Origin of the sequence: Streptomyces sp. NPDC058284 (genome assembly GCF_042881135.1) — a bacterium.
GTDB lineage: Bacteria > Actinomycetota > Actinomycetes > Streptomycetales > Streptomycetaceae > Streptomyces.
In genome coordinates, this window is sequence record NZ_JBHVYE010000009.1 from 57,672 (window position 1) to 173,014 (window position 115,343).

Annotated in this window: 95 protein-coding genes, 2 tRNA genes and 1 pseudogene (2 of these 98 cut by a window edge); 72 read left to right on the forward strand and 26 right to left on the reverse strand. The window is 71.4% G+C overall.

Features of this window, described 5'->3' with window-relative positions; translation table 11 throughout:
- Both ACFVYR_RS15070 and clpX read left to right on the forward strand, forming a co-directional pair.
- Window positions 1-347 carry the 3' portion of an ATP-dependent Clp protease proteolytic subunit gene (locus tag ACFVYR_RS15070; RefSeq protein ID WP_384257491.1) on the forward strand. 349 nt of this gene lie to the left of the window's left edge, so 347 of the gene's 696 nt are visible here — the last part of the coding sequence; its start codon lies off the left edge, out of view; the stop codon is at window positions 345-347.
- Window positions 348-514: 167 nt separating this feature from the next.
- Window positions 515-1,801, forward strand: a complete 1,287-nt coding sequence (gene clpX / locus ACFVYR_RS15075; protein WP_384257494.1) for an ATP-dependent Clp protease ATP-binding subunit ClpX — start codon at window positions 515-517, stop codon at window positions 1,799-1,801.
- A gap of 72 nt (window positions 1,802-1,873) precedes the next feature.
- Here clpX and ACFVYR_RS15080 read toward each other — a convergent pair whose 3' ends face one another.
- From ACFVYR_RS15080 to ACFVYR_RS15090, 3 genes are all read right to left on the reverse strand, one after another.
- Window positions 1,874-2,935: a hypothetical protein gene (locus ACFVYR_RS15080; protein ID WP_384257497.1), complete on the reverse strand. Its 1,062-nt coding sequence runs from the start codon at window positions 2,933-2,935 to the stop codon at window positions 1,874-1,876.
- 120 nt (window positions 2,936-3,055) lie between these two features.
- Window positions 3,056-4,114, reverse strand: coding sequence for a hypothetical protein (locus ACFVYR_RS15085; RefSeq protein WP_384257500.1), 1,059 nt, complete (start codon window positions 4,112-4,114; stop codon window positions 3,056-3,058).
- Between the two features lie 200 nt (window positions 4,115-4,314).
- Window positions 4,315-5,178: a hypothetical protein gene (locus ACFVYR_RS15090; RefSeq protein WP_384257503.1), complete on the reverse strand. Its 864-nt coding sequence runs from the start codon at window positions 5,176-5,178 to the stop codon at window positions 4,315-4,317.
- Window positions 5,179-5,314: 136 nt separating this feature from the next.
- On the opposite strand from ACFVYR_RS15090, the gene ACFVYR_RS15095 reads away from it, so the two are divergent.
- A complete protein-coding gene (locus ACFVYR_RS15095; protein WP_384257506.1) occupies window positions 5,315-7,939 on the forward strand; it encodes a valine--tRNA ligase in 2,625 nt (874 codons plus the stop codon).
- Window positions 7,940-8,060: 121 nt separating this feature from the next.
- On the opposite strand, the gene ACFVYR_RS15100 is transcribed toward ACFVYR_RS15095, so the two are convergent.
- Window positions 8,061-8,687 (reverse strand): hypothetical protein, encoded by a 627-nt coding sequence (locus tag ACFVYR_RS15100; RefSeq protein ID WP_384257509.1) that lies wholly within the window; start codon window positions 8,685-8,687, stop codon window positions 8,061-8,063.
- 170 nt (window positions 8,688-8,857) lie between these two features.
- Between ACFVYR_RS15100 and ACFVYR_RS15105 the strand changes: the two genes are divergently transcribed.
- A complete protein-coding gene (locus tag ACFVYR_RS15105) occupies window positions 8,858-10,024 on the forward strand; it encodes a sensor histidine kinase (protein ID WP_384257511.1) in 1,167 nt (388 codons plus the stop codon).
- Between the two features lie 258 nt (window positions 10,025-10,282).
- On the opposite strand, the gene ACFVYR_RS15110 is transcribed toward ACFVYR_RS15105, so the two are convergent.
- Window positions 10,283-11,299 carry a rod shape-determining protein gene (locus ACFVYR_RS15110; RefSeq protein ID WP_384257514.1) on the reverse strand — a complete coding sequence of 339 codons (1,017 nt, stop codon included), beginning with the start codon at window positions 11,297-11,299 and terminating at the stop codon, window positions 10,283-10,285.
- A gap of 233 nt (window positions 11,300-11,532) precedes the next feature.
- On the opposite strand from ACFVYR_RS15110, the gene ACFVYR_RS15115 reads away from it, so the two are divergent.
- The 18 genes from ACFVYR_RS15115 to obgE all read left to right on the forward strand — a co-directional run bounded on the left by ACFVYR_RS15115 (window position 11,533) and on the right by obgE (window position 35,382).
- A complete protein-coding gene (locus ACFVYR_RS15115) occupies window positions 11,533-13,053 on the forward strand; it encodes a bifunctional folylpolyglutamate synthase/dihydrofolate synthase (protein ID WP_384257517.1) in 1,521 nt (506 codons plus the stop codon).
- A 5-nt stretch (window positions 13,054-13,058) separates the two neighbouring features.
- Complete coding sequence (locus tag ACFVYR_RS15120) at window positions 13,059-13,436, forward strand: DUF4233 domain-containing protein (protein WP_384257519.1); 378 nt, start codon at window positions 13,059-13,061, stop codon at window positions 13,434-13,436.
- Between the two features lie 56 nt (window positions 13,437-13,492).
- A complete protein-coding gene (gene ndk, locus ACFVYR_RS15125) occupies window positions 13,493-13,906 on the forward strand; it encodes a nucleoside-diphosphate kinase (RefSeq protein ID WP_384257522.1) in 414 nt (137 codons plus the stop codon).
- A 307-nt stretch (window positions 13,907-14,213) separates the two neighbouring features.
- Window positions 14,214-15,233 (forward strand): rod shape-determining protein, encoded by a 1,020-nt coding sequence (locus ACFVYR_RS15130; protein ID WP_030362602.1) that lies wholly within the window; start codon window positions 14,214-14,216, stop codon window positions 15,231-15,233.
- A 164-nt stretch (window positions 15,234-15,397) separates the two neighbouring features.
- Entirely contained in the window at window positions 15,398-16,351 is a 954-nt protein-coding gene (gene mreC, locus ACFVYR_RS15135) for a rod shape-determining protein MreC (RefSeq protein WP_384257524.1), read from the forward strand.
- A 12-nt stretch (window positions 16,352-16,363) separates the two neighbouring features.
- The gene (mreD, locus tag ACFVYR_RS15140) at window positions 16,364-17,038 is read left to right on the forward strand and encodes a rod shape-determining protein MreD (RefSeq protein ID WP_384257527.1); all 675 of its coding nucleotides are present in this window, start codon (window positions 16,364-16,366) and stop codon (window positions 17,036-17,038) included.
- A 40-nt stretch (window positions 17,039-17,078) separates the two neighbouring features.
- Window positions 17,079-19,259, forward strand: a complete 2,181-nt coding sequence (mrdA, locus tag ACFVYR_RS15145; RefSeq protein WP_384257529.1) for a penicillin-binding protein 2 — start codon at window positions 17,079-17,081, stop codon at window positions 19,257-19,259.
- A complete protein-coding gene (rodA, locus tag ACFVYR_RS15150) occupies window positions 19,259-20,455 on the forward strand; it encodes a rod shape-determining protein RodA (RefSeq protein WP_384257531.1) in 1,197 nt (398 codons plus the stop codon). Before mrdA ends, rodA begins: the two co-directional genes overlap by 1 nt.
- 61 nt (window positions 20,456-20,516) lie before the next feature.
- Window positions 20,517-22,085 (forward strand): CHAD domain-containing protein, encoded by a 1,569-nt coding sequence (locus ACFVYR_RS15155; protein WP_384257534.1) that lies wholly within the window; start codon window positions 20,517-20,519, stop codon window positions 22,083-22,085.
- A gap of 50 nt (window positions 22,086-22,135) precedes the next feature.
- Window positions 22,136-24,061 (forward strand): TIGR03960 family B12-binding radical SAM protein, encoded by a 1,926-nt coding sequence (locus tag ACFVYR_RS15160; protein ID WP_384257537.1) that lies wholly within the window; start codon window positions 22,136-22,138, stop codon window positions 24,059-24,061.
- A gap of 40 nt (window positions 24,062-24,101) precedes the next feature.
- On the forward strand, window positions 24,102-24,662 hold the full coding sequence (locus ACFVYR_RS15165) for a GNAT family N-acetyltransferase (protein ID WP_384257540.1): 561 nt from the start codon (window positions 24,102-24,104) through the stop codon (window positions 24,660-24,662).
- A gap of 6 nt (window positions 24,663-24,668) precedes the next feature.
- Window positions 24,669-25,982, forward strand: coding sequence for a hypothetical protein (locus ACFVYR_RS15170; RefSeq protein WP_384257542.1), 1,314 nt, complete (start codon window positions 24,669-24,671; stop codon window positions 25,980-25,982).
- Between the two features lie 47 nt (window positions 25,983-26,029).
- A complete protein-coding gene (locus ACFVYR_RS15175) occupies window positions 26,030-26,830 on the forward strand; it encodes a TIGR03936 family radical SAM-associated protein (protein WP_384257545.1) in 801 nt (266 codons plus the stop codon).
- A gap of 232 nt (window positions 26,831-27,062) precedes the next feature.
- On the forward strand, window positions 27,063-31,388 hold the full coding sequence (locus tag ACFVYR_RS15180; protein ID WP_384257547.1) for a ribonuclease E/G: 4,326 nt from the start codon (window positions 27,063-27,065) through the stop codon (window positions 31,386-31,388).
- A 232-nt stretch (window positions 31,389-31,620) separates the two neighbouring features.
- On the forward strand, window positions 31,621-32,973 hold the full coding sequence (locus ACFVYR_RS15185) for a phospholipase D-like domain-containing protein (RefSeq protein WP_384257549.1): 1,353 nt from the start codon (window positions 31,621-31,623) through the stop codon (window positions 32,971-32,973).
- 211 nt (window positions 32,974-33,184) lie between these two features.
- Window positions 33,185-33,505 (forward strand): 50S ribosomal protein L21, encoded by a 321-nt coding sequence (gene rplU / locus ACFVYR_RS15190; RefSeq protein ID WP_365355698.1) that lies wholly within the window; start codon window positions 33,185-33,187, stop codon window positions 33,503-33,505.
- Window positions 33,506-33,519: 14 nt separating this feature from the next.
- Window positions 33,520-33,774 carry a 50S ribosomal protein L27 gene (gene rpmA / locus ACFVYR_RS15195; protein WP_030564037.1) on the forward strand — a complete coding sequence of 85 codons (255 nt, stop codon included), beginning with the start codon at window positions 33,520-33,522 and terminating at the stop codon, window positions 33,772-33,774.
- 168 nt (window positions 33,775-33,942) lie between these two features.
- The gene (obgE, locus tag ACFVYR_RS15200; RefSeq protein WP_384257553.1) at window positions 33,943-35,382 is read left to right on the forward strand and encodes a GTPase ObgE; all 1,440 of its coding nucleotides are present in this window, start codon (window positions 33,943-33,945) and stop codon (window positions 35,380-35,382) included.
- 150 nt (window positions 35,383-35,532) lie between these two features.
- On the opposite strand, the gene ACFVYR_RS15205 is transcribed toward obgE, so the two are convergent.
- Window positions 35,533-37,632 (reverse strand): hypothetical protein, encoded by a 2,100-nt coding sequence (locus ACFVYR_RS15205; protein WP_389611894.1) that lies wholly within the window; start codon window positions 37,630-37,632, stop codon window positions 35,533-35,535.
- Window positions 37,633-37,918: 286 nt separating this feature from the next.
- Between ACFVYR_RS15205 and proB the strand changes: the two genes are divergently transcribed.
- The 5 genes and pseudogenes from proB (at window position 37,919) to ACFVYR_RS15230 (ending at window position 43,042) form a co-directional block, all read left to right on the forward strand.
- Window positions 37,919-39,046 (forward strand): glutamate 5-kinase, encoded by a 1,128-nt coding sequence (proB, locus tag ACFVYR_RS15210; RefSeq protein ID WP_384260254.1) that lies wholly within the window; start codon window positions 37,919-37,921, stop codon window positions 39,044-39,046.
- A 224-nt stretch (window positions 39,047-39,270) separates the two neighbouring features.
- A complete protein-coding gene (locus ACFVYR_RS15215; protein ID WP_384260270.1) occupies window positions 39,271-39,750 on the forward strand; it encodes a hypothetical protein in 480 nt (159 codons plus the stop codon).
- Window positions 39,751-39,832: 82 nt separating this feature from the next.
- The gene (locus ACFVYR_RS15220) at window positions 39,833-41,125 is read left to right on the forward strand and encodes a glutamate-5-semialdehyde dehydrogenase (RefSeq protein ID WP_384260251.1); all 1,293 of its coding nucleotides are present in this window, start codon (window positions 39,833-39,835) and stop codon (window positions 41,123-41,125) included.
- Between the two features lie 82 nt (window positions 41,126-41,207).
- Window positions 41,208-41,813, forward strand: a pseudogene (locus ACFVYR_RS15225) (hypothetical protein); the annotation flags it as partial.
- Between the two features lie 116 nt (window positions 41,814-41,929).
- Window positions 41,930-43,042, forward strand: a complete 1,113-nt coding sequence (locus tag ACFVYR_RS15230; protein WP_384260248.1) for a hypothetical protein — start codon at window positions 41,930-41,932, stop codon at window positions 43,040-43,042.
- A gap of 66 nt (window positions 43,043-43,108) precedes the next feature.
- Here the strand turns inward: ACFVYR_RS15230 and ACFVYR_RS15235 are convergent, their stop codons facing one another.
- Window positions 43,109-44,200, reverse strand: a complete 1,092-nt coding sequence (locus tag ACFVYR_RS15235) for a M48 family metallopeptidase (protein ID WP_384260246.1) — start codon at window positions 44,198-44,200, stop codon at window positions 43,109-43,111.
- 99 nt (window positions 44,201-44,299) lie between these two features.
- On the opposite strand from ACFVYR_RS15235, the gene ACFVYR_RS15240 reads away from it, so the two are divergent.
- From ACFVYR_RS15240 to ACFVYR_RS15270, 7 genes are all read left to right on the forward strand, one after another.
- Window positions 44,300-44,659 (forward strand): hypothetical protein, encoded by a 360-nt coding sequence (locus tag ACFVYR_RS15240; RefSeq protein WP_384260275.1) that lies wholly within the window; start codon window positions 44,300-44,302, stop codon window positions 44,657-44,659.
- Window positions 44,660-44,745: 86 nt separating this feature from the next.
- A complete protein-coding gene (locus tag ACFVYR_RS15245) occupies window positions 44,746-44,910 on the forward strand; it encodes a hypothetical protein (protein WP_150184080.1) in 165 nt (54 codons plus the stop codon).
- Between the two features lie 67 nt (window positions 44,911-44,977).
- Window positions 44,978-45,616, forward strand: a complete 639-nt coding sequence (nadD, locus tag ACFVYR_RS15250) for a nicotinate-nucleotide adenylyltransferase (RefSeq protein ID WP_384260243.1) — start codon at window positions 44,978-44,980, stop codon at window positions 45,614-45,616.
- A 16-nt stretch (window positions 45,617-45,632) separates the two neighbouring features.
- On the forward strand, window positions 45,633-47,420 hold the full coding sequence (locus ACFVYR_RS15255; protein ID WP_384260241.1) for a LytR C-terminal domain-containing protein: 1,788 nt from the start codon (window positions 45,633-45,635) through the stop codon (window positions 47,418-47,420).
- A 98-nt stretch (window positions 47,421-47,518) separates the two neighbouring features.
- A complete protein-coding gene (gene rsfS / locus ACFVYR_RS15260) occupies window positions 47,519-47,962 on the forward strand; it encodes a ribosome silencing factor (protein ID WP_384260238.1) in 444 nt (147 codons plus the stop codon).
- Window positions 47,959-48,600, forward strand: a complete 642-nt coding sequence (locus ACFVYR_RS15265) for a histidine phosphatase family protein (RefSeq protein WP_384260236.1) — start codon at window positions 47,959-47,961, stop codon at window positions 48,598-48,600. The genes rsfS and ACFVYR_RS15265 overlap by 4 nt, the downstream gene beginning before the upstream one ends.
- A gap of 115 nt (window positions 48,601-48,715) precedes the next feature.
- Window positions 48,716-48,788: transfer RNA gene (locus ACFVYR_RS15270), tRNA-Ala, on the forward strand.
- Between the two features lie 23 nt (window positions 48,789-48,811).
- On the opposite strand, the gene ACFVYR_RS15275 is transcribed toward ACFVYR_RS15270, so the two are convergent.
- Entirely contained in the window at window positions 48,812-49,747 is a 936-nt protein-coding gene (locus tag ACFVYR_RS15275) for a helix-turn-helix transcriptional regulator (protein ID WP_384260267.1), read from the reverse strand.
- A 111-nt stretch (window positions 49,748-49,858) separates the two neighbouring features.
- Between ACFVYR_RS15275 and ACFVYR_RS15280 the strand changes: the two genes are divergently transcribed.
- The 3 genes from ACFVYR_RS15280 to ACFVYR_RS15290 all read left to right on the forward strand — a co-directional run bounded on the left by ACFVYR_RS15280 (window position 49,859) and on the right by ACFVYR_RS15290 (window position 51,815).
- On the forward strand, window positions 49,859-51,325 hold the full coding sequence (locus ACFVYR_RS15280) for an MFS transporter (protein WP_384260234.1): 1,467 nt from the start codon (window positions 49,859-49,861) through the stop codon (window positions 51,323-51,325).
- A 70-nt stretch (window positions 51,326-51,395) separates the two neighbouring features.
- The gene (locus ACFVYR_RS15285; RefSeq protein WP_384260231.1) at window positions 51,396-51,578 is read left to right on the forward strand and encodes a hypothetical protein; all 183 of its coding nucleotides are present in this window, start codon (window positions 51,396-51,398) and stop codon (window positions 51,576-51,578) included.
- 3 nt (window positions 51,579-51,581) lie between these two features.
- Complete coding sequence (locus tag ACFVYR_RS15290; RefSeq protein WP_016643127.1) at window positions 51,582-51,815, forward strand: hypothetical protein; 234 nt, start codon at window positions 51,582-51,584, stop codon at window positions 51,813-51,815.
- Here ACFVYR_RS15290 and ACFVYR_RS15295 read toward each other — a convergent pair.
- Window positions 51,784-52,998: a glycosyltransferase 87 family protein gene (locus ACFVYR_RS15295; protein ID WP_384260265.1), complete on the reverse strand. Its 1,215-nt coding sequence runs from the start codon at window positions 52,996-52,998 to the stop codon at window positions 51,784-51,786. The genes ACFVYR_RS15290 and ACFVYR_RS15295 overlap by 32 nt on opposite strands.
- Before the next feature lie 123 nt (window positions 52,999-53,121).
- Between ACFVYR_RS15295 and ACFVYR_RS15300 the strand changes: the two genes are divergently transcribed.
- Window positions 53,122-53,194 (forward strand) — tRNA-Ala (locus ACFVYR_RS15300).
- Between the two features lie 99 nt (window positions 53,195-53,293).
- Here the strand turns inward: ACFVYR_RS15300 and ACFVYR_RS15305 are convergent.
- Together ACFVYR_RS15305 and ACFVYR_RS15310 are read right to left on the reverse strand one after the other, a co-directional pair.
- The gene (locus tag ACFVYR_RS15305; protein WP_384260229.1) at window positions 53,294-54,886 is read right to left on the reverse strand and encodes a ferredoxin; all 1,593 of its coding nucleotides are present in this window, start codon (window positions 54,884-54,886) and stop codon (window positions 53,294-53,296) included.
- On the reverse strand, window positions 54,883-55,983 hold the full coding sequence (locus ACFVYR_RS15310) for a cytochrome b/b6 domain-containing protein (RefSeq protein ID WP_384260226.1): 1,101 nt from the start codon (window positions 55,981-55,983) through the stop codon (window positions 54,883-54,885). The genes ACFVYR_RS15305 and ACFVYR_RS15310 overlap by 4 nt, the downstream gene beginning before the upstream one ends.
- 397 nt (window positions 55,984-56,380) lie before the next feature.
- Here ACFVYR_RS15310 and leuS point away from each other — a divergent pair, with 397 nt between their 5' ends.
- From leuS to ACFVYR_RS15325, 3 genes are all read left to right on the forward strand, one after another.
- Entirely contained in the window at window positions 56,381-59,281 is a 2,901-nt protein-coding gene (gene leuS / locus ACFVYR_RS15315) for a leucine--tRNA ligase (RefSeq protein WP_384260224.1), read from the forward strand.
- 117 nt (window positions 59,282-59,398) lie between these two features.
- Window positions 59,399-60,088, forward strand: a complete 690-nt coding sequence (locus tag ACFVYR_RS15320; protein ID WP_384260221.1) for a hypothetical protein — start codon at window positions 59,399-59,401, stop codon at window positions 60,086-60,088.
- A gap of 111 nt (window positions 60,089-60,199) precedes the next feature.
- The gene (locus ACFVYR_RS15325; protein ID WP_384260219.1) at window positions 60,200-61,048 is read left to right on the forward strand and encodes a DegV family protein; all 849 of its coding nucleotides are present in this window, start codon (window positions 60,200-60,202) and stop codon (window positions 61,046-61,048) included.
- Window positions 61,049-61,342: 294 nt separating this feature from the next.
- Here ACFVYR_RS15325 and ACFVYR_RS15330 read toward each other — a convergent pair whose 3' ends face one another.
- Window positions 61,343-61,498: a hypothetical protein gene (locus ACFVYR_RS15330; protein WP_384260272.1), complete on the reverse strand. Its 156-nt coding sequence runs from the start codon at window positions 61,496-61,498 to the stop codon at window positions 61,343-61,345.
- A 33-nt stretch (window positions 61,499-61,531) separates the two neighbouring features.
- Here ACFVYR_RS15330 and ACFVYR_RS15335 point away from each other — a divergent pair, with 33 nt between their 5' ends.
- From ACFVYR_RS15335 to ACFVYR_RS15345, 3 genes are all read left to right on the forward strand, one after another.
- Window positions 61,532-62,503, forward strand: a complete 972-nt coding sequence (locus ACFVYR_RS15335) for a helix-hairpin-helix domain-containing protein (protein ID WP_384260263.1) — start codon at window positions 61,532-61,534, stop codon at window positions 62,501-62,503.
- Complete coding sequence (locus ACFVYR_RS15340; RefSeq protein WP_384260217.1) at window positions 62,500-65,148, forward strand: ComEC/Rec2 family competence protein; 2,649 nt, start codon at window positions 62,500-62,502, stop codon at window positions 65,146-65,148. The genes ACFVYR_RS15335 and ACFVYR_RS15340 overlap by 4 nt, the downstream gene beginning before the upstream one ends.
- A 291-nt stretch (window positions 65,149-65,439) precedes the next feature.
- Window positions 65,440-66,336: a YceI family protein gene (locus tag ACFVYR_RS15345; protein WP_384260214.1), complete on the forward strand. Its 897-nt coding sequence runs from the start codon at window positions 65,440-65,442 to the stop codon at window positions 66,334-66,336.
- Window positions 66,337-66,426: 90 nt separating this feature from the next.
- Here ACFVYR_RS15345 and ACFVYR_RS15350 read toward each other — a convergent pair whose 3' ends face one another.
- Window positions 66,427-66,672, reverse strand: coding sequence for a hypothetical protein (locus ACFVYR_RS15350; protein ID WP_384260212.1), 246 nt, complete (start codon window positions 66,670-66,672; stop codon window positions 66,427-66,429).
- A 92-nt stretch (window positions 66,673-66,764) separates the two neighbouring features.
- Between ACFVYR_RS15350 and holA the strand changes: the two genes are divergently transcribed.
- Entirely contained in the window at window positions 66,765-67,751 is a 987-nt protein-coding gene (holA, locus tag ACFVYR_RS15355) for a DNA polymerase III subunit delta (RefSeq protein WP_384260209.1), read from the forward strand.
- 581 nt (window positions 67,752-68,332) lie between these two features.
- Here the strand turns inward: holA and rpsT are convergent.
- Window positions 68,333-68,593, reverse strand: a complete 261-nt coding sequence (rpsT, locus tag ACFVYR_RS15360) for a 30S ribosomal protein S20 (RefSeq protein ID WP_384260207.1) — start codon at window positions 68,591-68,593, stop codon at window positions 68,333-68,335.
- A gap of 218 nt (window positions 68,594-68,811) precedes the next feature.
- Between rpsT and lepA the strand changes: the two genes are divergently transcribed.
- Window positions 68,812-70,683 carry a translation elongation factor 4 gene (gene lepA / locus ACFVYR_RS15365; protein ID WP_384260205.1) on the forward strand — a complete coding sequence of 624 codons (1,872 nt, stop codon included), beginning with the start codon at window positions 68,812-68,814 and terminating at the stop codon, window positions 70,681-70,683.
- 270 nt (window positions 70,684-70,953) lie between these two features.
- Window positions 70,954-72,843: an AMP-dependent synthetase/ligase gene (locus tag ACFVYR_RS15370; RefSeq protein WP_384260203.1), complete on the forward strand. Its 1,890-nt coding sequence runs from the start codon at window positions 70,954-70,956 to the stop codon at window positions 72,841-72,843.
- 35 nt (window positions 72,844-72,878) lie between these two features.
- Here the strand turns inward: ACFVYR_RS15370 and ACFVYR_RS15375 are convergent, their stop codons facing one another.
- Both ACFVYR_RS15375 and ACFVYR_RS15380 read right to left on the reverse strand, forming a co-directional pair.
- Entirely contained in the window at window positions 72,879-73,463 is a 585-nt protein-coding gene (locus ACFVYR_RS15375) for a two-component system response regulator (RefSeq protein WP_384260201.1), read from the reverse strand.
- 9 nt (window positions 73,464-73,472) lie between these two features.
- Entirely contained in the window at window positions 73,473-77,567 is a 4,095-nt protein-coding gene (locus ACFVYR_RS15380; RefSeq protein ID WP_389611935.1) for a HAMP domain-containing protein, read from the reverse strand.
- A 218-nt stretch (window positions 77,568-77,785) separates the two neighbouring features.
- On the opposite strand from ACFVYR_RS15380, the gene ACFVYR_RS15385 reads away from it, so the two are divergent.
- Both ACFVYR_RS15385 and hemW read left to right on the forward strand, forming a co-directional pair.
- Window positions 77,786-79,708: a SpoIIE family protein phosphatase gene (locus ACFVYR_RS15385; RefSeq protein WP_384260199.1), complete on the forward strand. Its 1,923-nt coding sequence runs from the start codon at window positions 77,786-77,788 to the stop codon at window positions 79,706-79,708.
- A gap of 66 nt (window positions 79,709-79,774) precedes the next feature.
- Complete coding sequence (gene hemW / locus ACFVYR_RS15390) at window positions 79,775-81,007, forward strand: radical SAM family heme chaperone HemW (RefSeq protein ID WP_384260196.1); 1,233 nt, start codon at window positions 79,775-79,777, stop codon at window positions 81,005-81,007.
- A gap of 296 nt (window positions 81,008-81,303) precedes the next feature.
- On the opposite strand, the gene ACFVYR_RS15395 is transcribed toward hemW, so the two are convergent.
- Entirely contained in the window at window positions 81,304-82,125 is an 822-nt protein-coding gene (locus ACFVYR_RS15395; protein WP_384260194.1) for a DUF3097 domain-containing protein, read from the reverse strand.
- 35 nt (window positions 82,126-82,160) lie between these two features.
- Window positions 82,161-82,898 carry an MBL fold metallo-hydrolase gene (locus ACFVYR_RS15400; RefSeq protein WP_384260258.1) on the reverse strand — a complete coding sequence of 246 codons (738 nt, stop codon included), beginning with the start codon at window positions 82,896-82,898 and terminating at the stop codon, window positions 82,161-82,163.
- A 199-nt stretch (window positions 82,899-83,097) separates the two neighbouring features.
- Here ACFVYR_RS15400 and hrcA point away from each other — a divergent pair, with 199 nt between their 5' ends.
- The 17 genes from hrcA to ACFVYR_RS15485 all read left to right on the forward strand — a co-directional run bounded on the left by hrcA (window position 83,098) and on the right by ACFVYR_RS15485 (window position 101,734).
- Window positions 83,098-84,114: a heat-inducible transcriptional repressor HrcA gene (hrcA, locus tag ACFVYR_RS15405; protein ID WP_384260191.1), complete on the forward strand. Its 1,017-nt coding sequence runs from the start codon at window positions 83,098-83,100 to the stop codon at window positions 84,112-84,114.
- Entirely contained in the window at window positions 84,115-85,254 is a 1,140-nt protein-coding gene (gene dnaJ, locus ACFVYR_RS15410; protein ID WP_384260189.1) for a molecular chaperone DnaJ, read from the forward strand.
- A gap of 243 nt (window positions 85,255-85,497) precedes the next feature.
- A complete protein-coding gene (locus tag ACFVYR_RS15415; protein ID WP_384260186.1) occupies window positions 85,498-86,571 on the forward strand; it encodes a nitronate monooxygenase in 1,074 nt (357 codons plus the stop codon).
- Window positions 86,568-87,332 (forward strand): 16S rRNA (uracil(1498)-N(3))-methyltransferase, encoded by a 765-nt coding sequence (locus ACFVYR_RS15420; RefSeq protein WP_384260183.1) that lies wholly within the window; start codon window positions 86,568-86,570, stop codon window positions 87,330-87,332. The genes ACFVYR_RS15415 and ACFVYR_RS15420 overlap by 4 nt, the downstream gene beginning before the upstream one ends.
- Before the next feature lie 20 nt (window positions 87,333-87,352).
- Window positions 87,353-87,745, forward strand: a complete 393-nt coding sequence (locus ACFVYR_RS15425; RefSeq protein ID WP_384260181.1) for a VOC family protein — start codon at window positions 87,353-87,355, stop codon at window positions 87,743-87,745.
- A 102-nt stretch (window positions 87,746-87,847) separates the two neighbouring features.
- Window positions 87,848-88,453: a hypothetical protein gene (locus ACFVYR_RS15430; protein ID WP_384260179.1), complete on the forward strand. Its 606-nt coding sequence runs from the start codon at window positions 87,848-87,850 to the stop codon at window positions 88,451-88,453.
- Between the two features lie 81 nt (window positions 88,454-88,534).
- On the forward strand, window positions 88,535-91,762 hold the full coding sequence (locus tag ACFVYR_RS15435; protein ID WP_384260175.1) for a S41 family peptidase: 3,228 nt from the start codon (window positions 88,535-88,537) through the stop codon (window positions 91,760-91,762).
- Between the two features lie 74 nt (window positions 91,763-91,836).
- Window positions 91,837-92,190, forward strand: a complete 354-nt coding sequence (locus ACFVYR_RS15440) for a histidine triad nucleotide-binding protein (RefSeq protein WP_384260173.1) — start codon at window positions 91,837-91,839, stop codon at window positions 92,188-92,190.
- Between the two features lie 15 nt (window positions 92,191-92,205).
- Window positions 92,206-93,111 (forward strand): ribonuclease Z, encoded by a 906-nt coding sequence (locus ACFVYR_RS15445; RefSeq protein WP_384260170.1) that lies wholly within the window; start codon window positions 92,206-92,208, stop codon window positions 93,109-93,111.
- 72 nt (window positions 93,112-93,183) lie between these two features.
- Window positions 93,184-94,185, forward strand: coding sequence for an adenosine deaminase (locus ACFVYR_RS15450; RefSeq protein ID WP_384260167.1), 1,002 nt, complete (start codon window positions 93,184-93,186; stop codon window positions 94,183-94,185).
- 149 nt (window positions 94,186-94,334) lie between these two features.
- Entirely contained in the window at window positions 94,335-95,525 is a 1,191-nt protein-coding gene (locus ACFVYR_RS15455; protein ID WP_384260164.1) for a macrolide family glycosyltransferase, read from the forward strand.
- A gap of 179 nt (window positions 95,526-95,704) precedes the next feature.
- Window positions 95,705-97,018 (forward strand): glucarate dehydratase family protein, encoded by a 1,314-nt coding sequence (locus ACFVYR_RS15460; RefSeq protein WP_384260161.1) that lies wholly within the window; start codon window positions 95,705-95,707, stop codon window positions 97,016-97,018.
- A 167-nt stretch (window positions 97,019-97,185) separates the two neighbouring features.
- Window positions 97,186-98,289, forward strand: a complete 1,104-nt coding sequence (locus ACFVYR_RS15465; RefSeq protein WP_384260158.1) for a carbohydrate kinase family protein — start codon at window positions 97,186-97,188, stop codon at window positions 98,287-98,289.
- 256 nt (window positions 98,290-98,545) lie between these two features.
- A complete protein-coding gene (locus tag ACFVYR_RS15470) occupies window positions 98,546-99,562 on the forward strand; it encodes a PhoH family protein (RefSeq protein ID WP_384260155.1) in 1,017 nt (338 codons plus the stop codon).
- A 12-nt stretch (window positions 99,563-99,574) separates the two neighbouring features.
- Window positions 99,575-100,069: an rRNA maturation RNase YbeY gene (gene ybeY, locus ACFVYR_RS15475; RefSeq protein ID WP_384260153.1), complete on the forward strand. Its 495-nt coding sequence runs from the start codon at window positions 99,575-99,577 to the stop codon at window positions 100,067-100,069.
- A 4-nt stretch (window positions 100,070-100,073) separates the two neighbouring features.
- Window positions 100,074-101,381 (forward strand): hemolysin family protein, encoded by a 1,308-nt coding sequence (locus ACFVYR_RS15480; protein ID WP_384260151.1) that lies wholly within the window; start codon window positions 100,074-100,076, stop codon window positions 101,379-101,381.
- Window positions 101,378-101,734 carry an MmcQ/YjbR family DNA-binding protein gene (locus ACFVYR_RS15485; protein WP_384260148.1) on the forward strand — a complete coding sequence of 119 codons (357 nt, stop codon included), beginning with the start codon at window positions 101,378-101,380 and terminating at the stop codon, window positions 101,732-101,734. Before ACFVYR_RS15480 ends, ACFVYR_RS15485 begins: the two co-directional genes overlap by 4 nt.
- A 204-nt stretch (window positions 101,735-101,938) precedes the next feature.
- Here the strand turns inward: ACFVYR_RS15485 and ACFVYR_RS15490 are convergent, their stop codons facing one another.
- Window positions 101,939-102,070, reverse strand: coding sequence for a hypothetical protein (locus ACFVYR_RS15490; protein ID WP_384260146.1), 132 nt, complete (start codon window positions 102,068-102,070; stop codon window positions 101,939-101,941).
- A 422-nt stretch (window positions 102,071-102,492) separates the two neighbouring features.
- Here ACFVYR_RS15490 and ACFVYR_RS15495 point away from each other — a divergent pair, with 422 nt between their 5' ends.
- Entirely contained in the window at window positions 102,493-103,392 is a 900-nt protein-coding gene (locus ACFVYR_RS15495) for a helix-turn-helix domain-containing protein (protein WP_384260144.1), read from the forward strand.
- 154 nt (window positions 103,393-103,546) lie between these two features.
- Window positions 103,547-103,759 (forward strand): DUF397 domain-containing protein, encoded by a 213-nt coding sequence (locus ACFVYR_RS15500; RefSeq protein ID WP_384260141.1) that lies wholly within the window; start codon window positions 103,547-103,549, stop codon window positions 103,757-103,759.
- 37 nt (window positions 103,760-103,796) lie between these two features.
- Here ACFVYR_RS15500 and ACFVYR_RS15505 read toward each other — a convergent pair whose 3' ends face one another.
- Entirely contained in the window at window positions 103,797-105,224 is a 1,428-nt protein-coding gene (locus ACFVYR_RS15505; RefSeq protein WP_389611909.1) for an MFS transporter, read from the reverse strand.
- A 91-nt stretch (window positions 105,225-105,315) separates the two neighbouring features.
- On the opposite strand from ACFVYR_RS15505, the gene ACFVYR_RS15510 reads away from it, so the two are divergent.
- Window positions 105,316-106,227: a helix-turn-helix transcriptional regulator gene (locus tag ACFVYR_RS15510; protein WP_384255149.1), complete on the forward strand. Its 912-nt coding sequence runs from the start codon at window positions 105,316-105,318 to the stop codon at window positions 106,225-106,227.
- Between the two features lie 26 nt (window positions 106,228-106,253).
- Entirely contained in the window at window positions 106,254-106,607 is a 354-nt protein-coding gene (locus tag ACFVYR_RS15515) for a cytidine deaminase (protein ID WP_384255151.1), read from the forward strand.
- A 70-nt stretch (window positions 106,608-106,677) separates the two neighbouring features.
- Here ACFVYR_RS15515 and ACFVYR_RS15520 read toward each other — a convergent pair whose 3' ends face one another.
- On the reverse strand, window positions 106,678-107,016 hold the full coding sequence (locus ACFVYR_RS15520) for a P-II family nitrogen regulator (RefSeq protein WP_384255154.1): 339 nt from the start codon (window positions 107,014-107,016) through the stop codon (window positions 106,678-106,680).
- Window positions 107,013-108,311, reverse strand: a complete 1,299-nt coding sequence (locus ACFVYR_RS15525) for an ammonium transporter (RefSeq protein ID WP_384255156.1) — start codon at window positions 108,309-108,311, stop codon at window positions 107,013-107,015. The genes ACFVYR_RS15520 and ACFVYR_RS15525 overlap by 4 nt, the downstream gene beginning before the upstream one ends.
- 166 nt (window positions 108,312-108,477) lie before the next feature.
- Between ACFVYR_RS15525 and era the strand changes: the two genes are divergently transcribed.
- A complete protein-coding gene (gene era / locus ACFVYR_RS15530) occupies window positions 108,478-109,440 on the forward strand; it encodes a GTPase Era (protein WP_384255159.1) in 963 nt (320 codons plus the stop codon).
- 9 nt (window positions 109,441-109,449) lie between these two features.
- On the opposite strand, the gene ACFVYR_RS15535 is transcribed toward era, so the two are convergent.
- From ACFVYR_RS15535 to ACFVYR_RS15550, 4 genes are all read right to left on the reverse strand, one after another.
- Window positions 109,450-110,688 carry an MFS transporter gene (locus ACFVYR_RS15535; RefSeq protein ID WP_384255161.1) on the reverse strand — a complete coding sequence of 413 codons (1,239 nt, stop codon included), beginning with the start codon at window positions 110,686-110,688 and terminating at the stop codon, window positions 109,450-109,452.
- Window positions 110,685-112,055, reverse strand: a complete 1,371-nt coding sequence (locus ACFVYR_RS15540) for a GH1 family beta-glucosidase (protein WP_384255163.1) — start codon at window positions 112,053-112,055, stop codon at window positions 110,685-110,687. Before ACFVYR_RS15540 ends, ACFVYR_RS15535 begins: the two co-directional genes overlap by 4 nt.
- A 99-nt stretch (window positions 112,056-112,154) precedes the next feature.
- Window positions 112,155-112,421, reverse strand: a complete 267-nt coding sequence (locus tag ACFVYR_RS15545; protein WP_384255166.1) for a protealysin inhibitor emfourin — start codon at window positions 112,419-112,421, stop codon at window positions 112,155-112,157.
- 43 nt (window positions 112,422-112,464) lie between these two features.
- Window positions 112,465-113,541, reverse strand: coding sequence for a M4 family metallopeptidase (locus tag ACFVYR_RS15550; protein ID WP_384255168.1), 1,077 nt, complete (start codon window positions 113,539-113,541; stop codon window positions 112,465-112,467).
- 322 nt (window positions 113,542-113,863) lie between these two features.
- Here ACFVYR_RS15550 and leuA point away from each other — a divergent pair, with 322 nt between their 5' ends.
- Window positions 113,864-115,343 carry the 5' portion of a 2-isopropylmalate synthase gene (gene leuA / locus ACFVYR_RS15555; RefSeq protein ID WP_384255170.1) on the forward strand. The gene runs 242 nt beyond the window's last position, so the window shows 1,480 of its 1,722 coding nt (coding positions 1-1,480); the start codon lies at window positions 113,864-113,866; its stop codon lies off the right edge, out of view.

The window sequence follows — 115,343 nt, forward strand, 5'->3', positions numbered from 1 at the left end:
TGCAGACCGTCTGCATGGGCCAGGCCGCCTCCGCCGCCGCCGTGCTCCTCGCGGCCGGTACGCCGGGCAAGCGCATGGCCCTGCCGAACGCGCGCGTGCTGATCCACCAGCCCTACAGCGAGACCGGCCGCGGTCAGGTCTCCGACCTGGAGATCGCCGCCAACGAAATCCTCCGGATGCGTGCGCAGCTGGAGGAGATGCTGGCCAAGCACTCCACGACGCCGATCGAGAAGATCCGCGACGACATCGAGCGCGACAAGATCCTCACGGCCGAGGACGCGCTCTCCTACGGCTTGGTCGACCAGATCATCTCCACCCGGAAGATGAACAATTCCGCGGTTGCCTGACGCAGAGCTGTAGCATCTGCCGCTCCTTGGCATGGTTCGCGTACGACTCGCGTCGAAGTGAACCGTGCCAAGGGGGGCCCGAACGGGGGGCCCGGCAGGGTACCGTCGGATATGAGGCACCAGGAGCCGCTGAACGTGGCGTCTCCCAGGCGAAGGGGAAGCACCTCGTGGCACGCATCGGTGACGGCGGCGATCTGCTCAAGTGCTCGTTCTGCGGAAAGAGTCAGAAGCAGGTCAAGAAGCTCATCGCAGGCCCCGGTGTGTACATCTGCGACGAGTGCATCGACCTCTGTAACGAGATCATCGAGGAAGAGCTCGCGGAGACGAGCGAGGTGCGCTGGGAGGAACTTCCCAAGCCTCGCGAGATCTACGAATTCCTTGAGGGCTACGTCGTGGGCCAGGAGCCCGCGAAGAAGGCCCTCTCGGTAGCGGTGTACAACCACTACAAGCGGGTCCAGGCCGGAGAGAACGGCGGCGCGCAGGGCCGTGACGACGCGATCGAACTCGCGAAGTCCAACATCCTGCTGCTCGGCCCGACAGGATCCGGCAAGACGCTCCTGGCACAGACGCTCGCCCGCATGCTGAACGTCCCGTTCGCCATCGCGGACGCGACGGCGCTGACGGAGGCCGGCTATGTCGGCGAGGACGTCGAGAACATCCTGCTCAAGCTGATCCAGGCGGCCGACTACGACGTCAAGAAGGCCGAGACCGGGATCATCTACATCGACGAGATCGACAAGGTGGCCCGCAAGAGCGAGAACCCCTCGATCACCCGCGATGTGAGTGGCGAGGGCGTCCAGCAGGCGCTCCTGAAGATCCTGGAGGGCACCACGGCCTCCGTACCGCCGCAGGGCGGCCGCAAGCACCCGCACCAGGAGTTCATCCAGATCGACACGACGAACGTGCTCTTCATCGTGGGCGGCGCCTTCGCCGGCCTCGAGAAGATCATCGAGTCGCGGGCGGGCGCGAAGGGCATCGGCTTCGGCGCCACCATCCGCTCGAAGCGCGAGCTGGAGGAGAAGGACCAGTTCGAGGACATCATGCCGGAGGACCTGGTGAAGTTCGGGATGATCCCCGAGTTCATCGGCCGCCTCCCCGTGATCACCTCGGTCCACAACCTCGACCGCGAGGCCCTGCTCCAGATCCTGATCGAGCCGCGCAACGCGCTCGTGAAGCAGTACCAGCGCCTGTTCGAACTCGACGGCGTGGAGCTGGACTTCGAGCGCGAGGCCCTGGAGGCCATCGCGGACCAGGCGATCCTCCGCCAGACCGGCGCGCGCGGCCTGCGCGCCATCATGGAGGAAGTCCTCCAGTCGGTGATGTACGAGGTGCCGTCCCGCAAGGACGTGGCCCGCGTCGTCATCACGGCGGACGTCGTCCGTTCGAACGTCAACCCGACGCTGGTGCCGCGCGAGGCGCGGGGTCCGGGTGCCGGGGAGCAGAAGTCCGCGTAACGGCGAAGCAGGTCGGCAGTACGCCGAAGGGGACGCCCCGCGAGTGATCGCGGGGCGTCCCCTTTCGGTGTGTCAGACCTTCACGCGGACCGCCTTGCGGACCTTGAGCGTGGTGGCCGAGGCGTTGCTGAGCGAGACCTTGCCCGCCATGGCGTTCGCGACCTCGACGGGGACCACGACGCCGAGCGTGCTGTGGTCGCTCCAGATGCAGACCGGCATGTGGATCTCCTTGGGGGCCGACGAGCTGCTGCCCGCGCTGTCGTTCTCGATCACCGACTCCTGGCACTTGAGGGCCGCGGCGCTCGTGCCGAAGTCCTTGGGGCTGCCGACCAGTTCGCCGGTCTCCGAGTCCTTGCCCTGCGAGTCCTTCTCCAGCTTGGCGAACATGGCGTCGACGACCTTCGCGGGGTCGTCGATGTCGCCGTAGACGCCCATGAACTGGATGGCCTTCTGGCCCAGGGGATTGCTGTCGTCGCCCGCCTGGTAGGAGGCGTCGACGTCCTGGGGGTCCTGCACGCCCGCCTTCTCGGCGGCCGTCAGGTCGCTGGAGTTGAAGCCGCCGCTGTCGTCGTCACTCTTCTCGTACTCGCCGAGGATCGTGGCGGGCGTGGTCAGGGTGTGGGGTCCGTCGTCCTTGATGCCGCCGCCGTCCGCGACGTTCGATGTACTGCCGTTCTTGCCGCCGCCCTTGTCGTCGTCGCTGCCCGCGAGGACGAGGTAGCCGCCGACAGCCGCGGCGGCGACTACGGCGACGGCGGCGATGATGAGGCCGGTCTTCTTCTTGCCGCCGCCGGGCGGCGGGGGCGGGACCTGCCCGTAAGGGGCCTGCGGGGGCATCTGGCCGTAGGGGGCCTGGGGCTGCTGCCCGTAGGGGCCCGGCTGCTGGGGCTGGCTGTAGCCGCCCTGCTGGGGCGCCTGCTGCGGGTAGCCGTAACCGGGCTGCGACGGGGGAGCCTGCTGGGGGTAGCTGTAGCCGGGCTGCGGGGCTTGTGGGGGCTGCCCGTAAGGGCCGGGCTGCTGCGGCGGGACGCCCTGCGGCGGCTGACCGTACGGGCCGGGCTGTGGCGGCTGCTGACCGTACGGGCCGGGCTGCGGGGGTTGCTGTCCGTACGGGCCCGGCTGGTTGAAGCTCATGGGTGGGGTCCCCCTTCGGAACGTTTATGTGTTCCTGACATCCTGACGCAGCGGGGCCCGGCCTGATGACCGGGCCCCGTCATGCCGGGAACGACGGGCCGCGGCGGGCCCGGCAGGGCGTCAGCTCTTGACGCGGACCTCCGCGCGGAACTTGGCCGTGGTGGTCGCGGCCTCGTCGAGGTCGACCGACGTACCCGAGAGCGCGCTCGCGACGTCCGTGGTGACGACGTAGCCGATGGTGCTGTGGTCGCCCCAGATGCAGGTGGCGGCGGACATCTCGCCCGGTCCCGAGGCGCCGGCCGAGGAGCCGGAGGTACCGGCAGTGGAGCCGGAGGCGCCCGCTCCGCCGCCCATGGCGACCTTCATCTCCTGGCACTTCAGGACGGCGCCGTTGAGCTCGGCGGGCTTGTACTCCTTGGGCTCGCCGACCAGCGTGACCTTCCGGCCGGTGTCGCTGCCGGACGTCTCGTTCTTCTCCTTGGCGTTCGTGAACATGTGGTCGACGACGCCCTCTGGGTCCGCAATGTCCCCGTACACGCCGCCGAAGCTCAGTATCTTCTGCGCCATCGGGTTGTCCTTGCTGCCCGACTGGTACCCGGCGTGCACGTCCTTGGGGTTCTTCACCCCGGCGGCCTCGGCCTTGTCCAGGTCGATGCTGTTGAGGCCGTCGGACTGCTCCTCGTTCTTCTTGTACTCCGTCAGGACGGTCGACGGCGTGGTCAGCGTGTGCGGCCCGTCGTCCTTGATGCCGCCGTCCTCGCCACCGCCCCCCGCGACGTTCGATGAGCCGCCGTTCTTGCCGCCGCCCTTGTCGTCGTCGCTGCCCGCGAAGACGAGGTAGCCGCCGACAGCCGCGGCGGCGACCACGGCGACGGCGGCGATGATGAGGCCGGTCTTCTTCTTGCCGCCGCCGGGCGGCGGGGGCGGGACCTGCCCGTAAGGGGCCTGCGGGGGCATCTGGCCGTAGTGGGGCTGCTGCCCGTAGGGGCCCGGCTGCTGGGGCTGGCTGTAGCCACCCTGCTGGGGCGCCTGCTGCGGGGCTTGCGGGGGGTAGCCGTAGCCGGGCTGGGGCGCCTGCGGCTGCTGGCCGTAGGGGCCCGGCTGCTGCGGCTGCTGGCCATACGGCCCGGGCTGCTGGGGCTGCTGCCCGCCGTACGGGCCCGGCTGGTTGTAGCTCATTACTGGGGTTCCCTCCCGATGCTTATATGTTGCGAACATCCTGTCGGACGGGCGCACGGGGTTGGGCCCCAGGGCCGGATCGATGCGAGGTTGTTGAACGGCTGTTCCAGGGGCCGGACGTACGGGCGGGCGTGCGTACGGCGGACGTCATGGCCCCGGGACGGCGCACCGCCCCGGGGCTTTCGTCCACCTGTGCTCCGCTACGCCTTGACGCGGGCCGCCTTGCGCAGGTCGGCGGCGAACCCGGCGACCTCGTCCGCGGCCAGACCGCCACCGCCGCCCTTCGCCATCGCCGCCACGTCCACGCCGAACACGATGCCGTACGTACTGTGGTCGGCCCAGATGCAGATCGGCAGCTTCGTCTCGTCGCCGTCGTCCTTGATGCTTGCGGTCTGGCACTTCATGACGGCGTTGTCGAGGCCGTCGGGGTCGACGCTCTCGGGGCTGCCGACGAGTTCGACCTTGTCACCGGCGTCGGTGGACTTGTCCGACTCCTTCTCGGTGTTCTCGTCGGCCTTGGCGAAGCCGTTGTCGACAGCCTTCTCCGGGTCGTCGATCTCGCCGTACATGCCCTGGAAGCTCATCTGCTTCCCCTTCATGGCCGATCCGGAGCGGTACGAGGCCGCCACGTTCTCGGGGTTCTTGATGCCGACGGCTTCGGCGTTCTTCTTGTCGCCGGAGCCGAGCGGACCGTCGTCGGGACCGTCGTCCCCGCCCTTCTTGTACTCGCCCACGGAGGCCGGCGGCACCAGCTTGTGCGCGCCGTCGTCCTCGACCGAGGCCGAGTCGCCCCCGCCGAAGACGAAGTACGCGCCGACGCCGATGGCCGCGACCACGGCGACGGCGGCGATGACGAGGCCGGTCTTCTTCTTGCCGCCACCGGGCGGCGGGGGCGGCGGGACCTGCCCGTACGGGGCCTGGGGCGGCTGCTGAGGGTAGCCGTAGCCGGGCTGTGGCTGCTGCGGCTGCTGCGGCGGCTGACCGTAACCCTGCTGGGGCTGCTGCCCGTACGGCCCCGGCTGCCCCGGCTGCTGCCCGTACGGGTCCGGCTGGTTGTTGCTCATGGTGTGGGTCCCCCCGAGAATGCTGACGTGTCCCGGACATCCTGAACGAAGCCGGGGTTCCGTGGGGGCCCCACGGCCAACCGTTACCGAAGATTCCGGTTTCGGGACCGCCGCGCGACCCCTCTAAACTGACCGCGTGACCGAGAACGCTCAGCAGCAGCCCCCAGCGACCACTCCCGAACTGCCGACCCAGTACGCGCCGGCCGAGGTAGAGGGGCCGCTGTACGAGCGCTGGGTAGAACGCGGTTACTTCTCCGCCGACGAGAAGAGCGAGAAGCCCCCGTACACCGTCGTCATCCCGCCGCCGAACGTGACGGGCGCGCTCCACCTGGGCCACGCCTTCGAGCACACGCTGATCGACGCCCTCACCCGCCGCAAGCGCATGCAGGGCCACGAGACGCTCTGGCAGCCCGGCATGGACCACGCGGGCATCGCCACCCAGAACGTCGTGGAGCGCGAGCTCGCCAAGGAGGGCAAGTCCCGCCACGACCTCGGGCGCGAGGCGTTCATCGAGCGCGTCTGGAAGTGGAAGGGGGAGTCCGGCGGTCAGATCTCCGGGCAGATGCGCCGTCTCGGTGACGGCGTGGACTGGTCGCGTGAGCGGTTCACGATGGACGAGGGCCTCTCGCAGGCCGTCCAGACCATCTTCAAGAAGCTCTACGACGACGAGCTGATCTACCGCGCCGAGCGCATCATCAACTGGTGCCCGCGCTGTCTGACGGCGATCTCCGACATCGAGGTCGAGTACCAGGACGACGACGGCGAGCTCGTCTCGATCAAGTACGGCGAGGGGGACGAGACGCTCGTCGTCGCCACCACCCGCGCCGAGACGATGCTCGGTGACACCGCCGTCGCCGTCCACCCCGACGACGAGCGGTACAAGCACCTCGTCGGCAAGCAGATCAAGCTGCCGCTGACCGACCGCACCATCCCGGTCGTCGCCGACGAGCACGTCGACCCCGAGTTCGGCACCGGCGCCGTCAAGGTGACCCCGGCGCACGACCCGAACGACTTCGAGATCGGGCAGCGCCACTCCCTGCCGAACATCGCGGTCATGGACGAGCACGCGGTCATCACCGTGCCGGGCCCCTTCCAGGGCCTGGACCGCCTGGAGGCCCGCTCCGCCATCGTCGGCGCGCTGCGCGCCGAGGGCCGCATCGTCGCCGAGAAGCGCCCGTACACCCACTCCGTGGGCCACTGCTCGCGTTGCAAGACCACCATCGAGCCGCGCCTGTCGATGCAGTGGTGGGTCAAGGTCGGCCCGCTCGCCAAGGCCGCCGGTGACGCGGTCCGCGACGGCAAGGTCGAGATCCACCCGCAGGAGATGGAGAAGCGGTACTTCGACTGGGTCGACAACCTCCACGACTGGTGCATCTCGCGCCAGCTCTGGTGGGGCCACCGCATCCCCGTCTGGTACGGCCCGAACGGCGAGGTCGTCTGCGTCGGCCCCGACGACGAGGCGCCCACCGGCGAGGGCTGGCGCCAGGACAACGACGTGCTCGACACGTGGTTCTCCTCGGGCCTGTGGCCGTTCTCCACGCTCGGCTGGCCCGAGCAGACCGACAGCCTCGCGAAGTTCTACCCGAACTCCGTCCTGGTCACCGGCTACGACATCCTCTTCTTCTGGGTCGCCCGGATGATGATGTTCGGCCTGTACGCGATGGACGGCACCCCGCCGTTCCACACGATCGTGCTGCACGGCATGGTCCGCGACCAGTTCGGCAAGAAGATGTCGAAGTCCTTCGGCAACGCGGTCAACCCGCTGGACTGGATGGACAAGTACGGCTCGGACGCCCTGCGCTTCACGCTCGCCCGCGGCGCCAACCCCGGCACGGACGTGCCGATCGGCGAGGACTGGGTCCAGGGCTCGCGCAACTTCGCCAACAAGATCTGGAACGCCACGCGCTTCGCGATGATGAACGGCGCGACGATCGAGGGCGACCTGCCTCCGGCCGAGCAGCTGTCCGCCACCGACCGCTGGGTCCTCTCCCGCCTCAACGCGACGGTCGCCGAAGTCGACGCGCTCTACGACGACTACCAGTTCGCCAAGCTCTCCGACGCCCTCTTCCACTTCGCGTGGGACGAGGTCTTCGACTGGTACGTCGAGCTGTCCAAGACGACGTTCATGGCGGGCGGCGAGGGCGCGAAGGTCTCGGCCCGCGTCCTCGGCGAGGTCCTGGACGTCACCCTGCGCCTGCTCCACCCGATCGTGCCGTTCGTGACGGAGACGCTCTGGACGGCACTGACCGGCGGCGAGTCGCTCGTCATCGCCGACTGGCCGTCGGACAGCGGCTTCCGCGACGCGGCGGCCGAGCGCGAGATCGAGACCCTCCAGCAGGTCATCACGGAGGTCCGCCGCTTCCGCGCCGACCAGGGCCTCCAGCCGGGCCAGAAGGTCCCGGCCCGCCTGACCCTGGACGGCACCGCGCTGGCCCCGCACGAGGCGGCCATCCGCCAGCTGCTGCGCCTCCAGCCCGAGGGCGACGCCTTCACGGCGACGGCGACGCTGCCGGTCTCGGGCGCCACCGTCGCGCTCGACCTGTCCGGCACGATCGACGTCGAGGCCGAGCGCAAGCGCCTGGCCAAGGACCTGGCCGCCGCCGAGAAGGAGAAGGCGCAGGCCACGGCGAAGCTCGGCAACGAAGCGTTCCTGGCGAAGGCGCCCGACCAGGTCGTGGACAAGATCCGCGGCCGCCTCACCAAGGCCGAGGCCGACATCGCCCGCCTGCAGGCGCAGCTGGAGGCACTGCCGGCCGCGTAGCACCCGCGCAGTCGAAGGCCCCGGGACCGCCACATCGGTCCCGGGGCCTTCGCGCGTACGGCCAGATGTACGGCCAGACGTATGGCCAGGCGTACGGCCAGATGTACGGCCGGGCGTACGCCTAGGTGATCGACTCGGCGACCGGGCCGGTGGCCTGCCGGCCGATGGGCCCGTGCTCCTCAGGGACGCGCGGCAGCAGGTCCAGACCGAGCCGTTCGAGTTCCGCCTCGGCCAGCGCCTCCAGGGTCTGCGGATCGCCGTTGCGCCAGCCCTCGGCGAGGCTGCCCGGCGTCGCGCCCGCCATGTTCGCCGCCATGATCGCCACTTCGTGCAGCGGTCTGAGCAGGGTGCGCAGGGCGAGGATCTCGCGGCCGTCGTCGGAGGCGGCGAGGTCCCGGGCGGCGGCCGCCTGCCGGATCCAGCGCAGCCTGCGCGGCAGCCAGGCGGCGAGCATGAGGCCGACGGGCAGGACGAAGAGGGCGAGGGCACCGACGGCCACGGCGATCCGGACGATCACCGGATCCATCGCGTCGACGGCCTCGGCGAGACGCCACAGCACGAGGTCGACGCGCTCGCCGACCAGTGGCAGCGGCGCGCTGTGCTCCTGTATGGCGCGGGGGAGGGCGAGCAGACAGGCCAGCCGGTACGCGATGACGGCGACGGTGGCCCACAGCGCGGTCCACAGGAGCACCCCGGCGTCGCCGGCGAGCTGATGGGTCCGCCTGGAGGGGTTCTGGGCATACCACATGGTCCGATTTGACCCCCGGAGTGCACCGAGACGGCGCAGCCGCGCCGAAAGTACACCCGTTGTGTGCACAACCGGATGATTCGCCCACAAGGGCGCGGAGTGCGGCACATCACCAAATCGAGGACCTAGGTCCGGTGGAAAGGGCCGAAAGACCTTGGATGATGGAAGGCATGCGCAACCTGCCCGCCGCCCAGGCGATTCGCCAGGCGGCGGCCGCGGTGGGCCGCCTGGATGATCGCTGGTCGCAGTCACCGCGCACGCAGGACGTGCTCACGGCGGCCAGTGCCTTCGCCCTGATGAGCCTGGACGTCCCCGGCCTCGCCGAGGCGGACAACTCCCTCACGGGACCGCTCGCCGCCCTGGTCCTCGCGGCCGGCGCGTCCTTCCTCCTGCTGCGCCGCAGGCTGCCCTGGTTGCCGTACGCGGTCGCCCTCTTCCTGCTGAGCTGGCTGCACGAGCTGACCCTCGCCCAGTTCGCGCTGTACTCCCTGGCGCGCTACCGGGGCCGCCTCGCGGGCACGCTCGGGGTCATCGGCTACGTCGGCTTCGCGTACGTGATGTTCAACCTGCCGGGCTGGCCGGTCCACCGGGGGGACACGCTCGGCGCCTTCCTGAGCCTCGTCGTCCCGATCGGTGTGCTCGCGGCGGGCGTCGGCGTCGCGGCGAACCGACAGGACCTGGTCCGCGCGCTCGCCGCGCAGCGCGCGGAGACCGACACACTGCACGCCGTCCAGCAGGAGCGGGCCCGCGTCGCGCGGGACGTGCACGACTTCGTGGGGCGCGAGCTGACGCTGCTGAGCGTGCGGTCGCAGGTGTTGGGGCGCAGGGCCGCGGGCGGGCCCTTCGAGAAGGACTTCGAGGAACTCTCGGAGGCGGCGCGCAGCGCGCACCGGATGCTGAACGAGATCATCGTGCAGCGCGGCACGGACGGCGCCCCGACCCCCGGCATCGACGCGCTCCCCGAACTCGCCGAGCGCAGCGGCCGCGCGGGCAGCCCCGTCGACCTCCTGATCGACGACGCGGCCCACCGCCTCTCCCCGCTCCGCCAGGCGGCGGTCCACCGGGTGGTCCAGGAGTGCCTGACGAACGCGGCGAAGCACGCGCCGGGCGAGAGGGTGACGGTCCGCGTGGACCTGGCGGGCGACCGCCTGCGGATCACCGTCAGCAACCCGCTGCCCGCCGCGGCCCCCGTGACCGCGCCGGTCTCCGCGGGCACCGGGACGACGGGGATGGCGGAGCGGATCCGGGCGGTGGGCGGAACGTTTGCGGCGGGGCCGCGGGGGCGGGTGTACGAGGTGTGCGCCACGTTGTCCGCGGGGCGGCTGGCCGAGGCGTGAGGGGGCCGTCGGCCGGGTGCGGGTCCCGGTGCGGGGTGCCGGGTGCGGGGCTGTTGGGGCTGAGCGCGTTCTTCGCCTGCGGGCCGCCGGGGGCCGAGCGCGCAGTTCCCCGCGCCCCTTTGGCGGCACCTTCGGCGGGCGGAGGGGCAGGACCACCCAGGGGCGCGGGGAACTGCGCGACCAGCCATGTCCGGCCCGCGGCCGAGCCACAGCAGCCTCCGGGAGGGGGCCGCAGGCCGCCGCCCCCGCGCGGGAGGCCTACGCCGCGGTCAAGCCCCGTTCGAGCCCGTCGAAGTCCTCCACGCACTTCCCGCAGCCCAGCGCCACACTGTCCAGTGGGTCGTCCGCGACGAAGACCGGGATCCCCGTGGCGGAGGCGATCCGCAGGTCCAGCGCGGGCAGCAGCGCCCCGCCGCCCGTCAGCACGATGCCGTGCTCCATGATGTCGCCGGAGAGCTCCGGCGGGCACTCCTCCAGCGTCGCCTTGACCGCCGCGATGATCTGCTCGACCGGCTCGTCCAGAGCGGCCCGCACCTCACGCGCCGTCAGGTCCACGGTCTTGGGCAGGCCGCCCACCTTCTCCCGTCCCCGCACGGTGAACGTCCGCATCTCCAGCGCGTCCTCGCCCGGCACCGGCCACGCGGACCCGATGGCGACCTTGATGTCCTCTGCGGTGCGCTCGCCGATGAGCAGCGCGTGCTCCTTGCGCACGAAGTCGGTGATGGCCGTGTCGAGGCGGTCGCCGCCCACCCGCAGCGACTGGGCCGTGACGATGCCGCCCAGGGAGATCACCGCGACCTCGGTCGTGCCGCCGCCGATGTCGACGACCATCGAGCCGCGCGGCTCGGCGACCGGAAGGCCCGCCCCGATGGCCGCCGCCATCGGCTCCTCGATCAGGTGCACGGCCCGCGCCCCGGCCCGCTGCGACGCGTGCACGATCGCGCGCCGCTCGACGGGCGTGACCCCGCTCGGCACGCAGACGACCATGCGCGTACGGGGCCTGCGCCCGGGTACCGCCTTGCGCACGAAGTGCCGGATGAGTTCCTCGGCGGCCTCGTAGTCGCTGATCACACCGTCCCGCAGCGGCCGGATGGCGGTGATGGACCCGGGCGTGCGCCCGATCGTCTCCTTGGCCTCCGCCCCCACGGCGAGCACGCCGCTCTTGCCTCCACGGCTCGCCCGCACGGCGACCACGGACGGCTCGTTGAGCACGATGCCCTTGCCGCGCACGTAGAGGAGGGTGTTCGCAGTGCCGAGGTCGATACCTATGTCCATGATCGCCAAGTTTGCCCGGTGGGGCCGCCGAACGGAGGGTCGAAGGTCCCGAATCGGACAGGTCGAAAGTCCCGACGAAGGCCCTGGAGGGCCGCGTGAGGTCCGCGTAGGGTCCGCGTGAGGTCCGCGTAGGGTCCGCGTGAGGTCCGCGCAGGGTCCGCGTGCGGTCTGTGCGCCGAACTACCTGGAGGTCCTGACCGCACGTGTCGGCGCCGCTCCGTAGACTGGCGTGCGTGAGTGACCTCCCCCCGCATGACGACGACCGACCCGCCGAGCCCGACGACGCCTTCGAGGAGATCGTCGGTGCCGAGACGGACCGCGATCCCGACCTCGCCGTGATCGAGGCGGGCAGCCGCACCCTGCGCACCCAGGCGGGCCCGCCCCAGGGCGATGTCCCCGCCCGCCCCACCGACCCGGAGGTGGACAGGGCGCTGCGCGAGGTGGAGGCGGAGCTCGCGGGCCGCTGGGGCGAGACGAAGCTGGAGCCCTCCGTCAGCCGCATCGCCGCGCTGATGGACGTCCTGGGCGAGCCGCAGCGCGCGTACCCCTCGATCCACATCACGGGCACGAACGGCAAGACGTCCACGGCCCGCATGGTCGAGGCGCTGTTCTCCGCCTTCGACCTGCGCACCGGCCGTTACACCTCGCCGCACGTCCAGTCGATCACCGAGCGCATCAGCCTGGACGGCGCGCCCGTCGAGGCCGAGCGCTTCATCGAGTCGTACAACGACATCAAGCCGTACGTGGAGATGGTCGACTCCCAGCAGGAGTACCGCCTCTCGTTCTTCGAGGTGCTCACCGGCATGGCGTACGCGGCCTTCGCCGACGCCCCCGTGGACGTGGCCGTCGTCGAGGTCGGCATGGGCGGCAGCTGGGACGCGACGAACGTGATCGACGGCTCGGTCGCCGTCATCACCCCCATCGACCTGGACCACACGGACCGCCTCGGTTCCACGGTCGGCGAGATCGCCAAGGAGAAGGCCGGCATCATCAAGCCGGGCGCGACGGTGATCATGGCCCAGCAGCAGGTGGACGCCGCACAGGTACTCCTGAAGAAGTCCGTGGAGGTCGACGCGACGGTGGCCCGCGAGGGCCTGGAGTTCGGCGTCGTCGCCCGCCAGGTGGCGGTCGGCGGTCAGCTCCTGACGCTCCGCGGCCTCGGCGGTGAGTACGAGGAGATCTTCCTGCCGCTGCACGGCGAGCACCAGGCGCACAACGCCGCGGTGGCGCTCGCCGCCGTCGAGGCGTTCTTCGGCATCGGCTCGCAGCACACGCGCGCGCTGGACATCGAGACGATCCGCAAGGCCTTCGCTTCGGTGTCATCGCCGGGCCGCCTGGAGGTGGTGCGCCGCTCGCCCACCGTCGTCCTCGACGCCGCGCACAACCCGGCGGGCGCCCGCGCCGCGGCCGCCGCGATCAGCGAGGCCTTCGACTTCAGCCGGCTGATCGGCGTGGTCGGCGCGAGCGACGACAAGGACATGAGGGGGCTCCTCGAAGCGTTCGAGCCGATCTTCGCCGAGGTCGTCGTCACGCAGAACTCCAGCCACCGGGCGATGGACGCGGACACGCTGGCCGGACTCGCCGTCGAGGTCTTCGGCGACGACCGCGTCCAGGTCGAGCCGCGTCTGGACGACGCCCTGGAGGCGGCGATCACCCTCGCCGAGGAGGAGGGGGAGTACGCCGGTGGCGGCGTACTCATCACTGGTTCCGTCATCACGGTCGGCGAGGCCCGACTGCTCCTGGGGAGAGGCTGATTCCTGTGCGTATGCTCTGCGCCTCGACGCTGATCGGCGAGTTCTTCGTCATCGGCTTCGCGGGTCTGGTCGCCATGAAGGACGACGACCTGTCGATGGGCACGGTCTGGACGGTCTGCGGCATCGCGATGGCGGTGTCCCTGCTGCTCTGCGGAATGATCACCCGGCCCGGTGGGGTGCAGCTCGGCTGGGCGCTGCAGATCGCGCTGATCGCGAGCGGTTTCGTGGTGCCCACGATGTTCTTCCTCGGCGCGGTGTTCGCCGCCCTGTGGTGGGCGTCGGTCCACTTCGGCCGCAAGGTCGACGAGGCGAAGGCCCGGTTCGCGGCCATGACCGAGGGGCAGGCGCAGGGGCAGCCGGAGGCCGGAGGTAACCCCGCGTAGCCGTCCCCGGTATCGTGCGGCCCAATCCCGTTGACAGAACTCTTTTGGAGCCGCACATGAGCCAGCGCACCCTCGTCCTGCTGAAGCCCGACGCCGTCCGTCGTGGTCTGATCGGAGAGATCATCGGCCGCATCGAGCGCAAGGCGGGCTGGACGATCTCCGCGCTGGAGCTGCGCTCGCTCGACCAGGAGACCCTGGAGCAGCACTACGGCGAGCACAAGGGCAAGCCCTTCTACGAGCCGCTGGTCGCCTTCATGTCGTCGGGCCCGGTCGTCGCGCTCGTCGTCGAGGGCGAGCGGGTCATCGAGGGTGTGCGCGCCCTCGCCGGGCCGACCGACCCGATCGCCGCGGCGCCCGGTTCGATCCGCGGCGACTTCGGCACGATCGTCCGGGAGAACCTGATCCACGCCTCGGACTCCGAGGAGTCCGCCGAGCGCGAGCTCAAGATCTTCTTCCCTGGTGCCGCCTGAGTCGGACGCCCCTGACGTGAAGTCAGCACGGCGCCGGGCCAGCCGGAACGGAGCCGGGACGGCCGGAGGAATTCGGCCGTCCCTTGGCATATGCACCCCGATCGGGGGAACGCATGCCCCCTATGGCACGTCTCCAAGGGCGAGGCGGCACATCATCTGCTGACAATGGCGAAGACCCTCGCGCCGTCTTCGCGCGGCCGAGACTACGATGGAAGCCTCCACTGCCACACAGCACCCACCTCGCCTACCTAAAAAGCCATCAAACGCTCCACTAGGGAAGGCCAGACGCATCCTCATGGGGAACAACATGTCGTTCATCGGCCGTGACATGGCTGTCGACCTCGGGACCGCCAACACGCTGGTGTACGTCAGGGGTCGGGGGATCGTACTCAACGAGCCGTCCGTCGTCGCGATCAACACCAACACCGGTGGCATCCTCGCGGTGGGCGCCGAGGCGAAGAAGATGATCGGGCGCACGCCCGGCAACATCGTCGCGGTGCGTCCGCTGAAGGACGGCGTCATCGCCGACTTCGAGATCACCGAGCGGATGCTCCGCTACTTCATCCTGAAGATCCACAAGCGGCGCTACCTCGCCCGTCCGCGCGTCGTCGTCTGTGTGCCCTCGGGCATCACCGGCGTCGAGCGCCGCGCCGTCATCGAGGCCTCCTCGCAGGCCGGTGCGCGCCAGGTGCACATCATCGAGGAGCCCATGGCCGCGGCCATCGGTTCCGGTCTGCCGGTCCACGAGGCCACCGGCAACATGGTGGTCGACATCGGCGGCGGCACCACCGAGGTCGCCGTCATCTCGCTCGGCGGAATCGTCACGGCACAGTCGATCCGCGTCGCGGGCGACGAGCTGGACAACGCGATCATCCAGCACATCAAGAAGGAGTACTCCCTCCTCCTCGGCGAGCGCACCGCCGAACAGATCAAGATCACCATCGGTTCGGCGTACGACATGGACGCCGACGAGCACACCGAGATCCGCGGCAGGGACCTGGTCTCCGGGCTGCCCAAGACCGTCGTCATCTCCGCCGCCGAGGTCCGCAAGGCCATCGAGGAGCCGGTCAACGCCATCGTCGACGCGGTGAAGACCACTCTCGACAAGTGCCCGCCGGAGCTCTCCGGCGACGTGATGGACCGCGGCATCGTCCTCACCGGCGGCGGCGCCCTGCTGCGCGGCCTCGACGAGCGGCTGCGCCGGGAGACCGGCATGCCGATCCACATCGCCGAGGACCCGCTCGACAGCGTGGCGCTCGGCTCCGGAAAGTGTGTCGAGGAATTCGAGGCGTTGCAGCAGGTGCTCGACGCCCAGCCGCGCAGATGATCTGACGCGCGAGGATCCGCCGTACGCGTGCTTGCCACGTCGTGCGGCGGATCGTTGATATAGAGGCAAGACAGAAGAATCCAGGCAACGCAGAAAATTCCCCCGAACCGCGTGGAACGCGCAACTTCCACGCCATTCCGATTGAGGAAGGCACGCCGCCGCACGTGAGGGACACACGAGAGAGCCGGCTGCTTCTGGTGCTGCTGGTAGCCATCGCGTTCGCTTTGATCACGGTGGACATCCGCGGTGGTGAGGACTCGCCGGTCGACGGTGCCCGCAGGACCGCCGCGACGGTGTTCGGTCCGGTCGAGGAGGGGATGTCCTCCGCCGTCGACCCGATCGGGAACGCCATCGGCGCGGTGCGCGACTCCGGAGAACGCCACAGCCGCATCGCCGAACTGGAGCGGCAGAACGCCGCCCTGAAGGCGAAACTCGGCAGCGACGACCGCAACCGCAGCCGTGTGCAGCAGCTCGACAGCATGCTGAAGAAGGCCGGCGCGGGGCAGTACGGCATCAAGGGCGCCGAGGTCATCGGGATAGGAGCGGCCCAGGGCTTCTCCTGGACCGTCACCATCGACGCCGGCGCCAACGACGGGATCAAGCGCGACATGACCGTCCTGAACGGCGAAGGCCTGGTCGGCCGCGTCACCACGGTCGGCCCGAGCACCGCGACCGTCCTGCTCGCCAACGACCCCGACTTCACCGTCGGCACCCGCATGGAGAAGACCGACGAACTCGGCTTCGCCACCGGCCAGGGCGACCGTCCGCTCTCCGTCCAGCTGCTCAACGGCAAGGCCAAGGTCAAGAAGGGCGACCGCCTGGTCACCTTCGGCTCGCGCAAGGACAAGCCGTTCGTACCGGGCGTCCCGGTCGGCGAGGTCGTCCGCGTCGACCCCTCGGGCGGTGACCTCACCCGCCGGGTCTACGTGAAGCCGTACGCCGGGTTCACCAGGCTCGACATCGTCGGCGTGGTCGTCGAGGCGCCCCGCGAGGACCCGCGCGACACGGTCCTGCCGAAGAAGCCCGCAAAGCCCAAGCCCACCCCGACGGTGACCGTCACGGCCACCCCCTCGGGACAGCCCCCGGCCGACGGCGCCGACGACGGCAACGAGCAGTAGGAGACCGGACCCATGCGCTTCAACCGAATCCTGCTCTCCACCGCCCTCGTCGTCGTCGCCCTGGTCATCCAGGTCAGCGTCCTGGCCCGGCTCCAACTGCCGGGCGCGGTGCCGGACCTGGTGCTGCTCACCGTCCTCGGCCTCGCCCTCGTCTACGGTCACGTCGGCGGCGCCCTCGTCGGCTTCGGCGCCGGACTCCTGTCCGACCTCGCGCCGCCCGCCGACCACGCCGCCGGACGGTACGCGCTGGTGCTCTGCGTCGTCGGCTACCTCGCGGGCCTCGCCAAGCCCGACAACGGCCGCCTGCGCTCCGCCACCGGACCGCTCGTCGTGGTCGTCAGCGCCGCCATCGGCTCGACCCTGCTGTACGCGGGCGTCGGCTCCCTCGTCGGGGACACCGCGGCCCGCCATGTCGGCCTGGTCGGCCTGCTGTTCACCGCCGCGCTCTACGACCTGGTGCTCGCGCCCTTCACCGTGCCGCTGATCATCGCGCTCGCCCGGCGCGCCGAGAACGACCCGCTCGGGGAGAACTCACCCGTCAACAAGGCGGCCGACGTCTCCTCCGGCTGGCTCTCCTCCGGCACCGGGCTGAGCATCGGCAACCAGCGCGGCGGCGGCCTGCGGGCCAAGGCGGCCAAGGCCCGGGTCGCCCGCGCCGGCCGCATCAAGGGGGTCAAGCGCCTGTGACGGCGACTCACTTCGCTGACGCACCCAGGGGAGGGAAGAAGTGACCAACATTCCCGAGACGGGCCGGACCCCACGCGTCCAGATCCGTCTCATCGTCATCCAGATCCTCGTCGTCTCCCTCCTGCTCACCCTCGGCGGCCGCCTCTGGTACCTCCAGGTCCGCAACGGCGACGAGTACGCCGAGGAAGCCTCGGGCAACCACGTCCAGCAGGTCGTCCAGCCGGCCACCCGCGGCTCCATCCTGGACGCCCGCGGAGTGCCGATCGCCGACAACGAGACCCGCCTCGTCGTCTCCGCGTCCCGCACGGACCTGATGAAGATGAAGGACGACGGCAAGGCGGTCCTCGCCAAGCTCGCCGACGTCCTCGACATGAAGCCCGAGGAAGTCCAGGGCAAGGTCCGCCTCTGCGACGCCAAGACGCCGCAGCCCTGCTGGAACGGCTCGCCGTACCAGCCCATCCCGGTCACCGACGAGGCCACGCCCCGCCAGGCCCTGCAGATCCGCGAGCGCTCCGAGGACTTCCCCGGCATCACCGCCGAGCCCACCGCCGTGCGCCGCTACGCCGCCCCCGGCAAGTCCAACACCGCCCAGGTCCTCGGCTACCTCTCGCCCGTCACCGACGAGGAGATCAAGAAGGCCGAGAACACCTCCTCGCCCTACCTCCGCTCGGACATGGTGGGCCGCTCCGGCCTCGAGCGCACGTACGACAAGCAGCTGCGCGGCAAGGCCGGTGTCACCCGCTACGAGGTGGACAACCTCGGCCGCGTCATCGGCAAGGCCGAGGCGGACGCGGCCAAGCCCGGCGCCAACGTCGTCACCAGCATCGACGCGCGGGTGCAGGCCGTCTCCGAGTACTGGCTGAACGACGCGATGAAGAAGGCCCGCAAGGAGTTCGACAAGAACACCGGGGAGAACTACAAGGCTGACGCGGGCGCCGTCGTCGTCATGGAGAACAAGACGGGACGCGTCGTCTCCATGGCCTCCAACCCGACGTACGACCCGAACGCCTGGGTCGGCGGCATCTCCGGCAAGGACTACACCAGGCTCACCGGCAAGCAGTCGAACTACCCGCTGCTGAACCGCGCCATCCAGGGCCAGGCCGCCCCCGGCTCGATCTTCAAGGTCATCCCGACGACCGCGGCGGTCAACGCGGGCTACGACTTCAACGGCCGCTACCCCTGCCCCAGTTCGTACTCCATCGGCGGCCAGACCTTCCAGAACTACGAGTCCAAGGGCCACGGCTCCATCTCGCTCGGCCAGGCCCTCGAAGTCTCCTGCGACACCGTCTTCTACAAGCTGTCGCACGACCAGTGGCGCAAGGACGGCGGCAACAAGCCGGTGAAGAACCCCAAGGACTGGTTCTACCGGACCGCCCACCAGTTCGGCCTCGGCAAGGAGACCGGCATCGACCTGCCCAACGAGGTCTCCGGACGCGTCCCCGACCGCCAGTGGAAGAAGGACTACTGGAAGGCCAACAAGGACGCCTGGTGCAAGCAGGGCAAGAAGAGCGGCGGTGACTACGCCGAGCGCATCGCCTACGAGAACTGCCTCGAAGGCATGAAGATGCGCGCGGGCGACTCCGTCAACTACTCCATCGGCCAGGGCGACACCCTCGTCACGCCGATCCAGATGGCCACGATCTACTCCGCCATCGCCAACGGCGGCACCCTCCACGACCCCACCGTCGGCAAGGCGATCGTCAGCGCCGACGGCAAGCGGGTCGAGGAGATCGCGCCCAAGTCGCACGGCAGGCTGCCGATGGACGCCAAGCTGCAGAAGGACATAGACGGTGCCCTCTCGGACGTCGCCACGCGCGGTACGGCCGCCTGGCGGTTCCAGGGCTGGCCGCAGAAGAAGATCCCGATGCACGCCAAGACCGGTACCGCGGAGGTCTACGGCAAGCAGACCACCTCGTGGTTCGCGACGTACACCAAGGACTACACGATCGTGATGACGATCTCCCAGGGCGGTACGGGTTCCGGTGCGTCGGGACCCGCCGTCCGCCAGATCTACAACGCGATCTACGGCCTGGACGACGACGGCAAGCAGGACATCAAGAAGGCACTCCTGCCCGAACCGCAGAAGAAGCTGCCGAAGATCGAGACCGACGGCTCCATCGACTCCCCGGAGATCAAGCCGTACAAGCCCCGGGCGCCCAAGCCGCCGGCCGAGCAGCAGCAGCTGGCCGGGGCCCCGGCCGAGAACTGGAGGCGTGACTGATGACCGCCGGCGGCTTCTCCGTCTCCGGGTACGGCCCGGAGCGTTCCGGCATGTCGCGGCTGCTCGCCCGCGACTCGATACTGCGCCGGCTCGACTGGCCGATGCTGTTCGCGGCGATCGCGCTCTCCGGGATCGGCACCGCGCTCGTCTACTCCGCGACCCGCAACCGCACCGAGCTCGTCGGCGACGACCCGTGGTCCTTCGCGCTCAAGCACGTCCTGAACACCGGCATCGGCTTCGCCCTGATGATCGGCACCGTCTGGCTCGGCCACCGCACGCTGCGCACGGCCGTGCCGATCCTCTACGGCATCTCCGTCTTCCTGGTCCTGCTCGTCCTCACCCCGCTCGGCGCGACGATCAACGGCGCCCACGCGTGGATCGTGCTCGGCGGCGGCTTCTCGCTGCAGCCCTCCGAGTTCGTGAAGATCACGATCATCCTGGGCATGGCGATGCTGCTCGCGGCCCGCGTCGACGCGGGCGACCGGGAACATCCCGACCACCGCACGGTCGTGCAGGCGCTCGCCCTCGCCGCCGTGCCGGTCGCGATCGTGATGCTCATGCCGGACCTCGGTTCGGTCATGGTCATGGCGATGATCGTCCTTGGTGTGCTGCTCGCATCCGGCGCCTCCAACCGCTGGGTGTTCGGCCTGCTCGGCGCCGGCGTCGCCGGTGGCGTCGCCATATGGCAGCTCGGCGTCCTGGACGACTACCAGATCGCCCGCTTCGCCGCCTTCGCCAACCCCGCGCTCGACCCGGCGGGCGTCGGCTACAACACCAACCAGGCGCGCATCGCCATCGGCTCCGGCGGCCTGACGGGCACCGGCCTGACCAAGGGCTCCCAGACCACCGGCCAGTTCGTCCCCGAGCAGCAGACGGACTTCGTCTTCACGGTCGCGGGCGAGGAGCTCGGGTTCCTCGGCGCGGGCGCGATCCTGCTCCTGCTCGGCGTCGTCCTGTGGCGCGCCTGCCGCATCGCGCGCGAGACGACCGAGCTGTACGGCACGATCGTCGCCGCCGGGATCATCGCCTGGTTCGCCTTCCAGGCCTTCGAGAACATCGGGATGACCCTCGGCATCATGCCGGTCGCGGGCCTTCCGCTGCCCTTCGTCTCGTACGGGGGTTCGTCGATGTTCGCGGTCTGGGTGGCCGTCGGACTACTTCAGTCGATCAAGGTGCAGCGCCCCATGTCGGCCTGAGCGAGGACGCCGGACCGTCCGAGGCATGTTTGCCGCCGCGTTTCGCGTCTAGATTCAATCCATGGCGGAGACGAAGCGCGAGATCGAGCGGAAGTACGACGTCGGGGCGGACGCGACGCTGCCCGACCTGTCCGGCGTCCCCGGGGTCGCGGACGTCGTCGACAGAGGCGTCGTCGAACTGGACGCCGTCTACTGGGACACCGCCGACCAGCGCCTGGCGGCCGCCTCGGTCACGCTGCGGCGGCGCACCGGCGGCCCCGACGAGGGCTGGCACCTGAAACTCCCGGTGTCGCTCGCCGACGGCGTACGGGACGAGATCCACGCCCCGCTCTCGGACACGGTGCCGCCCGCCCTCGCCGCACTCGTGCGCTCCCGGGTGCGCTCGGCCGAACTGGTCCCCGTCGTCCGCCTGCTGTCCGCGCGGACCCTGTGCCACCTCCTCGACGCCCAGGGCGCCCTGCTCGCCGAGGCCAGCGTCGACCGGGTGCTGGCCGAGCGGCTCGCCGGGGACGCCGGCACCGTCGAATGGACCGAGGCCGAGGTCGAACTGGCGGACGGCGGCGACCCCGCGCTCCTCGACAAGGTCGAGAAGAAGCTCAAGAAGGCGGGCGCGCGGCGCTCCTCGTCCCCGTCGAAGCTGGCCAGGGCGCTCGCGAGCACCGAGCAGCGGGAACACACCGGGAAGCAGGCCGGCAAGAGCGAGGCCGTCGCCGACGCGGTGCACGAGGCCGCGGGTGAAGGAGCAGGGAGCGCCGGTGACCACGTCCTCGGCTACCTCCGCGCCCAGCGCGACGCGCTCGTCTCGCTCGACCCCGCCGTCCGCCGCGACCTGCCAGACGCCGTGCACCAGATGCGCGTCGCCACCCGCCGGATGCGCAGCGCCTTCAAGTCGTACGGGAAGATCCTCGACCGCACGGTCACCGACCCCCTGGGCGATGAGCTCAAATGGCTCGCGGCCGAGCTGGGCGTCGCCCGCGACCAGGAAGTCCTCGCCGAGCGGCTCGGCGCCCGCATCGGTGCGCTGCCCGAGACCCTCCTCCTCGGTCCGGTGCGCGGGCGGCTGCGGATCTGGGACGTCGCCAGGAGCACCGACGCCCGGCACGGCGCGCTCGCCGCCCTCGACAGCGAGCGCTACCTCACCCTCCTGGACACTCTCGACGCCCTGCTCGCCGCGCCCCCACTGCGCCCCGCCGCGGCCAAGGCGCCCGCGAAAGCGCTGCCCAAGGCCGCCCTCAAGGACTACGCCCGGCTGGCCACCCGTATCGACCACGCCCTGGAGCTGGCCCCGGGCCCCGCGCGCGACGTCGCGCTGCACGCCGCCCGCAAGGCCGCCAAGCGCGCCAGGTACGCGGGCGAGTCGGCGGTGCCCGCGCTCGGCAGGCCCGCCAAGCGGTTCGCCAAGCGGATGAAGGCCGTGCAGAGCCTCCTCGGCGACCACCAGGACAGCGTGGTCGCGCGCGAGGCGCTGCGGGCCCTGGCGATCCAGGCGCACCTGGCCGGGGAGTCCGCCTTCACCTGGGGAATTCTGTACGGCCAGGAGGAGGCGGCGGGCGCGGACCGGGAGCGGGAGCTGCCGGGGGAGTGGGCCGCGGCCTCCCGGGCGAAAGTGCGGGCGGCGCTCGGCGGGTGAACACCGGGGTACGCTTGATGGTCACCCCTGCCCGCTCATGAAGGTTCGCGATGTCTGCCGAGTCGGTCTTCCCACAGCTCGAAGCTCTGCTCCCGCATGTGCAGAAGCCCATCCAGTACGTCGGCGGTGAGCTGAACTCCACCGTCAAGCCGTGGGATTCCTGCGACGTCCGCTGGGCGCTCATGTACCCGGACGCGTACGAGGTCGGACTGCCCAACCAGGGCGTCCAGATCCTCTACGAGGTCCTGAACGAGCGCGAGGGCGTGCTCGCCGAGCGCACCTACAGCGTCTGGCCGGATCTGGAGGCCCTGATGCGCGAGCACCGGGTGCCCCAGTTCACGGTCGACTCGCACCGCCCCGTCGGCGCCTTCGACGTCTTCGGTCTCAGCTTCTCCACCGAGCTCGGCTACACCAACATGCTGGCCGCCCTGGACCTCGCGGGCATCCCGCTGGAGTCCAAGGACCGCACCCTGGACGACCCGATCGTCCTCGCGGGCGGCCACGCCGCCTTCAACCCCGAGCCGATCGCCGAGTTCATCGACGCCGCGATCATCGGCGACGGCGAGCAGGCCGTGCTCGACATGACGGGGATCATCCGCGCCTGGAAGGCCGAGGGCCGCCCCGGCGGACGCGAGGAGGTCCTCTTCCGCCTCGCCAGGACCGGTTCGGTCTACATCCCGGCGTTCTACGACGTCGAGTACCTCCCCGACGGCCGCATCGGCCGCGTCGTCCCCAACCGCAGCGGCGTGCCGTGGCGCGTGTCCAAGCACACCGTCATGGACCTCGACGAGTGGCCCTACCCCAAGCAGCCCCTCGTGCCGCTCGCCGAGACCGTCCACGAGCGGATGTCCGTGGAGATCTTCCGCGGCTGCACCCGCGGCTGCCGCTTCTGCCAGGCCGGCATGATCACGCGCCCCGTGCGGGAGCGAAGCATCACCGGCATCGGCGACATGGTCGAGAAGGGCCTGAAGGCGACCGGCTTCGAGGAGGTCGGCCTGCTCTCGCTCTCCTCCGCCGACCACAGCGAGATCGCCGACGTCGCCAAGGGCCTCGCCGACCGGTACGAGGAGGACAAGATCGGCCTGTCCCTCCCCTCGACCCGCGTCGACGCGTTCAACGTGGACCTCGCCAACGAACTGACCAGGAACGGCCGCCGCTCCGGCCTGACCTTCGCCCCCGAGGGCGGCAGTGAGCGCATGCGCAAGGTCATCAACAAGATGGTGTCCGAGGAAGACCTCATCCGCACCGTCGCGACCGCGTACGGCAACGGCTGGCGCCAGGTGAAGCTGTACTTCATGTGCGGCCTGCCCACCGAGACCGACGACGACGTCCTGCAGATCGCCGACATGGCGATGAACGTCATCCAGAAGGGCCGCGAGGTCTCCGGCTCGAACGACATCCGCTGCACGGTCTCCATCGGCGGCTTCGTGCCCAAGCCGCACACGCCGTTCCAGTGGGCCCCGCAGCTCTCCGCCGAGGAGACCGACGCCCGCCTGGAGAAGCTCCGCGACAAGATCCGCGGCGACAAGAAGTACGGCCGCTCCATCGGCTTCCGCTACCACGACGGCAAGCCCGGCATCGTCGAGGGCCTGCTCTCGCGCGGCGACCGCCGCATCGGCGCCGTCATCCGCGCCGTCTACGAGGAGGGCGGCCGCTTCGACGGCTGGCGCGAGCACTTCAGCTACGAGCGCTGGATGCGGTGCGCCGAGAAGACGCTGCCCGAGGTGGGCGTCGACGTCGACTGGTACACGACGCGTGAGCGCACGTACGAGGAGGTCCTGCCCTGGGACCACCTGGACTCCGGCCTCGACAAGGACTGGCTCTGGGAGGACTGGCAGGACTCGCTCGACGAGACCGAGGTCGAGGACTGCCGCTGGACGCCGTGCTTCGACTGCGGCGTGTGCCCGCAGATGGACACGCACATCCAGATCGGCCCGACCGGCAAGAAGCTCCTGCCGCTGACGGTCGTCAAGTAGCCGGACCGGTACCGGAACCGAAGCGCCGAGCAGCAAGCACATGCCGCGACTCGCCCTGCCCACCGCCCAGGTGCACCGCTCCTACATCGCCGCGATGGAGGAGTTCCGGGCCGAGGGGCAGGGCGGGCCCGGCGACGACACGACGCTCGGCAGCACCCTGCGCCACTACGGCGCACGCTGGCGGGACCCCGCGGTCTTCGCGTCGTACGTCGCCGAGGTCCGCGCCGCCGCCTACCCCGCCGAGCCCCTGGCCGTCCCCGTCACGACCCTCTGGTACGTCGAAGGCGCCGACTACCTCGGCCGCATCACCATCCGGCACACCGTCGCCACCCGCTTCCTGCGCGAGTACGGCGGGCACATCGGCTACGAGGTCCGCCCCACCGCCCGCCGCCGCGGCCACGCCACCGACATGCTCCGCGCCTGCCTCCCGTACGCCGCCGGACTCGGCCTGGAATCCGTCCTGGTCACCTGCGACACCGACAACACCGGTTCCCGCAAGGTCATCGAGGCCGCGGGCGGCACGTTCGAGGACGAGCGGGGCGGCAAGCTCCGGTACTGGATCGGGACCGGCCGCATCCGAACCGACGCCTCGCGCGTCTAGGACTACATGGACCTCGAGAAACGGCCCCCGCGGCCCGCCGAGCACGTGGCCGCCCAGCCACCCGCGACCGCGCGGCCGCAGCCCGAGGGCTGTCTCGCCGTCGCGATCCGCATCCCGGTGCGGATCGTGGTGCTCGTCCTTGTGGTGCCCGTACGCCTGGTGTGGGACGCGCTCGCCGTATCCGGCCGCTTCCTGTACCGCACCGCGCTGCGCCCGCTCGGACGCGGCATCGCCGCCGTACTGACCTGGCTGCTCAAGGCGGTCTTCGTCTGGCCGTGGGTGGGCCTGTGGCGGTACGTGGTGGTGCCGGTGGGTCTCGGGCTCGCCTGGCTGGGCCGGACGCTGATCGGCATCCCCGCGAAGTGGCTCTACGCGCGCGTGCTGACCCCGATCGGGCACGGCATCGCCTGGCTCGGGCGGGGCGTCGCCGCCGGGGTGCTCGGCATCGGCGCGGGCCTGGCCTGGCTGGCCCGTGTCCTGCTCATCGTGCCCGCCGGATGGCTCTACGCGCGCGTGCTGACCCCGATCGGGCACGGCATCGCCTGGCTCGCGCGGGCCATCGGCACGGGCGCCGCCGCGGCCGGACGCAGCATCGGCCTCGTCCTGCTCTGGCTGTTCAAGGCGGTCTTCGTCTGGCCGTGGGTGGGCCTGTGGCGGTACGTGGTCGTGCCGGTGGGCCTCGGGCTCGCCTGGCTGGGCCGGACGCTGATCGTCGTGCCCGCGATGTGGCTCTACGCGCGCGTGCTGACGCCCATCGGGCACGGCATCGCCTGGACGGCCCGCGGCATCGGCGCGGGGATCGCCTGGCTGGCGCGCGGCCTGTGGACCGTCGTCACCACGCTGGGCCGCTGGATCTTCGTCGTACCGGCCGTCGCCCTGTGGCGGTGGGTGCTCGCGCCCGTCGGCCGGGCGGTCGCCGTCGTCGCCCGTGAGATCGGCGACGCGCTCGGCCACGCCTGGCGTGTCGCCGGGCACATCTCCCTCGTCGTCGGCCGCTTCCTCGGCAGACTCCTCCGGTGGATCTTCGTCGAACCGGTGCGGTGGGTCTACCGGACGGTGCTCACACCCGTCGGGCACGTGATCCGCGACGCGGTGTGGCGCCCCGCCGCCGAGGCCGCCCGCAGCGTCGGCCGCACGGCGCGGCAGGCCCTCGCGTCCGCGCGGGAGAGCGTGCGCCAGGCCCGGGCCGATGTGCGGCGGATGCTGTTCGGGGTACCGAAGGAAGCGGTGCCCGTGGCGGTTCCGGTGGCCCGACGGGAACCGGACACGCCGACGGCACGTACTCTAGGTAGCAGTACGACCGCACTCACGAAGGACTGAGAGAACTGGGCAAGCGACAGCCCGTAGGCCCGCCGCCCGCACCCGCGGTGCAGCGCATCCGACTGCGTTACACCAAGCGCGGCCGCCTCCGGTTCACCAGCCACCGTGACTTCCAGCGCGCCTTCGAGCGTGCGCTGCGCCGCGCCGAGGTGCCCATGGCGTACTCGGCGGGGTTCACCCCGCACCCGAAGGTGTCGTACGCCAATGCCGCACCCACCGGCACGGGCAGTGAAGCCGAGTACCTGGAGATCGCGCTCACCGCGCCCCGCGACCCGGAGAAGCTGCGGGAGCTCCTCGACGAGTCGATGCCCGCAGGGCTCGACATCGTCGACGCCGTCGAGTCCCACACCTCGGGACTGGCCGACCGGCTGACGGCGTCCGTCTGGGAACTGCGCCTCGACGGCGTGGAGCCCGCGGAGGCCGAGCGCGCCGCCGAGCTCTTCGCCGCCGCCGAGCAGGTCGAGGTCCAGCGCCGCACCAAGAACGGCATGCGCACCTTCGACGCACGCGAGGCCGTCGTGAGCCTGGCAACGGTCACCGACGGTGAACCGATCGCTTCCGACGCTGATAGGCCGACCGGCAAGCCCTGTGCGATACTGCGGCTGGTTGTTCGGCACGTGACACCTGCCGTACGACCTGACGACGTCCTGTCCGGTCTCCGAGCTGTGGCCGACCTGGCGCCGCCGGTCCCCGCAGCGGTGACCAGGCTGGCGCAGGGGCTTTTCGATGAAGAGACCGGCACGGTGACCGACCCGCTCGCGCCCGACCGCGAGGCAGTAACGGCCGCATCACCCATGGCCGCCGTACCTGCCGCCGCGAAGGCGCCGGTGCCGGAAGGCCCCCGTTAGGGACGTACGTCAAGCGCAGCCCTGGTACTCGGGAGCCACCTGGGTCGGGCAGCGCACTGACCGAGACTTTCGCCAGGCCGTCCGCATTTGGGCGTACGGAACCGGCGAGACAAGACAGAGAGCTCCCGTGCGGCGCCCACGCCCCCGGATGGCGGCCCCGCGCATCTAGCGCGAGCCGCGGACATCACGGACCAGGCGCGGCGCCCGGGAGCGTGACGGGAGAACCGCCCGCATGCTTGAGCCGACCGACCCCACTGAGGGCTCGCAGAACAACACCCCGAGCGACACGCTGCCGCCGCGCCGCAGGCGCCGCGCCGCATCGCGTCCCGCGGGCCCGCCGACGGGCGCCGCCGAAGCCGCGGCTCCGGCCATACCGGCCACCCCCGCCGCCCAGGACGCAGCAGAGGTCGAAGAGACCGAAGAGAGCGAAGTGCTCGCGGAGACCACCGAGGCTCCGACGCCCGTCGCCGAGCCGGAGCCCGAGGCCGCCCCGGCCCCGCGCCGCCGCCGTGCGACCCGCCGCGCCTCCGCGCCCGCCGGTACGCCGCAGGCCGCCGAGGTGACGGAGCCCGCCGCCGAGACCCCCGCGCCCGCCGTGGCGGAGCAGGAGCCCGCCGAGGAGGCCGCACCCGCCCCGCGCGCGCGCCGCCGTGCGACCCGCCGCGCCTCCGCGCCCGCCGGTGCGCCCCAGGCCGCAGCCGAGGAGACGGCCGCCGCTGTCGAGGAGCCCCTTGCGCAGGCCGAGTCGGTGGCCGAGCCGGTGGCCGAGGAGGACGCGCCGAAGGGTCGTACGCGTCGCCGCGCCACGCGCAGCGCTTCCGCTCCGGCCGGTGCGCCGCAAGTCGCCGCGGTCGAGGAGGCCCCCGCGCAGGCCGAGCCGGTCGCTGAGCCGGTGGCCGAGGAGGACGCGCCGAAGGGCCGTACGCGTCGCCGCGCCACGCGCAGCGCTTCCGCTCCGGCCGGTGCGCCCCAGGCCACCGCCGCAGAGACGGCCGCCGCTGTCGAGGAGCCCTCCGCGCAGGCCGAGCCGGTGGCCGAGGAGGACGCGCCGAAGGGTCGTACGCGTCGCCGCGCCACCCGTAGCGCTTCCGCTCCGGCCGGTGCGCCGCGGGCCGCCGAGAAGGAGGTGGCCGCGAAGCTCGCCGAGCAGCCGGCCGCCGCCGGGACGGCACCGGCCGAGGCACCGGCCGAGAACGCCCCCGTCGAGGAGGCCGCCGCCGACAGCGAGGCCCCCGCCCCGCGTCGTCGCCGCGCCACCCGCAAGACCGCCGCCGCCGGGTTCTCCGCCCCCGCGGGCCACAAGGCACGCAAGGCCCGCGGCGCCGACGAGTCCGGTGAGGACGGCGGCCGCAAGCCCCGCCCCGCCGTCGCCGTCTTCCAGGCGCCGGTGTTCGCCGAGCCGATGTTCCAGACCCCGGAGCGCGCCGCTGCCGCGGCCGCCGCCGAGGCCGCGGAGCCCGAGCCCGCCGAGCCCGTCGCCCCCGTGGTGGAGGAGGAGCCGGCCCCGCGTCGGCGCCGCCGCCGTCGGGCCGCCGACGAGCAGCCCGCGGCCGTCGAGGAGCGCGAGCCCGTCAAGGCCGCCGATGAGCAGCAGGCCGACGAGGACGACCACATCGACGCCCCCGCCTCCGAGCAGGCGGATGCCGACGACGACACGGAGGACTCCGGCGAGCGCCAGGGCCGCCGTCGCCGTCGCGGTGGCCGTCGCCGCCGTCGCGGTGACGCCGCCGACCAGGACGGCGAGCAGCACGACGTGCCGGGCGAGTCCGACGACGCCGTCGAGCAGTCGGCCGACGAGGACGCCACGGACACCGCCGAGGAGGCCGACGATGACGCGGACGCCGAGGAGCACGCGGAGTCCGGCGGTTCGGGCTCCAGCAGCAGCCGTCGCCGTCGCCGCCGTCGTCGCCGGGCCGGTGACTCCGCCGAGGGCGAGCCGGCCGACGGCGACCCCGAGCGCACGGTCGTCAAGGTCCGCGAGCCCCGCAAGAAGGAGGAGCGCGAGCTCGGCACCGGCGTCGACGAGGTCCAGTCCATCAAGGGCTCGACGCGCCTCGAGGCCAAGAAGCAGCGCCGCCGCGAGGGACGCGAGCAGGGCCGCCGCCGCGTGCCGATCATCACCGAGGCCGAGTTCCTGGCGCGCCGCGAGGCCGTCGAGCGCGTGATGGTCGTCCGCCAGAACGGCGAGCGCACCCAGATCGGCGTCCTCGAGGACAACGTGCTCGTCGAGCACTACGTCAACAAGGAGCAGGCCACCAGCTACGTCGGCAACGTCTACCTGGGCAAGGTCCAGAACGTACTGCCGTCCATGGAGGCCGCGTTCATCGACATCGGCAAGGGCCGCAACGCGGTGCTCTACGCCGGTGAGGTCAACTTCGAGGCGCTCGGCATGGCCAACGGCCCCCGGCGCATCGAGTCCGCCCTGAAGTCCGGCCAGTCGGTCCTCGTGCAGGTCACCAAGGACCCGATCGGCCACAAGGGCGCCCGCCTGACCAGCCAGGTCTCCCTGCCGGGCCGCTACCTCGTGTACGTGCCCGAGGGCTCCATGACCGGCATCAGCCGCAAGCTCCCCGACACCGAGCGCGCGCGTCTGAAGACCATCCTCAAGAAGATCGTCCCCGAGGACGCGGGCGTCATCGTGCGCACCGCCGCCGAGGGCGCGAGCGAGGACGAGCTGCGCCGCGACGTCGAGCGGCTCCAGGGGCAGTGGGAGGACATCCAGAAGAAGGCGAAGGCGATCTCCACGAGCTCGCCGAGCCTCCTGTACGGCGAGCCGGACATGACCGTCCGTGTCGTCCGCGACATCTTCAACGAGGACTTCTCCAAGGTCATCGTCAGCGGCGACGACGCCTGGCAGACCATCCACGGCTACGTCTCGCACGTCGCGCCCGACCTGGCGGACCGCCTCTCCCGGTGGACCTCCGAGGTCGACGTCTTCGCGACGTACCGCATCGACGAGCAGCTCGCGAAGGCCCTGGACCGCAAGGTCTGGCTGCCCAGCGGTGGCTCGCTGGTGATCGACAAGACCGAGGCGATGATCGTCGTCGACGTCAACACCGGCAAGTTCACCGGGCAGGGCGGCAACCTCGAAGAGACCGTGACGAGGAACAACCTCGAAGCGGCCGAGGAGATCGTGCGCCAGCTGCGCCTGCGCGACCTCGGCGGCATCGTCGTCATCGACTTCATCGACATGGTCCTGGAGTCGAACAGGGACCTGGTCCTGCGCCGCCTGCTCGAATGCCTCGGGCGCGACCGTACGAAGCACCAGGTCGCCGAGGTCACCTCGCTGGGCCTGGTCCAGATGACCCGCAAGCGGGTCGGCCAGGGGCTCCTGGAGTCCTTCTCCGAGACCTGCGTGCACTGCAACGGCCGCGGTGTCATCGTGCACATGGAGCAGCCCGCCTCCGCCGGTGGCGGCGGCAAGCGCAAGAAGCGCGGGCGCGGCGGCCCGGAGCAGGACCAGGGTCACGAGCACACGCACGAGCACGAGGCCGACGGCTACGACGCCATCGAGACCGAGGCCGAGGTCGCGGCGGAGGCCGCCGCCCCGGTGGCGCTGCCCGAGCCCGCGTTCGTCGCGGACGAGGAGCTGTACAGCAGCGCGGCCGAGGCAGAGGCAGCCGCTTCGCGCGGTGGCCGCTCGCGGCGCCGGGCGACCCGGCGGGCATCGGCTCCTGCGGGTGCCCCCCGCGCCGAGGCCGCCCCGGTCGCGGAGAACTCCCAGGAGGAGTCCCCGAAGCAGGAGGCTCGCAAGGCGGAGGCTCCGAAGGCGAAGAAGTCCGGCCGGCGGGCCAGGGCCGCCGAGAAGGCCGAGCGGGCAGCCAAGGCGGAGGCCGAGAACGCCGAGGTCCCGGTCGTCGAGTCCGAGGTCGCGCGCACCGAGGCGCCGGCCGTCGAGGACCCGATGGTGGGCTCGCCCGCGGCCGTCGAGGCGGCGCAGGAGGCCCACGCCGAAGCGGCTCCCGAGGCTCCCGCCGAGGACGCCGCGCCGAAGGGCCGTACGCGCCGTCGTGCGGTCCGCAAGGCGACGTCACCCGCCGGTTCGCCGAAGACCGCCGAGAGCGCGTCCGAGGCCGCCGAGGTGGTCGTGGCGGAGGCGCCCAAGGCGGAGCCGGTCGCCGAGCCGGTGACGGAGCCCGTGGCCGAGGCGCCCGCCGCCGACGCCGCGCCGCCCCGCCCGCGTCGCCGTGCGGTCCGCAAGGCCACCGCGCCGACCGCGTCCGAGGAGGCGGCCGTCATGGTCGTCCCGTCGGCCGAGAAGCCCGCGGAGAAGCCCGCGGAGAAGCCCGCGGACAAGTCTGCGGACGAGCCCGCCGGGCGGACCGGGGCACAGGCCGAGGCCCCGGCCGACGAGGCGGCCCCGGCCAAGAAGACGGCGCGCAAGACCGCGGCCAAGAAGGCGCCCGCGAAGAAGGCGGCCGCCAAGAAGACCGCGGCCAAGAAGACGGCCGCGAAGAAGACGACGGCCAAGAAGGCGTCGAAGACGACGGCGAAGAAGGCCGCGGCGGCGGAGCAGACGCCGTCCGGTGTCTCCGCCAGCGCGTCGAGCGAGGACTGACCTCTTCGCGACCAGGTGCCCCCTCTCCCGCGTCCGCGCGGGGCAGGGGGCGCCGGCATGTCACCCCGGTTTGTCCCGCGAACGGGATATTGCGCCCCGAAAGCGTGAAGCGGTCCCCCCTGCCTTGGAGCACGGGGAGATACCTGTAAAACTCATGCGGTCTGATAAGCGCAGTGAGGCGCGAGCGTGCGGTTGGGGAGACGGTGCGCGTGCGTCAGGGGAGGGATGACAGATGGCGCACGCGCGCCTGCGAGGCACGGGACGCCACCGTGCCGTGAAACCGGTCAAGGGCGGCCGCCAGGCGGTGGCGCTGGCCACGGTCCTCTCGGCGGCGGGCATCCAGGCCGCCGGCTCCGTGGGGACCGCATCGGCGGAGCCCGGGCCCACCTGGACGGAAGGGCCGATCTTCAACGATCCCAAGGGCTCCGTCGACCAGCAGTACGCGGTGCGCACCCGGCTGGTCGAGCTGACGAACGCCGCGGTGCCGGGCTCGACGATCAAGGTCGCGGTCTACCACGTGTGGGAGGCCACGGTCGTCGACGCGCTCGTCGCCGCGAAGAACCGCGGCGTGCACGTGCAGATCCTGCTGGACTCGACCAGCAGGACGGACCGGCCGACGAACCCCTCGTACAACCAGCTGAAGAGCGCGCTCGGCACGGACCGGAGCAGAACGTCGTTCGTCTCGGTCTGTCCGACGGACAAGTCCTGCCTGGGCAATCCGGCGTACGGCAAGTCGATCATGCACAACAAGTTCTGGCTGTTCTCCCAGGTCGAGGGCGCCAGGGACGTCGTCGTGCAGACCACGTCGAACTCCACGCCGTCGGCGCACACGAAGTTCTACAACGACGCGCTGCTGCTGCCGGACAACCCCGCCATGTACGACGCGTACGCGGACTACTTCACCGACATGCTCGGCAAGCGCTGGGCCGACTGGGACTACCGCACGGTCAGCAGCGGCCGCTACAAGGCCTACTTCTTCCCGCGCAACGGCACGGTCAACGAGACCGACACCATGTACTCGGTCCTGAACAACGTGAAGTGCACGTACAAGGACGCGGCGGGCGCCACCCGGCACACGAAGGTCCGCGCCGCGATCTTCAAGATCACCCGGAAGCAGATCGCCGACAAGCTCGTCTCGCTGAAGAAGGCGGGCTGCTCGGTGAGCATCCTGTACGCGGAGACGGACAGCGCCAAGAGCCAGGGCGGCACCCCGGGCACCTGGGAGCAGCTGCACAAGGCGGGCGGACCCTCGGTGCGCTGCTTCAACGACGACCGGGACCCCCTGCACCCCGGCACGCCCCTCACGACGCCCTACATCATCCACTCGAAGTACCTGCTGGTCGACGGCGTGTACGACGGCAAGCGGAACAAGGTGTCCTTCACCGGCTCGCAGAACTACACGGCGCCCGCGCTGCGCGAGAACGACGAGGCGATCGTCAAGATCGACGACGACTCGGTGCACGACACGTACCGCTCGCACTTCGACAGGACGCGGGCGGTGGCCTGGCCGGGCAGTGCCGACAGGACGGACCTGTGCAAGGGTGTCAAGCCGCTGCCGCAGGACGGTGAGAAGGCGATCAGGTGAGCGGGGGAACAGGGCCGGTTTGACCCGTCCGGGTGTGCCCCGTAATCTTGACCGTCGGCGTGTTCCTATGCACCGCCACCCCCTGTAAACCTTTTTCCTTCCGAATCGCGGGCACTGTTCGTCGTGGACGCCGTTCCGGGTCGGGAGAGGCTGCCCGCTCTGTGGGCGGCTGGACTGCGGGGGCCCCGTTCCGAGCGAGAGAGAGATCCGCGTGTACGCCATCGTGCGCAGCGGTGGTCGCCAGCACAAGGTTGCTGTCGACGACATCGTTGAGGTTGACAAGATTTCCACTGCCAAGGTTGGCGACACGGTCGAGCTCTCGACCCTGCTCGTTGTCGACGGCGAAGCCGTGACGAGCGACCCGTGGGTGCTGGCCGGCATCAAGGTCCAGGCCGAGGTCGTGGACCACCACAAGGGCGCGAAGATCGACATCCTTCGCTACAAGAACAAGACCGGCTACCGCCGTCGTCAGGGTCACCGTCAGCAGTACACGGCGATCAAGATCACCGGTATCCCCACGGCTGCGAAGTAAGGGACTGAGACAAGATGGCACACAAGAAGGGCGCATCGTCCACTCGGAACGGGCGCGATTCCAATGCTCAGCGGCTCGGCGTGAAGCGCTTCGGCGGTCAGACCGTCAACGCCGGTGAGATCCTGGTCCGCCAGCGCGGCACCCACTTCCACCCGGGCTCGGGCGTCGGCCGCGGCAAGGACGACACCCTGTTCGCGCTGGACGCCGGTGCGGTGGAGTTCGGTACCCACCGCGGCCGCAAGGTCGTGAACATCGTTCCGGTCGCCTGAGTCCGTCTTCACTGACTGATCAGGCGCTCGTCGAGCGAGTTGTGCGAGGGCGGACCTTCTTCCCGGTGATCGGGAAGCGGGTCCGCCTTTCGCGTGTTACAGCTAAGACATTTCCGTACGCCCCCTCTGCCCTGCAGGCGTGGGGGGACCCCCAGGAGGCACCGAACCATGACCACCTTCGTGGACCGCGTCGAGCTGCATGCCGCCGCGGGTAACGGGGGCCACGGCTGTGCCTCCGTCCACCGTGAGAAGTTCAAGCCGCTCGGCGGCCCGGACGGCGGCAACGGCGGCCGTGGCGGCGACGTGATCCTGGTCGTCGACCAGGACGTCACGACGCTCCTCGACTACCACCACAGCCCGCACCGCAAGGCCACCAACGGCCAGCCCGGCGCCGGCGACAACCGCTCGGGCAAGGACGGCCAGGACCTGATCCTGCCCGTCCCCGACGGCACGGTCGTCCTCGACAAGGAGGGCAACGTCCTCGCCGACATGGTCGGCCAGGGCACCACCTTCGTCGCGGGCCAGGGCGGCCGCGGCGGCCTCGGCAACGCGGCCCTCGCCTCCGCCCGCCGCAAGGCCCCCGGTTTCGCGCTGCTCGGCGTGCCCGGCGAGGAGCGCGACCTCGTCCTTGAGCTCAAGACCGTCGCCGATGTGGCCCTCGTCGGCTACCCGAGCGCAGGCAAGTCCTCGCTGATCTCCGTGCTGAGCGCGGCCAAGCCCAAGATCGCGGACTACCCGTTCACGACACTGGTACCCAACCTCGGCGTGGTGACCGCGGGCTCGACCGTCTACACCGTCGCCGACGTGCCCGGCCTCATCCCCGGTGCAAGCCAGGGCCGCGGCCTCGGTCTGGAGTTCCTGCGCCACGTCGAGCGGTGCAGCGTGCTCGTCCACGTACTCGACACGGCGACCCTGGAGTCCGACCGCGACCCCGTCTCCGACCTCGACGTCATCGAGGCCGAGCTGCGGGAGTACGGCGCGGGCTTGGAGAACCGTCCGCGCATCGTCGTCCTCAACAAGATCGACGTGCCCGACGGGCAGGACCTCGCCGACCTGGTCAGGCCCGACCTGGAGGAGCGCGGCTACCGCGTCTTCGAGGTGTCCGCCGTCGCCCACAAGGGCCTCAAGGAGCTCTCCTTCGGCCTGGCCGAGCTGGTGGCCGCGGCGCGTGCCGCGAAGCCGAAGGAGGAGGCGACCCGCATCGTCATCCGCCCCAAGGCCGTCGACGACAGCGGCTTCACCGTCACCCGCGAGGACGACGGCATCTACCGCGTCCGCGGCGAGAAGCCGGAGCGCTGGATCCGCCAGACCGACTTCAACAACGACGAGGCCGTCGGCTACCTCGCGGACCGCCTCAACCGCCTCGGCGTCGAGGACGAGCTGATGAAGGCGGGCGCCCGCAGCGGCGACGGCGTCGCCATCGGCCCCGAGGAGAACGCGGTCGTCTTCGACTGGGAGCCGACGATGATGGCGGGCGCGGAGATGCTGGGACGCCGTGGCGAGGACCACCGTCTCGAAGCGCCCCGGCCGGCCGCGCAGCGGCGCAAGGACCGCGAGGCGGAGCGGGACGAGGCGCAGAAGGCTTACGACGACTTCGAGCCGTTCTAGGCGGTTGCCGGTGGCGGCGCCTTGAGCGGTGCCGGGGTGTTGCCTCCGTCGAGGTGCCCGGCACAGGGATATATGAGAAGGCCCCCGGAGCCAGAGCTCCGGGGGCCTTCTCATGTATTCGGCGGGGGCCTTCTCAGGTGTTCGGCCCGGTCACGCGGTGACCGAGTCCTCCGCGCCGTTCTGTTCGGGCTGTTCCGTCGGGTCCTGTTCCATTTCCTCGGCCGCTTCCTCCGCGGCGCGCTGGCCGGGGATGTCCGCGTCGACGCGCTGGTCCATGCGGGCGCGGCGGGCGTCGGCCTGGGCGCACAGGGCCAGGGCCGCGGCGTTGAAGCGGGTCAGGGAGGGCGGGTCGGAGGGGCCGAGGAGGTGCTCCTTGAGCTCGGCGCGGGCCTCCGCGTGGGAGTCGAGCTCCGGGGCGCGCACGGACGTCAGGAGGGCCGCAAGGCCGCCCGCGTCGGGGGTGAGGATCGCCGCGGCCGACGCCGTCGGGAAGCTCGCGCGGAACTCCGCCTCGGACATGCCCGCCGTGTTGGCGACGGCGTACGGCTTCGCGCTGCTCAGCCAGTCGGAGACGACCGAGGAGACATCGCTGATCAGCAGGTCGGCCTGGTTGAAGCAGGAGAAGATCGCGGGGCGCGCGGAGGTGATGATCTGGTGCTCCCACTCGGGGAAGGACGCCCAGAACGCGTTCCCCCACGCGTCCGTCGCCGCGGCCACCGCGGCCTGCTGGTCGCCGTCCGGCGAACCCTGGAGCATCATCCGCTCCTGTTCGTCGGCGCTCTTGCGGAAGGATCTGGCGGTCAGCCGGTCCAGCTCGGCGGTGCGGCGGGTCAGCTCGGCGGCGGCCTCGGGGCCGGGCCGGGCACCGGAGCGCTTGGCGTTGGCCGCGAGGATCATCGCCTTGATGCGCTCGTTGGCGGCACCGGCCTCGGGGTTCTGCGAGCCCGTCATCGGGTGCGGCTTGTAGAGGAGGCGTACGCCCGGGTCGGCGAGGAGCTCGCGGACGATGTTCTCGCCGGCCAGGACCACCGAGGTGTTGCCGGGGTTGCCGTCCCAGCCCTCCCAAGTGGGGGCGTACAGGACGGTCGTGTACGCCCCGGTGGGCGGGCCGGAGTACGGGCGGATCGGAGACAGCTGCGGGCGGCCGACCTCGACCACGTCCTTGTCCTCGACGCCGATGTCCGCGAGCTGGTAGCGGTCGCGGGCCGCGGGGCCCGCCACCCACACCTGGTCGTACGCCTTCGCGTAGGGGTTGCAGGAGGAGAGCTTGTCGCTCTCGCCGTGGTTGATGAAGGCGTGCTTGATCGTGGGGATGCGCAGGACCTGGGAGGTCTTCGCGGCGTTCGCCGGGTGCAGCATCATCTTCAGCGTCGACGTCTCCAGGGAGAACATCGTTGCGACCTTCGGGAAGCAGATGATCGGGACGTCGGTGGCGTCGATCTTCTGCACCATGAACCGCTCACGCAGCACGATCAGCGGCTTGCCGTCGAGCGCGGAGAGGGTGGAGAGCCACATGTTGGCCTGGTACGCGGAGGTGGAGCCGCCCGAGAAGTACATGGCGACGGTCGGCTTGTACTCCGCGAGCCACGCGTCGAGCCACTCCATGACCTTCTGGTCGTTCTTCGCCCGCTTCTTCGGGAGCAGCCAGGTGGCGAGGTAGAGCGCGCCGGCGCCGATCAGGACGATGGAGACGGCGAGTCCGATGCCGCCCCAGTACGCGTCGGTGGTCGCCGCGGTGAGGAGGAGGCCGACCGTGCCGGGCACCGAGAACGTCAGGAGGCGGTGGGCCTGGCGGCGGGAGAGGATCCGCGGCGGGGCGGCCGTCAGGTGCAGCTTGGAGGTGTCGATGTTGCGCGTGACGATGGGCAGCGTACGGGTGCGCCGCACGAGCACGGCGACGGCCTGGCAGCCGAAGTGCAGGGCGTAGAACGAGAGCAGCGCGATGGTCAGCGGCGACTGCTCGGCCAGCGGCTCGATGCCGTCTATGCGCAGCAGGCCCACCAGGATCAGCATGTCGCGCAGCAGCTGGCGGACCGTGACGTCGAAGCGGATCTTGCCAAGGAGGGAGAGGAGGCCCGGCTGCTTGTACTGCAGATAGATGTCGAGCGCGAGGTTCGCGGCGGCCGCGGCGATGAATACCGGGACGTAGGGAATCAGCGCGGTCGCGAGCTGTGTCGCGAAGAGCGCGAACATCGCGAACAGCGCTGTCAGCTGCACGATGCGACGGGGTGCGAGTCCGGCAGAGGGCACGGGCTTGGGCTCCTGGCGGGGATGGAGGGGGAATGGGGGGAAGTCGACCACTGACCGTATGACGTGCGGTGGCCCGGTAGCAATCTCCCGTGACGTCAATCACCGGATAAAGGGGCAAAGAGACTGAACCACAAGGTTACTTTTCCCCTCTGACTGAAATACGTCCGTGCGCGCCGCGTGTTGCGGTCCGCCCCTCGAAACACCCGGGCGCGCCGCACCCGGGCTCACGTAGATTGCAGGTCCGGAGAGTGCAGATCCGGGACACCGGGATCATTTGGGGAAGCGCGTGGCATCGGCAAGGCAGTCAGTGGCAGAGGCCCGTCGGGTCGTCGTCAAGGTCGGATCGTCGTCCCTGACCACCGCGTCGGGGGGCCTGGACGCGGACCGTGTCGACGCCCTCGTCGACGTCCTCGCCAAGAGCCGCGGCGCCGGCGAGCGGGAGATCGTGCTCGTCTCGTCCGGCGCCATCGCCGCGGGCCTGGCCCCGCTGGGCCTGGCGCGGCGCCCCAAGGACCTCGCCCGGCAGCAGGCCGCCGCCAGCGTGGGCCAGGGGCTGCTCGTGGCCCGCTACACCGCCTCCTTCGCGCGGTACGGCGTACGGGTCGGACAGGTGCTCCTCACCTCCGACGACATGGCCCGCAGAGCCCACCACCGCAACGCCTCGCGCACTCTCGACCAGCTGCTCGCGATGGGCGCGCTGCCAGTCGTGAACGAGAACGACACCGTGGCGACCGACGAGATCCGCTTCGGCGACAACGACCGGCTTGCCGCCCTGGTCGCCCATCTGGTCCACGCCGACCTCCTCGTCCTCCTCTCCGACGTGGACGGCCTCTACGACGGCGACCCCGCGAAGCCCGGCACCTCCCGCGTCGACGAGGTCAGGGGCCCCGGCGACATGGCGCACGTCGAGATCGGCAGCGCGGGCAGGGCGGGCGTCGGCACCGGCGGGATGGTCACCAAGGTCGAGGCGGCGCGGATCGCCGCCGCCGCCGGTATCCCGGTCGTCCTCACCTCCGCCAGCCAGGCCGGTGACGCCCTCACGGGCCGTGCCACGGGCACGTACTTCCACCGGACGGGCCGGCGCTCCGCCGACCGGCTGCTCTGGCTGCAGCACGCCTCGGAGCCGCGCGGCGCGCTCGTCCTCGACGAGGGCGCGGTGCGTGCGGTCGTCGAGGCGCGCAAGTCGCTGCTGCCCGCCGGTATCGCCGGGGTCGAGGGCGACTTCACGGCGGGCGACCCGGTCGAGCTGCGGGACGCCGGGGGGCGGGCGGTGGCGCGCGGCCTGGTGAACTTCGACGCCAAGGAGGTCCCGCTGCTCATCGGCCGCTCCACGCGGGATCTCGCGCGCGAACTCGGACCTGCGTACGAGCGGGAGGTCGTGCACCGGGACGACCTCGTCCTGCTGCACGGGTAGGGCCGGAGAAGTCCCAGCTCGCGTCGGACCGTCCGCCCCGTCCGCCCCACGAGCCCCGGCCGAAAACCGCCGCGAACGGCCACGGCGGCCCGGCCCGTGCGAGGTGAAACTCCCCAAAACCGCCCCGCGGGGCGGCTTGGCCTGCTCAACTTTGGTGAAGACAGTTCCGCACGACCATTGCGTATCTGCATCACCATTGCGTAGAGGAGGCCGTCGTGAGACGAGTGCGCCCAGGGGCGGCGTCCCGCGGCTCGGCTGAGCGGACGCTGACGAGCGTCGCGGCGGGGGCAAGGTACGAGAGCGAGCCGCACGGGGTGCGGGAGGGGGACCAGGGCGAGAGCCGGGAGGGCGAGAGCGCGCGGACGCCCCGCCTCTGGCACGTCACGCTGAGCGTCTCCGGCGCCGAGGCCCCGCTCGACGAGCTCAGACGAGGGCTCGAACAGCTCGCCCACGACCATCCCTTCCTGCTCACCAGCAGATACGCGCCGGACCACGCCGAGATCCGGTACTGGGAAGAGGCCCGGGATCTGCACGACGCGGCCGCCGTCGCCCTGCGGCTCTGGGGCGAGCACCGGCAGAGCGCGCAGTTGCCGCCCTGGGAGATCGTGGGGCTCGAGGTGATCGGCAGGGACACATATCACCAGCGGATAGCCGAGGGCTACGGTCCGTTACCGGCCACTCCGGTGGGCGTGCACCCGTTTTGAGCCGTCGTGCCGTCCCGGCGGGGCGGTCTCGGTAACTGGGATGCCGGGTGGACGCCCAGGGCGGGGGGATTACCCTGCGGGCATGACGTCGCTCTCTCCCGTCTCGCCCTACGACAACCTCTCGCCGGTCGCCCAGGCCGCCTACCGCGCCCGCGGCGCCGCCGCCACGCTCGCGCCACTGCCGCGCGCCGCCAAGGACGACGCGCTGCTCGCGATCGCCGACGCCCTGGAGGTTCGGACCGCCGAGATCGTCGAGGCCAACGGCAAGGACGTCGAGCGCGCCCGCGAGGCCGGGACCGACGAGGGCATCGTCGACCGGCTCACCCTCACCCCCGAGCGGGTCCGCGCCATCGCCGCCGACGTGCGCGACGTGGCCGCCCTGCCCGACCCGGTGGGCGAGGTCGTCCGCGGCTCGACGCTGCCCAACGGCATCGACCTGCGCCAGGTCCGCGTCCCGCTCGGCGTCGTCGGGATCATCTACGAGGCCCGCCCGAACGTCACCGTCGACGCCGCCGCCCTCTGCCTGAAGTCCGGCAACGCCGTCCTGCTGCGCGGTTCGTCGTCGGCGTACGCCTCGAACACGGCCCTCGTGCGCGTCCTGCGCGACGCGGTGCACGGCGCGGGACTGCCCGCCGACGCCGTCCAGCTCGTCCCCGGCGAGAACCGCGACTCCGTGCGCGAGCTGATGCGCGCCCGCGGCCTGGTCGACGTCCTCATCCCGCGCGGCGGCGCCTCGCTGATCAGGACCGTCGTCGAGGAGTCCACCGTCCCGGTCATCGAGACCGGCACCGGCAACTGCCACGTGTACGTCGACGCCGAGGCCGACATCGACATGGCCGTCGACATCCTGATCAACTCCAAGGCCCAGCGCCCCAGCGTCTGCAACGCCGCAGAGACGCTGCTCGTGCACCGCGACATCGCCGACGCCTTCCTGCCGCGCGCCCTGGACGCCCTCGCCGAGGCAGGCGTCACCGTCCACGCCGACGAGCGCGTCCTCACGTACGCGGACGCCACCAAGGCCACCGTCGTGCCCGCGACCACCGAGGACTGGGAGACCGAGTACCTCTCGTACGACATCGCGGCCGCCATCGTCGACACCCTGGAGCAGGCCGTCGAGCACATCCGGCTGTGGACCTCCGGGCACACGGAGGCCATCGTCACCACCTCGCAGCGGGCCGCGCGCCGCTTCACCCAGCTCGTGGACTCCACCACGGTCGCCGTGAACGCCTCGACGCGCTTCACCGACGGCGGCCAGTTCGGCTTCGGCGCCGAGATCGGCATCTCCACGCAGAAGCTCCACGCGCGCGGCCCGATGGGCCTGCCCGAGCTGACCTCGACCAAGTACATCGTGACGGGCGACGGCCACGTGCGCTGAGCGCCCGCCGGGTTGAACGCCGTACCGGTCGAATTCCCTTACCGGCTGCCCAAATTGCCCCCTCCAGGTCTACTCTGGAGGGGTGCCGGAGGACGTGGGGGGCACGCCGTCGTTCCCTGACGGCTGGGAGCCCGACGACGAGCGCGACCACGGGGGTGCGGACGAAGAGTTCGCCTCCGTGGTCTTCGACGAGGACTTCGTGCGGGCCGCGGAAGTCCATGAACCCTCCGCCGTGGAACGGCTGTTGGCCGCCGCGCAGGCACGCGCGGACGCCTCCGAGGCCGAGGCCCGCCGGGCCCGCATGCGAGGCCGCGGCGCCGACGCGACGGACGACGAGCTCCACGAGGACGGCTTCGGCCCCGACGACGGCGTCTTCGGCCGGGACGACGACCTCGACGAGGCCTGCGGACACGACCCCCTCATCGAGACGTACGGCCGCCCGGGCCGCCACCCCGGCCGGATCCGCTGGCACCGCCCCATAGCGTGGATGCTCGCCCTCCTGATGGGCATCGGCATGGTCGCCCTCGCCTTCACGGCCGTCTACCGCGGGGCCTCGGGCCGCCAGGACCAGATGCCGTCGCCCGCCTCGACCGAGGTCGGGCGGAGCACCGGCGAAAAGGTGTCGTCCGCCCCCTCCGACTCGGCCGAGTTCAGCCAGCCGACGGTGCCCGCGGTACCCCACAGACCGGGAGCGCGACCCCGCCCGGCCAGGCATATCGCAGCCGTACCCGGCCGTGAGGAGTTGTCGGAACTTGTCGTGTACCAGGGCGTTTACCTGACGGCCGGGAGACCTACCCTGAAGGTATGGGCGGTCCAGGAGATCCACCGGCGGGGATGCCCGAGGGCGCCCCAGGCGGCGGCGAGGACGAGTACGGATCGGTTGTCTTCGACGAGTCGTTCGTCCGCGCTGCCCGCCTCCAGGAATTCTCCGCGCAGGAGCGTCTCGACGACCACACCCGGGCCGTACGCCGCCGCCCCGGACTCCACAAGACCCTGTCCCGGCAGCTCGTGATCCTCGTCGTGCTGATCGCGGCCGCCTTCGGCACGGCGATCTACATGGGCGTACGACAGCCGTACCAGTCCCCGGTGGCCAGGCACCCCGAGCCGCTGCGCATGACGGTCGTCCCGCTCGCCCCCGCGGACCGCGTGCCCGGCTCCGGAAGCGTCGCCGACCTCTACGCGCACAGCCCGGCCGCACAGTTCCGGATCGGCGCGGGCGGCATCAACCTCCCCGCGGTGCGCCGCACTTCGCATTTCGCGGACAGTCAGGTGATGGCCGCGCTGATCACCGCCAAGGACTACCTGGTCGAGTCCTCGCTCGACCCGGACGTGCTGACCGGCGACTCGGCACGCTCCGTGCGGATCCTCCTCGACCCGGAGCAACTGCGCCAGTTCGACCGGAGCCTGGCCCGCCCGGTGACCGACGGGCGGCACGCGGCCACCGGCTGGCTGGTGCGGTTCGACCCGGCGCGGACCGCGCTCGCCGACAAGCGGGTCAGGACCGACGGCACGCTGCGGGTCGCCGAGGCCGACAAGAACACCCTCGAAGTGATCTCGGACCACACGTTCGTGTACGCGCTGCGGCCGGTCGCCCGCAGCACCGGCGAGGACCGGGCCGAGGCGTCCCTGTTCACCGTCCGCCGCGCGCTGCACTTCCGCTTCGACCGCGACGACCTGCGGATGCACCGGGCCGAGCTGATCACCTCCACCACCGAGGCGGGACCGCTCGCCTGCGCCTCCGACACGGCGGGCCGGCTGCGGCCGCTGCTCGCGGGACAGAAGGCGAAGGCGGGCGGCCCGGCAGGCACCGATCCGTACGCGACCGGGGACGCGACGGCGCTGTGCGGCTCACTGGCGGCGACCGCACAGCCCTCGCTTCCGGCCTCGGCCCCGACGTCGTCGGCGGCGGTGTCGTAGGGGGGCTGCTCGCAGCGTGCCCGTGGGGCTACTCGTGCCCCGTGGGGCTACTCGTGCCCCGTGGGGCTACTTGCCGCCGTCGTCCCGCCGGTCATCACTCCGCGCGTCCCCGCCGCCCTGTCCGGTGAACTTCCCGCGCAGCTTGCCGCCCAGGTCGCCCGCGCCGCCCGCGATGTCGTTGACCAGCTTCATCAGCGGGTCCTTGCTGTTGCGCACGTCGTCGGCGTATGAGGACGCCGACTGCCGGAAGGAGTCGGAGACCGAGGTGTCCTTGTCCTCGTCGCGGCGCGGGTAGTGGCCGTCCATGATCCGCTGGAAGTCGCGGGTCTCAGCCCACTTCTTCAGCTCGGCGGCGCGCACCGTGGCGAAGGGGTGGGTGCGCGGCAGGACGTTGAGGATCTTCAGTACGGAGTCGCGCAGGTCGCCCCCGGCCTCGTACTCCTCGGCCTGCTCCAGGAACGCGTCCACGTTCATCTCGTGCAGGTGGTTGCCGCCCGCGAGCTTCATCAGGCCGCGCATCGACGCCTTGAGGTCCTGTCCGACGAGCAGCCCCGCCCGGTCCGCCGACAGCTCGGACTTGCGGAACCACTCGCGCAGGGCCGTCACGATCGCCATGATCGCGACATTGCCGAGCGGGATCCACGCGACCTTCAGCGCGAGGTTCGTGAGGAACAGCAGGATCGTGCGGTAGACGGAGTGGCCGGAGAGGGCGTGGCCCACCTCGTGACCGACGACCGCCCGCATCTCCTCCTCGTCGAGCAGCTCCACGAGGCCCGTCGTCACGACGATGATCGGCTCGTCGAGGCCGATGCACATCGCGTTCGGGTTCGGGTCCTGGTTGACGTACATCGGCGGGACCTTCTCCAGGTCCAGGATGTAACAGGCGTCCCGCAACATGGTGTTGAGGTGCGCGAACTGCGCGTCGGACACCCGCACCGAGTCCGAGAGGAACAGGAGTCTGAGGCTCCGCTCGGGCAACAGTCCGCTGAGCGCCTTGAAGACGGTGTCGAAGCCGCTGAGCTTGCGCAGGGCCACCAGGGCGGAGCGGTCCGCCGGGTGCTCGTAGGCTCGTGACGAGATGCCGGGGAAGCGCCTGCGCTGCCGGCTCGGCACGCGCTCCTGGCCCTCGCCGTCCCCGCGGTGGTTGTCGTCGGTCATGCCGCATCCCCCATGTGTCGTCTCCTCCTGCCCCCGAGGTTTGGCCCAGCCTAGGCGGAGATACCGTGACAGGGCAGCACACAGAAGGAGTCATCCGTCATGGAGCACAACCCCGGAGCCGACTGGCTCACCGAGGCGGCCAAGGCCGCGGAGCGGCAGGGTCCGGGCAATCTGCTGCGGATCGTGCTGATCGTCATGGTCGTCGGATGCGTACTGGTCGGCTGGTTCCTGCTGCGCGGTTACCGCCAGAGCAGCGACAGCGGTTCGGTCCGCGGCGTGGAGCACATGCCGCAGGGCGCGCGCGGCGCAGGCAAGGACGGCGTGCCCCGCGAAGACAGCGCAGGCGGCGAAGACGGCGAAGACGGCGAAGACAGCGCGGGCGGCGCGGGTACGGGCAGCACACCGCGCAGTGCGCCGGAAAGCACGTCCGACAAGAGTGCCGACCACCGCAACGGCTGAGTCGGCGTAAGGCGGAACGAGCCCCCCGCTTACGATGGGCCGGAAATCTTTATGTCCATCCCACCTCCGGATAGGTCCTGCCTGAGATGAGCCTCCACAGCAACGCCGCCCAGCTGGTCACTCTCGCCTCCGAGGGCGGCGAGCACGGCGGCAACCACGAAAGCCTCAGCCCTCTCCTCACCGGCGGCGGCGCGTTCGTCGTCCTCCTGCTCCTCCTGTGGATCACCACCCGCTTCAACCGGGACCGCTGAGCGGGGAGCGTCCCGAACGGGACCGCTGAAACAGGGCCCGTCCGCCGGGCCGGTAGGGTCTGCACGCATGGGAGAGCAGGACATGCCTACCGGTCCGGAGACCGGTCCGGTGAGCAACGGCAAGCGCCGCCTCGGCGTCATGGGCGGAACGTTTGATCCGATCCACCACGGACACCTCGTGGCGGCCAGTGAGGTCGCAGCGCAGTTCCACCTCGACGAGGTGGTGTTCGTGCCGACCGGCCAGCCGTGGCAGAAGAGCGACAAGCAGGTGTCACCCGCCGAGGACCGTTATCTGATGACGGTCATCGCGACCGCGGAGAACCCGCAGTTCTCCGTGAGCCGCATCGACCTCGACCGCGGCGGGGCGACCTACACGACGGACACGCTGCGCGATCTGCGTGCCCTCAACCCCGATACAGACCTCTTCTTCATCACGGGTGCCGACGCCCTCGGCCAGATCCTCACCTGGCGGGACACGGAAGAGCTGTTCTCCCTCGCGCACTTCATCGGGGTCACCCGGCCCGGCCACACGCTGGCCGACCCCGGACTTCCCAAGGGTGGTGTCTCCCTGGTGGAGGTGCCCGCCCTGGCCATCTCGTCCACGGACTGCCGCGCGCGGGTCGCCGCCGGGGACCCGGTCTGGTATCTGGTGCCCGACGGCGTGGTGCGTTATATCGACAAGCGTGAGCTGTACCGCGGCGAATGAGCCGAGAGGGGCACCGGTGAACGACCGACAGTACGACCCTTATGCGGGCAGCGACCCGTATGCGGGCGAGTACGCGGCTGATCAGTACGAAGTCGTCGGGTACGACGAGTACGGGCGACCGGTGTACCAGCAGGTGCGGCCTCAGCAGCCCCAGCAGCCGCAGGTGCCTCAGCAGCAGGCGTACGGGTACGACTCCTACGCGGGCGGGCAGCAGCAGGGGTACGACGCCGGGGCCTACGGGGCCGGCTCGTACACCGGCGGCACGGGCTACGACGCGTACGGCACCACCGGGGCCTCGTACGACAGCGCCGGGACTTCGTACGACAGCGCCGGGACTTCGTACGACAGCAGCGGAACCTCGTACGACAACAGCGGCGCCCCCTACGGCACGGCGGCGGTCCAGGACACCGGCTGGATCCCCCAGCAGCAGCAAGCACCGCAGCAAGGTCCGCAGCAAGCGCAGCCCCCGGCCCCCGTCGCTCAGCCGGAGCCGGAGCCCGAGCCGGAGCGCGAGCGGGAGCAGGGGCGCGAGCGGCCGGGTGAGTACAAGACCGAGCAGTTCTCGTTCATCGAGGAGCCGGACGAGGACTCCGAAGACGTCATCGACTGGCTGAAGTTCACCGAGAGCCGCACCGAGCGGCGCGAGGAGGCCAAGCGGCGCGGGCGCTCCAGGGTCGTCGCGCTGGTCGTGGTGCTCGCCCTGGTCGTCGCGGGCGGCGTCGGCTACCTGTGGTTCGCGGGCAAGCTGCCGGGCCAGTCGGACGGCGGGGGCGGCCCGGCCGCGGCGTCCGGACCGCAGAAGCGCGATGTGGTCGTCGTCCACCTGCACAACACCAAGGGCGGCGGCACCTCCACCGCGCTCCTGGTGAACAACGCCACCACCAAGCAGGGCGCCACCGTCCTGCTGCCCAACTCCCTCGGCGTCTCGGACGACGACGGTACGCCGACGACGCTCGGCAAGTCCGTCGACGACGACGGCTCCACCGGCACCCGCGAGGCGATCGACACGGTGCTCGGCACCGAGGTCGAGGGCACCTGGCGCCTGGACACCCCGTACCTGAACAACCTTGTGGAGCTCGTCGGGAACATCGACGTCGACACGGACACCGACGTGCCCGACCCCAAGGCGAAGAACGGCGAGGCGCCCCTCGTCAAGAAGGGCGAGCAGCAGACCCTGAGCGGGCCGATGGCCGTCGCGTACGCCACCTACCGCGCGTCCGGCGAAGCCGAGTCCGCCCAGCTCAACCGGTTCGGCCAGGTCATGCAGGGCATCCTGCGCAAGCTCTCGTCGGACCCGCAGGCGGCCACGACCACCGTCCAGTCGCTGGCGCAGATCCTCGACCCCTCCCTTGAGGAGAAGGACCTGGGCGCCTTCCTCGCCAAGCTCGCCGACCGGGCGAAGGGCGGCGACTACAGAACGACGCTGCTGCCGGTGCGGCAGGACGGCACACTGACCGAGCAGGCCGGTGACACGGTGGTCAAGGACGTCCTCGGCGGCGCGGTGAAGAGCCCGGAGAAGGGCGCGGCCGTGCGGGTCGGCGTCAAGAATGCCTCCGGGAAGAAGGCCGCGGCCCAGGACGCCCGGGTCACCCTGGTCAACGGCGGCTACACCTTCATCGACAGCGGCGCGGGCAGCACGGCCGAGGCCACCTCGCAGGTCACCTACGCCGACGCGGCCAAGAAGACGCAGGCCACCGAGGTCGCCAAGACCCTCGGCCTGCCGGCGAGCGCGGTCCGCAAGGGCAGCACGCCGCGGAACGTCGACGTCTTCGTGGTCCTCGGCCAGGACTACCGGAAGGGCTGAGGGAGGCCGTGCGGGGGCGGTGACGTAATCGTCTGGGGCTCTGTCGGTGGTCCGTGAGACCCTGGGGGTGTATCCACCACCCGAAGGAAAGCTCACTAGTGACCGCCACGGACCGCTCCACCGAGCTCATCACCGTCGCCGCCCAGGCGGCTGCCGACAAGCTCGCGCACGACATCATCGCGTACGACGTCAGCGACGTGCTGTCGATCACGGACGCCTTCCTGCTCGCCTCCGCGCCCAACGACCGCCAGGTCAAGTCGATCGTCGACGAGATCGAGGAGCAGCTGAACAAGCAGCTCGGCGCCAAGCCGGTCCGCCGTGAGGGCGACCGCGACGCCCGCTGGATCCTCCTCGACTACGTGGACATCGTGGTGCACGTCCAGCACAGCGAGGAGCGCGTCTTCTACGCGCTCGAGCGCCTGTGGAAGGACTGCCCCGAGATCGACCTGCCCGAGGACGCCAAGGCGACCCGCGGCAAGGCCGCCGAGCACGCCGAGCAGCGGGCCGCGGAGGAGGCCGACCTGGACGGTGAGCTGCGGTGACCAACCGCGGCTGCCGGATCATCCTGTGGCGGCACGGCCAGACCGCCTGGAACCTGGAGCGCCGCTTCCAGGGCTCCACGGACATCGAGCTGACCGAGACGGGCGTCGCGCAGGCCAAGCGCGCCGCCCGTCTGCTCGCCTCCCTGAAGCCGGACGCCATCGTCTCCTCGGACCTCAGGCGCGCGGCCGCCACCGCAGGTGAGCTCGCCGCGATCACCGGCCTCCCCGTCGCGTACGAGGAGGGCCTCCAGGAGACGTACGCCGGGAAGTGGCAGGGCCTGACGCACGACGAGATCATCGCCCGCTTCGGCGACCAGTACGCCGCGTGGAAGCGCGGCGAAGCGGTGCGCAGGGGCGGCGGAGAGCTGGAGACCGAGGTCGCCGACCGCGCCGCTCCCGTCGTCCTGCGCCATGCCGAGAAGCTCCCGGAGAACGGCACGCTGGTGGTGGTCAGCCACGGCGGCACCATCCGCACCACGATCGGCCGCCTCCTCGGTCTTGAGCCCCACCACTGGGAGGGGCTCGGCGGTCTCACGAACTGCTGCTGGTCGGTCGTGGGCCAGGGCGCGCGCGGCTGGCGCCTGCTCGAGCACAACGCCGGCACTTTGCCGGAACCGGTGCTCGGCGACGACGACTGAGCCCTGCGGAACCACTCCGGAACCGCTCCGGCGGGCGGCCACCCCCGGATTTCACATTCCGGCTGGTCGCAGGCTAAAGTTCTTCTTGTTCGCCCGCCGAGCGGGAAGAACACCAGGGGCTATAGCTCAGTTGGTAGAGCGCCTGCATGGCATGCAGGAGGTCAGGAGTTCAATTCTCCTTAGCTCCACAGTCCCGGAAATCCCGTCCCCGTCAGGGGGCGGGATTTTCTTGTGTCCCCGAAGCCGCCGCTGCCGCCGCCACCGCCGTCGTTCTCAGCCGGTGCAGCCGCGCCGTGTGCCGTCTGCTCTCTTCGTCGTCCGGGGTGTAGACGACCATCCGGCATTCCGGCATCCCGTCGATACTCAGGGAGACGGATGTCATGCGCAGCTTACCTACCGCGCGGTGCCGGACGGTCTTCACGCGCGGTCCCGGAAGTATCACGTCGCCGCTGTTCCAGAGCTCCGCGAAGTACGGGCTCGCGGCGGACAGCCTGCGCAGAAAGCTCTCCCAGGCGGGCTCGCCCACATGCGGGCCGTAGGCGCTGCGCAGGGTGGCCACCATGACCGGCAGCTCCGAGTCGCGGAAGACCAGCGGGCACTCCTCGGCCGGCACGGTGAACAGCGCCCACAGCACGTTCGGGACGCCGGTGCCGGGGGCCTGGGGGAGGAGGAAGAGGGCGCGGTAGGCGGGGTTGGTGGCGAGGATGTCGTACCGCGCGTTGTAGACCACCGCGGGCTGGGGGTCCATGGCGTCGAGGATGCCCTGGATCTCCGCGTCCACCGCCTGCGCCGCGGCCTCGCGGCCCGGGGCGTACGGCACCTCGGCCAGGTGGTAGAGATGCTCGCGCTCCGGCTGGTCGAGGCGCAGGGTGCGCGCCACGGCGTCCAGGACCTGGGGCGAGGCGTTGATCGGGCGGCCCTGTTCGAGCCAGGTGTACCAGGTGACGCCGACCCCGGAGAGCTGGGCGACCTCCTCGCGGCGCAGCCCCGGCGTGCGGCGGCGCAGGCCCGGGGCCATCCCCACGTCGGCCGGTGTCACCCGGGCCCTGCGGCCGCGCAGGAAGGCGGCGAGCTCGGAGCGGCGCCGCCGGCCCGCGGCCGGGCGGCCCCGCGCGGGCGCTCCCGTATCCCCTGGTGCGCTCGTCATCGTGGTCACGTCCCCCATCGTCCCTGCCCGCCACGGTCGCTGACAGGTGCTGTCAGTACCAGCATCGGCGGGCTCTCGTCACCCGTACCGAACCGCCTCCACGCTCGTGGCATGACGACGACCTCCCCACCCGCACCCGCGGGCTCAACTCCCGTAACCAGTAAAGCGCCCGGCACTGACAACCGGCCCCGGCTGCTGCTCCCGACCGTGCTGGCCGCCCAGTTCATGGCGTTGCTCGACGTCTTCATCGTCAATGTCGCGGCGCCCACCATCCGCGGCGAACTGCACGCGTCCGGGGCGGAGTTGCAGCTGGTGGTGGCCGGATACACCATCACGTACGCCGTCCTCCTGATCACCGGCGCGCGGCTCGGCGACCGCGTCGGCCACCGCCGGGTCTACCTGGCGGGGCTCACGGTCTTCACGGCGGCCTCGCTCGCCTGCGGACTCGCCCGCAGCGCCGACGCGTTGATCGCCTTCCGGCTGCTGCAGGGCGCGGGCGCCGCGGTCCTCATCCCGCAGGTGCTCAGCCTGATCCAGCGGAACTTCGCGGGTGAGGCGCGGACGAAGGCGCTCGGCGCGTACGCGGCGGTCCTCGCGACCGGCGCCGCCGCGGGGCAGGTGCTCGGCGGGGTCCTCGTCAGCGCCGACCTGTTCGGCACCGGCTGGCGCCCGGTGTTCCTGGTCAACGTGCCGGTCGGGGCGGTCCTGCTCGCCGTGGCGGTGCGGGTGCTGCCGCGCGACGACCGCGGGGAGCGGGCGGCGGGCCGGGCACGCGGGCTCGACCTGCCCGGTCTTGTGCTGCTCGGCGCCGCCGTCTCGCTCTTCACGGTGCCACTGGTGCTCGGGCAGCAGAAGGGCTGGCCGCTGTGGTCCTGGCTCTCGATGACCGCCGCCGCGGTCTGCTTCGCGCTCTTCTGCGCGTACGAGTCCCGGCTCGCCCGGCGGGGTGGGGCGCCGCTGATCGCGCCCCGGATCCTGCGGACGCCGGGCGCGGGCCTCGCGGTCTTCCGGATCTGGGCCGTGATGGCCGTCAACGGAGGCTTCCTGTTCGTGCTCACCCTGCACGTCCAGGGCGGCCTCGGCCACAGCGCGCTGCGGGCCGGTCTCACCTTCGCGCCGACCGCCGCGGTCTTCGGCCTGGTCGGCCTGACCTGGCGGCGCTGGCCGCAGGCGGTCCAACGCGTGCTTATCCCCGGCGGTTTCGCGCTGACCGCGGTGTCGACGGCCGCCGTGGGGCTGCTGCTCAGGGACGGCGGTGACGGCGGACCCGGGCTCTACGCGGCTCTCGCCGGAGTGGGCGCGGGGCTCTCCCTCGGCTTCAGCCCGACCCTCACCCGCACGCTCGCCACGGTGCCCGCCGAGGACGCGGCGGACGCCAGCGGCCTGCTCGCGACGGTCACCCAGCTCGGCCAGCTGACCGGTGTCGCCTGCTTCGGCGCGCTTTTCCTGAACCGGTTTGAGTCGGCAGGTGCACCTGGGGCGTATACCTCGGGGAGCGCGCTCTTGGTGTGCGCCTACGCGCTGGCTGCCGTGGCCGCGCTCGGTGCCGTGTCCGGACTGGTACGAATGCGTCGCTGACCGGTCCGCTCGGAGCGTGGCAGAATCGGACGGCCGGAAGGGGACGCAGCCCGACGGGAGGGAGAGCGCGATGCCTGCGAGCATCCTCGGAGAGGCCGACCGCCTCTTCGAAGCGGCGGCCGTACGAGAGCGTGCCGCGCTCCGCACGCTCCTCAACTGCCCTTCCTGCGGCTCGACCAACGTTGCCCAAGTTCTGGGTGACAATGGCGGAGTCTCGTACGTGTGTACCGCCTGCGGCCACAGCTGGAGCTGATCGATGGGTGCACACAGGCGGAAATGCGACTGGTGCGGCAGTGGCACACCGATCGTCCGCGACATGGAACCGGTCAACCCGGACTATCAGTACTGGTGCGAGGAATGCGCACGGGCGCTGATCATAAAAGGCGATCCCATCGAGACGTACCGCGAACTCGAAGGGGAGCCGATCTACGGCCGGCTGCTTGACGAGCACTGCACGCTCAAGCGGTTCTACTCGTTCGCCACCGCGTGAGCGCCACCAGGAGGAACCCGAAAGCGGTCACTACGTAGAGGGCCGACAGCGTCATCTGGCCACAGTTCTGGGCGAGTTCGCGCCGCCCCGCTCCGTGCGGCACCCACCACAGGGCGTACGAGCAGAAGACCAGGCTCGCGGCCCCGGTGCCGGCCCACCGCGCCCGGCCGCCCCGGCGCATCGCCTCGGACCCCAGGAGCAGCACCATCGGCACGCACCACACCCAATGGTGCGACCACGACACCGGGCTCACCAGGAGCGCCGTAGCCGCGCAGGCGAGCGCGGCCCAGGCCCGTTCCCCGCGCAGCGCGGCGGCCACCGCGACCGCCAGACCGAGCACCCCGGTCACGGCCGCGGCGAGGGCCCAGCGCGCCCCGGGCTCCCCGGTGTGCAGCGACCGGGCGAGGACGCCGCGCAGCGACTGGTTCGCGGTGTCCTCGGCGAACCCGACCCGGCCGGCCTCGAAGACCATCCGGGTCCAGAAGCGCCGCGAGTCGTACGGCAGGACGGCGGCCGTCAGGAGCGTCGCGCCGGCGAACGAGACGACCGCCACGCAAGCGGCGCGCACCGCCGGCCGCCACGGTCCGCTCCGCAGGGCTTGGGCGGCGCCGGTGAGCAGCAGGAACGCGGCGAAGAGCGCGGGGGTGAGCTTGATCGCCGTCGCGATGCCGATGCCCGTGCCCGCCCAGCGGTGCCCGGGGTGCCGGGACAGGTCCCACAGGACGAGGACGGCGAGCAGCAGATTGATCTGCCCGTAGCGCAGCGTCGTCCAGACCGGCTCGCACCAGACGGCGAGGGCGGACACCCAGAGAGCACCCTCCACGCGCGCGCGGCGCTCGCCGTGGATCAGCCGCAGGGAGAGGTGCGCGAAGCCGACCAGGAGCAGCAGGTTGGCCAGGGTCGCGAGGGCGCGCAGGTCCGCCGTGGCGAGGAGCGTCAGCGGGGTGAACAGGAGCGCGGCGAACGGCGGGTAGGTGGTCGGCAGATGGGCCTCGGTGGTGCGCAGGGCGTAGAGGTCGCCGCCCGCGCGCACGGTCGCGCCCTCGGCCCGGTAGACCATCAGGTCGATCATCGAGACGTCGGCGGCGCGCTGCGCGAGCCAGAAGGCCGTGAAGGAGAGCAGGCAGGCCCCGGCGGCCAGCGGCACGCGGCGGCGGACGGCGGCGAGCGCGATCACGGTCACGGTCACGGTCACGAAGGCTGACAGTACCGGCCGTATCCACCCAGACCGGAAACGATTTGGTGGAGCACGGGTATGACCGTGTAATGTTGGCGGAGCCGCCGGGGGAACCGGGCGGACAGGCAAGGGGCTATAGCTCAGTTGGTAGAGCGCCTGCATGGCATGCAGGAGGTCAGGAGTTCAATTCTCCTTAGCTCCACAGGATATGAGCGGGCCACCCGGATCGGGTGGCCCGCTTTTTCGTCGTGATCCGGATCCGGCCGTCACCGTTCCGCCGTCACCGCCCTGCGCCGCGCCGTCACTGCCGTCCGCTGCCGAGCGCCCTGCGGCGCCGACCCGGCGGGAGCGCCGCGGGCAGCGCCGATCCGGCTCGCGGCGTGGTCTTCGCGGGCTCCTCGATGCGCAGCGCGAGTGCCGGGCAGCGGCGCACGGCGCGCGCGGCGCGCGCTTCGGAGTAGCGCGGTACGGACGCTTCCGCCACCGAAGGGAAGCCGTCCGGGCCCAACTGGATCAGTTCGGGGACGATGTCCGCGCACAGCCCGTGGCCCTGGCAGAGCGTCCAGTCGACGACCAGTGTGCGGCCGCTTGGCGCCTCGGCCGGGGGCACGTCCTCCTGGAGGGGCAGGAACCCCTCGACGGGACGGCCGCAGCCACTGCCCAGGACGTGCGCCGCGAGGTCGTCCGTGAACGTCGAGACCGTCGACTCCAGGAAGGCCGCCGAGCCGTCCGGGTGCTTGCACGCCCCGCGCCGCTTCACCGCCCGGGTCACCTCGCGCAGCGCTTCGAGAGCGGTCGGCCCGCCGCCCTGAAGGACGTCCGCGAGGCCACGGGCCGCCGCGGGGAGGCCGAGGTAGCAGGGGCCGCACTGCCCGGCGCTCTCGCCGGCCAGCCACTTCGCGACGCGCAGCGACTCACCGAGCGCACAGGTGCCCTCGCCGATCGGCAGGATCGCCCCGGCGCCGAGCGCGCCCCCGCAGGCGTCCAGGGACGCGCGTGAGACGACCGCGTCGTGTGCCGTGATGCCGTCGAGCCACTTGCCGTGATAGCCGCCCGTGAGCACCCCCTGGGGCAGCGCGGGGGCGCCGGCGAGCTGGAGGACGTAGCTCAGCGGCACTCCGGTGGGCACCTCGACGACCATCGGCCGGGCGACCGCTCCGGAGAGGGTCAGCAGGACGGTGCCGGGCTCGTCGCGCAGTCCGGTGCGGCAGTAGCGGTCGGCTCCGGTCCGGGCGGCGACGGCGAGCTGGGCGAAGGTCTCCGCGTTGGAGAGCAGGGTGGGGGCGCCGCCCACTCCGGAGTCGGACGTACGCGCCTTCCGTCCCGGGGGCAGCGGCGGGCCGCCGTCCGCCGAGCGGACCAGGGCGGAGGACTCCCCGGTGACCATGCGCACCGGATTGCGCTGCACGCGCGCGCGAAGGGCCGGTCCGCGCCGGTCGCCGAGGCCCCGCTCGGCCAGGGCGGTGCGCATCGAGGCCTCGGTGGAGTCGCGCGTCACGCCGATGACGAGGGTGCGCGCCCCCAGGGCCTCGGCGGCGAGCAGGGCGCCGTCCAGGATGAGGTGCGGGGCGCGGTTGAGCAGGACGGTGTCCTTGCGGCAGGCGGGCTCGTCCTCGCTGCCGTTGACGACGACCACGGGGCGTACGCCGCGACGTATCGCCGCGTCGGCGACGGCCCGCAGCTTCTGGGCGAACGGGAAGCCCGCGCCGCCCCGGCCGCGCAGCGCGATGTGCTCGGCGAGCCGGGCGAGCGGTTCGCCCACCATGGGCTCCAGGGGACCGTGCACCTTCAGGTGCATGGCCAGGTCCAGGCGTTCGACGAGGTCGAAGCCCGAGGTGAGCAGGGGCAGGCCGACGACGCGGACCTCGGGGACGTCGGGCAGCGGCGCGTTCACGGATGGCCTCCGGTGGCGGCGTTCCAGGGCTCGCCCGAGCTGGGGGCCCGAAAGGGCCGGGGCAGCGGCTCGGTGGCGGGGCCACTGTCGTACGCGGGGTCGAGGGGGGCGTCGTACGAAGGGTCGTGGACGGGCTGGGGGATCGTGCCGTAGGTGGGCTGAGGTGCGATGTAGGGGGACTCGGTGGGCGGCGGCGGGCAGGGGGCGGGCCAGCGGGTGTCGGGTGCGGTGCGGGGGGCTGGGACGGCGGCGTGCGGGGCCGGGGCGTCGGGGGCCAGCGCGTGGTAGGCCGCCGAGATGCCGATCGCCGGGTCCGGTGCGGAGGCGGTGTCCCGCGCGGGAGGCTCTTCGCGGGGCGGGACGGGGGGTTCCGGTTCGAGCAGGGCCAGGATGCGGGCGGCGACCTTCCGCTTGACCGGGAGCGGCGCCGTGCGCAGCGCCAGGGCTCCGGCGACCGCGACCAGGCACAGGCAGTACAGGGCGACCACCCACGGCTTCGGCTCGCGGCCCGCGTACAGGCCGTGGACGAGCGCCGAGCACCAGGCCGGGTAGGCCAGCATGTGCAGCGCGCGCCACCGTGACGCGATGCGCGCGGGGGAGGCGAAGGCGCTGCGCAGGGCGCCGGTGACGCCGGTGGCGATCATGAGCAGGCCCGCGAGGGAGCCGAGCCCGATGAGCCCGGCGCTGCCGGTGACGCCGAGTCCGAACGGCATGACCGCGCCGAACAGTGACACGTGGTCCAGGGCGACCTTGACGGTGCCGTGCAGCAGCAGGAAGCCGATCGCGGAGACCGAGGTGGCCCGGTGCACGGCTTGGGCGAGCAGGCGCTGGCGCGAGCGCAGGAACAGGCGGTCCGTGGCGACCAGGCCCCAGACGACGGCGGCGGTGAGCGAGACCAGGGACAGCACACCGGCGGTGAAGTCGAGGGCGGCCCGTAATCCGTCGCTGCCCGCGAAGACGAGGACGGGTATCAGGAACAGCGCTCCGGCGCTCAGCGCCCGCGAAGGCGGAACGGATCCGAGGGAAGAACGCGAAATCGAACGTGGAGACGGTCGGGGCTGGGAACGGCTCTTGCGGTGCGGGTGCAGAGGGTTCATGGGGCGACTCCGAAATGGTTCGGTCCCGCCGCATGCTAAGTCGCTCCATACCGGTGGGTACGAGGTTTGAGTTATTGCGTTGTTATCAAAGCGCGACACGATCTTGGTGTTGCCCCGATAATGGGCGGTACGCGGAGTAACCCTTGGCCAAGGGCTGGGGTCGCCGCGTGTTCCTGGTGGCGCCCGGGAAGGCCGTCGCGGGCCGCACGGGCGCTGCGGTACCCTGACGCCATGCGTGCCGTACGCCTTCTGCTTAGCGGGCCGCGCTGATCAGTCCCCACCGCCGGTGAATAGCGGTGGGAATCGGCGCGGCGTCCCCTCCTGTGCGAGGGGCATTTTTGTTTGACCCGCCCGGTCAATTCCGCAGGCAGAGACGATCGATGGAGCTTTGAGGATCATGAGCGAGACGAATTCTGCTGCCGCCTCCGAGGTGGCCGCGCCGCACCGCTATACGGCCGCTCTGGCCGCTGAGATCGAGGCACGCTGGCAGGACTTCTGGGACGCCGAAGGCACCTACGAGGCGCCGAACCCGAGCGGCGACATGGCCGCGCGGAACGAGGCGGAGGCCGCACTGGTGGCCAAGCCCAAGAAGTTCATCATGGACATGTTCCCGTACCCCTCCGGAGCGGGCCTGCACGTCGGCCACCCCCTGGGCTACATCGCCACGGACGTCTTCGCGCGCTTCCAGCGCATGACCGGGCACAACGTCCTGCACACCCTGGGCTTCGACGCCTTCGGCCTGCCCGCCGAGCAGTACGCCGTCCAGACGGGCACCCACCCGCGGGTCTCCACCGAGGCCAACATCGCGAACATGAAGGCCCAGCTGCGCGCGCTGGGCCTGGGGCACGACAAGCGGCGTTCGTTCGCGTCGATCGACCCCGAGTACTACAAGTGGACCCAGTGGATCTTCGTCCAGATCTTCAACTCCTGGTACGACGCCGACGCGGGCAAGGCCCGTCCGATCGCCGACCTGGTCGCGCAGTTCGAGAGCGGTGACCGCGCCGTACCGGGCGCCACGCGCGCGTGGAGCGAGCTGGACGCCGCGGAGCGCGCCGAGGTCCTGAGCGGATACCGCCTGGCCTACGCCTCCGACGCGCCCGTCAACTGGTGCCCCGGCCTGGGCACCGTCCTGGCCAACGAGGAGGTCACCGCCGACGGCCGCTCCGAGCGCGGCAACTTCCCCGTCTTCAAGGCCAAGCTGCGCCAGTGGAACATGCGCATCACCGCCTACGCCGACCGGCTGCTGGACGACCTGGACGCGCTGGACTGGCCCGACGCCATCAAGCTGCAGCAGCGCAACTGGATCGGCCGCTCCGAAGGCGCCCGCGTGGACTTCCCCGTGGGCATCGAGGGCGACCGGATCACCGTCTTCACCACCCGTCAGGACACCCTGTTCGGCGCGACCTACATGGTCCTGGCGCCCGAGCACGACCTGGTCGACAAGGTCGTCCCGGCCGCCTGGCCCGAGGGCACCCACGAGGTGTGGACCGGCGGGCACGCCACGCCGGCCGAGGCCGTCGCCAAGTACCGCGCCTTCGCCGCGGCCAAGTCCGACGTGGAGCGCCAGGCCGACGCCAAGGAGAAGACCGGCGTCTTCACCGGCGTCTACGCCACCAACCCGGTCAGCGGCGAGCAGGTCCCCGTCTTCATCGCCGACTACGTCCTGATGGGCTACGGCACCGGCGCGATCATGGCCGTCCCCGCGCACGACAGCCGCGACTTCGCCTTCGCGCGCGCCTTCCACCTGCCGATGCGCTGCGTGGTGGAGCCGTCGGACGACCGCGGGACCGACCCCAGGACGTGGGACGACGCCTTCTCCTCGTACGAGGCGAAGCTGATCAACTCGTCCAACCAGGAGATCTCGCTGGACGGCATGGATGTCGAGGGTGCCAAGGCCCGCATCACCGGCTGGCTGGCCACCCGCGGCATCGGCGAGGGCACCGTCAACTTCCGCCTGCGCGACTGGCTGTTCAGCCGCCAGCGCTACTGGGGCGAGCCCTTCCCGATCGTCTACGACGAGGACGGCGTCGCCCACGCGCTGCCCGAGTCGATGCTGCCCCTGGAGCTGCCGGAGGTCGACGACTACTCCCCGCGCACCTTCGACCCGGACGACGCGGACACCTCTCCGGAGACGCCGCTGTCCCGCAACGAGGACTGGGTCAACGTCACCCTGGACCTGGGCGAAGGACCCAAGCAGTACCGCCGCGAGACCAACACCATGCCCAACTGGGCCGGTTCCTGCTGGTACGAGCTGCGCTACCTGGACCCGCGCAACGACCAGCGGCTGGTCGACCCGGCCGTCGAGCAGTACTGGATGGGCCCCCGCGAGGGACAGCCGACCGGCGGCGTCGACCTGTACGTGGGCGGCGCCGAGCACGCGGTGCTGCACCTGCTGTACGCGCGCTTCTGGTCGAAGGTCCTGTTCGACCTGGGGCACATCTCGTCGGCCGAGCCGTTCCACAAGCTGTACAACCAGGGCATGATCCAGGCGTACGTCTACCGGGACAGCCGCGGCTTCCCGGTGCCCGCCACCGAGGTGGAGGAGCGCGACGGCAAGTTCTACTTCGAGGGCGAGCCGGTCAAGCGCGAGCTGGGCAAGATGGGCAAGTCCCTGAAGAACGCTGTCACGCCGGACGAGATCTGCGACGAGTACGGCGCGGACACCCTGCGCCTGTACGAGATGGCGATGGGCCCTCTGGATGTCTCCCGCCCCTGGGACACGCGCGCGGTGGTCGGCCAGTACCGGCTGCTGCAGCGGCTGTGGCGCCTGATCGTCGACGAGTCGACCGGTGAGGTCACCGTCGCGGACGTCGCCGACGCCGACATCGACGAGGCGACCCTGCGCGCCCTGCACAAGGCGATCGACGGCGTCCGCCAGGACCTGGACGGCATGCGGTTCAACACCGCCATCGCCAAGATCACCGAGCTGAACAACCACCTGACGAAGGTGGGCGGCACGGTGCCGAGGTCGGTCGCGGAAACCCTGGTCCTGCTGATCGCGCCGCTGGCCCCGCACATCGCCGAGGAGCTGTGGCGCAAGCTGGGCCACACCGACTCGGTCGTCCACCGGGACTTCCCGGTCGCCGACCCGGCCTACGTCGTGGACGAGTCCGTGACCTGCGTCGTGCAGATCAAGGGCAAGGTCAAGGCGCGCCTGGAGGTCTCGCCCTCGATCTCCGACGCCGAGCTGGAGAAGGTGGCCCTGGCCGACGAGAAGGTCGTCGCCGCGCTGGACGGCGCCGGGATCCGCAAGGTGATCGTGCGGGCGCCGAAGCTGGTGAACATCGTCCCGGCATAGCCGCATCGGGGTCTTCCCCTACGGGCAGGTTGGGGGTTCTGCTGGAACCCCCAACCTGCCTTCTCCGTTTACGGTGGAAGGAGTCGCTGGAGCGGACGGGATACGGAGAGGAGCGTCATGGGAGCCCTGGGCGCAATCGTGGCGCTGCTGGTCGTGCTGTTCTTTGTACTTGGTGTGTACGCGACGGTGAAGGTGGTCCGGGCCGCCAAGCGGGGCGTGGACCGCACCATCCAGGAGGCCCGCCGGACGGTGGAGGACACCACGCTCCGGGCCAAGAGCTTCGCGCAGGTCGGCACGGCCGCCGAATTGGCCCAGCTGCGGCTCTCGTTGCGTGCGTCCATGCGCTCCACGCAGGACGTCCTGCACGCGGGCGCGGCCGACGACGCCTCACTGAAGGAGACCCTCGGCCTCTTCGACCGGCTCAGCGCCCATGGGCACGAGCTGGACGACGAGCTACGGCGTCTGGAGCGCGACCCGGACAAGGCCGCTCTGGCCGAGCGCCTTCCCGAACTGCGGGAGCGCACGGCGCAGATCACCAAGGCGGCGGACTCGCTGCGCTGGTCGGCACGGGACCGGGCCCGCCGCTTCGCGGGCGACGATCTGGACTCGCTGAGCACGCAGATCGACATGGAGGCCGGCGCACTGCGGCACTGGACGAAGGAGCCGGTCCCCGAGCAGACCTGGCCCGAGCCGTCCGAGGCCGACCGGAAGGCGGCCCACGAGCCGACGCCGCCCGCGATCACGCCGCCCCTCGCGAGGACCACGTATCCGTGGGAGAAGAAGACCAAGCCCGAAAGCACGACCTGATTCGCCCGGTGAGAACGGGGAACTCCACCGGAATAGACGGGGAACTTCCCGGAACAGGGCGACCAGGGGCCGGGCTGCCGCCCGGCGGAACAGACAGGTAATCTCCAGCTCATGTCCCGCCATGTCGCGATCGTCACGGATTCAACGGCCTACCTGCCGCAGCGGACGATGGAGCGGCACGGCATCACCGCGGTGCCTCTGACCGTGGTCCTCGGGGACCGGGCGCTGGAGGAGGGCACCGAGATCTCGGCCCGGTCCCTCGCCCAGGCGCTGCAGAAGCGGAAGTCGGTGACCACGTCCCGGCCCAGCCCCGAGGTCTTCGCGCAGGCGTACCGGAAGGCCGCCGAGGCGGGCGCCACGGACATCGTCTCGCTGCATCTGTCCGCGGAGTTCTCCGGCACGTACGACGCCGCGGTGGTCGCCGCGAAGGAGGCGCCGGTGCCGGTACGGGTGGTGGACACCGGCATGGTCGCGATGGCCCTCGGCTTCTGCGCCCTCGAAGCGGCTCAGGCCGCGGAGGCGGGCGCTTCGGTGGACGAGGCGGTGACGGCCGCGGAGAAGCGGGCCGCCGACACCTCCGCGTATTTCTACGTCGACACCCTCGACTATCTGCGCAGGGGCGGCCGCATCGGTGCCGCGCAGGCCCTGCTGGGCTCGGCGCTGGCCGTGAAGCCGCTGCTCAAGCTGGACGGTGGCCGCATCGACATGCTGGAGAAGGTGCGGACGGCCTCGAAGGCGATCGCCCGCCTCGAGGAGATCGTGGTCGAGCGGGCCGGCGCAGGCCAGGTCGACATCGCGGTGCACCATCTGGCGGCGCCGGAGCGTGCGTCGGTGCTCGCCGAGCGCCTCAGGGAACGGGTGCCGGGTCTCATGGAGCTGCACGTCAGCGAGGTCGGCGCGGTGATCGGTGCGCACACGGGGCCGGGGCTGCTGGGGGTTGTGGTCTCACCGCGGCGGTGAGGTGTGGCGTCCCCCGTACGGGTGACGGAGTTTTCCACAACTGCCGGGTAATCCACGGGAATTGAGCAAGATCAACAACTTTTCCCGGCGGTGCCTAACGTCGTCGGCATGGCGATTCGATCACTTTCCAGGACTTCTTCCGCAACGAGCGGACCCGGCCGCGGCCCCGCGTCCGACGGTCGCGCGAACCACCGTCACGACCGCGGGCGGGCCAGGCGCAGAAGCGCGTCGGAGGAGGCGGTGCGGCTGCGGGCGGAGAGGCTCTTCGTCGAGCCGGTGTCTCAGCCGCCGCCGTCAGGGGCGGGGGCGCAGTCTCGGGCGCAGGCGCAGGCGCAGGCGCAGGTGCAGGCCCAGGCGCAGCGACCGCCGAAGTCGCAGTCTTGGTCTCAGCCGCAGCCGCATCCGCATCCACATCCACATCCACATCCGCATCCACAGTCGCAGCCGCATCCACAGCCGCAGTCATCCCGGCGTTCGCCGAGGCTGGATGTGGCGGCTGCCGATGCGGGGTTGGTGGGGGAGGCCTCGGCTGCTGGCGCTTCCGGGCCGCGCGGGTCCGTGCCCGGGTGGGCGCGGGAGGATGAGGTGGAGGAGGCCGCCGGGCCCGCTGGCCCCGACGTCTCCGACGCACGGCTGGGGGCGCCGCCGGGACCGTCCGCCTGGCGGGAGCGGATCGGACTGGCCGTGCGGGAACGGCTGCCGGTGTGGTTGCAGTCGCGGTGCGGTCTCGAACGGCGCGGCGTCGCCGCGCTCGCCGTGGTCCTCCTGATCGCCGGGGCCTTCGCCGCTCAGTACTTCTGGGCCGGGCGGACGCACTCGGTACGACCGCCCGACGTGGTGGGCGAGACGGGGGCCGACCAGCGGGGTGCGGAGCCGGTTCCGTCGCCGGGGGTGCCGGCGCAGGCGGGGAAGACGTCGGCGGGCGGCCCTGGTGGCCCGGGCGGTGCTGTGGTCGGCGGTGTGGCGGGCGCCAGGATCGTCGTGGACGTCAGCGGAAAGGTCCGCCATCCGGGGGTGCGGCGGCTGCCCGCCGGGTCCCGGGTGGCGGACGCCCTGCGAGCCGCAGGCGGGGTCAGGCCCGGCACGAAGACGGACGGCCTCAACCGAGCACGGTTCCTCGTGGACGGCGAGCAGGTGGTCGTGGGCGCCCCTGCGACGGCGGCCGGAGGCGGTGCCGGGGCGAGTGCCGGTTCAGTAGGTCAGGCGGGAGGTGCAGGAGGCACAGGAAGCACAGGAGGCATGGGTGGAACGGCCTCCGCTACCGGTCCGGTCGGATTGAACACGGCCACGGCCGAGCAGCTCGACGAACTGCCCGGCGTCGGCCCCGTGTTGGCGCAGCACATCCTCGACTACCGCGCCGAGCACGGCGGTTTCCGCTCGGTCGAAGAGCTCCGTGAGGTCAACGGCATCGGTGACCGGCGCTTCGCCGACCTCCAAGATCTCGTACGGCCATGACGCGCGCGGCGGTTCACGTCGCGTCGGGTCACCGTCTCGGTGCCTCGCACCCTCGGCAGGAGGGCCCGGCCGACCTCCGGTTGGTGCCGCCCGCCCTGGCGGCATGGGCGACGGCCGCGTTGATGGTGGATGCTCCGGCCCGGTGGGCGGTCATCACGGTGGTGGGTTGCGTCCTGGTGGCCGGAGCGCTGCTGGTGACATGGACGACCCGGGACCGCCGGGCGCGGGGGCCCGGGCGGCGCGGGGCCCTGGCGGGGCAGCGGGGTTGGGGGCGGCTTTCGGTGGCCGCGGTCCTGCTCTGCGTCGCCGGGGCGGCGGCTTCCGCGGCTCTGCACGGCGCGGATCTGCGCCGGGGGCCGATTCCGGGTTTGGCGAGCGCATACGCGCAGGTGGAGGTCGAGCTGGAGGTCACGTCCGACCCTCACCGCACCCGGCCCCGCGTCGCGAGCGCGCACATGATGCCGCCCGCCGTAGTCCTCGACGCGGAGGTCGTCCGCGTCAGGGGGACCGACGGCACGTCGACCGGGACGCGCACCCCGGTCCTGGTCGTCGTGCGAACGGAGGCACCGGACTCCGCGAAGGGTTCGCAACCCGTCGGCGCGTGGCTCGGGCTGTTGCCGTCGACCCGGCTGCGGGTGCATGGGCGCCTGGCTCCGCCGTTGCCGGAGGGGGACAAGGTCGCGGCGGTGCTACGGGTGTCCGGGGAGCGTGCCCCGCACGTGGTCGGGGCACCGTCCGCGAAGCAACGGCTGGCCGGGAAGCTGCGGGGCGGCCTGCGCGAGGCCACGGAGGGATTGGGCGCGGACGCCAGAGCGCTGATTCCTGGGCTTGTCATCGGGGACACCTCCCGTGTGCCGGCCGAGCTGGACCAGGCCTTCCGGTCGACCGATCTCACGCATCTGCTCGCCGTGAGCGGTGCGAACCTCACGCTGGTGCTCGTCCTGCTCATCGGCCCCCAGGGCACCGCTCAACGGGTCGAACGGCGTGGGCTCGCGCCCAGATTGGGCATCCCGCTGCGCGCGACGGCGTTGCTCGGCGGGGCGCTCACGCTCGGGTTCGTCCTCGTCTGCCGGCCCGACCCTAGTGTGCTGCGCGCCGCTGCCTGCGGGTTGATCGTGCTCCTCGCCCTCGCCACCGGCCGACGCAGGTCCCTCATCCCGGCGCTGGCGACGGCGGTCCTGCTGCTCGTCCTTTACGACCCGTGGCTGGCCCGGAGCTATGGATTCCTGCTCTCCGTCCTCGCCACCGGAGCGCTGCTCACTCTCGCGCCTCGCTGGGGTGCCGCGCTGCGGAGCCGGGGTGTGCCGCCGCGGTTCGCCGACGCGCTGGCCGCCGCGGCCGCGGCTCAGGCGGTGTGTGCGCCCGTTGTCGTCGTCCTGGCGGCCCGGGTGAGTCTGGTGGCGGTGCCGTGCAATCTCCTCGCCGAGTTCGCCGTCGCGCCCGCCACGGTGCTCGGCTTCGCGGCGCTGGCGGTGGCGCCGGTCGCGATGCCCGTGGCCGAAGGGCTGGCCTGGGGCGCGAGTTGGCCCACCGGATGGATCGCGGGGATCGCCCGTACGGGGGCGGGGCTGCCCGGAAGCGGGATGGACTGGCCGGGCGGCTGGCGCGGCGGTGCCCTGCTCGCGCTCGCCACGGTGGTCCTCGTCGTGGTGGGCCGCAGGCTTCTGCGGCATCCGTGGCTCATCGCTGCCTGCGCCATTCTGCTCTTCCTGGTGGTCGTCCAGCCCCCGCCCGTCACCCGGGTGATCGCGGGCTGGCCGCCGCCGGGGTGGCGCCTTGTGATGTGCGATGTCGGGCAGGGGGACGCCATGGTGCTGTCCGCGGGCGACGGGGCGGGGGTGGTGGTCGACGCGGGGCCCGACCCGGTGGCGGCCGACCGCTGCTTGCGTTCGCTCGGGATCACGCGTGTGCCGCTCATCCTGCTCACCCACTTCCATGCCGATCATGTCGCGGGGCTGCCGGGGGTGCTGCGGGGGCGGAAGGTTGGGGCGATCCAGACGACGGGGTTCCGAGAGCCGCCGGAGCAGGCCGAGTTCGTACGGGAGCAGGCGGCGTCCGCGCGCATTCCGGTGATCCCGGCCGTGGCGGGGGAGCGGCGCCGGACTGGTCCGCTGGACTGGCAGGTGCTCTGGCCGCCGGGGCCGTCGGGGCCGGGGCCGTCAGGGCCGTCAGGGTCGACGGGGCCGCCGGGAACGGAGGGGGCAACCGGATCCTCAGGGTCCGCAGGAACATCAGCCGTACCGGCGGTGCCGCGGCCCGACGGGCCGAACGACGCGAGTGTCACGTGGCTCGTACGGACGGGCGGACTGACTCTGTTGCTCCTCGGGGACCTCGAACCGCCCGCCCAGCGGGCCCTGCTCCGCACCCCGGCCGGCGCCGCCCTCGCCTCCGTGGACGTACTCAAGGTCGCCCATCATGGCTCGGCCCATCAGGACCCGGAGCTTCTGCGCAGGGCGGCGCCGAGGCTGGCGCTCGTGTCCTGTGGTGCCGACAACTCATATGGTCACCCTTCGCCCGTCACGCTCGCGGCGCTGCGGGCGGGAGGAGCGGAGGTGCTGCGCACGGACACGGACGGGGCGATCGCGGTGGTGGCGACAGGGGGAGGGCACAAGCCACGGCTCGAAGTGGCCACCCGACCGCCTTAGCGCACCACCCCACCGCGCGCACCACCCCACCGCGCGCACCGCCCCACCGCGCGCGCCGCCCCACCGCGCGCGCCGCCCCACCGCGCGCGCCGCCCCACCGCGCGCACGGCCCCACCCCGCGCACCGTCCCCGCGCGCCCGTCCCGCAATTCGGGTGAGTCGCGACAGTTCAAGCGCATCGGCAACATTGCAGCGATCTGGGTCCGTGTTGCGTCTAAAGCCGCAACAGTGATCGAATGCCCTTTCGTTGCAGTTTGCAGGTGTTGTCAATAACGCGGGGATGTGTCGCAGGGTGTTCGGCCGTTGGCTGGGAAACCGTTTGAATCGGGCCGGACGGACGGGGCTGTTGTCGGCGCTCACGGTTCCGTCGAGTGCGGGGGTGCTCAGCTGCCGGGTGCTGGACCCGGTCAATGAACCGGTGCGGAACGCGGAGTTCGTCGTCAGCGACGCTCTGGGGCGCAAGGTGGTCAGCGGGGGTACGGACCCCTTCGGCTCGTTCGTGACGGCGGCCCCGGCCGGGGAGTACCGTCTCGCGATCTCCGCGGAGGGGTTCACGCCGTACCGGGCGAGCGTCACCGTGGGGGAGGACGCGCACGCCTCGATCGGCGACGTCATGCTCCAGGTCGCCCAGCCCCCCGCGCTGCCCGAGCCCGGCGACTGGGAGATCGACCCCCTGCACTCCTCGGTGGGCTTCACCGCGCGTCACATCGGGCTCGCGCGCATCCGCGGCCGGTTCAACACCTTCGCGGGCGCGATACGGATGGGGGAGCGCATGGAGGACTCCGCGATGCACGTCGTCATCGACGCGGCGTCCATCGACACCGCGGTCGCCATGCGCGACGATCATCTGCGTTCCGGCGACTTCCTGGACGTGGCGCGCTTCCCGACGATGGAGTTCTACAGCGATCGCTTCGTCCACAAGGGCGGCAGCCGCTGGGCGATATCCGGCGGCCTGACGCTGCACGGCGTGACGCGTACGGTGACGCTCGACACGGAGTACCTCGGGGTCGGCAAGGGGCTCCAGGGGGAGACCCGTGTCGCCTGCCGTGCCACCACCGAGCTGCACCGCGACGACTTCACGATCACGTGGCAGACGATGCTCGCGCGCGGCATCGCGGCCGTCGGACACAGCATCACGATCGACCTCGACATCCAGGTCATCCCCAAGAGCAGCAGCGCCGAAAGCTGACCGTCGCTCCTGTCGCTCCTGTCGCTCCTGTCGCTCCCGTCGCTCTCGCCGCCCCCGCCGCTCTTCCGCCGGAAGGCCGGTCGACCGCCACTAGGGAGCTTCCAGCCAGCCCTCGTGCTCGGCGGCCAGTTCGTCGAGTGTCGCCGGATCGAGGCGGGAGTCGGGGTCCTCGACCACGACCAGCCACTGGGCGTCCTCGGCGTCGTCCTCCCCGGCCAGCGCGTCGCGGACGAGTTGGGGTTCCTCGGCCACGCCGAAACGGTCGGGGAGCTCTGCGGCCACCACCTCCGCGGCGTCGCGGTCGGGCAGTACCAGGACATGTCGTACGTCGGTCACGGGCCCATTCTCCGACATGGGGACGAGGGCGCACGGCGCGGGGCGGGCCATGTGGGGCGGGCTGTCAGTGGTGCGTGGGATGCTGGACCGCGATGGCCAGGAAGACAGCAAATGACGATCCGCTCGCTCCTCTCACGCTCGCCGTGGGGCAGGAGGACCTGCTCCTCGACCGCGCCGTGCAGCAGGTGGTCGCGGCCGCCCGCGCCGCCGACGCGGACACGGACGTGCGGGACCTCACATCCGACCAGCTCCAGCCCGGCACGCTCGCCGAGCTGACGAGTCCGTCGCTCTTCGCCGAGCGCAAGGTCGTCGTCGTGCGGAACGCGCAGGATCTGTCGGCGGACACGATCAAGGACGTCAAGGCGTATCTCGGGTCGCCGGCCGAGGAGATCACCCTCGTCCTGCTGCACGCGGGCGGCGCCAAGGGCAAGGGGCTGCTGGACGCGGCGCGCAAGGCGGGGGCGCGTGAGGTCGCCTGCCCGAAGATGACGAAGCCCGCGGACCGGCTCTCGTTCGTGCGGAGCGAGTTCCGTGTGCTCGGCCGTTCGGCGACGTCCGAGGCGTGCCAGGCCCTGGTCGACTCGATCGGCAGCGATCTGCGGGAGCTCGCGTCCGCGGTCTCCCAGCTGGCGGCCGACGTCGAGGGGACGATCGACGAAGAGGTCGTCGGGCGGTACTACACGGGGCGGGCGGAGGCCTCCAGCTTCACGGTGGCCGACCGGGCCGTCGAGGGGCGGGCCGCGGAGGCGCTCGAAGCGTTGCGGTGGTCGTTGTCGACCGGGGTCGCGCCCGTCATGATCACCAGTGCTCTCGCGCAGGGTGTCCGGGCGATCGGCAAGCTCTCCTCCGCGCGCGGGGGGCGTCCCGCCGATCTTGCCCGTGAGCTGGGCATGCCGCCCTGGAAGATCGATCGGGTGCGTCAGCAGATGCGGGGCTGGACGCCGGACGGGGTGGCTGCCGCGCTCACCGCGGTCGCGGCGGCTGACGCGGGGGTCAAGGGGGGCGGGGACGATCCCGAGTACGCGTTGGAGAAGGCGGTCGTGGCGATTGTGCGGGCGGCTCGCGCCGGGCGGGGGTGAGTGGTGCTGCGCGGGCTGGGCGGGGATGGTCCCTGCGGGTAGCCGTGGCTTGTCGCGCAGTTCCCCGCGCCCCTAAGGGCGCCCGTCCACGACGTCTTCGATTCTGCGGGTAGCCCGTGGCTTGTCGCGCAGTTCCCCGCGCCCCTTGAGGGGGCCCCACGACGTCTTCGATTCTGCCGGTCGGCCGTGGCTTGTCGCGCAGTTCCCCGCGCCCCTAAGGGCGCCCGTCCACGACGTCTTCGATTCTGCGGGTAGCCCGTGGCTTGTCGCGCCGTTCCCCGCGCCCCTTGAGGGCGCCCATCCATGACGTCTTCGATTCTGCGGGTGAGCCGGGCTCTGTGCGCCGTTCCCCGCGCCCCTGAAAAGCGCCCCCAGCGCCCCCGCCTTCAGCACCCCCAGCAGCGCCCTCAGACCACAACAGCGCGACCCCCGGACACAGCGATGCCCCCGGAGTGGGCCGGGGGCATCGTCGCAGCGTGGCGTACTGCGTGGTCTGTCCGCGATTCGAGGTAGAGGGCTCGAATTACCCTCGCGGGAGGATTGATCAGTGCCCCGGCGGACCGGGGTGAGGGGTTCAGTCCTTAGAGGGACGAAGCCTTCGAAGCAAGCGCCGACTTCTTGTTGGCGGCCTGGTTCTTGTGGATGACACCCTTGGAGACGGCCTTGTCGAGCTGGCGCGTGGCCTCACGCGTGAGCTCGGCAGCCTTCTGGGCGTCACCGGCGGCAACGGCCTCGCGGGCCTTGCGGATCGCGGTCTTCAGCGAAGACTTGACCGCCTTGTTGCGCTGACGCGCCTTCTCGTTGGTCTTGATCCGCTTGATCTGGGACTTGATGTTCGCCACGAAAGAGCCTTTTCAGGTTCAGGTACTGCAGAGGTACTGCAGATGAGTGTTATGACACGCGCCTCGACGCCCGAGAGGGGCTACGAGACACAGCTGTCCACGATATCAGCCGTCCTCCCACCGGCCCAAACCGGGCGCAGTGCCGCACCCGTGGGACGATGGAACCTACGTATAGATCCGACCCGAGGCGACAGGCGCCTCAAGAGACAGGACCCTGCGTGCCCGCGATCCCTAAAAATGTGCCCGAGCCGAGCCGTACCGACCCGGCGCTGATTCGCAATTTCTGCATCATCGCGCACATCGACCACGGCAAGTCCACGCTCGCCGACCGCATGCTCCAGCTCACCGGTGTGGTGGAGCAGCGGCAGATGCGTGCTCAGTACCTCGACCGCATGGACATCGAGCGCGAGCGCGGCATCACGATCAAGTCCCAGGCGGTGCGTCTGCCCTGGGCCCCGAGCGAGGGCCCGGACGTCGGCAGGACCCACATCCTCAACATGATCGACACCCCGGGCCACGTGGACTTCACGTATGAAGTCTCACGCTCGCTCGCGGCCTGTGAGGGCACGATCCTCCTGGTCGACGCGGCCCAGGGCATCGAGGCGCAGACTCTCGCCAACCTCTACCTGGCGATGGAGAACGACCTCAAGATCATCCCCGTACTGAACAAGATCGACCTCCCGGCCGCGCAGCCGGAGAAGTTCTCCGAGGAGCTCGCCAACCTCATCGGCTGCGAGCCCGAGGACGTCCTGAAGGTCTCCGCGAAGACCGGCATGGGCGTCGAGGCGCTGCTCGACAAGGCCGTCGCCGAGATCCCGCCGCCGGTCGGCGTCGCGGACGCCCCGGCCCGCGCGATGATCTTCGACTCCGTCTACGACTCCTACCGCGGCGTCGTCACGTACGTACGAGTCGTCGACGGCCAGCTCAACAAGCGCGAGCGGATCCGGATGATGTCCACCGGAGCCACGCACGAGCTGCTTGAGATCGGCGTCTCGTCGCCCGAGATGACCCCGGCCGACGGCATCGGCGTCGGCGAGGTGGGCTACATCATCACCGGCGTCAAGGACGTCCGTCAGTCCAAGGTCGGTGACACGATCACCTCCCTGCACAAGGGCGCGACCGAGGCGCTCGGCGGCTACAAGGACCCGAAGCCGATGGTCTTCTCGGGTCTCTATCCGCTGGACGGCTCGGAATACCCCGACCTGCGCGAGGCCCTCGACAAGCTGCAGCTCAACGACGCCGCGCTGGTCTACGAGCCGGAGACCTCCGCCGCGCTCGGCTTCGGCTTCCGCGTCGGTTTCCTGGGGCTGCTGCACCTCGACGTGATCCGCGAGCGCCTGGAGCGCGAGTTCGGGCTCGACCTGATCGCCACCGCCCCCAACGTGGTCTACCGCGTGATCATGGAGGACGGCGCCGAGCACACGGTCACCAACCCGAGTGAATTCCCCGAGGGCAAGATCGACCAGGTCTTCGAGCCCGTCGTGCGCGCCACGATCCTCGCGCCCAGCGAGTTCATCGGCTCGATCATGGAGCTCTGCCAGAACCGGCGCGGCGTCATGCTCGGCATGGACTACCTCTCCGAGGACCGCGTCGAGATCCGCTACACGCTGCCGCTCGCCGAGATCGTCTTCGACTTCTTCGACCAGCTGAAGTCCAAGACGCGCGGCTACGCCTCGCTGGACTACGAGCCCACCGGCGAGCAGTCCGCGCAGCTCGTCAAGGTCGACATCCTGCTGCACGGCGACAAGGTCGACGCCTTCTCGGCGGTCACGCACAAGGACCAGGCGTACGCGTACGGCGTGCGGCTCGTCGCCAAGCTGCGCGAGCTCATCCCGCGCCAGGCCTTCGAGGTGCCCGTCCAGGCGGCGATCGGCTCCCGGGTCATCGCCCGCGAGACCATCCGCGCCATCCGCAAGGACGTCCTCGCCAAGTGCTACGGCGGTGACATCTCCCGTAAGCGCAAGCTCCTGGAGAAGCAGAAGGAGGGCAAGAAGCGGATGAAGATGGTCGGCTCCGTCGAGGTGCCGCAGGAGGCCTTCATCGCCGTGCTCTCCAGCGACGACAGCGGCCCCGGCAAGGCCAAGAAGTAGTCGTCCCGGCCGTGGCGGAGCCACGGCCGAGCGGGCCCGGTGCACACGCATCGGGCCCGCGGCGCGTTCCGGCGGGCGGGTCCGTTTCCGTATGCGGATCTGGAGGAAGTGACAGCCAGTAGCCCCTTACGCGTCGGGCGTCCGGGCTCTACTCTGATCACCACTCGTAGGTTACTCGCAAGTTAAACAAGTAGCCGCAGGGATGTCAGAAGACAGGTAAGAAGCAGCCGCCAGCCAGTTCGCCGCACTGCCGTGGGCCCGGAGGATGTCGTGAGCGACACACAGACCTTGATCGAGAACCGTCCGCCCTCCGTGGCGCACCTCTTCGTGGAGCGCGTGGCGGCCACGCCGGACGCCGAGGCCTATCGCTACCCGGTTCCGGCAGCCTCCGGCGAGGGCCCCGACGAGTGGAGGACGCTCAGCTGGGCGCAGGCCGCCGAGCGCGTGCACGCCATCGCGGCGGGCCTCATCGAGCTCGGGGTGGGCTCCGAGGAGCGCGTCGCCCTCGCCTCCTCCACGCGGGTCGAGTGGATCCTCGCCGACCTCGGCATCATGTGCGCCGGCGCGGCCACCACCACCATCTACCCCCAGACCAACGTCGAGGAGTCGGCGTACATCCTGGCCGACTCCGGCAGCCGCGTGCTGATCGCCGAGAACGCCGCGCAGCTCGCCAAGGCGCGCGAGAAGCGGGCCGAGCTGCCGGAGCTGCGACACGTCGTGGTGCTCGACGCCGAGGGCGCGCAGGCCGCCGAGGGCGACCCCGAGGGCTGGGTGCTCACCCTCGCCGACCTGGAGGCCCGCGGCGCCGCGTACCTGGAGAAGAACCCCCAGCTGATCAAGGAGCGCATCGCGGCGATCACCGCGGACCAGCTCGCCACGATCATCTACACCTCCGGCACCACCGGCAGGCCCAAGGGCGTGCGCCTGCCGCAGGACAACTGGTCGTACATGGCGAAGGCCATCGCGGCGACCGGACTGCTCGGCCCGGACGACGTGCAGTACCTGTGGCTGCCGCTCGCGCACGTCTTCGGCAAGGTGCTGACCTCCGGGCAGATCGAGCTCGGGCACGTCACCGCCGTCGACGGCCGCGTGGACAAGATCATCGAGAATCTGCCGGTCGTGCAGCCGACCTACATGGCCGCCGTGCCCCGCATCTTCGAGAAGGTCTACAACGGCGTCGCCGCCAAGGCGCGGGCCGGCGGCGCGGCCAAGTACAAGATCTTCCAGTGGGCCGCCGAGGTCTCCCGCGAGTACGCGAAGGTCAGCCAGGACAACTTCCGCAGGACCGGCACCCCCTCCGTACCGTTCGGGCTGCGCGCCAAGCACCGGACCGCCGACGCCCTCGTCTACTCCAAGCTGCGCGAGGCCTTCGGCGGGCGGCTGCGCGCCGCGGTCTCCGGCTCCGCGGCGCTCGCGCCCGACATCGGGTACTTCTTCGCGGGCGCGGGCATCCACATCCTGGAGGGGTACGGCCTGACCGAGTCCTCCGCCGCCTCCTTCGTGAACCCCGGTGAGGCCTACCGCACCGGCACCGTCGGCAAGCCGCTGCCCGGCACCGAGGTGCGCATCGCGGACGACGGCGAGATCCTGCTGCGCGGCCCCGGCATCATGGAGGGCTACCACGGCCTTCCGGAGAAGACCGCCGAGGTCCTGGAGTCCGACGGCTGGTTCCACACCGGGGACATCGGCGAGCTGTCCGTCGACGGCTACCTGCGGATCACCGACCGCAAGAAGGACCTGATCAAAACCTCCGGCGGCAAGTACATCGCGCCCGCCGAGGTCGAGGGCCAGTTCAAGGCCGTCTGTCCGTACGTCTCCAACATCCTCGTGCACGGCGCCGACCGGAACTTCTGTGCCGCGCTGATCTCGCTCGACGAGCCCGCCATCCTGGAGTGGGCGAAGGAGAACGGCCAGGAGGGGAAGACGTACGCCGAGGTGTGCGCCGACCCGGCCACGGTCGCGCTCGTCGACGGCTACGTACAGCAGCTCAACGAAGGCCTGCAGCGCTGGCAGACCATCAAGAAGTTCCGGCTCCTGCCGCGCGACCTGGACGTCGAGCACGGCGAACTGACGCCCAGCCTGAAGCTGAAGCGCCCGGTCGTCGAGCGGGAGTACAAGCACCTCATCGAGGAGATGTACGCGGGATCGCGCGAGGCCTGAGCCGGTCGTTCCGTGGCCTGCGGGGGCCGGGGAGGCTAGGCGTCCCGGCCCCGGCGCATCTCCTGCACCAGCTCCTCCATGTGGGTCACGTGGTGGCGCAGCTCCACGACGTCGCGCAGGTTGCTCGCGGCCATATGGGTCTCGATCGCCGAAAGGCGCGCGGCCAGCTCGTCGAACTGGCGCTGCTCGCGGGCCAGTATCCGCTCCAACTGCCTGTTCTTGCGGTGCAGTTCGAGGAAGACGGTGACCTTGGCGCGCAGTACCCACGGGTCGAAGGGCTTGGTCAGGTAGTCGGCGGCGCCCGTCGCGTAACCGCGGAAGGCGTAGCCCGCGTCGTTGTCGGTGCCCGTCAGGAAGATGATGGGCACGTCCTTGGTCTGGTCGAGCCGTTTGATGTTCGACGCGGTCTCGAAGCCGTCCATGCCCGGCATGCGGACGTCCAGAAGGATCACGGCGAATCGTTGCCGCAGAATCGCCTTCATCGCTTCCTCGCCCGAACGGGCTCGGACCAGCGGCTCGTTCAGTGAACCAAGGACAGCTTCGAGTGCCATCAGGTTGTCCTCCATGTCGTCGACAAGGAGGATGCTTGCGCGGTTGTCGGTCGTGGCCTCAGCGGTCATGACGGTGCCTCACTCGGGTGCCGGTGGAACAGCCTTCTCCTTCGGTGTGCCGGGCCGTTCCGTGGCGACGGATTCTGAATCGGGGGAGGTGGTCCCACCGGTGCCTTCGGGCTCGCCCTCGGGGTCCAGGAGGGCGCAGACGACACCGAGGAGCTGGTCCACGTCCACGGGTTTCGGTACGTACTCGGTGGCGCCCTGCGAGATGGCCTTCTCGCGGTCGCCGGGCATGGCCTTCGCGGTGAGCGCGACGATGGGCAGGCCCTGCCAGCGAGGGCTGCGACGGATCGCCTCCATCGTCTCGTACCCGTCCATCTCCGGCATCATGATGTCCATCAGGACGATGTCGACGTCCGGGTTGCGCTCCAGCGTCTCGATGCCCTCGCGGCCGTTCTCCGCGTACAGGACGGGCATGCCGACGCGGCTCAGTACGTGCGTGAGCGCGAAGACGTTGCGGATGTCGTCGTCCACGATGAGCACCCTGCGGCCCGGCAGTATGCGGCCCGCGCGCCCTTCCTTCCACTCCTCGAGCTTGGTGGGGGTGGGCCAGCTGTCGTCGGGTTCGAGCGAGGTGTGCGGGCGCAGGACCGCCTGCTCCACCGGCTCGGGCAGCTTCGTGTGGGAGGCCGCGAACGCGATGGCGGCCGCGCCGTGGCCCGGATGCACCACGGGGACGTACAGCGAGAAGGTCGAACCCTGGCCGGGGTGGCTCTCCGCCGTGATGCGGCCGCCGAGCAGGCCGGCGATCTCGCGGCTGATGGAGAGGCCGAGGCCGGTGCCGCCGTACTTGCGGTTGGTGGTGCCGTCGGCCTGCTGGAACGCCTCGAAGATCACCGGGAGTTGCTCGGGCGGGATGCCGATCCCGGTGTCGCTGACGGCGAAGCAGAGCAGGTCCTCGTTGTCGTGGAGCAGCCGGTCGCCCGCGGACTCCTTGACGCGGCTGACCCGCAGTTCGATTCTGCCCGCCGAGGTGAACTTGACCGCGTTCGACAGCAGGTTGCGCAGGATCTGCTGCAGGCGCTGCTCGTCGGAGAACATCTCGCGTGGCACGTCCTCGCCCACCGACACGTCGAAGGCGAGACCGCGGTCGAGGGTGAGCGGGCGGAACGTCGCGTGGACGTAGTCGAGGACCTTGATGAGCGGCAGCTTCTTGGGCCGTACGTCCATGCGGCCCGCCTCGATCTTCGACAGGTCGAGGATGTCGTTGATGAGCTGGAGCAGGTCCGAGCCGGAGCGGTGGATCGTCGTCGCGAACTGCACCTCCTGGTCGGAGAGGTGGTCGTCGGGGTTGTCGGAGAGCAGCCTGGCCAGGATCAGCAGGGAGTTGAGCGGGGTGCGCAGCTCGTGCGACATGTTCGCCAGGAACTCCGACTTGTACTGGGAACTGGTGGCGAGCAGGGCGGCCTTCTCCTCGAGCTCCGCGTTCGAGCGGCGCAGTTCGGCCTGCTGGCGCTGGAGCTCGTCCGAGCGCTCCTGGAGCTGGGTGGCGAGCCGCTGGGACTCGCCGAGCAGTGACTCCGTGCGGGAGTTGGCGATGATGGTGTTGATGGCGACGCCGATGGTGTTCACGAACTGGTCGAAGAACGCGAGGTGGACGTCGGAGAAGCGGGAGAACGTGGCCAGCTCGATGACGCCGAGCAGTTTGTCCTCGAAGAGGATCGGGATGATCACGACGGTGGCGGGGGCCGCGTCGCCGAGCCCCGAATGGATCTTGATGTACTCGGGTGGCACCTCCTCGACGAGGATGCGCTTCTTCTCCAGGGCCGCCTGGCGCACCAGGCCCTGCGCGGGCATCCCGCCGGTGTCGACGACCGAGCCCTGCGCGGCGCCGTAGCCCGCGATGAAGGCGAGGCCCTTCGCGGTGACCTGGGTGGGCGCGGGGCCCTCCGCGGTGTCGGGGTCGGCCAGGAAGAACGCGCCGTACTGCGCGTTCACCAGCGGGGTCAGCTCGCGCAGGATCAGGTCGGCGACCTCCATCAGGTCGCGGTGGCCCTGCATCAGGCCCGCGAGGCGGGCGAGGTTGGACTCCAGCCAGTCCTTGGCGCGGGTGGTCTCGCGGAGGTTGGAGACCATGAGGTTGATGTTGTCCTTGAGGTCGGTGACCTCGCCGCGCGTCTCCACGGTGATGGCGCGGGTCATGTCGCCCTGGGCCACGGCGGAGGCCACCTCGGCGATGGCGCGGACCTGGGTGGTGAGGTTCAGCGCCAGCTCGTTCACGTTCGTCGTCAGGCGCTTCCACGTGCCGTAGACGCCCTCGACACGGGCCTGACCGCCCAGCTGTCCCTCGGAGCCGACCTCGCGGGCCACGCGGGTGACCTCGGAGGAGAACGAGGAGAGCGTGTCCACCATGGTGTTGATGGTGGTCTTCAGCTCCAGGATCTCGCCGCGCGCGTCGACATCGATCTTCTTGGAGAGGTCGCCCTGGGCCACCGCGGTCGCTACCTGCGCGATGTTGCGGACCTGGCCGGTGAGGTTGTCCGCCATGTAGTTGACGTTGTCGGTGAGGTCCTTCCACACGCCCGATACGCCGAGGACCTGCGCGCGGCCACCGAGCCGGCCGTCCGTGCCGACCTCGCGGGCGACGCGGGTCACCTCGTCGGCGAAGGCACGCAGCTGCTCCACCATGGTGTTGACGGTGTCCTTCAGCTCCAGGATCTCGCCGCGCGCGGTGACCGTGATCATCTTGGAGAGGTCGCCGTTGGCGACGGCGGTGGTCACCTGGGCGATGTTGCGGACCTGCGAGGTGAGGTTCGACGCCATGAAGTTGACGTTGTCGGTGAGGTCCTTCCACACGCCGGAGACGCCGCGGACCTGGGCCTGGCCGCCGAGGTTCCCCTCGGTGCCGACCTCGCGGGCGACGCGGGTGACCTCGTCGGCGAAGGCGGACAGCTGGTCCACCATCGTGTTGATCGTCGACTTCAGCTCCAGGATCTCGCCCTTCGCCTCCACCGTGATCTTCTTGCCGAGGTCTCCCTGGGCGACGGCCGTCGACACGAGCGCGATGTTCCGCACCTGGGAGGTGAGGTTGTCCGCCATGAAGTTGACGTTGTCGGTGAGGTCCTTCCACACGCCGGAGACGCCCCGCACCTGAGCGCGCCCGCCCAGGTTCCCCTCGGTGCCGACCTCACGGGCGACGCGGGTGACCTCGTCGGCGAAGGCGGACAGCTGGTCCACCATCGTGTTCACCGTCGACTTCAGCTCCAGGATCTCGCCCCGGGCATCGACGGTGATCTTCTGGCTCAGGTCGCCGTTGGCGACGGCGGTGGTCACCTGGGCGATGTTGCGGACCTGCGAGGTGAGGTTCGACGCCATGAAGTTGACGTTGTCGGTGAGGTCCTTCCACACCCCCGACACCCCGCGGGCCTGGGCCCGGCCGCCCAGCTGGCCCTCCGTGCCGACCTCGCGGGCCACCCGGGTCACCTCGGCGGCGAACGCGGAGAGCTGATCCACCATGGTGTTCACGGTGAGCTTCAGTTCGAGGAGCTCACCGGTGGCCTCGACGGTGACCGTGCGTGTCAGGTCGCCCTGGGCCACCGCCGTGGTGACGAGTGCGATGTCGCGCACCTGGGCGGTGAGGCGCGACGCCATCGTGTTGACGGCCTCGGTGACATCCCGCCAGCTCCCCGAGAGGCCGCGTACCTTGGCGCGCCCGCCGAGCCTGCCCTCCGTGCCCACCTCACGGGCGACGCGCGTGACTTCACCCGTGAAGAGGGACAACTGATCGACCATCGTGTTGACGGCGCGGCCGAGGCGGCGCAGATCGCCCCGGAGCTCACGGGTGCCGTCGTGCAGATCGACGCGCTGGGTGAGGTCGCCGCCCGCCACCGCGTTCAGCACCCGGGTGGCGTTGGCCGCCGGGGCGACCAGGGCGTCGAGCAGAGTGTTCACCTCCGAGACGCGCGCCGCCCACCGGCCCTGCCCGGGGCTCTCGGCGAACCGTTCGTCGAGCCGGCCGTGGCGTATGATCTCCCGCCGCACGCGGATGAGTTCACTGTCGAAGTGCAGCGAACGGTCGACCATCTCGTTGAAGACCGCGTACAGCTCGGCGGTGACGCCCTCGCCGACCGGGGCGGCCTTGGTGAAGTCCCCGTCCCGCGAGGCGCGCATGGCGGCGAGAAGCGGGCGCAACTGACACATGGCCGGATCCGTACCGGACCCGACGCCCTGCGCGGGGACCGGAATCCGGCCTTCTCCAAGCGCAGGCATAGCACTGTTCTCACTCATAACGGCCCACTTCGGTGACTCGGTGCTTATGGGCGGGGTCAGTCTGTCACTCTGTCCGTGTCGCCTGAGGCGTATTCACCGAACTGCTCAGGAGCCGTACTGTGGGGTCCATTCCGATGCAACGGGAGATCGAATTCCGTTCCTCCGCCCCGGCCTCGGGCCGTCCGGGGCCGCTGCTGGTGGTGGGTACATCTCTGCCCGGAAATCCGCTTGCGCCTGCCGCCGCGCGCAAGTTCGTGCGTGCCGCGCTCGCCGACTGGACCGAGACCGGGGTGCCCGCCGCGCGCGGCTTCACCGACCGGCTGGCCGACGACTCGGTGCTGCTCGTCAGCGAACTGGTGACGAACGCGGTCGTCCACGCGGGCACGGCCGTCGAGCTGCTCTGCCGCCTCGACGAGGCGGCGCCCGGCGAGAGCACGGGCGCCCTCGTCATCGAGGTCTCCGACCACCATCCCGCGCGCGCCGTCCGCAGCGAGCAGCGCCCGCCGGCCAACGGAACCCCCGAGTACGGCCGCGGCCTGTACCTCGTCGCGACGCTCTCCGAGTCCTGGGGCATCACCTACCGGCCGGGCACCAAGACCGTCTGGGCCCGGCTGCCCGTCGACGGCGTCCACGCCCTCCACGAGATCGAGTCGTACGCGAGCGACCAGGCGCTCCAGCGCGGACTGCGCGCCGCCGAGATCCTGGCGCCGCTGCCCAAGCGGACGCCCCAGGACATGGAGTGGGCCAACCGCGGCGCGCTCACCTTCCTCGCCGAGGCGTCCGACCTGCTGGCCGGGCAGTTCGACGAGGACCTGGTGGCGGCGCTGGCCGGACAACTGCTCGTGCCGCGGCTCGCGGACTGGTGCGCGGTGTGGCTCGAGGACGCCTGCGAGGGCCCCGTGCACGGGGCGATGGGCATGTCGGGAGGACGCCTCGCCCGGGTCTGGCACAGCAGCGAGCACCGTATAGAGGAGCTGCGCCGCCTCCTGGAGAAGGAGCCGCCGCGGCTGCCGGAGGCGGCGGGCTCGGGCGCCTTCCCCGTCCCCTGGCCCGGCGGGGCGCCCGCGGGCGGAGCGGGGTCTTCCGGTGCGGCCCTCGCCTACCGCCTTGTCGCGGGCGGGCGCTCGCTCGGCACGCTCGTCATCGGCCGCTCCGGGCTCGTCCGGTTCGCCGACGAGGTCACCGGCCTCGTCGAGGACTTCACCCGCCGGGTCGCCCTCGCGATCAGCACCGCGCGCCGCTACCAGCGCCAGGCCAACATCAGCCAGGTGCTGCAGCGCGGGCTGCTGCCCAGCAAGGTCGCGGAGATCCCCGGCGTGGAGAGCGGCCTGGTGTACGAGCCGCGGGACAAGGGCGGCCCCGGCGGCGACTTCTACGACGTGTTCCAGGCGGGCGAGGGCCGCTGGTGCTTCGCGCTCGGCGACGTCCAGGGCAAGGGCCCCGAGGCGGCCGTCGTCATCGGCCTCGCCCGCCCCTGGCTGCGGCTGCTCGCCCGCGAGGGCTACGCGGTCGCGGACGTCATGGACCGCCTCAACCAACTGCTCCTCGACGACGCGACCGAGGCGGCGGACGCGGCGGCCGCGGTCGTCGCGGTCGCGGGCGGCCAGGGAGTACCGCCCGACGGGCCCACCTCGCGCTTCCTCTCCCTCCTCTACGGCGAGCTCATCCCGTACGAAGGGGGCGTGCGCTGCACCCTCGCGTGCGCCGGGCACCCGCTGCCGCTCCTGCTGTCGCCCGACGGGGAGGTGCGCGAGGCGGCCACCCCGCAGATGCTGCTCGGGGTCGTCGACGACGAGACGTACACCAGCGAGAGCTTCGAGCTGCGGGCCGACGAAACGCTCCTGTGCGTCACGGACGGTGTGACCGAGCGGCGCTCGGGGCGGCGGCAGTTCGACGACGGGGACGGCCTCGCCCGGGCGCTGGCCGGGTGCACGGGGCTCGACGCGGGGCTGGTGGCCGAGCGGATCCGGCGGATCGTGCACGAGTTCTCGGAGCGGCCGCCCGACGACGACCTGGCCTTGCTGGTGCTGCGGGCCCGGTGAGGGACGGGACGGGGGAGGTACTGAGGGGTGCGGGTGGGGTTCCCCGCGTGCGGGACAATCGACGGTATGCCTTCCGCACTGCCCGATGGTGAGCCCATGCCCGAGGACGGCGCGCTGCCCGCGTCCGCCCTGTCCGGCGCGGCCTCCCGCCCGCTCGGCTTCTACCTGCACGTTCCGTACTGCGCCACGCGCTGCGGCTACTGCGACTTCAACACCTACACCGCGACCGAGCTGCGCGGCTCCGGCGGCGTGCTCGCCTCCCGCGACAACTACGCGGAGACCCTGGCCGACGAGGTGCGGCTCGCGCGGAAGGTCCTCGGCGACGACCCGAGGCCGGTGCGGACCGTCTTCGTCGGGGGCGGTACGCCGACGCTCCTCGCCGCGGCCGATCTCGTCCGCATGCTGGGCGCCGTACGGGACGAGTTCGGCCTCGCCGACGACGCGGAGATCACGACCGAGGCCAACCCGGAGTCGGTCGACGCGGCGTACCTGAGCGAGCTGCGGGAGGGCGGGTTCAACCGGATCTCCTTCGGCATGCAGAGCGCGCGGCAGCACGTGCTGAAGGTCCTCGACCGCACGCATACGCCCGGTCGGCCCGAGGCGTGCGTGGCCGAGGCGCGGGCGGCGGGCTTCGACCACGTGAACCTCGACCTGATCTACGGCACGCCGGGGGAGTCGGACGCGGACTGGCGGGCCACGCTCGACGCGGCGATCGGCGCCGGGCCCGACCACGTCAGCGCCTACGCGCTGATCGTCGAGGAGGGCACGCAGCTGGCGCGCCGGATCCGGCGCGGCGAGGTGCCGATGACCGACGACGACGTGCACGCGGACCGCTACCTCATCGCCGACGAGGTGCTGGGCTCCGCGGGCTTCGAGTGGTACGAGGTGTCCAACTGGGCCACGTCGGAGGCCGGGCGGTGCCTGCACAACGAGCTGTACTGGCGGGGCGCCGACTGGTGGGGGGCCGGGCCGGGGGCGCACAGCCACGTGGGCGGCGTGCGGTGGTGGAACGTCAAGCATCCCGGGGCGTACGCGGGGGCGCTGGCGGGCGGCGGCTCGCCCGGCGCGGGCCGGGAGGTCCTCTCCGAGGAGGACCGCCGGGTCGAGCGGATCCTCCTGGAACTCAGGCTCCGGGACGGTTGCCCGTTGTCCCTCCTGAAGGAGGCGGGCCTGGCCGCGTCGCGCCGAGCGCTGTCGGAGGGGCTGCTGGAGGCGGGGCCGTACGGGGAGGGGCGGGCGGTACTGACGCTGCGGGGGCGGTTGCTGGCGGATGCGGTGGTGCGGGATCTGGTGGATTAGGGGTTAGTAGGGGTTGCTGTCTGCGCCGGTTGTTCGGTTGTGGGGCGGGGCCGCGGGAGTATGTGCGTACTCGCTATCCCTGCGTCGCGCTGCCCGGACAATGGGGCTATAGCGTGCTCGGTGCTCCGTTCGCACATACCCCCACGTCCCCTCCGGCCGGTTTGGCGGCTGCGGCCCGGTGGGGCGTGTCCCTGGTCCGGCCGTGCGTTGCGGGGCAAACGGATGGGTGGGTGGGATACATCCGCCGCGAAGCGGCGGGCCCGTTCGTACCGCACCCGCACCCGCACCCGCAGCGGCTAGGGCAACGTGACGAAGTCGATCAGCTCTTCCACGCGGCCCAGGAGCGCAGGCTCCAGGTCCTTGTAGCTGCGCACCGAGCCCAGGACCCGCTGCCACGCCGCCCCCGTGTTCTCCGGCCAGCCGAGCGCCCGGCAGACGCCCGTCTTCCAGTCCTGGCCCCGCGGCACCCGCGGCCACGCCGCGATACCGACCGAGGAGGGCTTCACCGCCTCCCACACGTCGATGTAGGGGTGGCCGACCACCAGCGCGTGGGCGCTGGTCACCTCCGCGGCGATGCGGGACTCCTTGGAGCCGGGGACCAGGTGGTCCACCAGGACGCCCAGGCGCGCGTCGGGGCCGGGGGCGAACTCGGCGACGATCGCGGGGAGGTCGTCGATGCCCTCCAGGTACTCGACGACGACGCCCTCGACGCGCAGGTCGTCGCCCCAGACCCGTTCCACCAGTTCGGCGTCGTGACGGCCCTCCACGTAGATGCGTCCCGCCCGGGCGACCCTGGCCCGCGCACCGGGAACGGCCACCGAACCGGACGCGGTACGTGAGGGACGTACCGGAGTGCGCGTCGCGGCCGCGGGACGGACCAGGGTGACCGGGCGGCCCTCCAGGAGGAAGCCGGCCGGCGCCAGCGGAAAGACGCGATGCTTGCCGAAGCGGTCCTCCAGGGTCACCGTCGGACCCTGCGCCGTCTTCTCGCAGCGGATCACCGCCCCGCAGAATCCGGTGCCGAGCTCCTCGACCACGAGGCCGGCGTCCGCCGCCACCTCAGGTACGGGCTTCGGCTTCTTCCAGGGGGGCGTGAGATCGGCGGAGTACTGGCGCATTCTGCCGACGATAGGAAGAACGGGCCCGCGCCGGTCTACGACACGCCGAAGCGGGCCGCCAGTGTGGCGCGCTGCGCACGGACGAATGCCGCATCCACCACTGCTCCGTGTCCCGGCACGTACACCGCGTCCTCGCCGCCGAGGTCCAGGAGCCTGTCGAGCGCCGCGGGCCAGTGCCGGGGCGCCGCGTCCCGGCCCGCCTGCGGCTCGCCCGACTCCTCGACCAGGTCGCCGCAGAAGACGACCTCCCGTCCGCCGTCGACGCCCGGCACCAGGACCACCAGGTCGTGGGCCGTGTGCCCGGGACCGACGTTCGCGAGCAGCACCCGGACCCCGCCGCCCAGGTCGAGCGTCCACTCCCCGCACACCAGATGGTGCGGCCGGACCAGGAGGTCCGCGGCCTCCGCCGCCGCGTCCGCGGCCACGCCGTGGCGTACCGCGTCCGTGCGCAGCTCCTCGCGGCCCCCGGCGAGAACCGTCTCGATGCCCACCGCCCCGTACACCTCGACGCCCGCGAAGGCCGCCGCACCGAGGACGTGGTCGAAGTGCGGATGGGTGAGCGCGAGGTGGGTGACCCGGCGGGAGCCACCGAGGATCCGGCGGGCCTGTGTCCGCAGGGCCGCGCCCTCGGCCAGACTCGACCCGGCCTCGATCATGAGGGCCGCGTCGTCGCCGACGACGAGCCCCGCCGTGCAGTCCCAGACGGGGAGGCGGCACCGCCCCACGCGCGGGGCGAGCCGCTCCCAGCCCGCCGCTTCCCATGCCGGCGTCACGTCCATACGGTGACGCTATCCCAGGGCGGGCGCGCGGGGCCGGTCAGGACGCGGGGGGTCCGCCCTTGCCGGGCCCGTACCGGTCGGCCGTACACTGACCTTTCGAAAGGCTGGCACTCGCGCGTGGTGAGTGCCAGGCGGGGGCCCGGGGGATGCCGGGGCCCGTCGTCGACGACGGAGACAGCTGGAGGTGTGCGCGATGCTCAATGAACGCAGGCTCGAAGTGCTGCGCGCCATCGTCCACGACTATGTCGGGACGGAGGAGCCGGTCGGTTCCAAGGCGCTCACGGAGCGGCACCGTCTGGGGGTCTCTCCGGCCACCGTCCGCAACGACATGGCGGCGCTGGAGGAGGAAGGGTTCATCGCCCAGCCGCACACCAGCGCCGGGCGCATCCCGACGGACAAGGGCTATCGGCTGTTCGTCGACAAGCTCGCGGGCGTCAAGCCGATGACCGCGCCCGAGCGCCGCGCCATCCAGAACTTCCTCGACGGCGCGGTCGACCTCGACGACGTGGTGGGACGGACGGTGCGGCTGCTAGCGCAGCTGACCCGGCAGGTCGCCGTGGTGCAGTACCCCTCGCTCACGCGGTCGACGGTGCGGCACGTGGAGCTGCTCTCGCTCGCTCCCGCGCGGCTGATGCTCGTCCTGATCACCGACACCGGCCGGGTCGAGCAGCGCATGATCGACTGCCCGGCCCCGTTCGGCGAGTCCGCGCTCGCGGATCTGCGGGCCCGGCTCAACAGCAGGATCGCGGGCCGTCGCTTCACCGACGTGCCGCAGCTGGTGCAGGACCTGCCCGAAGCCTTCGAGGCCGAGGACCGCGGCACCGTCTCGACGGTCCTCGCGACCCTTCTCGAAACCCTTGTCGAGGAGACCGAGGAGCGGCTGATGATCGGCGGTACCGCCAATCTCACCCGCTTCGGACATGACTTTCCCCTCACCATCCGTCCCGTCCTCGAGGCCCTTGAGGAGCAGGTCGTGCTCCTCAAGTTGCTTGGTGAGGTGCAGGATTCGGGCATGGCCGTACGGATCGGTCACGAGAACGCCCATGAGGGGCTCAGCTCTACTTCCGTGGTCTCCGTCGGCTACGGTTCGGGCAGCGAGGCAGTAGCCAAGCTCGGCGTGGTCGGACCGACCCGCATGGACTATCCGGGAACGATGGGAGCAGTACGCGCAGTGGCACGTTACGTCGGACAGATCCTGGCGGAGTCGTAAGTGGCCACGGACTACTACGCCGTACTCGGCGTGCGCCGCGACGCTTCCCAGGACGAAATCAAGAAGGCCTTCCGAAGGCTGGCCCGTGAGCTTCACCCGGACGTGAATCCGGATCCGAAGACCCAGGACCGCTTCAAGGAGATCAACGCCGCGTACGAGGTGTTGTCGGACCCGCAGAAGAAGCAGGTCTACGACCTCGGCGGCGACCCGCTGTCCCAGTCGGGCGGCGGGGCGGGCGCGGGCGGCTTCGGCGCCGGTGGCTTCGGCAACTTCTCCGACATCATGGACGCGTTCTTCGGGACGGCGTCGCAGCGCGGACCGCGCTCGCGCACGCGTCGCGGTCAGGACGCCATGATCCGCCTGGAGATCGACCTCGAAGAGGCCGCCTTCGGCACCACCAAGGACCTCCAGGTCGACACCGCCGTGGTCTGCACGACCTGCAGCGGTGAGGGCGCAGCGCCGGGGACGTCCGCCCAGACGTGTGACATGTGCCGCGGTCGCGGTGAGGTGTCGCAGGTCACGCGGTCCTTCCTCGGCCAGGTCATGACGTCGCGGCCGTGCCCGCAGTGTCAGGGCTTCGGCACGGTCGTGCCGACGCCGTGCCCCGAGTGCGCCGGTGACGGCCGCATCCGGTCGCGGCGGACGCTGACCGTGAAGATCCCCGCCGGTGTCGACAACGGCACGCGGATCCAGCTCGCGGGTGAGGGCGAGGTCGGCCCCGGCGGCGGCCCCGCCGGTGACCTGTACGTGGAGATCCACGAGCTGCCGCACGCCGTCTTCCAGCGGCGCGGCGACGACCTGCACTGCACCGTCACCATTCCGATGACGGCGGCGGCCCTCGGCACGAAGGTGCCGCTGGAGACGCTGGACGGCGTGGAGGAGATCGACATCCGGCCGGGCACGCAGTCCGGCCAGTCGGTGCCGCTGCACGGCCGTGGCATCACACATCTGCGGGGCGGCGGGCGCGGTGACCTCATCGTGCACGTAGAGGTGCTCACGCCGACGAAGCTCGACGCGGAGCAGGAGCGGGTGCTGCGGGAGCTGGCGCAGCTGCGGGGCGAGGAGCGGCCCACGGGGCAGTTCCAGCCGGGGCAGCAGGGGTTGTTCTCCCGTCTCAAGGATGCGTTCAACGGGCGGTAGCGCCTTGAGCGGTGACTTCGGCCCCCGGCGACGGTTCGTTCCGCTGCCGGGGGCTTTGTCGTCGTCCGCGGGCGCGTGGGGGCTGGTCGCGCAGTTCCCCGCGCCCCTGAAAGCAACCCGCCCCGCGCCAGCAACCACGTGCGGGCCGCGGACGCCGGCGGGACGTCGTGGGCAGACGGGGGCGCACGCGCCCGGCGCGGGGTGCGATTCGGTGCGGTGTGCGGGGCGTGGCACGATGCGTGCATGTCCTCTGCGCTGACCGATCTCTGCCGCCACCCGATCGTGCAGGCCCCCATGGCGGGCGGCGCCTCAGGGCCGCAGTTGGCCGGGGCTGTCGCCGAGGCCGGTGGGCTCGGATTCCTCGCCGCCGGGTACAAGACGGCCGACGGGATGTACCAGGAGATCAAACAGGTGCGGGGGCTGACCTCGCGGCCCTTCGGCGTCAACCTCTTCATGCCGCAGCCCGAGTACGCCGACGCGGCCGCCGTCGAGGTCTACCGCAACCAGCTCGCGGGCGAGGCGACCTGGTACGAGACGGAACTCGGCGACCCGGACAGCGGCCGCGACGACGGCTACGACGCCAAGCTCGCGATCCTCCTCGACGACCCGGTGCCGCTCGTCTCCTTCACCTTCGGCTGTCCGACCCGCGACGTCCTGGACGCCTTCGCGCGCGTCGGCACGCTGACCGTCGTCACCGTCACCACGGCCGAGGAGGCCCAGACCGCCCAGTGGGCCGGCGCCGACGCCGTGTGCGTCCAGGGCGTCGAGGCGGGCGGCCACCAGGGGACGCACAAGGACAACCCCGAGGCGGACGGCGCGGGGATCGGGCTGCTCTCGCTGATCACGCAGGTGCGCGAGACCGCGCAGATTCCGCTGATCGCCGCCGGTGGGCTTATGCGGGGCGCGCAGATCGCCGCGGTCCTCGCGGCCGGCGCGGAGGCGGCACAGCTCGGCACCGCGTTCCTCGTCACCCCCGAGTCGGGCGCGAACCCCCTGCACAAGCAGGCCATGACCAATCCGCTGTTCGTACGCACCGAGCTGACCCGGGCGTTCTCCGGGCGCCCCGCGCGCGGCCTCGTCAACCGCTTCATGCGGGAGCACGGCCCGTACGCCCCCGCCGCCTACCCGCAGGTCCACCACCTCACGAGCGGGCTGCGCAAGGCCGCGGCGAAGGCCGGTGACGCGCAGGCCATGGCGCTCTGGGCCGGGCAGGGCCACCGGCTCGCCCGGGAGCTGCCCGCGGAGCAGCTCGTGGAGGTCCTCGTCGCGGAACTGGCCGAGGCGAAGGACGCGCTGTCGGCGGGAGGCGCCGCGTGACCGCCCCCGTCTTCGTCGTCGAGGACTTCACCGAGGACCTCACCGGGGGCTTCACCGCGGGCGGCGGTGGACGCTTCGTCCTGGACGGGCCCGAGGGGCGGCACGCCGTCTCCGTGAAGCGGCTGCGCGCCGGTGAGGCCGTCGTCCTGACGGACGGCGCCGGACGGTGGGCGCGGGGCGTGGTGCGCGACACCGAGGGCAAGGACCGGCTGGTCCTCGACCTGGCAGCCGTGACCGAGGAGCCCGAGGAGACGCCCCGGATCACCGTCGTGCAGGCCCTGCCCAAGGGCGACCGCGGCGAACTGGCCGTGGAGACCATGACGGAGACCGGCGTCGACGCCGTCGTCCCGTGGGCCGCCGCGCGCTGCATCACGCAGTGGAAGGGCGACCGCGGGCTCAAGGCGCTGGCCAAGTGGCGGGCCACCGCGCGCGAGGCGGGCAAGCAGTCGCGCCGCGTCCGCTTCCCCGAGATCGCCGACGCCGCGTCCACCAAGCAGGTCGCCGCCCTCCTCGCGGACGCCGACTTCGCGGCCGTCCTGCACGAGGAGGGCAGTGAGCCGCTGGCCGCGGCGGACCTCCCGGCGACCGGCCGCATCGTGCTGGTGGTCGGGCCCGAAGGCGGCGTCTCGCCCGACGAACTGGCGGCCTTCGCGGCGGCCGGCGCGAAACCGTACCGGCTGGGGCGCACTGTGTTGCGTACATCGACGGCCGGAACCGCGGCGACCGCCCTGCTTCTCGGCCGCACCGGCCGCTGGCTCTGACGAACCCTCTGGAGGCTGTCTTGGAACTCGCTCAAGTCCGGCTGCTCGTCACGGACTTCACCGCCTGCTACCGCTTCTACGGCGAGGTCCTCGGCCTCAAGCCCCAGTCGGGCGCCGAGGAAGGACCGTACGAGAAGTTCAGCCCGGCCGCCGGTTCCGCGGGCATCGCGCTGCAGGACCGCGCGATGATGGCAGGGTTGCTGGGTGAGCTGGCCGATTCGGTGACCGGCCACCGTTCGCTGGTGGTGCTGCGGGTCGACGACCTGGACGCGTACTGCGCGGAGATCACCGGACGCGGGGCCGTCCTCGTCCACGGCCCCGCGCCGTTCACCGACCGGATGCGCGTCGCCCATCTCAAGGACCCCGAGGGCAACGTCGTGGAGTTGCAGGAGTGGCTGCTGCTGCGCGGCTGACGCAAGAGGTCGGGCGCGGCGGCCCAGGGCCCGTGGGCGGGCGGGAACGGATGGCCGCAAGCGGTCTATCGCACCGGGGCACGCGGTGGCACTCTGCCGCCCATGGGGGCATTGAGGCGGTTACGCGGCCGGGGTGCGGCGACCCGGCGTTCGGCTTTCCTGTACGCCGTCGGGCTCGCGGGCGCCGCCGCGCTCGGCGTCACCGCGTGCGATCCGGTCAACGGGGACATGAACTCCTCCGCGGTCGCACTCACCACCGACGAGCTGGGCACCAGGGCGCTGGAGCGGCAGCACACCGGTGTGGCGTGGCTCAGCTGCACCGCCCGCTTCGCCGACAAGGCCACGTCCCGCGGCAGGACCGCGCGGGACGACAGCATGGTGAAGGTCGACTGCCAGGGCGAGACCGACGGCGGCAAGGACATCTCCATCAAGGGCGAGGTGCGCTCCGTCGTCGACGGGGACTGCGTACGCGGCAACCTCACCGCCAAGGTGGACGGCAAGCAGCGGTTCCGCGTCGACGTGCTGGGCAACTGCTCGTCGGGCGGCGGCGGGGGCGGCGGCGGGCATCCGACTTCCCGGCCGACCTTCTCCCACCACCCGCCGCCCTCCCACGAACAGCCCCGCCCCGCACCCACCACCACCGTCACCGTGACCGTCACCGCGGACCCGCCCGCCCGGCCGACCTGCGAGTGCGTCCCGGGCAAATGACCCGGCGGCCCGGACGGCGGTACCCGGCCAAGTGATCCAAACCGGTGTCGGGCCGCCCGGCGCGTCCCTAGGCTGGTCGACGTGACAGAGGCAGCGCGCTCCGCGTATCTACGGTTCCCGCACATCCACGGCGAGTTGACCACCTTCACGGCCGAGGACGACGTCTGGATCGCGCCCCTCGACGGGGGACGCGCCTGGCGGGTCAGCGCCGACGACATGCCCGTGAACCACCCCCGGATCTCCCCGGACGGCACGACCGTCGCCTGGACCTCCACCCGCGACGGAGCCCCCGAGGTGCACGTCGCGCCCCTCGACGGCGGTCCCGCCGAGCGCCTCACGTACTGGGGGAGCGCGAAGACCGCCGTGCGCGGCTGGACCCCCGACGGGCGGGTCCTCGCGGTCAGTTCGGCGGGACAGGCCTCGCTGCGCCGCACCTGGGCGCGGGCCGTGCCGCTCGACGGCGGCCCCGCCGACACCCTCCCGTACGGCATCGTCGGCGACGTCGCGTACGGCCCCGAGGGGCAGATCCTGTTGCTCTCCGCCCCGATGGGCCGCGAGGCCGCCTGGTGGAAGCGGTACCGCGGCGGCACCGCGGGCAAGCTGTGGATCCGGCGGCCGGGTACGGACGGCGGGACGCCGCCCTTCGCGCGCGTCCACGAGGAGCTCGAAGGGAACATCGAATACCCGCTCTGGGTGGGCGGGCGCATCGCCTTCCTCTGCGACCACGAAGGCGTGGGAGCGCTCTACTCCTCGCTGCCCGACGGCTCCGACCTGCGTGCGCACACCCCGGTCGACGGCTTCTACGCGCGGCACGCCGCCACCGACGGCACGCGTGTCGTCTACGCGTCGGCGGGTGAACTCTGGCTCCTTGACGACCTGTCGGACGCCGAGCCGCGCCGCCTGGACATCCGCCTCGGCGGACAGCGCACCGACCTGCAGCCGCATCCCGTCTCCGCGGCCCGCTGGTTCGGCGCCGCCGCGCCCGACCACACCGGACGCGGCAGCGCCCTCTCCGTGCGCGGCTCCGTCCACTGGGTGACGCACCGCGAAGGCCCCGCCCGCGCGCTCGCCGCCGAGCACGGGGTACGCGCCCGGCTGCCCCGCACCTTCCGCGTGCAGGGCGAGGAGCACGTCGTCTGGGTCACCGACGCCGAAGGCGACGAGGCGCTCGAATTCGCCCCCGCCACCGGCACCGCGCCCGGCGCCACGCCCCGCAGGCTCGCCGCCGGACAGCTCGGCCGGGTCCTCGGGCTCGCCATGGCGCCCGACGGCTCCCGCGCCGCCGTCGCCTCGCACGACGGCCGGGTGCTCCTCGTCGAACGGGAGAGCGGCGAGGTCCGCGAGGTCGACCGCGGCGAGTACGGCGAGGCCACCGGGCTCGTCTTCTCGCCCGACTCGGCATGGCTCGCCTGGTCGCATCCGGGACCGCGGCCGCTGCGCAGGCTCCGGCTCGCCAACACCGCCGACCTGTCGGTGTCCGACGCGACACCGCTGCGCTTTCGCGACTACGCGCCCGCGTTCACCCTCGACGGCAAGCACCTCGCGTTCCTCTCCGCCCGCGCCTTCGACCCGGTCTACGACGAACACGTCTTCGACCTCGCGTTCGTCGGCGGCTCCCGCCCGTACCTGATCACCCTGGCCGCGGCCACGTCCTCGCCCTTCGGCCCGCAGCGGCACGGCAGGCCCTTCGAGACGCAGGACGGCGCGGGCGCCGAGACGCCCGACAGCGAGGGCGCGCCCGTCACCCGCATCGACTTCGACGGACTCGCCGACCGCATCGTGCCCTTCCCCGTCGAGGCCGCCCGCTACACCACGCTGCGGGCCGCCAAGGACGGCCTGCTCTGGCTGCGCCACCCGGTGCGCGGCGTACTCGGCGCCTCCCGCGCCACCCCGCACGATCCCGACCCGAAGACCGCCCTCGAGCGGTACGACCTCGCGCGCCACCGCGTCGAGGAGCTGGCCGCGGACGCCGACCACTTCGCGGTCACCGGCGACGGCAGGCGGGTCCTGCTGTGGACCGACGGCAAGCTGAAGGTCGTCCCCAGTGACCGGCGCGCCTCCGGCGACGAGGACAGCGACACCAACATCACCGTCGACCTCTCCCGGGTCCACCACACCGTCGACCCGGCCGCCGAATGGCGCCAGATGTACGACGAGACGGGCCGCCTCATGCGGGACAACTTCTGGCGCCCCGACATGGGCGGCGTCGACTGGGACGCCGTCCTCGAGCGTTACCGCCCGGTCCTCGCCCGCGTCGCCACCCACGACGACCTCGTCGACCTGCTGTGGGAGGTGCACGGCGAGCTCGGCACGTCCCACGCGTACGTCATACCGGGCGGCTCCGGCGGCGCGCCCCGGCAAGGGCTCCTCGGCGCGGACCTCTCGCGCGGCGAGGACGGCCTGTGGCGCATCGACCGGATCCTCCCCTCGGAGACCTCCGACCCCTCCGCGCGCTCGCCGCTCGCCGCGCCCGGCGTCGCCGTCCGCCCCGGCGACGCGGTCATCGAGGTGAACGGCAGGCCCGTCGACCCGGTCGCGGGCCCGGGACCGCTCCTTGTCGGCACCGCGGACAAACCCGTCGAGCTGACGGTGTCGCCGTCCGGCGGCGGCGATCCGCGGCACGCCGTGGTACTCCCCGTCGACGACGAGGAGCCGCTGCGCTACCACGCCTGGGTCGCCGACCGGAGGGCGTACGTCCACGAGCGCTCGGGCGGTCGCCTCGGCTACCTCCACGTGCCCGACATGCAGGCGCCCGGCTGGGCGCAGATCCACCGCGACCTGCGGATCGAGGTGGCCCGCGAGGGCCTGGTCGTGGACGTCAGGGAGAACCGCGGTGGGCACACCTCGCAGCTCGTCGTGGAGAAGCTGGCGCGCCGCGTCGTCGGCTGGGACGTGCCCCGGGGCTCGCGCCCCTTCAGCTACCCCGCGGACGCGCCGCGCGGCCCCGTCGTCGCCGTCGCCAACGAGTTCTCCGGTTCCGACGGCGACATCGTCAACGCCGCCATCAGGGCGCTCGGCATCGGACCCGTGGTGGGCACGCGCACCTGGGGCGGTGTCATCGGCATCGACAGCCGCTACCACCTGGTCGACGGGACGCTGGTGACGCAGCCGAAGTACGCGTTCTGGCTGGAGGGCGAGGGGTGGGGCGTCGAGAACCACGGGGTCGAGCCGGACGTGGAGGTCGTCACCACCCCGGACGACCACGCGGCGGGCCGCGACCCGCAGTTGGACGAGGCGGTCCGCCTCGCCCTCGCCGCGCTCGCGGAGCACCCGGCGAAGGCGGCGCCGGACCTGCCGGGCGCACGGTGACCTCGTCCCGGTCCTTCGGCGCGGGGCCGATAGCATGCCGAGCGTACTGATCGTTCCGTTCCAGGAGGCGGCCCATGGCGGGCGAAGCGCGAAGCGACTGTCTGTTCTGCAAGATCGTCGCGGGGGAGGTGCCGGCGACCGTCGTGCGCGAGAGCGAGACGACCGTGGCCTTCCGCGACATCAACCCGCAGGCGCCGACCCACGTCCTGGTGATCCCCAAGGTCCACCACCCGGACGCCGCGTCGCTGGCGGCCGCCGAGCCGCAGATCGCCGCGGACGTGCTGCGCGAGGCGGGCGAGGTCGCCGCCCAGGAAGGCGCCGACAGCCACCGCATCGTCTTCAACACCGGAACCGGCGCGGGCCAGACCGTCTTCCACGCGCACGCGCACGTCCTGGGCGGCCGCGGCCTCCAGTGGCCCCCCGGATAGCGGAGCCGACGCCTCTTGTCCGTACGTGAACTGGTGGTGCTCGGCACCGCCAGCCAGGTCCCCACCCGGCACCGCAACCACAACGGCTACGTCCTGCTCTGGGACGGCCAGGGCATCATGTTCGACCCCGGCGAGGGCACGCAGCGGCAGCTGCTGCGCGCCGGGGTCGCCGCCCACGACCTGCACCGGATCTGTGTGACGCACTTCCACGGCGACCACTCCCTCGGCCTCGCCGGGGTGATCCAGCGCATCAACCTCGACCGGGTCCCGCACCCCGTCACCGCCCACTACCCGGCGTCGGGGCAGCGCTTCTTCGACCGCCTGCGGTACGCGACGGCCTACCGCGAGACCGTGGCGCTCGGCGAGGCGCCGGTCGCCGCCGACGGGCCGCTCGCCGTCACCCCGGCGTACACCCTCGACGCGATGAAGCTCTCCCACCCGGTGGAGTCCTACGGCTACCGCGTCACCGAACCCGACGGCCGCCGCATGCTGCCCCGGCTGCTCGCCGAGCACGGCATCAAGGGCCCCGACGTCGGACGGCTCCAGAAGGAGGGCAGCCTCGGCGGCGTCACCCTCGACGAGGTCAGCGAGGTGCGGCGCGGGCAGCGGTTCGCCTTCGTCATGGACACCCGGCTCTGCGACGGCGTGCACGCGCTCGCCGAGGGCTGCGACATGCTCGTCATCGAGTCGACCTTCCTCGACGAGGACGAGCGACTCGCCACCGACCACGGGCATCTGACCGCAGGTCAGGCCGCGCGGGTCGCCGTCGACGCGGGCGTGCGCCATCTCGTGCTCACGCACTTCAGCCAGCGCTACCCCGATCCGTCCGCCTACGAGCGGCAGGCGCGCGCCGCCGGCTTCGACGGTGAACTCACCGTCGCCCGCGACCTGACCCGCGTCCCCCTCCCCAGACGGACCTGAACCACCGGCCGAACCACCCACCGGCCGAACCACCCTCCCCTCGAACCGAACCGAACTGAGCGAGACCGCACCATGCCGATCCCCAAGGCCGAACTCCACCTCCACATCGAAGGCACCCTCGAACCCGAGCTCGCCTTCGCGCTCGCCGCGCGGAACGGCGTCGAACTGCCCTACGCCGACACCGAAGAGCTCCGCAAGGCCTACCTCTTCGACGACCTCCAGACGTTCCTGGGCCTCTACTACAGCCTGATGGCCGTGCTGCGCACCGAGGCCGACTTCGAAGAGCTCGCGGAGGCCTATCTCGCCCGCGCCGCCGAGCAGGGCGTGCGCCACGCGGAGATCTTCTTCGACCCGCAGGCGCACACCGCGCGCGGCGTCCTCATCGCCACCGTCATCGAGGGCCTCTCCCGCGCCCTTGACCGCAGCGAGGAGCGGCACGGCGTCTCCACGCGGCTCATCATGTGCTTCCTGCGCGACGAGTCCGCCGAATCCGCCCTCCAGACCCTGGCGGACGCCGAGCCCCACCTCCACCGGATCATCGGCATCGGCCTGGACTCGGCCGAGGTCGGCCACCCGCCGGCCAAGTTCAAGGAGGTGTACGAGGCCGCCGCCGCCCGCGGTCTGCGCCTCGTCGCCCACGCGGGCGAGGAGGGCCCGCCCGCGTACATCACCGAGGCCCTGGACGTCCTGGGCGTCGAGCGCATCGACCACGGGCTGCGCTGCATGGAGGACCCGGCCCTCGTGGAGCGCCTGGTCCGCGACCGCGTGCCGCTCACGCTCTGCCCGCTCTCCAACGTCCGGCTGCGCGCCATCGACGTACTGGAGGAGCACCCGCTGGCGCGGATGCTCGAGGCCGGTTTGCTGTGCACCGTCAACTCCGACGACCCCGCCTACTTCGGCGGGTACGTCGACGACACCTTCCACGCCGTACGCGAAGCCCTCGGGCTCGACCAGGAGCGGCTGCGCACGCTCGCCCGGAACTCCTTCGAGGCGTCCTTCCTCGACCGCGACGAGGCCGACGAGGCGCTGAGGGCGCGCTACATCGCCGAGGTCGAGGCTTATTCGTTCGACTGAGGCCCGGCGACGGGTTACCGTCCTGCCCATGGACACCATCGCGCAGATCTACGGCTGACACGGCTCCCTGGCCCCGCCCGCCCCTTTCCGGGGCCGCGGCGGTGGGCCGCCGTGTCCAATTCCGTAGCTCTCTGTACGAAGGAACTCCCATGTCATCCCGACGTCCTGCCCGTCGCCGCGCCCACATCGCCATGGTCGGCGTCCCGATGGTCAGCCATGTGCTGCCCGGCCTCGAGGTCATCCGTGAGCTGGTGGCGCGCGGCCACCGCGTGACGTACGCCAACGACCCGGCCACCGCGGGGCTGATCGAGCCCACCGGCGCCGAACTCGTCGCGTACGAGTCGACGCTCCCGTTCCGCGACAACATCTGGCCCGAGGACCCGATCGAGGCCAGCGGGCTCTTCCTCGGCGAGGCGGCGGCGGTGCTCCCGCAGCTCCACGCCGCCTACGACGACGACCCCGCCGACCTCTACTTGTACGACATCGGCGCGTACGTCGCCCGTGCGCTCGCCGAGGCGCAGGGCCGGCCGCTCGTGCAGCTCTCGCCCACCTTCGTGGCCTGGGGCAGCTACCAGGAGGACGTCGGCGCGGTCCTCGCGCAACTGCCGGGCGCGGACGCGCTGGAGGCCCGGTTCAAGGAGTGGCTCGCCGGGAGCGGGGCCACCACGCTGGACGTCGCGGAGTTCTCCGGCGTGCCGCCGCGGGCCGTCGCCACCATCCCGCGGGCCATGCAGCCGCACGCCGACACGGTCGACGCCGAACGGATCGACTTCGTCGGGCCCTGCCTCGGCGAGCGTGCGCGGCGGGAGAGCTGGGCACGGCCCGAGGGCGTGGAGAAGGTGCTCCTGGTCTCGCTCGGCTCGGCGTACACCGTGCAGCCGGAGTTCTACCGGCAGTGCGTGGCCGCCTTCGGGGACCTGCCCGGCTGGCACGTGGTCCTCCAGATCGGCAAGCACGTGGACCCCGCGGAGCTGGGTGAGGATCTCCCGGCGAACGTCGAAGTCCGCTCGTGGGTGGCGCAGTTGGCGGTCCTGGAGCAGGCCGACGCGTTCGTCACGCATGCGGGGATGGGGAGCAGTTCGGAGGGGCTCTTCTGCGGCGTGCCGATGATCGCGGTGCCGCAGGGGGCCGAGCAGCCGATGAACGCGGACCGGCTCGTGGAGCTCGGTGTGGCACGCCGCGTCGATACGGAGGCCGCGACCGGGGACGTCCTGCGGTCGGCCCTGCTCGGCCTCGTGGCGGACCCTGATGTCGCCCGCAGGTGTGCCGAGTTGAAGGCGGAGGTCCGTGCGGAGGGCGGGGCTCGGCGGGCGGCCGACCTGATCGAGTCGGAGCTTTAGCGCTCCGCTGGGGGCGGGTGGGGAGCTGCGGGTCGGCTGTGGCTGGTCGCGCAGTTCCCCGCGCCCCTTCGCGGAGTTTCCCGCGCCCCTTCGGGGAGTTCCCCGCGCCCCTTGTCCTGCGCCGTTCCCCACCCCTGGCCGTTGACTCCGGCTCGTTCGTCTATCTACTCTCCGTTCTCATGTATGGACAGCGAAGTGGCGGTCTCGTCATCACCGATGTACGGCTCACTCCCGTTCTCGTTGCCGATCCGCCGCTGCTCAATACTCAGGGGGTCCATCAGCCCTACACGCCACGGCTGATCATCGAGGTGGTCACGCGGGGTGGGGTGAGCGGGATCGGGGAGACCTACGGGGACGGGAAGTACCTGGAGGTGGCGCGGCCCCTCGCCGAGCGGCTCGTGGGGCGGGAGGTCTCCGACCTGAACGGACTGTTCACACTTGTGGACGACGTGGGCGTCGACGCCGCGCGGGTCGACGACTCCCTGGACGTCGGCGGGCTGCGCGGCGTGCAGAGCGCCGAGAAGTTGCGGCTCTCCGTCGTCTCCGGGTTCGAGGTGGCCTGTCTGGACGCGCTCGGCAAGGCGCTCGGGCTGCCCGTGCACGCGCTGCTCGGCGGCAAGGTGCGCGACGCCGTGGAGTACAGCGCGTACCTCTTCTACAAATGGGCCGAGCACCCCGAGGGCGTCGCGTGCGAGCCGGACGCCGGGTGGGGCGCGGCCCTCGACCCGGCCGGGATCGTCGCGCAGGCCCGGCTCTTCACCGAGCGGTACGGCTTCTCCTCGTTCAAGCTCAAGGGCGGCGTCTTCCCGCCGGACGAGGAGATCGCCGCGATCCGCGCCCTGGCCGGGGCGTTCCCCGGCACGCCGTTGCGGCTCGACCCCAACGGGGCCTGGTCGGTGGCGACTTCGCTGAGGGTCGCGGCCGAGCTCGGGGACGTACTCGAATATCTGGAGGATCCGGCGCTCGGCACGCCCGCGATGGCCGAGGTCGCCGCGGGCACCCGGGTCCCGCTCGCCACGAACATGTGCGTGACGACCTTCGACGAGATACCGGAGGCCTTCGCGAAGAGGGCCGTGCAGGTGGTCCTCTCCGACCACCACTACTGGGGCGGACTGCGGCGCACACGTGAACTGGCCGCGGTCTGCCGGACGTTCGGCGTGAGCGTGTCGATGCACTCCAACACGCACCTGGGGATCAGCCTGGCCGCCATGACGCAGGTGGCGGCGACCGTGCCGGGCCTCGCGCACGCCTGCGACTCGCACTACCCGTGGCAGGCCGAGGACGTGCTGACCTCCCGGCCGCGGTTCGTGGCCGGGAAGGTCGCCGTCACCGACACCCCAGGCCTCGGCGTCGAGCTCGACCGGGCCAGGCTCGCGGCCCTGCACGCGCGCTGGCTGGACGACGGCTTCCGCGCGCTGCGGGAACGGGACGACGCGGCGGCGATGCGGGTGGCCGATCCGGCCTGGACGACACCGGCCGTACCGCGCTGGTAGTCCGGGCGCGGCGCCGCCGCCCGGCGTGCCACACGGAAGCCCCCAAGCCTCCCGCAGGGTCAGGGCCCTTGTGACGGATCTCCGTGGCGTCGCGACGCGCGTGCCGAACGCCGCTCCTTCTCCCACGGAGATCCGTCAGAAGGGCCCTGATCCGTTACGTTGCCTGCATGGTCGTACCACCAAAGCCCACCGTCGACCCGCTGAAGGCGGCCCGCAGAGCCGGTGATCCGGACTGCGACGTCTACCTCACCGGCACGGTCTTCCTCGACATCATCTTCACCGGGCTCGACTCCGCGCCCGTGCGCGGGACCGAGTCCTGGGCGCGCGGCATGGGGTCGAGCCCCGGCGGCGTCGCCAACATGGCGACCGCGCTCGCCCGGCTCGGCCTGCACACCTCGCTCGCCGCGGCCTTCGGCGACGACCACTACGGGGAGTACTGCTGGGACGCCCTCGAACAGGGTGAGGGCATCGACCTCACGCCGTCGCGCACCGTCCCCGGCTGGCACTCGCCGGTGACGGTCTCGATGGCGTACGAGGGCGAGCGGACCATGGTGAGCCACGGCCACGAGCCGCCGCTGGACGCGGCGGCGCCGGACCGGGGCGCCCCTTTCTGCCCGCCACGCGCGCGTGCCGCCGTCGCCTCGCTCACCCCAGGCAGCCGCGCCCCCTGGATCGCGCGGGCCGCGCGGAGCGGCACCCGGATCTTCGCCGACGTCGGATGGGACGACACCGGACGCTGGGACCTCGCGGCCCTGCCCGACCTGCGGCACTGCGAGGCGTTCCTGCCGAACGCCGAGGAGGCGATGCGCTACACGCGCACGTCGTGCCCGCGGGAGGCCGCACGGGCGCTGACCGAGCACGTGCCGCTCGCCGTGGTGACGCTGGGCGCGGAGGGCGCGTACGCGGTGGACCGGCGGACCGGCGAGACCGCGGAGGTCCCGGCCATCGAGGTCGAGGCGCTCGACCCCACCGGGGCCGGGGACGTCTTCGTCGCCGGATTCGTCACGGGGACGCTGGCGGAGTGGCCGCTCGCGGACCGGCTCGCCTTCGCGGGGCTGACGGCGGCCCTCTCGGTCCAGGAGTTCGGCGGGTCCCTCTCGGCGCCGGGATGGGCCGAGGTGGGGGCCTGGTGGAGCCGGGTGCGGGAAGTCGAGGACCAGGATCCGGTGGCGCTGCGGCGGTACGCGTTCCTGGAGAAGCTGCTGCCCGCCGCGACGCGGCCGTGGCCGCTGCGCAGGGCGGTGCCGACCATCGGTTTCCGCTCCCCGTAGAGGAGCACCGGCCGTCCGGCCGGCCGGTTTCGCCGGTGCGTGCCGGGCGTCCTGGCGCAGGCGGGGGCGCGGGGACGGGCTCCGAGCTGGCCGTGGGGAAGATCCGCCGCCCCGTGGTGGTTCAGGTCGTATGCGACGGGCGCGACGAAAAGGCCTACGGCCGGGACGGCGGCGCGTCGTACTCTTGGCAGTGCAAGGCTGTCGAGCGGCCACAAGCCCCGCACGAGGAGGATGAGCAGGCCTTCAGAGCCGGCCCATGACTCAGACACCCACGACTCACACCGACGCGCAGGACCAGGCCCGAGCCCACTTCACCGTCCCCGCCAGCCATCCCATGGTGACGGTCCTCGGCTCCGGCGACGCCCTGCTGCGGGTGATCGAGAAGGCCTTCCCGGCGGCCGACATCCATGTCCGGGGCAATGAGATCAGCGCCGTGGGGGATGCCCACGAAGTCGCCCTGATCCAGCGCTTGTTCGACCAGATGATGCTGGTGCTCCGCACCGGTCAGCCGATGACGGAGGACGCAGTGGAACGCTCGATCGCCATGCTGAGGGCGGACGAGAACGGCACGGGCTCGCCGGAGACCCCCGCCGAGGTCCTCACGCAGAACATCCTCTCCTCCCGCGGCCGCACCATCCGCCCCAAGACGCTGAACCAGAAGCGGTACGTCGACGCGATCGACAAGCACACCATCGTCTTCGGGATCGGCCCCGCCGGTACGGGCAAGACCTACCTCGCCATGGCCAAGGCCGTGCAGGCACTCCAGTCCAAGCAGGTCAACCGCATCATCCTGACCCGGCCCGCGGTCGAGGCCGGCGAGCGGCTCGGCTTCCTGCCCGGCACGCTCTACGAGAAGATCGACCCGTACCTGCGCCCGCTCTACGACGCCCTGCACGACATGCTCGACCCCGACTCCATCCCCCGGCTGATGGCCGCGGGCACGATCGAGGTCGCCCCGCTGGCGTACATGCGCGGCAGGACGCTGAACGACGCGTTCATCATCCTCGACGAGGCGCAGAACACCAGCGCCGAGCAGATGAAGATGTTCCTCACCCGCCTCGGCTTCGACTCCAAGATCGTCATCACTGGTGACGTCACCCAGGTCGACCTGCCGGGCGGCACCAAGAGCGGCCTGCGCGAGGTGCAGCGGATCCTGGACGGCGTCGAGGACATCCACTTCTCCCGGCTCACGTCGCACGATGTCGTCCGGCACAAGCTGGTCGGCCGTATCGTCGACGCGTACGAGAAGCACGACAGCCGCGACGGGAAGTAGACCAGCAGCACCATGTCGATCGACGTCAACAACGAATCCGGAACCGAGGTCGACGAGCAGGCGATCCTCGACATCGCCCGTTACGCCCTCGCGCGGATGCGCATCCACCCGCTCTCCGAGCTCTCGGTGATCGTCGTGGACGGCGACGCCATGGAGCAGCTGCACATGCAGTGGATGGACCTGCCCGGCCCGACGGACGTCATGTCCTTCCCGATGGACGAGCTGCGGCCGCCCATGAAGGACGACGAGCCCCCGCAGGGGCTTCTCGGGGACATCGTGCTCTGCCCCGAGGTCGCCGCCCAGCAGGGCAAGGACGCCCCGACGCAGCACTCCATGGACGAGGAGCTCCAGCTCCTCACCGTCCACGGAGTGCTGCACCTGCTCGGCTATGACCACGAGGAGCCGGACGAGAAGGCCGAGATGTTCTCCCTGCAGGCCGCGATCGTCGACGGCTGGCGTGCGGAGAAGGGCCTGACCGGGCCGTCCCCCGCGCCCACGGTCTCGTAGCGCCATGAGCCCTCAGCTGATCGCCGGCGCCGTCGCCCTCGTGGTCGTCGCCTGGCTCGCCGCGTGCGCCGAGGCGGGCATCGCGCGGGTCTCCAGCTTCCGCGCGGAGGAGGCCGCCCGCTCCGGGCGCCGCGGCAGCGCGAAGCTCGCGCAGGTCGCCGCGGACCCGACCCGCTATCTCAATGTGGCGCTGCTCGTGCGGGTGGCGTGCGAGATGGCGGCGTCGGCCCTGGTGACGTACGCCTGCCTGAAGGAGTTCGACGCGACCTGGCAGGCGCTCGCGGTCGCCATCGGCGTGATGGTCCTCGTCAGCTACGTCGCCGTGGGCGTCTCCCCGCGCACCATCGGCCGCCAGCACCCGCTGAACACGGCGACCGCCGCGGCGTACGTCCTGCTGCCGCTGGCCCGCGTCATGGGCCCGATCCCGCCCCTGCTGATCCTCATCGGCAACGCGCTCACGCCCGGCAAGGGCTTCAGGCGCGGCCCTTTCGCCTCCGAGGCCGAGCTGCGCGCGATGGTCGACCTGGCCGAGAAGGAGTCCCTCATCGAGGACGAGGAGCGGCGCATGGTCCACTCCGTCTTCGAGCTCGGGGACACGCTCGTACGGGAGGTCATGGTGCCCCGCACCGACCTGATCGCCATCGAGCGCTTCAAGACCATCCGCCAGGCGCTCACCCTCGCGCTGCGCTCCGGCTTCTCGCGGATCCCTGTGACGGGGGAGAGCGAGGACGACGTCGTCGGCATGGTGTACCTGAAGGACCTGGCCCGCAAGACGCACATCAACCGCGACGCCGAGTCCGAGCTCGTGTCGACGGCGATGCGCCCCGCGACCTTCGTGCCCGACACGAAGAACGCGGGCGACCTGCTGCGCGAGATGCAGCAGGAGCGCAACCACGTGGCCGTCGTCATCGACGAGTACGGCGGCACGGCCGGCATCGTGACGATCGAGGACATCCTTGAGGAGATCGTCGGTGAGATCACCGACGAGTACGACCGTGAGCTGCCGCCGGTCGAGGAGCTCGCCGACGGCTGCTACCGCGTCACGGCGCGCCTGGACATCGGCGACCTGGGCGAGCTCTTCGGGTTCGACGAGTTCGACGACGAGGACGTGGAGACGGTGGGCGGGCTGCTCGCCAAGCGGCTCGGCCGCGTCCCGATCGCGGGCGCCTCGGCGGCCGTGCCGCTGCCCGACGGGCGGGAGCTGAAGCTCACCGCGGAGTCCGCGGCGGGGCGCCGCAACCGGATCATGACCGTGCTCGTGGAGCCCGTCGCCGCCGACGGCGAGGAGCAGAGGGCGGGGGAGTCCGGGTGACGCCCGAGGCGCTGCGGGCGTTCTGCCTGTCCTTCAACGGCGTGGTGGAGGAGTTCCCCTTCAACCCGGAGACCTCGGTCTTCAAGGTGGCGGGGAAGGTGTTCGCGCTCACGGCCCTCGACGCGCGTCCGCTCACCGTCAACCTCAAGTGTGAGCCGGACATCGCCGTGCGGCTGCGGGCCGCCCATCCCGAGATCGTGCCGGGCTGGCACATGAACAAGCGCCACTGGAACACGGTCTCGGTCGCCGCGGGGCTCCCCGACCGGCAGGTCAGGGAGCTCATCGAGGATTCGTACGACCTGGTGGTGGCCGGGCTGCCACGGGCGGAGCGGCTGCGCCTCGACCGCCCCTGAGGGGCGTGCGCGAGCCGGGGTGCACCGTGCAGAGTGTCCCAACAGGCCCTCGCCATCGGGGACATGGGGCGGCAGAATGGAGCGGGAGGCGGATCCGAAACGCTCCCACTCCGGGCTGCCGGCCAAGGGAACTCGGAGTGGAAACGTCGTGCGATGGCGTCCGCCGCAGCTGGTCCCGGCCTGGAGGCCGGGACCAGTCTCCGTTCACACGTGGGGCAGTACCCACCTGTCGATGATCTCCTGGACCATGATCAGAAGGCTCACCCACGGGGCCGACAGTGCGACCCGGTCGGTCCACGTGCGGATGGTGCGACGCCCGTCCGGCTTCTCGGCCATCGGGCTGTTCTCCTCCCTGGTTCCACGCGAGTCGTGGATACCGCGGCGAGCCACGAACGGGTGGCGCCAGGAAGGGCGAACCAGCGGTGGCCGACACTCGACGGAGTGAGGCCGGACCCTGCCGGTGCTGTTCCCAACCTCCTTGCGGTGATGGTCAGTTGAGCAGGCTACCCTCTGCCGTATCGTAGCCTGCAGGATGCGACATGGGTAGTACTGTCGGGCACGTTGCTCATCGAGGGCTCGCCAAGTGCGATATAGCTATCCGGCAACTGTCGATCCCGGGCCGTCGCTCCGGTTGCGCACCCACGGGGTTCGGGGTCTCCTGGGCAGTGGCGTGAACTGTCGTCCCGAAAGGTCTCGATGAGTAAGCTGCTAGTCTGCTATGTTGCACCTCGCACCATCCGGTCGGAGGTGAAGCCATCATGAGCGCGCCAAGTGCGGCACTTCAGCGGCTGAGGCTGCGCACAGAGCTCCGGAAGGCGCGGACCGCCGCGCATCTCACGCAGCGCCAGGTCGCCGCGAAGATGGAGTGGAGCCCCTCCAAACTGATCCGGATCGAGGCCGGCGAGGTCGGCGTCTCGGTCAATGACCTGCGGCCGCTCCTGGAGGCGTACGGGATCCGGGACCGCCGCAAGATCGAGGAGCTGCTCGACCTCGCGCGGGGCAGCCGGAAGATGCCGTACACGGAGTACCGCGACCTGTACAGCAAGGAGTTCCTGCAGTTCCTCGCCCTCGAGTCGTCGGCGTCGATCGTCCGGGCGTACAACTCCCTGCAAGTGCCGGGGCCGTTGCAGACCGAGGAGTACGGCCGCGCCATCATGCGGGCGTACGACAAGGGCATCGCCGACGAGATGATCGAGCGGGCCGTCGAGGTGCGGCTCTCCCGCCAGGAGATGCTGACGTCCGGCGATCGCGAGGTGTTCTACATCCTCGACGAGGCGGTCCTGCGCCGCCAGATCGGCGGACGCGGCGTCATGCGCGCCCAGTTGGAGCGGCTCGCGGAACTGGCGGCCCTGCCGAAGTTCACCATCCAGATCCTGCCGTTCAGCGTCGGCGGGCACCCCGGGGTCCAGGGGCCCTTCACGCTCTTCGAGTTCGAGGCGGACGAGATGCCGGACTCGCTCTACCTGGAGAACCCGCGGGGCGATTCCTACAGCACCAGCGCGCCCGAGGAGAGCGGGCGTTATCTGGAGAGGTTCTGGGAGCTGGAGGACCTCGCCGTCAAGGAGCGCACCGTGGACATCCTCAGGGCTCTGGCGGTCAGGGCCGAGGAGGGCGCCGACGATCTGGAGAGGCTCCTGCCGCCCGCCGAGGCTGCCTGACGCCCCATCAACCCCGCTTGCATCACAGGACCTTGGCGCATTTCGAGTCGTTCGGAAGTGTATGACGCGCCGTTATCCTGGAAGAGGTGCTACGTCCCTGTGCACCAGCCGTGCTGGGCCGGCTGGCCTTCCGCACCCGGGGTGGAGGAGAAGCGTGGTCAGCACGTGGGGATGGCGCAAGAGCAGTGCGAGCGGGGCGTCCAACGACGACTGCGTGGAGATCGCCTGGACCGGCGGGACGGTCCTGATCCGTGACTCGGCGCGCCCCCGGGGCGCGGTCGTCGCGGTGGGCCCGGACACCTGGGAGGCGTTCCTCTCCTCCCTGGCCCGGCCTTCGGTGCGTGATGTGACGTCGGCCCGCCCCTGACCGGGCCGGGCCGACGTCACGCGAGGACTCGGCGGGCTCAACCGCGCTTGCGTCCGCCGAGTCCGGCCGCCACCGCGGCCGCCGTCGCGAGGACCACCGCCGCGTCGATCAGGAGGACCGTCCGCGTGCCCGCCAGCAGGTCCGGGCCCGTCGTCGAGAGGACACCGAGCAGCGGGATGCCGATCGTGATGCCCACCTGCTGGGTGGAGGTGACCAGGCCGGTCGCCAGGCCCTGCTCCTCGTCGGGGACGCCCGAGGTGACGGTCACGCCGTACGAGACGATCGCGCCCAGGTGGAACATGCTCGCCAGCGACACCGCGGCCGTGGCGAGCCACACCGACCAGCCGCTCTCCCCGATACCCAGCAGCGCGAGCCCGAACAGGCCCTGGCCGCACAGCGAGACGACCAGCGTGCGGCGCGCGCCGAAGCGGCCGATGACCTTCGGCGCGTAGGACCCCGCGACCACCGAGACGACGCCCTGCACGCCGAAGACGAGGCCGGCCCTGAGCGCGGAGAGGTGCAGGATCTCCTGCAGGTAGAGGGTGAGCACGAAGACGACCGTCGACATCATCGAGAACGTGACCAGACCGCCGAGGTTGCCCCACGCCACCGTGCGGCGGCGCAGCATCGGCAGCGAGACGAGGGGCGCGGCGGCGCGTGACTCGACGTACCCGAAGGCCGCGAGCAGCAGCACGCCCGCCACCAGGGTGACGACGACGTCCGCGCCGCCGAAGCCGCGCTCGGCCGCCGTGGAGAGCGCGTAGATCAGGGAGAGCAGGCCGCCGGTGACCGTCACGGCCCCCGGGATGTCCAGGCGCGGGCGGTCCGGGGTGCGGGACTCGGGCAGCAGTCCGGGCGCCAGCGGCAGCACGATCAGCGCGAAGAGGGTCAGCAGGCCCATCGTGGAGCGCCAGCCGAGGGTGTCGGTCAGTACGCCGCCGAGCACCATGCCGACCGTGAAGCCGAGCGAGAGCAGCGTGCCGGAGATGCCGAGCGCCCGGTCGCGCTGCGGGCCCTCGGGGAACGTGGTCGTCAGGAGCGACATGCCGGTCGGCACGATCGCCGCCGCGCCGACCCCTTGCAGGGCACGCCCGGCCAGGAACGACGCCGGGTCCCACGCGAAGGTGGCGAGCAGCGAGGCCAGGCCGAAGAGGGCGAGGCCCGCGAGGAACAGCTTGCGGCGCCCGAAGAGGTCGCCGGCCCTGCCGAAGAGCAGCAGGAAGCCGCCCGAGGGCAGCGCGAAGGCGGTCACCGCCCACTGCAGCGCGGACTGGCTCATGCCGAGGTCGGCGCCGAGCACGGGCAGCGCCACGTTCAGCACGGAGAAGTCGAGCGCGACCATGAACTGCGCGGCGCAGAGCACGAAGAGGACGAGCTTGTCGCGGGAGGAGAGCCTGGGGTTCTGCGGTCGCGGCGCCGGTGGGGCGGCCTGGGCGGATGGGGCGGTGGTGGTGTCGATCGCCATGGTCAAGAGCTTGCGGTGGCCGGAATAGTCGTGGGGAGCGGGAACTTATGCTGGTGGTCGGAACACCAGTCAGTGCTTGGGGGAGCGCCATATGGCAACGGCAGCAGCAGCGGGTGCGGAGTCGGACACCGGCGCATCCAAGGCGCATCGGCTCGGGGAGCTGCGGGAGTTCCTGATGAGCCGTCGCGCGCGGGTCAGCCCCGCGGAGGCCGGGCTTCCGGACGGCGGTGGCCGTCGTCGTACGCCCGGTCTGCGCCGCGAGGAGGTCGCCGTGCTCGCCGGGGTCGGGGCGTCCTGGTACCAGTGGCTGGAGCAGGGCCGGGACATCTCCGTCTCGCCGCAGGTCCTGGACTCCGTGGCGCGGGTCCTGAAGCTGAGCAGCGCGGAGCGGCGCCATCTGTACGTCCTGTCCGGGCTCAACCCGCCCGCGCCCGAGGTCGCGCAGACCGACCGGGGCATGTGCCAAGGGCTGAACCGGCTCATCGACGCGTGGCTGCCGTACCCGGCGCACATCATGGACGCGTACTGGAACTGCGTCATGTACAACGACGCGGCCGCTTCGGTGCTCGGCATGCGCTCGGAGACCTCCGAGAACTGCCTGCTCAGCTTCTTCACCGACGCCATCTACCGCGCCCGCGCGAAGAGTTGGGAGCGGAACGCCCCGCAGGTCGTGGCCATGTACCGGGCCGCGTGCTCGGAGCACCCCCAGGACGACGGCTTCGCCGCGGTGATCGCCGGGGCGAAGTCGGTCAGCGCGGAGTTCACGGAGCTGTGGGAACGGCGGGACATCCTGCCCGGCGGGCAGCTCGCCAAGGAGATCGAGCACCCCGTGGTGGGCGCGCTGAACCTGGAGTCGACGCAGCTGAAGGTGCCTGCCAGGCCCGACCTCACGATCGTGCTGCACACGCCGCTGCCGGACGCCGAGGTGGACACGGCGGGGAAGCTGGCGTGGCTCGCCTCGCCCGAGGGGCGCCGGGGATCGATCCATCCGGTGGCGATGTAGCGGTGCGTGCTCCGTATGCTCGGTCCATGACTGAGAGCGCCGCGCTGGACCCCGAGGACCGCAAGATCGTCACCCTGGCTCGTTCCGCCCGGGCCCGCAATGGTGTGCCCGAGGGGGCGGCTGTGCGGGACGAGACGGGGCGTACGTATGTCGCGGGGACCGTGGCGCTCGACTCGCTCCAGCTGTCCGCGCTGCGGACCGCCGTGGCGATGGCGGTGGCGTCCGGCGCGGAGTCGTTGGAGGCGGCGGCGGTCGTCTCCGGCGAGACGGCCGTGCGGGACGAGGATCTCGCGGCGGTACGGGACCTCGGCGGGGCCGGGACGCCGGTGTTCCTCGCGGGGGCGGACGGGGAGGTCCGGGAGCGGGTGGCGGCGGGCTGAGGCCTTCGGCGGGGCTCCGCCCCGGACCCCCGCTCCTCAAACGCCGGAGGGGCTGAAATCGACGGGCCCGTCACACCGCGTCGGGACCCCGTTCCCCCGTCCGCACCCGGACCACCGTCTCCACCGGCACCGCCCACACCTTGCCGTCGCCGATCTTGCCCGTGTGTGCGGCGCGCACGATCGCGTCGATGACCGGGTCCGCGTCAGGGTCGTCGACGACGACTTCGATGCGGACCTTGGGGACCAGGTCGACCTGGTACTCCGCGCCCCGGTACACCTCCGTGTGGCCCCGCTGGCGGCCGTAGCCGCTCGCCTCGGTGACCGTCAGGCCGTGTACGCCGAGTTCCTGGAGGGCCGTCTTCACCTCGTCCAGACGGAACGGCTTGATGACCGCGGTGATCAGCTTCATGCGACGGGGCTCCCCTTCTTGACCGAGGCGGAGCCCACGGGACTCGCCAGGACGCCGTGATCGTAGGCGCTCTCCGCGTGCTGTGTCTGGTCGAGGCCCGTCACCTCGTCCTCGGCCGACGCCCGGAAGCCCAGGAGCCCGTCGATCGCCTTCCCGAGGGCGTACGTGAGCGTGAACGTGTACGAAGCCACCGCGGCGACCGCCACCGCCTGCTTGCCGAGCTGCGCCGCACCGCCACCGTGGAACAGGCCCTCGGCGCCGCCCGTCATCGTGGCCGTCGCGAACAGGCCGATCAGGAGGGTGCCGATCACGCCGCCCACCAGGTGCACGCCGACGACGTCGAGCGAGTCGTCGTAACCGAGGCGGAACTTCCACGCGACCGCGTACGAGCAGACGACGCCCGCCGCGAGTCCGATCACCGCCGCGCCGAGGATGTCGACCACGCCGCACGACGGGGTGATCGCGACCAGGCCCGCCACCGCGCCCGACGCCGCGCCGAAGGTGGTGGGGTGGCCGTCGCGCCGCTGCTCCACGAAGAGCCAGCCGAGCAGGCCCGTGCAGCCCGCGACCAGCGTGTTGAGGAGGGAGGCGGCGGCGAGGCCGTTCGCGCCGAGGGCCGAGCCGCCGTTGAAGCCGAGCCAGCCGAACCAGAGCAGCCCCGCGCCCATCAGGACCATCGGGAGGTTGTGCGGGCGCATCGCCTCCTTGCGGAAACCGATGCGCGGGCCGAGCACCAGGCACAGGGCGAGGCCCGAGGCGCCCGACGCGATCTCCACGACCAGGCCGCCCGCGAAGTCGAGCGCGCCGAGCGAGTCCGCGATCCAGCCGCCGGGACCCCACACCCAGTGCGCCACGGGAACGTATACGACGAGCGTCCAGACCGGTACGAAGACCAGCCAGGCCGCGAACTTCGTGCGGTCCGCGATCGCGCCGCTGATCAGCGCCGCCGTGATCACCGCGAAGGTGAGCTGGAAGGTGGTGAAGAGGAGGGTGGGGACCGTGCCGGTGAGGGTGTCCGGGCCGATGCCCGCCATGCCGAGGTGGCCGACGCCGCCGATCAGGCCCGCGAAGGCGTCGTCCCCGAAGGCCAGCGAGTACCCCGCGACCAGCCACACCACGGTGACCAGCGCGATCGCCACGAAGGACATGAGCAGCATGTTCAGGACGCTCTTCGTGCGGACCATGCCGCCGTAGAACAGGGCGAGGCCCGGCGTCATCAGGAGGACGAGCGCGGTGGCGGCGAGCAGCCAGGCGGTGTCGCCGGTGTCGAGGTGGGGGGCGGCGAAGGTCGTCATGGGGGGAGAGCGTCACGCGCCCGCGTTTCGTAACGGGCACCCACGGGTTTCCGCCGTGTTTCGTGTTGCCGAGCCGCTTGTGGGGGGCTCATGGGGCGGGCTCGGGCGCCGTACGGCGGGCCCCTGCGGGCCGGGCTGTGCGGCGGGGCTTCCGGGATCAGGGACAATGGGCGCCATGAGCGTTCGTACCCCGTCATCAGCCGAGCCGTCCGAGGCCGTCCACCGCGCCGGCTTCGCCTGCTTCGTCGGCCGCCCCAACGCGGGCAAGTCCACCCTCACGAACGCTCTGGTCGGCAAGAAGGTCGCGATCACCGCGAACCAGCCGCAGACCACGCGGCACACCGTGCGCGGCATCGTGCACCGGCCCGACGCCCAGATGATCCTGGTCGACACCCCCGGCCTGCACAAGCCGCGCACGCTCCTCGGCGAGCGGCTCAACGACGTCGTGCGCACGACGTGGGCCGAGGTCGACGTCATCGGCTTCTGCCTGCCCGCCAACGAGAAGCTCGGCCCCGGCGACCGCTTCATCGCCAAGGAGCTCGCCTCCATCAAGAAGACGCCGAAGATCGCGATCGTCACCAAGACGGACCTCGTCGACAGCAAGACCCTCGCCGAGCAGCTCATCGCCATCGACCAGCTCGGTGCGGAGCTCGGCTTCGAGTGGGCCGAGATCGTGCCGGTCTCCGCCGTCGGCGACCAGCAGATCGGCCTCCTCGCCGACCTCATCGTGCCGCTGCTGCCCGAGGGCCCCGCGCTCTACCCCGAGGGCGACCTCACGGACGAGCCCGAGCAGGTCATGGTCGCGGAGCTGATCCGCGAGGCGGCGCTGGAGGGTGTGCGCGACGAACTGCCGCACTCCATCGCGGTCGTCGTCGAGGAGATGCTGCCGCGCGAGGACCGGCCGGCCGACAAGCCGCTGCTCGACATCCACGCGTTCGTCTACATCGAGCGGCCCAGCCAGAAGGGGATCATCATCGGTCCCAAGGGCAAGCGGCTCAAGGATGTGGGGATCAAGTCGCGGAAGCAGATCGAGGCGCTGCTGGGTACGCCGGTCTTCCTCGACCTGCACGTCAAGGTCGCGAAGGACTGGCAGCGGGACCCCCGTCAGCTGCGCAAGCTCGGGTTCTGAGGACGGGCTCTACTCCACCCCTCCGATCCGCGTCACAAGGCCCGCCCCCACCAGCCCGATCACCGCCGCCGTCACGTACAGCACCCGGTAGCCGCCCAGGTACGTGACGATCGGGGCCGCCATCGCGGGGGCCGCCACCTGGGGCAGGGAGTTGGCGATGTTGATGACGCCGAGGTCCTTGCCGCGGTCCATGGCCGTGGGCAGGACGTCCGTCATCAGGGCGAAGTCCACCGACGTGAAGACGCCGAAGCCGATGCCGAGCACAGCAGCCGCGACGACCGCGCCGGGCCAGGTCTGCCAGCAGGCGAGCAGGCCCGTCGCGACCGCCATCAGCGCCCCCGACCAGATCACGAAGGGCTTGCGGCGGCCCACCCGGTCCGACCAGGCGCCGCCCACCACGACCGTGGCGAGCATCGTCGCGCCGTTCACCGCCGTCAGGATCAGCACGCCCTGCTCCGGGTCGGCGTACGCCAGGCGGTCGCGCAGGAAGTACAGCAGGTAGAGCAGCACCACCGAGTTGCTGACGTTGATCAGGAAGCGGGTCAGCCAGGCCCAGGCCAGGTCCGGGTGGCCGCGGGGGCTGAGCCGGAAGCCCGCCAGGAACTCCCGGCGGTTCCACGGCGGCCGGTCGGCCGGTGTCAGGCGCAGGTCACGGTGGCGTACGACGTAGGGCAGCACGCCCGCCGCCGTGCAGAGCGCGCAGGCGGCGTACCCCGCGACCGTCCCGCCCGCCGCCGTCGCGAGCCCCGTGCCGACGACCACGCCGAGCAGCTGCGCCGCGCCGAGCCAGCCGCCCACCGAGCCACGCTGCGGACGCGGCACGCGGTCGGGGACGGCGGCCGTGACCGCGGCGAAGGCGGCGTTCAGGGTGAGCTGGACCAGGCACCAGCCCGCCGCGAGCCACCACACCGAGCCCGCCGCGGAGAGCAGCAGCAGCGCTGCGGCGCCGCCCGCCGTGCCCGCCACGATCCACGGGGTGCGCCGGCCCCACCGGGACGTGGTGCGGTCCGAGAGCGCGCCGAAGAGCGGGTTCGCGGCCAGTGAGACGACCGCGCCCGCGCCCGTCACCCAGGCGAGGACCGTCTCCTTGGAGGTGCCCGCGGGGGCCAGGTCCTCCGCCTGGAGGGCGAGCAGGATCTGCAGCGGGCCGTACCAGCCGACCCAGATCGCGCCGTTGGCGAGGGACAGGGAAGCCGTCCAGCCGCGGCCGACCCGCTCCGTCGGTTCCCGCAGTGCGACCGTGGTCACGGGCGCCGCGCCCGCAGGGTCTCGCGCAGCCAGTGGTACGACGCCTTGGGCGTGCGCTCCTGGGTGGCGTGGTCGACGTGGACGAGGCCGAACCGCTGCCGGTAGCCCTCCGCCCACTCGAAGTTGTCGATCAGCGACCAGACGAAGTACCCGCGCACGTCGACGCCCGCCTCCAGCGCCCGGTGCAGCGCCCGCAGGTGGCCGTCCAGGTAGGCGATCCGCTCCTGGTCGTCGAGGCCGTCGTACGAGCAGCCGTTCTCGGTGATCACGAGGGGCGGGAGGCGGTCGCCGTAGCGGTCGCGGAACGCGGTGAGCAGTTCGGTGAAGGCCTCCGGGACGACCGGCCAGCCGAAGTCCGTGACCGGGTACCCCTCGATCTCCCGGGGGGCGAAGGGGAGTTCGGGCGGGAGTGTGACGCCGGAGAACTCGGCGGCCGTGCCCTCGGGCGGTGGGGCGCCCACCTTCGTCGGCTGGTAGAAGTTGATCCCGTACCAGTCGAGGGGCTCGGCGATGACCTTCAGGTCCGCTTCGAGGTCGTCCGTCGGCATCAGCTCCCCGAAGCCCTCCGGGTAGCGGCCGAGGAGCAGCGGGTCGGCGAAGAGGCGGTTGAGGAGTACGTCGTAGAGGTCCGCCGCGGCGCGGTCGCCCTCGGCGCCGGAGGCCGGCCAGGTCGGGCCGTGCGAGTTGGCGATGCCTATGTCGTGGGCGCCCGCCGCGCGCAGCGCCCGTACGGCGAGGCCGTGCGCGAGGAGCTGGTGGTGGGCGGCGGGCAGCGCGTCGAAGAGGAGCCGCTCGCCGGGGGCGTGCTGGCCGAGCGCGTGGCCGAGCAGGGTGTGTTCCGCGGGCTCATTGAGGGTGATCCACTTGGTGACGCGGTCACCGATGCGGGCCGCCACCACGGCCGCGTACTCGGCGAACCGCTCGGCGGTCCGCCGCTCCAGCCAGCCGCCGGCCCGCTGGAGGGCGAGCGGGGTGTCCCAGTGGAAGAGGGTGGCGACGGGGCGTACGCCCGACGCGCACAGCTCGTCGACGAGGCGGTCGTAGAAGTCGAGTCCCGCGGGGTTCAGCGCCCCCGCGCCGGCGGGCAGCACGCGCGGCCAGGAGACCGAGAAGCGGTAGGCGTCCACGCCGAGGTCCCGGACGAGCGCCACGTCCTGGCGGTAGCGGTGGTAATGGTCGCAGGCGACCTCGGCCGTCGAGCCGTCCTTCACGTTCCCCGGCTCGGCCGTGAACGCGTCCCAGACCGAGGCGCCGCGCTGGTCGGCGGCGCCCTCGATCTGATGGGCCGATGTGGAGACGCCCCACAGGAAACCGTGGGGGAACTGGGGGAACGGTTCTCTCGCCGGTGTCGCCGCGCTCGCTGCCATGGGCGGGATCTTCCGGACCGGCCGGTACGGAAGTCAATGGGTGCGCCGAAGAAAGATGAACAACCCTCAGGTTCCAGTCCTCGGCGCCCCTCAAGGGCCTCAGGCGCCTTCCTTCAGCACCCGCGAGATCAGCCTCCGCTGCGGCTCCGTCAGCCGCGGGTCCGAGCAGTACACCGTCCGCCCGTCCACCGTCAGCTGGTAGTTGAAGCCGTCGGGCACCCCTATCCGCGGGGCGTCCCGCCCGTCGGCCAGGGCCTTCTCGGCCAGGGCGTGCCATTCCGGGGCATCGGCCAGCAGCGAGGTGTCCACCTCGGCGTGCCGGTCGATGCCCGCGAAACCTCCGGTCCGCTTCACCTGGATACGCATGGGTCCTGTCTACTGCACCCGGTGGGCGGCCGGTAGCGCGTCATCAGCCGTTGGTGGGCACCTTGACCGTGGACCACGCGTCGATGACGGCCTTGAGCTCGTCGCCGTCGCCGAACTTCGCCCGCGCGGCGGCCACCGTCAGCTTCGCGAAGTCCGTGAAGGACGCGTCCTGCGCCAGCTCGCCGCCGGTCAGGACGGCGTACCAGATCTCTCCCGCACGCTCCCACGAGTGACCGCCGAGGGCGTTGGCGACCAGGTAGAACGCGCGGTTGGGGATGCCGGAGTTGATGTGCACGCCGCCGTTGTCGCGGCCCGTGTTGACGAAGTGGTCCATGTCGGCGGGTTGCGGGTCCTTGCCGAGCACGTCGTCGTCGTACGCGGTGCCGGGCTCCTTCATCGAGCGCAGCGCCTTGCCGGTGACGCGCGGGGCGAGCAGCCCCGCGCCGATCAGCCAGTCGGCGTCGGCGGCGGTCTGGCCGAGCGTGTACTGCTTGATCATCGAGCCGAACACGTCCGAGAGGGACTCGTTCAGGGCGCCCGGCTGGCCGAAGTAGGTGAGGTTCGCCGTGTACTGCGTGACGCCGTGGGTGAGCTCGTGGCCGATGACGTCCACGGGGATGGTGAAGTCCAGGAAGATCTCCTGGTCGCCGTCGCCGAACACCATCTGCTCGCCGTTCCAGAAGGCGTTGTTGTACTCCTCGGAGTAGTGGACGGTCGCGATCAGCGGCAGGCCGTTGTTGTCGATGGAGTTGCGCTCGTACGCCTTCTGGTAGAGCTCGAAGGTCGCGCCGAGGCCCGCGTACGCGCGGTTCACGGTGGCGTCCTTGCCGGGCTTCTCGCCCTCGCCGCGGACCTTGCGGCCCGGCAGCTCCGTGCGGTGCCGTGCGTCGTGGATGGTGCGGTGCGGCTTGCCCGCCGCGGCTTCCTTGGGCGGGCTCACGCTGGGCGCGCCGATGACGGTCGTCAGGCGGCGCTGGGTGCGCTCGAAGGCGTCCCGCTGCAGGGTGCGGCGGGCGGGTGCGGCGAGCGCGGGGTCCTGGCTCCGGGCGAGGGCGTCCAGGACGTGCGGTGGCACGATGGAGCAGAAGACAGGCTCGAAGCCTGCCGGATTGGTGGTCATGGCGGCAATGTGGCACTGGGTCATGCCGCTGTCACTACCAGCCACCATGATTGGTGAAATAGAGGCATACGGGGGCCTGAGCTTCGCTCAGCGTGGTACAGGGCACTTTCCGGCCGGAATCCGACACCGGTCCCGCATACTGATACGGGCCCGCGCACGGAACGCGGCTCGGCTAGGCTGCGGCACATCATGCGATTCGGGCTGCTTCTCCTTAGCTGCCGCGGCGAGGGCCTGTAGTCGAGGCCGACCCCCTCCCCGCGGAGTTCGGCGTTGCGCTAAGACCGTCGGCCGTCCTTCAGGACACTTCCGAGGAGCCCCGCACATGCCGAACTTCCAGCGCCCCACGTCCCTGCCGGTCCACAAGTACGGGCAGTACGAGCAGGTCGACATCCCCGACCGCACCTGGCCGGACAAGCGGATCACCGTAGCCCCCCGCTGGCTCTCCACCGACCTGCGCGACGGCAACCAGGCGCTGATCGACCCGATGTCCCCGGCCCGCAAGCGCGCCATGTTCGACCTGCTGGTGCGGATGGGCTACAAGGAGATCGAGGTCGGCTTCCCCTCCTCGGGCCAGACCGACTTCGATTTCGTACGCTCGATCATCGAGGACGAGGACGCGATCCCCGAGGACGTGACGATCTCCGTCCTGACCCAGGCCCGCGAGGAGCTCATCGAGCGGACCGTGGAATCCCTGAAGGGCGCCCGGCGCGCGACGGTCCACCTGTACAACGCCACCGCCCCCGTCTGGCGCGACGTCGTCTTCCGCGGCTCGCGCGACGCCGTCAGGCAGATCGCCGTCGACGGCACACGCCTGGTCATGGAGTACGCGGACAAGCTGCTCGACGACCGTACGACCTTCGGCTACCAGTACAGCCCGGAGATCTTCACCGACACCGAGCTGGACTTCGCCCTGGAGGTCTGCGAGGGCGTCATGGACGTCTGGCAGCCCGACGCCGAGCGCGAGATCATCCTCAACCTGCCCGCCACCGTGGAGCGCTCGACGCCCTCGACCCACGCGGACCGCTTCGAGTGGATGTCCCGCCACCTGTCCCGGCGCGAGTTCGTCTGCCTCTCCATCCACCCGCACAACGACCGCGGCACCGCCGTCGCCGCCGCCGAACTGGCCGTGATGGCCGGCGGCGACCGCGTCGAGGGCTGCCTGTTCGGCCAGGGCGAGCGCACCGGCAACGTCGACCTGGTCACCCTGGGCATGAACCTCTTCAGCCAGGGCGTCGACCCGCAGATCGACTTCTCGGACATCGACGAGGTCCGCCGCGTCTACGAGTACTGCAACCAGATGGAGGTCCACCCCCGCCACCCCTACGCGGGCGACCTCGTCTACACCGCCTTCTCCGGCTCCCACCAGGACGCCATCAAGAAGGGCTTCGACGCGATGGAGTCCCGGGCCGCCGCCGCGGGCAAGACCGTCGACGACATCGAGTGGGCCGTGCCGTACCTGCCCATCGACCCCAAGGACGTCGGCCGCTCCTACGAGGCCGTCATCCGCGTCAACTCGCAGTCCGGCAAGGGCGGCATCGCGTACGTCCTCAAGAACGACCACAAGCTGGACCTGCCGCGCCGGATGCAGGTGGAGTTCTCGAAGATCATCCAGAGCAAGACGGACGCCGAGGGCGGCGAGGTCACGCCCGCCGCGATCTGGAGCGTCTTCAAGGACGAGTACCTGCCCAACCCCGAGAACCCCTGGGGTCGGATTCAGGTCAAGAACGGCCAGACGACGACCGACACGGACGGCGTCGACACCCTCACCGTCGAGGCGACCCTGGACGGCGATGACACCGTCC

Excerpts from the sequence above, each read along its gene's own strand:
- ACFVYR_RS15080 (WP_384257497.1), bottom strand. The coding sequence starts at position 2,935 with ATGAGCTTCAACCAGCCGGGCCCGTACGGACAGCAACCCCCGCAGCCC.
- ACFVYR_RS15085 (WP_384257500.1), bottom strand. The coding sequence starts at position 4,114 with ATGAGCTACAACCAGCCGGGCCCGTACGGCGGGCAGCAGCCCCAGCAG.
- ACFVYR_RS15090 (WP_384257503.1), bottom strand. The coding sequence starts at position 5,178 with ATGAGCAACAACCAGCCGGACCCGTACGGGCAGCAGCCGGGGCAGCCG.
- ACFVYR_RS15100 (WP_384257509.1), bottom strand. The coding sequence starts at position 8,687 with ATGTGGTATGCCCAGAACCCCTCCAGGCGGACCCATCAGCTCGCCGGC.
- ACFVYR_RS15105 (WP_384257511.1), top strand. The coding sequence starts at position 8,858 with ATGCGCAACCTGCCCGCCGCCCAGGCGATTCGCCAGGCGGCGGCCGCG.
- ACFVYR_RS15110 (WP_384257514.1), bottom strand. The coding sequence starts at position 11,299 with ATGGACATAGGTATCGACCTCGGCACTGCGAACACCCTCCTCTACGTG.
- ndk (WP_384257522.1), top strand. The coding sequence starts at position 13,493 with ATGAGCCAGCGCACCCTCGTCCTGCTGAAGCCCGACGCCGTCCGTCGT.
- ACFVYR_RS15130 (WP_030362602.1), top strand. The coding sequence starts at position 14,214 with ATGTCGTTCATCGGCCGTGACATGGCTGTCGACCTCGGGACCGCCAAC.
- mreD (WP_384257527.1), top strand. The coding sequence starts at position 16,364 with ATGCGCTTCAACCGAATCCTGCTCTCCACCGCCCTCGTCGTCGTCGCC.
- rodA (WP_384257531.1), top strand. The coding sequence starts at position 19,259 with ATGACCGCCGGCGGCTTCTCCGTCTCCGGGTACGGCCCGGAGCGTTCC.
- ACFVYR_RS15155 (WP_384257534.1), top strand. The coding sequence starts at position 20,517 with ATGGCGGAGACGAAGCGCGAGATCGAGCGGAAGTACGACGTCGGGGCG.
- ACFVYR_RS15160 (WP_384257537.1), top strand. The coding sequence starts at position 22,136 with ATGTCTGCCGAGTCGGTCTTCCCACAGCTCGAAGCTCTGCTCCCGCAT.
- ACFVYR_RS15165 (WP_384257540.1), top strand. The coding sequence starts at position 24,102 with ATGCCGCGACTCGCCCTGCCCACCGCCCAGGTGCACCGCTCCTACATC.
- ACFVYR_RS15170 (WP_384257542.1), top strand. The coding sequence starts at position 24,669 with ATGGACCTCGAGAAACGGCCCCCGCGGCCCGCCGAGCACGTGGCCGCC.
- ACFVYR_RS15180 (WP_384257547.1), top strand. The coding sequence starts at position 27,063 with ATGCTTGAGCCGACCGACCCCACTGAGGGCTCGCAGAACAACACCCCG.
- ACFVYR_RS15185 (WP_384257549.1), top strand. The coding sequence starts at position 31,621 with ATGGCGCACGCGCGCCTGCGAGGCACGGGACGCCACCGTGCCGTGAAA.
- rpmA (WP_030564037.1), top strand. The coding sequence starts at position 33,520 with ATGGCACACAAGAAGGGCGCATCGTCCACTCGGAACGGGCGCGATTCC.
- obgE (WP_384257553.1), top strand. The coding sequence starts at position 33,943 with ATGACCACCTTCGTGGACCGCGTCGAGCTGCATGCCGCCGCGGGTAAC.
- ACFVYR_RS15220 (WP_384260251.1), top strand. The coding sequence starts at position 39,833 with ATGACGTCGCTCTCTCCCGTCTCGCCCTACGACAACCTCTCGCCGGTC.
- ACFVYR_RS15230 (WP_384260248.1), top strand. The coding sequence starts at position 41,930 with ATGGGCGGTCCAGGAGATCCACCGGCGGGGATGCCCGAGGGCGCCCCA.
- ACFVYR_RS15235 (WP_384260246.1), bottom strand. The coding sequence starts at position 44,200 with ATGACCGACGACAACCACCGCGGGGACGGCGAGGGCCAGGAGCGCGTG.
- ACFVYR_RS15240 (WP_384260275.1), top strand. The coding sequence starts at position 44,300 with ATGGAGCACAACCCCGGAGCCGACTGGCTCACCGAGGCGGCCAAGGCC.
- ACFVYR_RS15245 (WP_150184080.1), top strand. The coding sequence starts at position 44,746 with ATGAGCCTCCACAGCAACGCCGCCCAGCTGGTCACTCTCGCCTCCGAG.
- nadD (WP_384260243.1), top strand. The coding sequence starts at position 44,978 with ATGGGAGAGCAGGACATGCCTACCGGTCCGGAGACCGGTCCGGTGAGC.
- ACFVYR_RS15275 (WP_384260267.1), bottom strand. The coding sequence starts at position 49,747 with ATGACGAGCGCACCAGGGGATACGGGAGCGCCCGCGCGGGGCCGCCCG.
- ACFVYR_RS15280 (WP_384260234.1), top strand. The coding sequence starts at position 49,859 with ATGACGACGACCTCCCCACCCGCACCCGCGGGCTCAACTCCCGTAACC.
- ACFVYR_RS15285 (WP_384260231.1), top strand. The coding sequence starts at position 51,396 with ATGCCTGCGAGCATCCTCGGAGAGGCCGACCGCCTCTTCGAAGCGGCG.
- ACFVYR_RS15290 (WP_016643127.1), top strand. The coding sequence starts at position 51,582 with ATGGGTGCACACAGGCGGAAATGCGACTGGTGCGGCAGTGGCACACCG.
- ACFVYR_RS15310 (WP_384260226.1), bottom strand. The coding sequence starts at position 55,983 with ATGAACCCTCTGCACCCGCACCGCAAGAGCCGTTCCCAGCCCCGACCG.
- leuS (WP_384260224.1), top strand. The coding sequence starts at position 56,381 with ATGAGCGAGACGAATTCTGCTGCCGCCTCCGAGGTGGCCGCGCCGCAC.
- ACFVYR_RS15320 (WP_384260221.1), top strand. The coding sequence starts at position 59,399 with ATGGGAGCCCTGGGCGCAATCGTGGCGCTGCTGGTCGTGCTGTTCTTT.
- ACFVYR_RS15325 (WP_384260219.1), top strand. The coding sequence starts at position 60,200 with ATGTCCCGCCATGTCGCGATCGTCACGGATTCAACGGCCTACCTGCCG.
- ACFVYR_RS15330 (WP_384260272.1), bottom strand. The coding sequence starts at position 61,498 with ATGCGGCTGCGACTGTGGATGCGGATGTGGATGTGGATGTGGATGCGG.
- ACFVYR_RS15340 (WP_384260217.1), top strand. The coding sequence starts at position 62,500 with ATGACGCGCGCGGCGGTTCACGTCGCGTCGGGTCACCGTCTCGGTGCC.
- holA (WP_384260209.1), top strand. The coding sequence starts at position 66,765 with ATGGCCAGGAAGACAGCAAATGACGATCCGCTCGCTCCTCTCACGCTC.
- ACFVYR_RS15375 (WP_384260201.1), bottom strand. The coding sequence starts at position 73,463 with ATGACCGCTGAGGCCACGACCGACAACCGCGCAAGCATCCTCCTTGTC.
- ACFVYR_RS15380 (WP_389611935.1), bottom strand. The coding sequence starts at position 77,567 with ATGCGCGCCTCGCGGGACGGGGACTTCACCAAGGCCGCCCCGGTCGGC.
- hemW (WP_384260196.1), top strand. The coding sequence starts at position 79,775 with ATGCCTTCCGCACTGCCCGATGGTGAGCCCATGCCCGAGGACGGCGCG.
- ACFVYR_RS15395 (WP_384260194.1), bottom strand. The coding sequence starts at position 82,125 with ATGCGCCAGTACTCCGCCGATCTCACGCCCCCCTGGAAGAAGCCGAAG.
- hrcA (WP_384260191.1), top strand. The coding sequence starts at position 83,098 with ATGCTCAATGAACGCAGGCTCGAAGTGCTGCGCGCCATCGTCCACGAC.
- ACFVYR_RS15415 (WP_384260186.1), top strand. The coding sequence starts at position 85,498 with ATGTCCTCTGCGCTGACCGATCTCTGCCGCCACCCGATCGTGCAGGCC.
- ACFVYR_RS15430 (WP_384260179.1), top strand. The coding sequence starts at position 87,848 with ATGGGGGCATTGAGGCGGTTACGCGGCCGGGGTGCGGCGACCCGGCGT.
- ACFVYR_RS15440 (WP_384260173.1), top strand. The coding sequence starts at position 91,837 with ATGGCGGGCGAAGCGCGAAGCGACTGTCTGTTCTGCAAGATCGTCGCG.
- ACFVYR_RS15450 (WP_384260167.1), top strand. The coding sequence starts at position 93,184 with ATGCCGATCCCCAAGGCCGAACTCCACCTCCACATCGAAGGCACCCTC.
- ACFVYR_RS15455 (WP_384260164.1), top strand. The coding sequence starts at position 94,335 with ATGTCATCCCGACGTCCTGCCCGTCGCCGCGCCCACATCGCCATGGTC.
- ACFVYR_RS15460 (WP_384260161.1), top strand. The coding sequence starts at position 95,705 with ATGTATGGACAGCGAAGTGGCGGTCTCGTCATCACCGATGTACGGCTC.
- ACFVYR_RS15465 (WP_384260158.1), top strand. The coding sequence starts at position 97,186 with ATGGTCGTACCACCAAAGCCCACCGTCGACCCGCTGAAGGCGGCCCGC.
- ACFVYR_RS15470 (WP_384260155.1), top strand. The coding sequence starts at position 98,546 with ATGACTCAGACACCCACGACTCACACCGACGCGCAGGACCAGGCCCGA.
- ybeY (WP_384260153.1), top strand. The coding sequence starts at position 99,575 with ATGTCGATCGACGTCAACAACGAATCCGGAACCGAGGTCGACGAGCAG.
- ACFVYR_RS15480 (WP_384260151.1), top strand. The coding sequence starts at position 100,074 with ATGAGCCCTCAGCTGATCGCCGGCGCCGTCGCCCTCGTGGTCGTCGCC.
- ACFVYR_RS15490 (WP_384260146.1), bottom strand. The coding sequence starts at position 102,070 with ATGGCCGAGAAGCCGGACGGGCGTCGCACCATCCGCACGTGGACCGAC.
- ACFVYR_RS15495 (WP_384260144.1), top strand. The coding sequence starts at position 102,493 with ATGAGCGCGCCAAGTGCGGCACTTCAGCGGCTGAGGCTGCGCACAGAG.
- ACFVYR_RS15505 (WP_389611909.1), bottom strand. The coding sequence starts at position 105,224 with ATGGCGATCGACACCACCACCGCCCCATCCGCCCAGGCCGCCCCACCG.
- ACFVYR_RS15510 (WP_384255149.1), top strand. The coding sequence starts at position 105,316 with ATGGCAACGGCAGCAGCAGCGGGTGCGGAGTCGGACACCGGCGCATCC.
- ACFVYR_RS15515 (WP_384255151.1), top strand. The coding sequence starts at position 106,254 with ATGACTGAGAGCGCCGCGCTGGACCCCGAGGACCGCAAGATCGTCACC.
- ACFVYR_RS15520 (WP_384255154.1), bottom strand. The coding sequence starts at position 107,016 with ATGAAGCTGATCACCGCGGTCATCAAGCCGTTCCGTCTGGACGAGGTG.
- ACFVYR_RS15525 (WP_384255156.1), bottom strand. The coding sequence starts at position 108,311 with ATGACGACCTTCGCCGCCCCCCACCTCGACACCGGCGACACCGCCTGG.
- era (WP_384255159.1), top strand. The coding sequence starts at position 108,478 with ATGGGCGCCATGAGCGTTCGTACCCCGTCATCAGCCGAGCCGTCCGAG.
- ACFVYR_RS15540 (WP_384255163.1), bottom strand. The coding sequence starts at position 112,055 with ATGGCAGCGAGCGCGGCGACACCGGCGAGAGAACCGTTCCCCCAGTTC.
- ACFVYR_RS15545 (WP_384255166.1), bottom strand. The coding sequence starts at position 112,421 with ATGCGTATCCAGGTGAAGCGGACCGGAGGTTTCGCGGGCATCGACCGG.
- ACFVYR_RS15550 (WP_384255168.1), bottom strand. The coding sequence starts at position 113,541 with ATGACCACCAATCCGGCAGGCTTCGAGCCTGTCTTCTGCTCCATCGTG.